Origin of the sequence: Streptomyces sp. NPDC047043, from assembly GCF_040644055.1 — a bacterium.
Classification (GTDB): Bacteria; Actinomycetota; Actinomycetes; order Streptomycetales; family Streptomycetaceae; genus Streptomyces.
The window spans coordinates 113,749-226,387 of the sequence record NZ_JBEYVO010000005.1 but is presented as its reverse complement, the minus strand read 5'-3'; the positions used below and the strand labels follow the sequence as shown (position 1 = coordinate 226,387).

The 112,639-nt window shown below is 70.5% G+C and carries 109 protein-coding genes and 7 tRNA genes (2 of these 116 running past the window's edge); 77 read left to right on the top strand and 39 right to left on the bottom strand.

The window, feature by feature from the left end; translation table 11 throughout:
- On the top strand, positions 1-1,273 hold the 3' portion of the coding sequence (locus ABZ880_RS10100) for a transcriptional regulator (protein ID WP_361259708.1). The gene continues 68 nt to the left of window position 1, outside the view; only the last 1,273 of its 1,341 coding nucleotides appear in the window; its start codon lies beyond the left edge, outside the window; the stop codon is at positions 1,271-1,273.
- Positions 1,274-1,348: 75 nt separating this feature from the next.
- Entirely contained in the window at positions 1,349-1,888 is a 540-nt protein-coding gene (locus tag ABZ880_RS10095; RefSeq protein ID WP_030945812.1) for an NUDIX hydrolase, read from the top strand.
- Positions 1,889-1,920: 32 nt separating this feature from the next.
- On the opposite strand, the gene ABZ880_RS10090 is transcribed toward ABZ880_RS10095, so the two are convergent.
- Entirely contained in the window at positions 1,921-2,178 is a 258-nt protein-coding gene (locus tag ABZ880_RS10090; RefSeq protein ID WP_361259705.1) for a hypothetical protein, read from the bottom strand.
- Positions 2,179-2,402: 224 nt separating this feature from the next.
- The gene (locus tag ABZ880_RS10085) at positions 2,403-3,263 is read right to left on the bottom strand and encodes a 3-hydroxybutyryl-CoA dehydrogenase (RefSeq protein WP_361259703.1); all 861 of its coding nucleotides are present in this window, start codon (positions 3,261-3,263) and stop codon (positions 2,403-2,405) included.
- Positions 3,264-3,433: 170 nt separating this feature from the next.
- Here ABZ880_RS10085 and ABZ880_RS10080 point away from each other — a divergent pair, with 170 nt between their 5' ends.
- Positions 3,434-4,663, top strand: a complete 1,230-nt coding sequence (locus ABZ880_RS10080; RefSeq protein WP_361259701.1) for a family 10 glycosylhydrolase — start codon at positions 3,434-3,436, stop codon at positions 4,661-4,663.
- Positions 4,664-4,676: 13 nt separating this feature from the next.
- Here ABZ880_RS10080 and ABZ880_RS10075 read toward each other — a convergent pair whose 3' ends face one another.
- Both ABZ880_RS10075 and ABZ880_RS10070 read right to left on the bottom strand, forming a co-directional pair.
- Entirely contained in the window at positions 4,677-4,871 is a 195-nt protein-coding gene (locus ABZ880_RS10075; RefSeq protein ID WP_361259699.1) for a DUF1918 domain-containing protein, read from the bottom strand.
- Between the two features lie 93 nt (positions 4,872-4,964).
- Entirely contained in the window at positions 4,965-5,882 is a 918-nt protein-coding gene (locus tag ABZ880_RS10070; RefSeq protein ID WP_361259697.1) for a DMT family transporter, read from the bottom strand.
- Between ABZ880_RS10070 and ABZ880_RS10065 the strand changes: the two genes are divergently transcribed.
- The 3 genes from ABZ880_RS10065 to ABZ880_RS10055 all read left to right on the top strand — a co-directional run bounded on the left by ABZ880_RS10065 (position 5,881) and on the right by ABZ880_RS10055 (position 8,558).
- Positions 5,881-7,344, top strand: a complete 1,464-nt coding sequence (locus ABZ880_RS10065) for a PLP-dependent aminotransferase family protein (RefSeq protein WP_361259695.1) — start codon at positions 5,881-5,883, stop codon at positions 7,342-7,344. The two genes, ABZ880_RS10070 and ABZ880_RS10065, sit on opposite strands and share 2 nt — an antisense overlap.
- Positions 7,345-7,408: 64 nt before the next feature.
- Entirely contained in the window at positions 7,409-7,846 is a 438-nt protein-coding gene (locus ABZ880_RS10060) for a GNAT family N-acetyltransferase (RefSeq protein ID WP_361259693.1), read from the top strand.
- Between the two features lie 118 nt (positions 7,847-7,964).
- Positions 7,965-8,558, top strand: a complete 594-nt coding sequence (locus ABZ880_RS10055; RefSeq protein WP_361259691.1) for a histidine phosphatase family protein — start codon at positions 7,965-7,967, stop codon at positions 8,556-8,558.
- On the opposite strand, the gene ABZ880_RS10050 is transcribed toward ABZ880_RS10055, so the two are convergent.
- Positions 8,540-8,983, bottom strand: coding sequence for a DUF6314 family protein (locus ABZ880_RS10050; protein ID WP_361259689.1), 444 nt, complete (start codon positions 8,981-8,983; stop codon positions 8,540-8,542). The genes ABZ880_RS10055 and ABZ880_RS10050 overlap by 19 nt on opposite strands.
- A gap of 2 nt (positions 8,984-8,985) precedes the next feature.
- Complete coding sequence (locus ABZ880_RS10045) at positions 8,986-9,240, bottom strand: hypothetical protein (protein WP_361259687.1); 255 nt, start codon at positions 9,238-9,240, stop codon at positions 8,986-8,988.
- A 143-nt stretch (positions 9,241-9,383) separates the two neighbouring features.
- On the opposite strand from ABZ880_RS10045, the gene ABZ880_RS10040 reads away from it, so the two are divergent.
- On the top strand, positions 9,384-11,870 hold the full coding sequence (locus ABZ880_RS10040; protein WP_361259685.1) for an alpha-L-arabinofuranosidase C-terminal domain-containing protein: 2,487 nt from the start codon (positions 9,384-9,386) through the stop codon (positions 11,868-11,870).
- Here ABZ880_RS10040 and ABZ880_RS10035 read toward each other — a convergent pair.
- A complete protein-coding gene (locus ABZ880_RS10035; protein WP_361259683.1) occupies positions 11,857-12,297 on the bottom strand; it encodes a carboxymuconolactone decarboxylase family protein in 441 nt (146 codons plus the stop codon). The two genes, ABZ880_RS10040 and ABZ880_RS10035, sit on opposite strands and share 14 nt — an antisense overlap.
- Positions 12,298-12,500: 203 nt before the next feature.
- Positions 12,501-13,733, bottom strand: coding sequence for a cysteine desulfurase (locus tag ABZ880_RS10030; RefSeq protein ID WP_361259681.1), 1,233 nt, complete (start codon positions 13,731-13,733; stop codon positions 12,501-12,503).
- 81 nt (positions 13,734-13,814) lie between these two features.
- Here ABZ880_RS10030 and ABZ880_RS10025 point away from each other — a divergent pair, with 81 nt between their 5' ends.
- From ABZ880_RS10025 to ABZ880_RS09985, 9 genes are all read left to right on the top strand, one after another.
- Complete coding sequence (locus ABZ880_RS10025; protein ID WP_361259679.1) at positions 13,815-14,411, top strand: ABATE domain-containing protein; 597 nt, start codon at positions 13,815-13,817, stop codon at positions 14,409-14,411.
- 196 nt (positions 14,412-14,607) lie between these two features.
- The gene (locus ABZ880_RS10020) at positions 14,608-17,232 is read left to right on the top strand and encodes a YfhO family protein (RefSeq protein WP_361259677.1); all 2,625 of its coding nucleotides are present in this window, start codon (positions 14,608-14,610) and stop codon (positions 17,230-17,232) included.
- Between the two features lie 22 nt (positions 17,233-17,254).
- Complete coding sequence (locus ABZ880_RS10015; RefSeq protein WP_361259675.1) at positions 17,255-18,205, top strand: glycosyltransferase family 2 protein; 951 nt, start codon at positions 17,255-17,257, stop codon at positions 18,203-18,205.
- A complete protein-coding gene (locus ABZ880_RS10010) occupies positions 18,205-18,618 on the top strand; it encodes a GtrA family protein (protein ID WP_361259673.1) in 414 nt (137 codons plus the stop codon). The genes ABZ880_RS10015 and ABZ880_RS10010 overlap by 1 nt, the downstream gene beginning before the upstream one ends.
- A gap of 45 nt (positions 18,619-18,663) precedes the next feature.
- Positions 18,664-19,692: an N-acetyl-gamma-glutamyl-phosphate reductase gene (gene argC / locus ABZ880_RS10005; protein WP_361259671.1), complete on the top strand. Its 1,029-nt coding sequence runs from the start codon at positions 18,664-18,666 to the stop codon at positions 19,690-19,692.
- The gene (argJ, locus tag ABZ880_RS10000; RefSeq protein ID WP_361259669.1) at positions 19,689-20,840 is read left to right on the top strand and encodes a bifunctional glutamate N-acetyltransferase/amino-acid acetyltransferase ArgJ; all 1,152 of its coding nucleotides are present in this window, start codon (positions 19,689-19,691) and stop codon (positions 20,838-20,840) included. The genes argC and argJ overlap by 4 nt, the downstream gene beginning before the upstream one ends.
- The gene (argB, locus tag ABZ880_RS09995) at positions 20,837-21,745 is read left to right on the top strand and encodes an acetylglutamate kinase (protein ID WP_361259667.1); all 909 of its coding nucleotides are present in this window, start codon (positions 20,837-20,839) and stop codon (positions 21,743-21,745) included. Before argJ ends, argB begins: the two co-directional genes overlap by 4 nt.
- A complete protein-coding gene (locus tag ABZ880_RS09990) occupies positions 21,742-22,941 on the top strand; it encodes an acetylornithine transaminase (RefSeq protein WP_361259665.1) in 1,200 nt (399 codons plus the stop codon). Before argB ends, ABZ880_RS09990 begins: the two co-directional genes overlap by 4 nt.
- A gap of 7 nt (positions 22,942-22,948) precedes the next feature.
- Positions 22,949-23,488 (top strand): arginine repressor, encoded by a 540-nt coding sequence (locus ABZ880_RS09985; protein WP_361259663.1) that lies wholly within the window; start codon positions 22,949-22,951, stop codon positions 23,486-23,488.
- Between the two features lie 88 nt (positions 23,489-23,576).
- On the opposite strand, the gene ABZ880_RS09980 is transcribed toward ABZ880_RS09985, so the two are convergent.
- The 5 genes from ABZ880_RS09980 to ABZ880_RS09960 all read right to left on the bottom strand — a co-directional run bounded on the left by ABZ880_RS09980 (position 23,577) and on the right by ABZ880_RS09960 (position 28,485).
- Entirely contained in the window at positions 23,577-24,368 is a 792-nt protein-coding gene (locus ABZ880_RS09980; RefSeq protein WP_361259949.1) for an FAD:protein FMN transferase, read from the bottom strand.
- A 4-nt stretch (positions 24,369-24,372) separates the two neighbouring features.
- Entirely contained in the window at positions 24,373-25,176 is an 804-nt protein-coding gene (locus ABZ880_RS09975) for an FMN-binding protein (RefSeq protein ID WP_361259661.1), read from the bottom strand.
- 29 nt (positions 25,177-25,205) lie between these two features.
- Entirely contained in the window at positions 25,206-26,588 is a 1,383-nt protein-coding gene (locus ABZ880_RS09970; protein ID WP_361259659.1) for a ferredoxin reductase family protein, read from the bottom strand.
- A 75-nt stretch (positions 26,589-26,663) separates the two neighbouring features.
- Entirely contained in the window at positions 26,664-27,113 is a 450-nt protein-coding gene (locus ABZ880_RS09965; RefSeq protein WP_361259657.1) for an FMN-binding protein, read from the bottom strand.
- 19 nt (positions 27,114-27,132) lie between these two features.
- Entirely contained in the window at positions 27,133-28,485 is a 1,353-nt protein-coding gene (locus ABZ880_RS09960) for a ferredoxin reductase family protein (protein ID WP_361259655.1), read from the bottom strand.
- A gap of 150 nt (positions 28,486-28,635) precedes the next feature.
- Here ABZ880_RS09960 and ABZ880_RS09955 point away from each other — a divergent pair, with 150 nt between their 5' ends.
- On the top strand, positions 28,636-29,376 hold the full coding sequence (locus ABZ880_RS09955; RefSeq protein WP_361259653.1) for a response regulator transcription factor: 741 nt from the start codon (positions 28,636-28,638) through the stop codon (positions 29,374-29,376).
- Positions 29,373-30,830, top strand: coding sequence for a HAMP domain-containing sensor histidine kinase (locus tag ABZ880_RS09950; RefSeq protein ID WP_361259651.1), 1,458 nt, complete (start codon positions 29,373-29,375; stop codon positions 30,828-30,830). Before ABZ880_RS09955 ends, ABZ880_RS09950 begins: the two co-directional genes overlap by 4 nt.
- Here ABZ880_RS09950 and ABZ880_RS09945 read toward each other — a convergent pair.
- The 3 genes from ABZ880_RS09945 to ABZ880_RS09935 form a co-directional block, all read right to left on the bottom strand.
- Positions 30,817-31,527 carry a L,D-transpeptidase family protein gene (locus ABZ880_RS09945; RefSeq protein WP_361259649.1) on the bottom strand — a complete coding sequence of 237 codons (711 nt, stop codon included), beginning with the start codon at positions 31,525-31,527 and terminating at the stop codon, positions 30,817-30,819. The two genes, ABZ880_RS09950 and ABZ880_RS09945, sit on opposite strands and share 14 nt — an antisense overlap.
- Positions 31,528-31,530: 3 nt before the next feature.
- A complete protein-coding gene (locus ABZ880_RS09940) occupies positions 31,531-32,118 on the bottom strand; it encodes a pyridoxamine 5'-phosphate oxidase family protein (protein WP_361259647.1) in 588 nt (195 codons plus the stop codon).
- Positions 32,119-32,251: 133 nt separating this feature from the next.
- The gene (locus ABZ880_RS09935) at positions 32,252-33,112 is read right to left on the bottom strand and encodes a hypothetical protein (RefSeq protein WP_361259645.1); all 861 of its coding nucleotides are present in this window, start codon (positions 33,110-33,112) and stop codon (positions 32,252-32,254) included.
- Positions 33,113-33,306: 194 nt separating this feature from the next.
- Here ABZ880_RS09935 and ABZ880_RS09930 point away from each other — a divergent pair, with 194 nt between their 5' ends.
- From ABZ880_RS09930 to ABZ880_RS09910, 5 genes are all read left to right on the top strand, one after another.
- A complete protein-coding gene (locus ABZ880_RS09930) occupies positions 33,307-34,500 on the top strand; it encodes an argininosuccinate synthase (RefSeq protein ID WP_361259643.1) in 1,194 nt (397 codons plus the stop codon).
- A 78-nt stretch (positions 34,501-34,578) separates the two neighbouring features.
- Positions 34,579-36,009 (top strand): argininosuccinate lyase, encoded by a 1,431-nt coding sequence (argH, locus tag ABZ880_RS09925; protein WP_361259641.1) that lies wholly within the window; start codon positions 34,579-34,581, stop codon positions 36,007-36,009.
- Positions 36,010-36,093: 84 nt separating this feature from the next.
- Positions 36,094-37,065, top strand: coding sequence for an aldo/keto reductase (locus tag ABZ880_RS09920; protein ID WP_361259640.1), 972 nt, complete (start codon positions 36,094-36,096; stop codon positions 37,063-37,065).
- A gap of 83 nt (positions 37,066-37,148) precedes the next feature.
- Positions 37,149-37,700, top strand: coding sequence for a helix-turn-helix domain-containing protein (locus ABZ880_RS09915; RefSeq protein ID WP_361259638.1), 552 nt, complete (start codon positions 37,149-37,151; stop codon positions 37,698-37,700).
- Positions 37,697-39,220 carry an MFS transporter gene (locus ABZ880_RS09910; RefSeq protein ID WP_361259636.1) on the top strand — a complete coding sequence of 508 codons (1,524 nt, stop codon included), beginning with the start codon at positions 37,697-37,699 and terminating at the stop codon, positions 39,218-39,220. The genes ABZ880_RS09915 and ABZ880_RS09910 overlap by 4 nt, the downstream gene beginning before the upstream one ends.
- Before the next feature lie 81 nt (positions 39,221-39,301).
- On the opposite strand, the gene ABZ880_RS09905 is transcribed toward ABZ880_RS09910, so the two are convergent.
- Positions 39,302-39,976, bottom strand: coding sequence for a lysophospholipid acyltransferase family protein (locus tag ABZ880_RS09905; RefSeq protein ID WP_361259634.1), 675 nt, complete (start codon positions 39,974-39,976; stop codon positions 39,302-39,304).
- Between the two features lie 346 nt (positions 39,977-40,322).
- Here ABZ880_RS09905 and ABZ880_RS09900 point away from each other — a divergent pair, with 346 nt between their 5' ends.
- From ABZ880_RS09900 to ABZ880_RS09890, 3 genes are all read left to right on the top strand, one after another.
- Complete coding sequence (locus ABZ880_RS09900) at positions 40,323-41,486, top strand: glycerophosphodiester phosphodiesterase (RefSeq protein ID WP_361259632.1); 1,164 nt, start codon at positions 40,323-40,325, stop codon at positions 41,484-41,486.
- 74 nt (positions 41,487-41,560) lie between these two features.
- Positions 41,561-42,067, top strand: a complete 507-nt coding sequence (locus ABZ880_RS09895; RefSeq protein WP_361259631.1) for a sigma-70 family RNA polymerase sigma factor — start codon at positions 41,561-41,563, stop codon at positions 42,065-42,067.
- A 46-nt stretch (positions 42,068-42,113) separates the two neighbouring features.
- Positions 42,114-42,611: a GNAT family N-acetyltransferase gene (locus ABZ880_RS09890; protein ID WP_361259630.1), complete on the top strand. Its 498-nt coding sequence runs from the start codon at positions 42,114-42,116 to the stop codon at positions 42,609-42,611.
- Here ABZ880_RS09890 and ABZ880_RS09885 read toward each other — a convergent pair.
- Entirely contained in the window at positions 42,601-43,053 is a 453-nt protein-coding gene (locus tag ABZ880_RS09885; protein WP_361259628.1) for a hypothetical protein, read from the bottom strand. The two genes, ABZ880_RS09890 and ABZ880_RS09885, sit on opposite strands and share 11 nt — an antisense overlap.
- A complete protein-coding gene (locus ABZ880_RS09880) occupies positions 43,034-43,393 on the bottom strand; it encodes a hypothetical protein (protein WP_361259626.1) in 360 nt (119 codons plus the stop codon). The genes ABZ880_RS09885 and ABZ880_RS09880 overlap by 20 nt, the downstream gene beginning before the upstream one ends.
- 69 nt (positions 43,394-43,462) lie before the next feature.
- Between ABZ880_RS09880 and ABZ880_RS09875 the strand changes: the two genes are divergently transcribed.
- From ABZ880_RS09875 to ABZ880_RS09830, 10 genes are all read left to right on the top strand, one after another.
- Positions 43,463-44,113, top strand: a complete 651-nt coding sequence (locus ABZ880_RS09875) for an HAD-IA family hydrolase (protein ID WP_361259624.1) — start codon at positions 43,463-43,465, stop codon at positions 44,111-44,113.
- 321 nt (positions 44,114-44,434) lie between these two features.
- Positions 44,435-45,475: an ATP-binding cassette domain-containing protein gene (locus ABZ880_RS09870; protein WP_361259622.1), complete on the top strand. Its 1,041-nt coding sequence runs from the start codon at positions 44,435-44,437 to the stop codon at positions 45,473-45,475.
- Positions 45,472-46,209 carry a methionine ABC transporter permease gene (locus ABZ880_RS09865; protein ID WP_361259620.1) on the top strand — a complete coding sequence of 246 codons (738 nt, stop codon included), beginning with the start codon at positions 45,472-45,474 and terminating at the stop codon, positions 46,207-46,209. The genes ABZ880_RS09870 and ABZ880_RS09865 overlap by 4 nt, the downstream gene beginning before the upstream one ends.
- 76 nt (positions 46,210-46,285) lie before the next feature.
- A complete protein-coding gene (locus ABZ880_RS09860) occupies positions 46,286-47,122 on the top strand; it encodes a MetQ/NlpA family ABC transporter substrate-binding protein (protein WP_361259618.1) in 837 nt (278 codons plus the stop codon).
- A 246-nt stretch (positions 47,123-47,368) separates the two neighbouring features.
- Complete coding sequence (locus ABZ880_RS09855) at positions 47,369-48,007, top strand: GNAT family N-acetyltransferase (RefSeq protein ID WP_361259616.1); 639 nt, start codon at positions 47,369-47,371, stop codon at positions 48,005-48,007.
- Between the two features lie 133 nt (positions 48,008-48,140).
- A complete protein-coding gene (gene cbiE / locus ABZ880_RS09850) occupies positions 48,141-49,352 on the top strand; it encodes a precorrin-6y C5,15-methyltransferase (decarboxylating) subunit CbiE (protein WP_361259614.1) in 1,212 nt (403 codons plus the stop codon).
- A 390-nt stretch (positions 49,353-49,742) separates the two neighbouring features.
- Positions 49,743-53,963: a nicotinate-nucleotide--dimethylbenzimidazole phosphoribosyltransferase gene (cobT, locus tag ABZ880_RS09845; protein WP_361259612.1), complete on the top strand. Its 4,221-nt coding sequence runs from the start codon at positions 49,743-49,745 to the stop codon at positions 53,961-53,963.
- A gap of 139 nt (positions 53,964-54,102) precedes the next feature.
- A complete protein-coding gene (gene cobA, locus ABZ880_RS09840) occupies positions 54,103-55,335 on the top strand; it encodes a uroporphyrinogen-III C-methyltransferase (RefSeq protein ID WP_361259610.1) in 1,233 nt (410 codons plus the stop codon).
- A gap of 64 nt (positions 55,336-55,399) precedes the next feature.
- Positions 55,400-56,218 carry an RNA methyltransferase gene (locus ABZ880_RS09835; protein WP_361259608.1) on the top strand — a complete coding sequence of 273 codons (819 nt, stop codon included), beginning with the start codon at positions 55,400-55,402 and terminating at the stop codon, positions 56,216-56,218.
- A 4-nt stretch (positions 56,219-56,222) separates the two neighbouring features.
- Positions 56,223-56,615, top strand: a complete 393-nt coding sequence (locus tag ABZ880_RS09830) for an NUDIX domain-containing protein (RefSeq protein WP_361259607.1) — start codon at positions 56,223-56,225, stop codon at positions 56,613-56,615.
- Between the two features lie 19 nt (positions 56,616-56,634).
- Here ABZ880_RS09830 and ABZ880_RS09825 read toward each other — a convergent pair whose 3' ends face one another.
- Complete coding sequence (locus ABZ880_RS09825) at positions 56,635-58,056, bottom strand: protein kinase (RefSeq protein WP_361259947.1); 1,422 nt, start codon at positions 58,054-58,056, stop codon at positions 56,635-56,637.
- A gap of 196 nt (positions 58,057-58,252) precedes the next feature.
- Here ABZ880_RS09825 and ABZ880_RS09820 point away from each other — a divergent pair, with 196 nt between their 5' ends.
- From ABZ880_RS09820 to ABZ880_RS09805, 4 genes are all read left to right on the top strand, one after another.
- On the top strand, positions 58,253-58,528 hold the full coding sequence (locus tag ABZ880_RS09820; protein ID WP_133044924.1) for a hypothetical protein: 276 nt from the start codon (positions 58,253-58,255) through the stop codon (positions 58,526-58,528).
- 198 nt (positions 58,529-58,726) lie between these two features.
- The gene (locus ABZ880_RS09815) at positions 58,727-58,924 is read left to right on the top strand and encodes a hypothetical protein (protein ID WP_361259605.1); all 198 of its coding nucleotides are present in this window, start codon (positions 58,727-58,729) and stop codon (positions 58,922-58,924) included.
- Positions 58,925-59,481: 557 nt separating this feature from the next.
- On the top strand, positions 59,482-60,426 hold the full coding sequence (locus ABZ880_RS09810; RefSeq protein WP_361259603.1) for an aminoglycoside phosphotransferase family protein: 945 nt from the start codon (positions 59,482-59,484) through the stop codon (positions 60,424-60,426).
- A gap of 80 nt (positions 60,427-60,506) precedes the next feature.
- A complete protein-coding gene (locus tag ABZ880_RS09805; RefSeq protein ID WP_361259601.1) occupies positions 60,507-60,809 on the top strand; it encodes a zf-TFIIB domain-containing protein in 303 nt (100 codons plus the stop codon).
- 49 nt (positions 60,810-60,858) lie between these two features.
- On the opposite strand, the gene ABZ880_RS09800 is transcribed toward ABZ880_RS09805, so the two are convergent.
- The 5 genes from ABZ880_RS09800 to ABZ880_RS09780 all read right to left on the bottom strand — a co-directional run bounded on the left by ABZ880_RS09800 (position 60,859) and on the right by ABZ880_RS09780 (position 61,331).
- Positions 60,859-60,930 (bottom strand) — tRNA-Val (locus tag ABZ880_RS09800).
- A gap of 34 nt (positions 60,931-60,964) precedes the next feature.
- A tRNA-Val gene (locus ABZ880_RS09795) sits at positions 60,965-61,036 on the bottom strand.
- Positions 61,037-61,072: 36 nt separating this feature from the next.
- Positions 61,073-61,144: transfer RNA gene (locus ABZ880_RS09790), tRNA-Val, on the bottom strand.
- 1 nt (position 61,145) lies between these two features.
- Positions 61,146-61,219, bottom strand: a tRNA-Cys gene (locus ABZ880_RS09785).
- A gap of 39 nt (positions 61,220-61,258) precedes the next feature.
- Positions 61,259-61,331, bottom strand: a tRNA-Gly gene (locus ABZ880_RS09780).
- 178 nt (positions 61,332-61,509) lie between these two features.
- Between ABZ880_RS09780 and ABZ880_RS09775 the strand changes: the two genes are divergently transcribed.
- Genes ABZ880_RS09775 through ABZ880_RS09765 form a run of 3 tightly spaced genes read left to right on the top strand, consistent with a single transcriptional unit; the run spans position 61,510 to position 64,252 of the window.
- Positions 61,510-62,556: a chorismate-binding protein gene (locus ABZ880_RS09775; protein WP_361259600.1), complete on the top strand. Its 1,047-nt coding sequence runs from the start codon at positions 61,510-61,512 to the stop codon at positions 62,554-62,556.
- Positions 62,553-63,374 (top strand): aminodeoxychorismate lyase, encoded by an 822-nt coding sequence (locus ABZ880_RS09770; RefSeq protein ID WP_361259598.1) that lies wholly within the window; start codon positions 62,553-62,555, stop codon positions 63,372-63,374. Before ABZ880_RS09775 ends, ABZ880_RS09770 begins: the two co-directional genes overlap by 4 nt.
- Before the next feature lie 53 nt (positions 63,375-63,427).
- Positions 63,428-64,252: a GNAT family N-acetyltransferase gene (locus ABZ880_RS09765; RefSeq protein ID WP_361259597.1), complete on the top strand. Its 825-nt coding sequence runs from the start codon at positions 63,428-63,430 to the stop codon at positions 64,250-64,252.
- Positions 64,253-64,282: 30 nt separating this feature from the next.
- On the opposite strand, the gene ABZ880_RS09760 is transcribed toward ABZ880_RS09765, so the two are convergent.
- Positions 64,283-64,804 (bottom strand): DsbA family protein, encoded by a 522-nt coding sequence (locus tag ABZ880_RS09760; RefSeq protein WP_361259596.1) that lies wholly within the window; start codon positions 64,802-64,804, stop codon positions 64,283-64,285.
- Between the two features lie 228 nt (positions 64,805-65,032).
- Here ABZ880_RS09760 and ABZ880_RS09755 point away from each other — a divergent pair, with 228 nt between their 5' ends.
- Together ABZ880_RS09755 and ABZ880_RS09750 are read left to right on the top strand one after the other, a co-directional pair.
- A complete protein-coding gene (locus tag ABZ880_RS09755) occupies positions 65,033-65,476 on the top strand; it encodes a hypothetical protein (RefSeq protein ID WP_361259594.1) in 444 nt (147 codons plus the stop codon).
- A 131-nt stretch (positions 65,477-65,607) separates the two neighbouring features.
- Positions 65,608-65,784 carry a hypothetical protein gene (locus ABZ880_RS09750; protein ID WP_361259961.1) on the top strand — a complete coding sequence of 59 codons (177 nt, stop codon included), beginning with the start codon at positions 65,608-65,610 and terminating at the stop codon, positions 65,782-65,784.
- A gap of 67 nt (positions 65,785-65,851) precedes the next feature.
- Here ABZ880_RS09750 and ABZ880_RS09745 read toward each other — a convergent pair whose 3' ends face one another.
- Positions 65,852-66,412, bottom strand: coding sequence for a CGNR zinc finger domain-containing protein (locus tag ABZ880_RS09745; RefSeq protein ID WP_361259592.1), 561 nt, complete (start codon positions 66,410-66,412; stop codon positions 65,852-65,854).
- A 238-nt stretch (positions 66,413-66,650) separates the two neighbouring features.
- Complete coding sequence (locus tag ABZ880_RS09740; RefSeq protein WP_004002642.1) at positions 66,651-67,064, bottom strand: SsgA family sporulation/cell division regulator; 414 nt, start codon at positions 67,062-67,064, stop codon at positions 66,651-66,653.
- 191 nt (positions 67,065-67,255) lie between these two features.
- Between ABZ880_RS09740 and ABZ880_RS09735 the strand changes: the two genes are divergently transcribed.
- The 7 genes from ABZ880_RS09735 (at position 67,256) to ABZ880_RS09705 (ending at position 74,770) form a co-directional block, all read left to right on the top strand.
- Positions 67,256-67,708: a TIGR02611 family protein gene (locus tag ABZ880_RS09735; protein WP_361259590.1), complete on the top strand. Its 453-nt coding sequence runs from the start codon at positions 67,256-67,258 to the stop codon at positions 67,706-67,708.
- A 42-nt stretch (positions 67,709-67,750) separates the two neighbouring features.
- Positions 67,751-67,822: transfer RNA gene (locus ABZ880_RS09730), tRNA-Val, on the top strand.
- A 333-nt stretch (positions 67,823-68,155) separates the two neighbouring features.
- A complete protein-coding gene (locus ABZ880_RS09725) occupies positions 68,156-69,445 on the top strand; it encodes a substrate-binding domain-containing protein (protein WP_361259588.1) in 1,290 nt (429 codons plus the stop codon).
- Between the two features lie 32 nt (positions 69,446-69,477).
- Positions 69,478-70,434: a sugar ABC transporter permease gene (locus ABZ880_RS09720; RefSeq protein WP_361259586.1), complete on the top strand. Its 957-nt coding sequence runs from the start codon at positions 69,478-69,480 to the stop codon at positions 70,432-70,434.
- A complete protein-coding gene (locus ABZ880_RS09715) occupies positions 70,431-71,318 on the top strand; it encodes a carbohydrate ABC transporter permease (RefSeq protein ID WP_361259584.1) in 888 nt (295 codons plus the stop codon). The genes ABZ880_RS09720 and ABZ880_RS09715 overlap by 4 nt, the downstream gene beginning before the upstream one ends.
- A 10-nt stretch (positions 71,319-71,328) precedes the next feature.
- A complete protein-coding gene (locus ABZ880_RS09710) occupies positions 71,329-71,919 on the top strand; it encodes a hypothetical protein (protein ID WP_361259582.1) in 591 nt (196 codons plus the stop codon).
- Positions 71,920-72,034: 115 nt separating this feature from the next.
- Positions 72,035-74,770 carry a Tat pathway signal sequence domain protein gene (locus ABZ880_RS09705; protein WP_361259579.1) on the top strand — a complete coding sequence of 912 codons (2,736 nt, stop codon included), beginning with the start codon at positions 72,035-72,037 and terminating at the stop codon, positions 74,768-74,770.
- 98 nt (positions 74,771-74,868) lie between these two features.
- Here ABZ880_RS09705 and ABZ880_RS09700 read toward each other — a convergent pair whose 3' ends face one another.
- Entirely contained in the window at positions 74,869-77,280 is a 2,412-nt protein-coding gene (locus tag ABZ880_RS09700; protein WP_361259577.1) for a hypothetical protein, read from the bottom strand.
- An 83-nt stretch (positions 77,281-77,363) separates the two neighbouring features.
- On the opposite strand from ABZ880_RS09700, the gene ABZ880_RS09695 reads away from it, so the two are divergent.
- Both ABZ880_RS09695 and ABZ880_RS09690 read left to right on the top strand, forming a co-directional pair.
- Complete coding sequence (locus ABZ880_RS09695) at positions 77,364-77,810, top strand: SRPBCC family protein (RefSeq protein WP_361259575.1); 447 nt, start codon at positions 77,364-77,366, stop codon at positions 77,808-77,810.
- A 39-nt stretch (positions 77,811-77,849) separates the two neighbouring features.
- Positions 77,850-77,921 (top strand) — tRNA-Val (locus ABZ880_RS09690).
- 38 nt (positions 77,922-77,959) lie between these two features.
- Here ABZ880_RS09690 and ABZ880_RS09685 read toward each other — a convergent pair.
- Entirely contained in the window at positions 77,960-78,685 is a 726-nt protein-coding gene (locus ABZ880_RS09685) for a 3'-5' exonuclease (RefSeq protein ID WP_361259573.1), read from the bottom strand.
- 169 nt (positions 78,686-78,854) lie between these two features.
- Between ABZ880_RS09685 and ABZ880_RS09680 the strand changes: the two genes are divergently transcribed.
- The 3 genes from ABZ880_RS09680 (at position 78,855) to thrS (ending at position 82,750) form a co-directional block, all read left to right on the top strand.
- Entirely contained in the window at positions 78,855-79,421 is a 567-nt protein-coding gene (locus tag ABZ880_RS09680) for a DUF4365 domain-containing protein (RefSeq protein ID WP_361259571.1), read from the top strand.
- Entirely contained in the window at positions 79,418-80,653 is a 1,236-nt protein-coding gene (locus tag ABZ880_RS09675; protein ID WP_361259570.1) for a hypothetical protein, read from the top strand. Before ABZ880_RS09680 ends, ABZ880_RS09675 begins: the two co-directional genes overlap by 4 nt.
- Positions 80,654-80,773: 120 nt before the next feature.
- Complete coding sequence (gene thrS, locus ABZ880_RS09670) at positions 80,774-82,750, top strand: threonine--tRNA ligase (RefSeq protein WP_361259568.1); 1,977 nt, start codon at positions 80,774-80,776, stop codon at positions 82,748-82,750.
- 28 nt (positions 82,751-82,778) lie between these two features.
- Here thrS and ABZ880_RS09665 read toward each other — a convergent pair whose 3' ends face one another.
- Positions 82,779-83,435, bottom strand: coding sequence for a potassium channel family protein (locus tag ABZ880_RS09665; protein WP_361259566.1), 657 nt, complete (start codon positions 83,433-83,435; stop codon positions 82,779-82,781).
- A gap of 67 nt (positions 83,436-83,502) precedes the next feature.
- On the opposite strand from ABZ880_RS09665, the gene ABZ880_RS09660 reads away from it, so the two are divergent.
- On the top strand, positions 83,503-84,060 hold the full coding sequence (locus tag ABZ880_RS09660; RefSeq protein WP_361259564.1) for an HIT domain-containing protein: 558 nt from the start codon (positions 83,503-83,505) through the stop codon (positions 84,058-84,060).
- 3 nt (positions 84,061-84,063) lie between these two features.
- Here ABZ880_RS09660 and ABZ880_RS09655 read toward each other — a convergent pair whose 3' ends face one another.
- Positions 84,064-85,725, bottom strand: a complete 1,662-nt coding sequence (locus ABZ880_RS09655; RefSeq protein WP_361259562.1) for a hypothetical protein — start codon at positions 85,723-85,725, stop codon at positions 84,064-84,066.
- A gap of 218 nt (positions 85,726-85,943) precedes the next feature.
- Complete coding sequence (locus ABZ880_RS09650; RefSeq protein ID WP_361259560.1) at positions 85,944-88,142, bottom strand: elongation factor G-like protein EF-G2; 2,199 nt, start codon at positions 88,140-88,142, stop codon at positions 85,944-85,946.
- A 217-nt stretch (positions 88,143-88,359) separates the two neighbouring features.
- Here ABZ880_RS09650 and pgsA point away from each other — a divergent pair, with 217 nt between their 5' ends.
- The 15 genes from pgsA (at position 88,360) to ABZ880_RS09575 (ending at position 103,952) form a co-directional block, all read left to right on the top strand.
- Entirely contained in the window at positions 88,360-89,097 is a 738-nt protein-coding gene (gene pgsA, locus ABZ880_RS09645) for a phosphatidylinositol phosphate synthase (protein WP_361259945.1), read from the top strand.
- Positions 89,094-90,002, top strand: a complete 909-nt coding sequence (locus tag ABZ880_RS09640; protein WP_361259558.1) for a phosphatidylinositol mannoside acyltransferase — start codon at positions 89,094-89,096, stop codon at positions 90,000-90,002. The genes pgsA and ABZ880_RS09640 overlap by 4 nt, the downstream gene beginning before the upstream one ends.
- A complete protein-coding gene (locus tag ABZ880_RS09635) occupies positions 89,999-91,168 on the top strand; it encodes a glycosyltransferase family 4 protein (protein WP_361259557.1) in 1,170 nt (389 codons plus the stop codon). The genes ABZ880_RS09640 and ABZ880_RS09635 overlap by 4 nt, the downstream gene beginning before the upstream one ends.
- 39 nt (positions 91,169-91,207) lie before the next feature.
- Entirely contained in the window at positions 91,208-91,750 is a 543-nt protein-coding gene (locus tag ABZ880_RS09630; protein WP_361259556.1) for a hypothetical protein, read from the top strand.
- Between the two features lie 127 nt (positions 91,751-91,877).
- Positions 91,878-92,789 carry a pyridoxal 5'-phosphate synthase lyase subunit PdxS gene (gene pdxS, locus ABZ880_RS09625; protein ID WP_361259554.1) on the top strand — a complete coding sequence of 304 codons (912 nt, stop codon included), beginning with the start codon at positions 91,878-91,880 and terminating at the stop codon, positions 92,787-92,789.
- A 13-nt stretch (positions 92,790-92,802) separates the two neighbouring features.
- Complete coding sequence (gene pdxT / locus ABZ880_RS09620) at positions 92,803-93,408, top strand: pyridoxal 5'-phosphate synthase glutaminase subunit PdxT (RefSeq protein WP_361259552.1); 606 nt, start codon at positions 92,803-92,805, stop codon at positions 93,406-93,408.
- A 48-nt stretch (positions 93,409-93,456) separates the two neighbouring features.
- Positions 93,457-94,209 (top strand): YebC/PmpR family DNA-binding transcriptional regulator, encoded by a 753-nt coding sequence (locus tag ABZ880_RS09615; protein ID WP_361259550.1) that lies wholly within the window; start codon positions 93,457-93,459, stop codon positions 94,207-94,209.
- Positions 94,210-94,341: 132 nt separating this feature from the next.
- Entirely contained in the window at positions 94,342-94,881 is a 540-nt protein-coding gene (ruvC, locus tag ABZ880_RS09610) for a crossover junction endodeoxyribonuclease RuvC (protein WP_361259549.1), read from the top strand.
- Positions 94,878-95,483 (top strand): Holliday junction branch migration protein RuvA, encoded by a 606-nt coding sequence (gene ruvA / locus ABZ880_RS09605; protein ID WP_361259547.1) that lies wholly within the window; start codon positions 94,878-94,880, stop codon positions 95,481-95,483. The genes ruvC and ruvA overlap by 4 nt, the downstream gene beginning before the upstream one ends.
- A 50-nt stretch (positions 95,484-95,533) precedes the next feature.
- The gene (gene ruvB, locus ABZ880_RS09600) at positions 95,534-96,604 is read left to right on the top strand and encodes a Holliday junction branch migration DNA helicase RuvB (protein WP_361259545.1); all 1,071 of its coding nucleotides are present in this window, start codon (positions 95,534-95,536) and stop codon (positions 96,602-96,604) included.
- Positions 96,605-96,795: 191 nt separating this feature from the next.
- Positions 96,796-97,302: a preprotein translocase subunit YajC gene (gene yajC / locus ABZ880_RS09595; protein ID WP_361259943.1), complete on the top strand. Its 507-nt coding sequence runs from the start codon at positions 96,796-96,798 to the stop codon at positions 97,300-97,302.
- 135 nt (positions 97,303-97,437) lie between these two features.
- Entirely contained in the window at positions 97,438-99,207 is a 1,770-nt protein-coding gene (secD, locus tag ABZ880_RS09590) for a protein translocase subunit SecD (protein ID WP_361259543.1), read from the top strand.
- Between the two features lies 1 nt (position 99,208).
- The gene (secF, locus tag ABZ880_RS09585) at positions 99,209-100,327 is read left to right on the top strand and encodes a protein translocase subunit SecF (RefSeq protein WP_361259541.1); all 1,119 of its coding nucleotides are present in this window, start codon (positions 99,209-99,211) and stop codon (positions 100,325-100,327) included.
- Positions 100,324-100,863 carry an adenine phosphoribosyltransferase gene (locus ABZ880_RS09580; RefSeq protein WP_361259539.1) on the top strand — a complete coding sequence of 180 codons (540 nt, stop codon included), beginning with the start codon at positions 100,324-100,326 and terminating at the stop codon, positions 100,861-100,863. Before secF ends, ABZ880_RS09580 begins: the two co-directional genes overlap by 4 nt.
- Positions 100,864-101,378: 515 nt before the next feature.
- Entirely contained in the window at positions 101,379-103,952 is a 2,574-nt protein-coding gene (locus tag ABZ880_RS09575) for a RelA/SpoT family protein (RefSeq protein ID WP_361259538.1), read from the top strand.
- A 77-nt stretch (positions 103,953-104,029) separates the two neighbouring features.
- Here the strand turns inward: ABZ880_RS09575 and ABZ880_RS09570 are convergent, their stop codons facing one another.
- Both ABZ880_RS09570 and ABZ880_RS09565 read right to left on the bottom strand, forming a co-directional pair.
- On the bottom strand, positions 104,030-105,259 hold the full coding sequence (locus tag ABZ880_RS09570; protein ID WP_361259536.1) for a DUF349 domain-containing protein: 1,230 nt from the start codon (positions 105,257-105,259) through the stop codon (positions 104,030-104,032).
- Positions 105,260-105,416: 157 nt separating this feature from the next.
- The gene (locus ABZ880_RS09565; protein WP_361259534.1) at positions 105,417-106,265 is read right to left on the bottom strand and encodes a peptidylprolyl isomerase; all 849 of its coding nucleotides are present in this window, start codon (positions 106,263-106,265) and stop codon (positions 105,417-105,419) included.
- A gap of 190 nt (positions 106,266-106,455) precedes the next feature.
- Here ABZ880_RS09565 and ABZ880_RS09560 point away from each other — a divergent pair, with 190 nt between their 5' ends.
- From ABZ880_RS09560 to ABZ880_RS09550, 3 genes are all read left to right on the top strand, one after another.
- Positions 106,456-107,169 (top strand): MBL fold metallo-hydrolase, encoded by a 714-nt coding sequence (locus ABZ880_RS09560; RefSeq protein WP_361259532.1) that lies wholly within the window; start codon positions 106,456-106,458, stop codon positions 107,167-107,169.
- A 13-nt stretch (positions 107,170-107,182) separates the two neighbouring features.
- On the top strand, positions 107,183-108,445 hold the full coding sequence (hisS, locus tag ABZ880_RS09555) for a histidine--tRNA ligase (RefSeq protein ID WP_361259529.1): 1,263 nt from the start codon (positions 107,183-107,185) through the stop codon (positions 108,443-108,445).
- Positions 108,446-108,540: 95 nt separating this feature from the next.
- On the top strand, positions 108,541-108,837 hold the full coding sequence (locus tag ABZ880_RS09550) for a hypothetical protein (RefSeq protein ID WP_361259526.1): 297 nt from the start codon (positions 108,541-108,543) through the stop codon (positions 108,835-108,837).
- A 13-nt stretch (positions 108,838-108,850) separates the two neighbouring features.
- Here the strand turns inward: ABZ880_RS09550 and ABZ880_RS09545 are convergent, their stop codons facing one another.
- From ABZ880_RS09545 to ABZ880_RS09530, 4 genes are read right to left on the bottom strand one after another with little or no spacing between them, the layout of a single operon-like run.
- Entirely contained in the window at positions 108,851-109,477 is a 627-nt protein-coding gene (locus ABZ880_RS09545) for a response regulator transcription factor (protein WP_361259523.1), read from the bottom strand.
- Positions 109,474-110,673: a sensor histidine kinase gene (locus ABZ880_RS09540; RefSeq protein WP_361259941.1), complete on the bottom strand. Its 1,200-nt coding sequence runs from the start codon at positions 110,671-110,673 to the stop codon at positions 109,474-109,476. The genes ABZ880_RS09545 and ABZ880_RS09540 overlap by 4 nt, the downstream gene beginning before the upstream one ends.
- A complete protein-coding gene (locus ABZ880_RS09535) occupies positions 110,670-111,515 on the bottom strand; it encodes an ABC transporter permease (protein ID WP_361259520.1) in 846 nt (281 codons plus the stop codon). The genes ABZ880_RS09540 and ABZ880_RS09535 overlap by 4 nt, the downstream gene beginning before the upstream one ends.
- On the bottom strand, positions 111,512-112,378 hold the full coding sequence (locus ABZ880_RS09530; protein ID WP_361259517.1) for an ABC transporter ATP-binding protein: 867 nt from the start codon (positions 112,376-112,378) through the stop codon (positions 111,512-111,514). The genes ABZ880_RS09535 and ABZ880_RS09530 overlap by 4 nt, the downstream gene beginning before the upstream one ends.
- Positions 112,379-112,524: 146 nt before the next feature.
- On the opposite strand from ABZ880_RS09530, the gene ABZ880_RS09525 reads away from it, so the two are divergent.
- Positions 112,525-112,639 carry the 5' end (the start) of a vitamin K epoxide reductase family protein gene (locus tag ABZ880_RS09525; RefSeq protein WP_361259515.1) on the top strand. 542 nt of this gene lie beyond the right edge of the window, so only the first 115 of its 657 coding nucleotides appear in the window; it begins with the start codon at positions 112,525-112,527; its stop codon lies off the right edge, out of view.

Below are 112,639 nucleotides of genomic sequence, written 5' to 3'. Positions count from 1 at the left end.
ACACGTCAATCAGGCGGGGCGGGCGCGCGGCCTCGCGCTCCGGTACGAACACACCGCCGTAGCACGGTGGTTGAAGGGGCAGCGGCCGCGCGGTCAGGTGCCCGACCTGATCTGCGAGGTGCTCGCGGGCCGGCTGCACCGGCCGGTCACGCTCGACGACATCGGTCTCGGGGTGCCCGGCGAGCCGTCCACCCCGCACGGAACGTCCCTGTCCGGCTTCGTCGAGCGGGCCACCGCCCTGTGGCGCTCCGACGAGCAGCAGCGCCCGCACATCCTGGGTGCGCCCGCGGTGACGGGCACGCCCGCGGTCATGCCCGTGTGGGAGTGGGAGAACCCGCCCGAGGACGTGGACGTCTCCCGCGGTGGCCGGCACCGGGTCACCCACGGTGACCTCGAGATGCTGCGCGCCGCCCGTACCCACTACGAGCAGATGTACCGGAAGGCGGGTGGGATCGCGACGCGTACGCGGATCGTGGGGTTCCTGAACGCCGAGGCCGCCCCGCTGCTGCGCGGCAGCTACACCGACGCCACCGGCCGCCAACTGCACCGCGCCACGGGCGGGTTGGTGGCGATCGCCGGCATCTGCGCGTACGACTCCGACGCGCACGGACTCGCCCAGCGCTACTTCCACCAGGCCCTGCGGCTCGCGAAGGCCAGTGGGGACCGGGGCCTCGGCGCGTATGTGATCGCCCTGCTGGTCAACCAGTCCCTGTTCATGCGGGAGTACCGGCAGGCGGTCGCCTTCGCGGAGGCCGCGCTGCGCGCCGCCGGCAAGCACATCACCCCCGCGCTCGCCTCGGACCTGTACGCGATGCAGGCCAAGGCGTACGCACACCTCGGCGACGGCACGAGTGCCCTGTCCTGCATCCGGCGTGCCGAGCAGGCCGCCGAACGCATCCGGCGCGGGTACGAACCCGACGAAACCGGCTATGTCCAGCCGGGGTTGGTCAACGTCCAGGTGGCGGAGGCACTGCTCAGCCTCGGCGAACTCGTGGCCGCGGGGGAGCACGCCGCGGCCGCCGTCGGCAATCCCGCCCACGACCGCGGCCGGGTGCACCGGCTCGCCATGCTCAGCACGATCGAACTGCGCCAGGGCAACGCCGACAAGGCCGTGGCCACCGCCGTGCAGATGGCCGAACAGGCCCGCGGAATGGAGTCCCAGCGGCTGCGCGACAGACTCCGCGCGGTACGCGAGCACCTGGTGCGCAACGGCTGCGCGGGCACCGCCGAGGCGGCCGAACTCATCGACGGGGCACTGCGCGTACCGCTGTAGACCGGCTTCCGAGCACCGACGCCCCACAGTCCCTGCTGCGATATTGCCACTTACTCGACGGAAGGTGGCAGAACCGTGCAGTGGACGAAACAGAACGAACAAACGGTGTATGCGAACCGCTGGTTCACCGTCAACCTGGCAGATGTGGAACTGCCGGACGGGCGGCACCTGGACCACTTTCTGATACGGCTGCGGCCCGTCGCCGTGGCCACGGTGGTGAACGAGGCCAATGAAGTCCTCCTCCTGTGGCGCCACCGTTTCATCACCGACAGCTGGGGGTGGGAACTGGCCGCGGGTGTGGTCGAGGACGGCGAGGACATCGCCGTGGCGGCCGCCAGGGAACTCGAGGAAGAGACCGGCTGGCGACCGGGACCCCTGCAGCACCTGATGAGCGTCGAGCCGTCCAACGGGCTCACCGACGCCCGGCACCACATCTACTGGGCCGACGAGGGCGAGTACGTCGGACACCCCGTGGACGACTTCGAGTCGGACCGCCGGGAATGGGTCCCCCTCAAGCTCGTCCCCGACATGGTCGCCCGCGGCGAGGTCCCGGCCGCCAACATGGCGGCCGCGTTACTGCTCCTGCACCATCTGAGGCTCGGGCAGGACGCCTGACCCTGATCCCCCCACCGCGTCCTGGTCCTGCGTCAGTGGCCCAGGGCCTGCCATATCGTTGCCACGAGCGCGCCCACCGCGGTCAGTGTCGCCATCGCGGGCAGTGGCCAACGGGCGTGCTCCAGGGCGACGATGCGTGCGCTCAGGTCGTCGACTTCCTTGTCGGTCTCCTCCGTGCGATGGGTGAGCAGAGCCAGCCCTCCCTCGACGCGCGCGTAGGCGACATCGAGGCGGCGGCGTAACTCTGCGAGTTCTCCTTGGACCACGGGATGCTCCGGGTCGGCGGTCACGGGTCCGCTCCTTTCCGTAGTCGTCACATCCGTTGCATGCGCATGAAGAGTCAACTCGCCTGGTGGACGCGTGGGGAGCGTGTGCGAGCGGCATATGCGAGCCCGGCGCGCACACGGTGTGTGAATGACGCGGGCCCGGCACTCCTCGGAGTGCCGGGCCCGCGTTGGTCGCACTGTGTCACCAGCACCCTGGAACGGGCACTGTGCACCGATCTGCCGAAGCGTCAGGGGTAGGTGTAGAAGCCCGAGCCGGACTTCCGGCCGAGCCGGCCCGCGTCGACCATCCGCTGCAGCAGCGGGGGAGCGGCGTACAGCGGCTCCTTGTACTCCTCGTACATCGAGTTGGCGATGGAGACGATGGTGTCGAGGCCGATCAGGTCGGACAGCTTCAGCGGGCCCATCGGGTGGGCGCAGCCCATCTCCATGCCGTTGTCGATGTCCTCGCGGCCCGCGATGCCCGACTCGAACATGCGGATGGCGGACAGCAGGTACGGCACCAGCAGCGCGTTGACCACGAAGCCGGAGCGGTCCTGGGCGCGGATCGCGTGCTTGCCGAGCACCTTCTCGGCGAAGGCCTGGGCGCGGCTGAGCGTGCCCTCGGACGTGGTGAGCGCCGGGATCAGCTCGACCAGCTTCTGCACGGGGGCCGGGTTGAAGAAGTGGATGCCGACGATGTGGTCCGGGCGCGAGGTGGCGACCGCGAGCTTCACCAGCGGAATGGAGGAGGTGTTGGAGGCCAGGATGGCGTCGGGGCGGGTCACCACCTGGTCGAGCACCTGGAAGATCTCCGTCTTCACCTGCTCGTTCTCCACGACGGCCTCGATCACCAGGTCGCGGTCGGCGAACTCGCCGAGGTCGGTGGTGAAGCTCAGCCGCGCCTGCGTCGAGTCCCGCTCCTCCTCGCTGATCTTGCCTCGCTCAGCCGCCTTGGCCAGGGAGTTGAGCAGCCGGGTCCGGCCGATCTCCAGGGCCTCGCCGGTGGTCTCGGCGACCTTCACGTCCAGTCCGGCACGGGCGCACACCTCGGCGATGCCCGCTCCCATCTGGCCGCAGCCGACCACTCCGACGCGCTCGATGTCGGTCACATCGTCCCCTTCGCAGATCTACGAATGCGGCAGGACGCCGGTGGTTCGGTGCCTGCTCCGATCGTGCACGTTACCCCCAAGTATCGATGATCGATCGGCGGGGTCGTAGCATCCTGGGGCGCGGAAACGATCCGTGACCGCGCGGATCCGCACTGTTTTGGGGAGTGCAGATGGGGCGAGTGACACGGCGGGCGTTCACGGCCGCCGTACTGGCGACTCTGAGCATGACGCCGGACGCGGCGGCGGCCGTACCGGGGCGCCACCGGGCCGCGATCATCGAGATGCGGGGCATGTGGCTGGCGACGGTGGCCAACCGGGACTGGCCCTCCCGGCCGGCTTTGACCGCGACCGAGCAGCGTACGGAACTGATCGGCCACCTCGACGTGGCGGTGCGCAACCGCCTCAACGCCGTGATGTTCCAGGTGCGTCCGACCGCCGACGCGCTGTGGCCCTCGCCGTACGAACCGTGGTCGCAGTACCTCACCGGCACCCAGGGCAGGAACCCCGGCTGGGATCCCCTCAGGACGGCGGTCGAGGAGGCGCACGCCCGAGGTCTGCAACTGCACGCCTGGTTCAACCCGTACCGCATCGCCAACCAGCCGGACCCGACGAAACTCGCCGCCTCGCACCCCGCGCGCCTGCACCCCGACTGGGTCGTGCCCTACGGCGGGAAGCTCTACTACAACCCGGGGCTGCCCGAGGTCCGCGCCTTCGTCCAGGAAGCGATGCTCGACGCGGTGCGCAAGTATCCCGTGGACGGTGTGCACTTCGACGACTACTTCTACCCGTACCCGGTGGCCGGCCAGACCTTCGACGACGACGCGGCCTACGACCGCCATGGCGGCGGCTTCCCGAACCGGGCCGCCTGGCGCCGCGACAACATCGACCGGCTGGTGTGCGAGATGGGCGCCCGCATCAAGCAGATCCGGCCGGCCACGCGCTTCGGCATCAGCCCCTTCGGGGTCTGGCGCAACGCCGCCACCGACCCGCTCGGCTCCGACACCCGGGCGGGCGTGCAGACGTACGACGACCTGTACGCGGACACCCGCAAGTGGGTGCGCGAGCACTGGATCGACTACATCTGCCCGCAGATCTACTGGAACATCGGCCTCGCCGCCGCCGACTACGCCAAGCTGCTGCCCTGGTGGGCGGAGACGGCGCGGGGCACCGCGACGCAGGTGTACGCGGGGGAGGCGCTGTACAAGGCGGGCGACCCGGCGCAGCCCGCGGCCTGGCAGGACCCGGCCGAACTCTCCCGGCACCTCACCCTGGCCAAGGAGTACCCGCAGGTGCGCGGGCATGTCTTCTTCGCCGCCAAGGACGTGGCGACGGACCGGATCGGGGCCATGGCGAGGGTGGTCGCCGACCACTACCAGCAGCCGGCGAAGCCCCCGCGCTGATCCTCCGGCTGGCCTACTGCTGTGTTTCCTTGTGCCTGATCTCGGTGTCGGGGCCGGGGGAGCAGATCCCCGTATGTCCGTCCTCGAAGCGGACGCGGTAGGGAGGGTTGCCCTCCTGGCCCATCACTTCGACGATCTCGCCGACCTTGTCGTGCTGTCCGACCACCCTGCCGTGCTGGACAAGCTGGTCGCCGACGGTTGCACGCATCTGTAGGGCCTCCTCACCATGTACGGGAGCAGCGGTCCGTGGCCTTGAGTTTACGGCGCCGGGCCGGGGTTGGAACCGGCGCGTGCGTGCCGCTCAGCCCCGCGCCCGCTGGGTGACGGCGATGCACACCAGCACCGCCGCGGCCGTCAGCGGAGCAGCCACCGTCAGGTGCTCGCCGAGCAGCAGCACCGACCACACCAGTGTGAGCAGCGGTTGGGCCAACTGCAACTGGCTGGCCTTGGGGATACCGATCGCCGCCATGCCCCGGTACCAGACGACGAGGCCGAGGAACTGGGAGCCCGCCGCGACCCACAGCAGTCCGGCCACGCTGTGCGCGGTCAGCCGCACGGGTTCGTACGACAGTGCCAGCGCGGCGGCCGGCACGGTCAGCGGCAGACACAGCACCAGCGCCCAGCCGATCACCTGCCAGCCCGGCATGACCCGCGCCAGCCGGCCGCCCTCGGTGTAGCCGGCCGCACACACCAGCAGCGCGCCGAACAGGTACAGGTCGGCGGTCGTCAGTGCGCCGCCGCTCTGCTGCACGGTGAAGGCGACGACTGCGGCGGCGCCCGCGAGGGCCGCCGTCCAGAAGGTGCGGGAGGGGCGGGTGCCCATGCGCAGGGCGGACAGCAGTGCGGTGGTGAGCGGGAGCAGGCCGACCACGACGGCCGCGTGCGCGGTGGTCGACGTCTGCAGGGCGAGCGTGGTCAGCAGCGGGAAGCCGACGACGACACCGGCGGCGACGACCGCGAGGCCGGTCCAGTGCCGGCGGTCCGGGACCGGGATGTGCAGCGCGAGCAGACAGACGCCGGCGATCAGCGCCGCGAGCACACTGCGCACGGCGACCAGCGCCCAGGGCCCGAAGCCCTCCAGCCCCCAGGCGGTGGCGGGGAAGGTGAGGGAGAAGGCGGTGACGCCGAGGGCGGCCAGCAGGGTGCCCGCGGTGCCGGTCCTCCCCGGGACGCTCACCGCTATCGAGGTCGGGGCAGTAGCGCTACTCTGTGCTCTCATGCAAGAGCGTAGCAGTGTCGGTGAACTGGCGAATCAGCTGAGGCGGGAACTCAACCGCTACTCGCCCGGTGGAAAACTCCCGTCGAGTCGGGCCCTGGTCGAGCGGTTCCGCGTCAGCCCGGTGACCGTCTCGCGTGCGCTGGGCCAACTGGCCGCCGAGGGGTTGGTGGTGACCCGGCCCGGAGCCGGTGCCTTCCGCGCCGAGCCGCGTGGCGCGACGACCGCTCCCGCGGGTGACACCTCCTGGCAGGAGGTCGCGCTCAGTGCGGACGGCGCCGCCGACCTCGTACCCCGCTCCGTGGACGCCTCCGGAGTCACCGTCTCGCTCGCCGCCCCGCCGCCCGGGGTCGTCGAGTTCAACGGCGGCTATCTGCATCCCGCGCTGCAGCCCGAGCGGGCGATGGCGGCGGCGCTGTCGCGGGCGGGGCGTCGGCCCGGTGCCTGGGGGCGGCCGCCGATGGAGGGGCTGCCGGAGCTGCGCGAGTGGTTCGCGCGCAGCATCGGCGGCGGGGTCACGGCCGCCGGGGTGCTCGTGGCCGCCGGCGGCCAGTCCGCGCTGACCACCGCCCTGCGTGCGCTGGCTCCGCCCGGGGCGCCGGTGCTCGTCGAATCGCCCACCTATCCCGGCATGCTGGCGATCGCCCGGGCGGCGGGTCTGCGGCCGGTGCCGGTCCCGGTGGACGCGGACGGCGTCAAGCCGGCCCTGCTCGCCGACGCGTTCCGGGCGACCGGTGCCCGGGTCTTCGTCTGCCAGCCGCTCTTCCAGAACCCGACCGGCGCCGTACTCGCCCCCGAGCGGCGCGGTGAAGTGCTGCGCATCGCCCGCGAGGCCGGCGCTTTCGTCGTCGAGGACGATTTCGTACGACGGCTCGTGCACGAGGACTCGGGGCCGCTGCCGAGTCCGCTCGCCGCCGACGATCCCGACGGAGTCGTGGTCCACGTCTGCTCGCTGACCAAGGCGACCTCGCCCAGCTTCCGGGTGAGCGCCCTGGCCGCCCACGGCCCGGTCCTGGAACGGCTGCGCGCGATCCAGGTGGTCGACACCTTCTTCGTCCCCCGGCCGCTCCAGGAAGCGGCCCTGGAACTGGTCGGCTCACCGGCCTGGCCGCGCCATCTCCGGGCCATCTCGACGGAGTTGAAGCTCCGCCGGGACACGATGACGGCAGCTCTGCGCCTGGACCTTCCCGAACTCTCCCTGCCGCACATCCCGTCCGGCGGCTACCACCTGTGGCTCCGCCTCCCCGACGGCACGGACGAAGGAGTCCTGACGGCGGCCGCCCTCCGCGCGGGAGTCGCCATCACCCCCGGCCGCCCGTACTTCAGCGCGGAGTCCCCGGCGCCGCAGGTCCGGTTGAGCTTTGCGGCGGTGGCGGGGACGGGGGAGATCGGCGAGGGGGTGCGGCGGCTTCGTACCGCCTGCGACGAGATGCTCCAGGGGACGGGCACCGTCGGTGTGCACTGACAGTGGCCCTTGCGGCAGCGGAAAACCCTTCGACAAGCCAGCCACGGCCTGCGAATCTCCCGCCATGACCGACACCCCCAGCCTCCCCGACGGCTACGAGCTCTCCACCGACCCCGACCGCCTCGACGTCGACCGCGTGCACCGGTGGCTGTCCGGCGACGCGTACTGGGCGCTCGGGCGGGCAAGAGAGAAGCAGGAGCGGGCGATCGCCGGTTCGCTGAACTTCGGGGTGTATGAGGTGGTTTCGGGGGAGCAGGTCGCCTATGCGCGCGTCATCACCGACATGGCCACCTTCGCCTGGCTCTGCGACGTCTACGTCGACCCGTCCGTGCGCGGCAAGAATGTCGGTACGGCGATGGTCGCCGCGATGCGCGAGCACCTGCGGCCGTACGGACTGCGCCGCATCCTGCTCGCCACGCTCGACGCGCACGGGGTCTACGAGAAGCTCGGGTTCCGGAAGCTGGCGCAGCCCGACATCTGGATGGCGCTGGAGTTCGAGTGAGGCGGTTCGGGTGACTTGTCCGCCAAGGTCCTGACCCCCAAGTAAGGTTCTGGCAACCCTTGGTGACTTGTGGACAACACCCCTTGACCTGCGAACCTTCACGACACACCATCACCGCATGCAACTTCGGGTCACATTCGTCGCCGCAGCGCGCAGCTCCCCGCTGCTCGCCGAACGCTTCGAGGACGACCGTCCGCTGGACCAGGCCGGCTGGGACGAGGTGCAGCGCGTCGCCCACGACCTGATCCCGCTGGCGGCGGCCGAACTGCGCTACTGCTCGCCCACACCGCGCAGCCGCGCCACCGGCGACGCGCTCGGCTACGCACCCCTGGTGCAACTCGCCCTGCGGGACTGCGACATGGGTCGCTGGCGCGGGCTGACCCTCGGCGAGGCGATGGCCCGCGAGCCGGAGGCCGTGGACGCCTGGCTCGCCGACCCGCGGGCCACCCCGCACGGCGGTGAGTCGCTGCTCGCCTTCATCGCCCGGGTCGGCGGCTGGCTCGACACCCGGCCCGTCGACGACGGCGGCCGTGTCGTCGCCGTGGCCGAGCCGTCCGTCATCCGCGCTGCCCTGGTGTACGCCCTGAAGGCGCCGCCGTCGACGTACTGGAACATCGACGTGCGCCCCCTCTCGACGACCACCGTGACGGGTCACGCCGGCCGCTGGAACCTCCGGTTCGACGGGGTGCCGACTCAGCCCTCGCGGGCGTAGTCCGTGGTGAGGACGAGGTCCTTGGCGGGGCCGCCCACCCGCCACACCGTCCGCCAGTGGTCCGCGTCCCGCACGGTGAACTCACCGCGGTAGAGGTCCGCCGCGCACGGGTGGTCCGCGACGTGGTGTCCGCAGGTCAGGTCCAGGTCGTGGAAGGGGCGGCCGTCGGCGAAGCGGACGTCGGCCGCGCCCGGTGAACCGCCCGGCAGGAAGCGCAGGGTGCGTTCGGCGGGGCGCGCGACGCCCTGCCAGACGAACGTGCCGGACTCCTCGTGCAGCAGCCCGCCTTCCGGGAGAGGGCTGAAGAGTGTCGTGCCGTCGAAACGCCCCTCGTCGCCGCTTGCGAGATCCCGCACGGTCCGCTCCACGCGCCAGCGCCCGGCAAGATGCGCCAGCACATCGGGCACGGGCCACAACTCGCGCATGATCAAACCCTCTTCCGCGGCCGGCGGCGCCACCGGTCCGGGGACTCGATGGGGTCCTTGCGGTCGGCCTGAGCCCGGATCTCGTGGTGCGATGCGTGACTGGTGGCGCGGAACGCCTCCTCGTACGCAGCCAGTGCCGCGCCCAGTCCGCCGCCCGTGGCGCCGCGGCGGCGGATCAGCCGTGCGCACCAGGTGAGACACCCCATGACGAGTCCCAGGCAGCCGAGCACGACGAGGTACGGCAGCAGCGCTTCCATGCGTTCGACCTTACGTCGAGCACGTCCGCCCCATTGACGTGCTCATACCCCTTCCCTATCTTGCCGTTCGAAGTGCTGACCGCTGTCTGATATTTCGAACGATCGAGCCGTTCAGAACGATCCCCAAGAGCCGCGGAGTATCCATGTCACGCACCACCCGGAACCGGCTGAGACTTGGCCTTGGAGCAAGCGCTTTCCTGCTGGCCGCAAGCCTTGTCCCGGCCCCCGCCCACGCCGAGGACGTCACCGACTACTCGATCACCGTCGACCCCGCCACCAAGGGCGCGAAGATCGACGACACGATGTACGGCGTCTTCTTCGAGGACATCAACCGCGCCGCCGACGGCGGCCTGTACGCCGAGCTCGTGCAGAACCGGTCCTTCGAGTACTCCACCGACGACAACAAGTCGTACACCCCGCTGACCGCGTGGACGGTCGACGGCAATGCCCAGGTCGTGAACGACGACGGGCGGCTCAACGCCCGAAACCGCAACTACCTCTCCCTGGGCGCCGGTTCGTCCGTCACGAACGCCGGTTACAACACCGGTGTCCGGGTCGAGGAGGGCAAGAAGTACGACTTCTCGGTGTGGGCCCGGGCCGAGGGCGGCACCACGCTGACGGTGTCCTTGCACGACGCCGACGGGACGCTGGCCACGGCCCGTCAGGTGGCCGTGCGCACGGGCGGCTGGGCCCGGTACAGGGCGACCTTCACCGCTACCCGCACCAGCTCCAACGGCCGTCTGACCGTGGGCTCTTCCGCCGCGGCCGCGCTCGACATGGTGTCCCTCTTCCCGCGCGACACCTACAAGCACGAGCCGAACGGCCTGCGCAAGGACCTCGCCGAGAAGGTCGCCGCGCTGCACCCGGGCTTCGTGCGCTTCCCCGGCGGCTGCCTGGTCAACACCGGTTCCATGGAGGACTACAGCGAGGCCTCCGGCTATCAGCGCAAGCGCTCGTACCAGTGGAAGGACACCATCGGCCCGGTCGAGACGCGCGCCACCAACTCCAACTTCTGGGGCTACAACCAGAGTTACGGCCTCGGCTACTACGAGTACTTCCGCTTCGCCGAGGACATCGGCGCCATGCCGCTGCCCGTCGTGCCCGCCCTGGTGACCGGCTGCGGTCAGAACAAGGCGGTCGACGACGAGGCGCTGCTGAAGCGGCACGTTCAGGACACCCTCGACCTCATCGAGTTCGCCAACGGCCCGGTGACCAGCGAGTGGGGCAGGAAGCGTGCGCAGATGGGCCACCCGAAGCCCTTCCAGCTCACGCACATCGAGGTGGGCAACGAGGAGAACCTCCCGAACGAGTTCTTCGCCCGCTTCAAGCAGTTCCGGGCCGCCATCCAGGCCAAGTACCCGTACATGCAGGTGATCTCCAACTCCGGCCCGGACGACGCCGGTTCGACCTTCGACACGGCCTGGCAGCTGAACAGGGACGCCAAGGTCGACATGGTCGACGAGCACTACTACAACAGCCCGCAGTGGTTCCTGCAGAACAACGACCGCTACGACTCCTACGACCGGAGCGGGCCGAAGGTCTTCCTCGGTGAGTACGCCTCCTGGGGCAACGCCTTCAAGAACGGGCTCGCCGAGGCGGCGTACATGACCGGGCTCGAGCGCAATGCCGACGTCGTCAAACTCGCCTCCTACGCGCCGCTGTTCGCCAACGAGGACTATGTGCAGTGGAGCCCGGACATGGTGTGGTTCAACAACCACGCCTCCTGGGGCTCGGCCAACTACGAGGTCCAGAAGCTGTTCATGAACAACGTCGGCGACCGGGTGGTGCCTTCGACCGCCACGGGGACGCCGTCGCTGCTCGGTCCGATCACCGGGGCCGTCGGCCTGTCGACGTGGAACACGAGCGCCGCGTACGACGACGTGAAGGTGACGGACGCGGACGGGCAGACGCTGCTGAGCGACGACTTCTCCGGTGACGCGTCCAAGTGGACCCACACCGGCGGCGGCAGCTGGAGCATCCAGGACGGGCAGTACGTCGAGGCCTCCGACACCGCCGAGAACACCATGGTCCAGGCCGGTGACCCGTCCTGGCACGACTACGACCTGCACGTGAAGGCCACGAAGAAGTCCGGCAAGGAGGGCTTCCTCGTCGCCTTCGGCGTCAAGGACACCGGGAACTACTACTGGTGGAACCTGGGCGGCTGGAACAACACCCAGTCCGCGGTCGAACAGGCCGTGGACGGCGGCAAGTCGACGCTGATCTCCAAGGCCGGGTCGGTCGAGACGGGCCGCACCTACGACATCGACGTCAAGGTGCGCGGCCGTCAGGTGACCCTCTACCTCGACGGACAGGAGTGGGGCAGCTTCACCGACGACAAGCCGGCCGAGCCGTTCCGCCAGGTCGTCACCAAGGACGCGAAGACGGGTGATCTGATCGTCAAGGTCGTCAACGCCCAGTCCTCGGCGGCCCGTACGGCGATCGACCTGGGCGGGGCGAAGGTGGCGTCCAAGGCGCGGGTGACCACGCTGGCCGCCGCGCCGGACGCGGTGAACACCGAGACGAAGACGGCCGTCGCGCCGGTGACGTCCACGTTCGACGGGGTCGCGGGCAAGTTCTCGTACACCTTCCCGGCGAACTCGATCACGTTCCTGCGGATCAAGCAGAGGTAGCCGGGGCCGGGTCCGCGGGCTGCTGTCCGAGTGGCAGCAGCCCGCGCTCGGCGAAGACCTTCTTCGCGGCGAAGGTCGCGTTCAGGGCCTTCGGTATGCCGCAGTACACGGCCGAGTGCGTCAGGGCCTCGACGATCTGCTCGGGGGTGAGGCCCACGTTCAGGGCCGCGTTGACATGCACGTCGAGCTGGGCCTCGCAGCCGCCGAGCGCGGTGAGCATGCCCAACGTCACCAACTGACGGTCGCGCGGGGCGAGTCCGGGACGGTCGTAGATCTCGCCGAAGGCCCAGGCGACGACCTGGTGGCCGAGCTCGGGGTTGATGTCGGCGAGCGAGTCGACGACCCGCTGTCCCGCCTCGCCGTCGACCCGCTTCAGGACCTCCAGGCCGTGGGCGAAGCGGTCTTCGCGGGTGGTGCTCTCGCTCATGTCAGCTCATCCGTTTCCGGCTGCTCCGGCGTGTCGTCGAGCAGCGGTTCGCAGTGGTCGATCCTGTCGTCCGGCGCCCCCGTCGCCCGCCCGGGCGAAGCGCTGCATGTCGGCGATCGACATGCCGGTCTCGCGCAGCTGCAGCAGGAAGCCACAAGAACCGTAGGAGTTGGAGTGCGCTCCAACGCAAGCCCGCTCTCCGGTCAACCGCCGAAGTACCTCTGGGCTGCCCGGACACCCTCCACCAAGGCATCCACCTCCGCCTCCGTGTTGTACACGTAGAAGCTTGCCCGGGTCGTCGCCGGGACGGCGTAGCGCTTCACGATCGGGCGGGCGCAGTGGTGGCCCACGCGTACGGCGATGCCGCGGTCGTCGAGGATCTGGCCGACGTCGTGCGGGTGGATGTCGTCGACCGTGAAGGAGACGGCCGAGCCGCGGGCGGTGAGGTCGTGGGGGCCGATGACGCGTACCCCGGGGATCTCCTGGAGCAACGCCAGGGCGCGGGTGGTCAGTTGGTCCTCGTGTGCCGCCACCTCCGCCATGCCCAGCGCCTCCAGGTAGTCCACCGCCGCCGCGAGGGCGACCGCCTGGGACGTCATCGGGACACCCGCCTCGAAGCGCTGCGGCGGCGGCAGGAAGGTCGTGCGGTCCATCTCGACGATCTCGATCATCGAGCCGCCGGTCAGGAACGGCGGGAGTTCGGCGAGGAGTTCGCGGCGGCCCCACAGGACCCCGATGCCGTTCGGGCCGAGCATCTTGTGCCCGGAGAAGGCCAGGAAGTCGGCGCCCAGTTCGCGCACGTCGACCGGGCGGTGGGGGACCGACTGGGCGGCGTCGACCACGACCGGTGTGCCGAACTCATGGGCACGGTCGGCGAGTTCGCGCACCGGGTTGATCGTGCCGAGGACGTTGGACTGGTGGGTGACGGCGAGCACCTTCGTGCGCTCGTCCAGCAGCTCGTCGATCCGGGTCAGGTCCAGGCGGCCCTCGTCGGTCAGGCCGAACCAGTCCAGCGTCGCGCCCGTCCGCTCGGCGAGCTGCTGCCACGGCACGAGGTTGGCGTGGTGCTCCATCTCCGTCACCACGATCCGGTCGCCGGGGCCGATCCGGCCGGCGTTGCCCAGGGCGTACGCGACGAGGTTGATGCCCTCGGTGGTGTTCTTGGTGAAGACCACCTCGTCGTCACGTGCCCCGACGAAGCGGGCGATCGTGTGCCGTGCGTTCTCGTACGCCTCCGTCGCCTCGCCCGCCAGCTGGTGCGCGCCGCGGTGCACGGCCGCGTTGTGCGTGAGGTAGAAGTCCCGCTCGGCGTCGAGGACCTGGAGCGGCTTCTGTGTGGTTGCGCCGGAGTCCAGGTAGACGAGACGGGCGCCGCTGTCCACCGTGCGCTCCAGGATCGGGAAGTCCCTGCGCAGCGCGTCCACGTCGAAGCCCACGGCCTCTCACCTCTCACGGTTTTGTTGTCCGTTTTCCGTGAGGCACGCTAGGCCTCCTCACGGAGAATCGCAAGCATTACCATGAGATCCGTGGATCACGAGGCCCCCGTCTACCTGCACCAGCTCCCGGTCCCCGGCGAGGAGCGCTACCTCTCGTTGGCCCTGGTCAACACCCGCTTTGCGCTCAGCCACGGCCAGGTCGACCTGCTCGACGACACCGAGGCCGCGCACCTGTGGCTCGTACGGCACGAGCTGCTGGCCGACCGGGTGGCCCTGAACGGGCGCCAGCTCGGCAGGCTCCTCGCCCTCCGCGAGGCACTGCGCGCCCTCTTCGCGGCGTACAGCGCCCAGAAGCGGCCCGCAGCCGAGGACCTCGCCGCCCTCAACTCCGCGCTCGCGGCCGCTCCCTCCACCCCGCGGCTCGCCTGGGGCGCCGACGGCCCGCACCGCGCCGACGAACCCGACGCCGGCAATCCGGCCGCCGCCGCGCTCTCCCTCCTCGCCGAGGACGCCACCGACCTGCTCACCGGCGCCGAGGCCGAGCAGCTCACCGAGTGCGCCGCACAGGGCTGCGCCCGCTGGTTCCTGCGCTCCCACGGCGCCCGGCGCTGGTGCACCACGAAGTGCGGCAACCGGGTGCGGGCGGCGCGCGCGTACGCGGCGCGCAAGGGGCGGTGAGTTCACCGTCCGGCGGTGAGTTCACCAATTAATTACATTCTGGGAAATCCCTGTTTCCCTTACGTTCACCATTCCATTCGTATAAGCCTGCGGACGCATTCGGAACAAGCTTTGCCACTTTCCGCGGACGGCACAACCGATCCCAAACCCGGGCCGTCTTAGTCGGCGAATCAATTACCGCGGGGAGTAAGTAGGAATGGATCGCCCGACCCTGTCCACTGCCGTTTCGAGGGGCCATTTCCCGTTGAAGAGGGCCGCGGCCCTGCTCGCCGCCGCCATCACCACCGCCGTGTTCTGCGCCGCCGACGCCCTCGCCGGCAGCTATCCCTTCGGGCCCCGCACCCGCAGCGTCAACGACCTGGGAAACCAGTACGTGCCGTTCCACGCCCACCTGTGGGACCTGCTGCACGGCCGGGCCGACGGCGGCCTCTTCGTCAACTGGCAGTCCGGATACGGCTCGAGCTTCCTGCCCGACCTCGGCACCTACCTCAGCAGTCCGTTCGCCCTGCTCGTCGGGGTGTTCCCACGGCACGAGATCGACCTCGCGGTGTACGTGATCACCCTGCTGAAGACGGCGTCCGCGGGCGCCGCCATGGCCTGGCTGCTGATGGTCCTGCGCCCCGGCCGCTGGTGGGCTGCCGGGCTGCTCGGGGCCTCGTGCGCGCTGTGCGGGTGGAGCCTCGCGGTCGCCTCGTACAACCCCATGTGGCTCGACGGCCTCGTCGCCCTGCCGCTGCTGTGCCTGGTGGGGGAGTGGACGCTGCACAAGCGGCGCCCGCTGCTCGGCGTACTGATCGTGGCGCTCGCCTGGATCGCCAACTTCTACACCGCGTACATGGCCACCATCGGCGCCGGTCTGGTGCTGTTGCTGCGTCTCGGGCTGTCCGGTCTCCCGAACCGGGAGCGGCTGAAGGCCGCGGGCCGCGCGGCCGGCACCGTCGCGCTGGGCGTGGGCCTGGCCGCGCCGCTGGTGACCGTCGTGTACTTCGGCACCAGGCACGCCCACCCGGGCAGGGTCGTGCACTTCGAGCCGGTGCCCACGGAGGATCTGCTGGCCCGGCTGCTGCCGACGACGTACAGCTTCGGCAGCCCGGCGCTCTACGTGGGCGCCACGGCGCTGCTGCTCGCGCTCGCCCTGCCCTTCCACCGGGCGGTACCGCGCCGGGTGCGTGCCGGGTGGACACTGCTGGTCGCCGCGGTGGCGCTGTCGCTGCAGTGGCAGCCGACCCATCTGGTCTGGCATGCCTTCGCCACCCCGCAGGGCAGCGCGTACCGCCAGGCCTTCGTGCTGTGCGCGCTGCTGGTGATCGCCGCCTGGCACGCCCTCTCGTACGGCCCGCCCGACCTGCGCGCCCTGGGTGCCGCGGCCGCGCTGCTCGCGCTGATCACCGCCGTGGCGAGCCGCAGTGCTCTGGTGCACCCCGTCGGATGGGCGGTGCTGCTGCTCGCCGTCGTGGGCGCACTCGGCGGACTGGCACTGCTCGGGCGCACCGAAGGCGGGCGCCGCACAGTCCTGGCCGCCCTCGCGCTGGTCCTGCTCTTCGGCGGCCAGTTCGGGGAGGCCATGGCCACCTCCGCCGTCGCCACCCGCCTCCGTCTCGGCCACATGGACGACTACGCGCCCTGGGGCCAGCGGCAGCAGCGGCAGGCGGAGGCGATCGCGCAGGCCGACGGCTGGCCCCGCTACCGCACCGATCCGGGCCGGGAGCAGACCGTCGGCAACGACCCGCTGCTGGTCGGCGGCCAGGGCGCCCAGTACTACAGCAGCCTCACCTCGGACGTCCTCAGCCGGGCCCTCACCGCCCTCGGCGACGGCTGGACCTCGCGCGGCCGCAGCCTGCAGAGCCTCGACAACGCCGTCACCGACGCGATCTTCTCCGTCGGCGCTCGGGTGCACTCCCCGCCCGACCCGCACCAGAACTGGTTCCCGCAGAACGGCGACCGGCTGACCGTGACCCGGCAGGACGCACCGCCCCTCGTCACGCTACGACCGCCGGGCGCGTCCCGTGCCGCCTTCGGAGCGTCGCCGTACCGCAACCAGGAACTCCTGCTCGGCGCCCGCGTCTACACCGTGCCCCGCCTCACCGTGCGCACCAGCACCGGCAAGCCCCCGCGCGCGGGCGAGGCCCGGCACCCCGGGCTGCTCATCGGCGCCCCCGCGCCCGGGACCGTACGGAAGCCGGCCATCACCGCGCGATGCCCGGCCGGCAGTGAGGTGTACCTCTGGGCGCCGCACTACTCGGGCAGCGCGCGGATGACCGACGGGCCTACCGGGCGGTTCAGGTCGGACGCCAGGGTCACCAAGATCGCCCCGATGCAGCGGCTCGGCACGGTCCCGGCGTCCGGGCACCTCCGCATCGACCTGACCCCCGACCGCACCAGCCGTGTCCCGCAGGGCGCGGTCGGCTGCCTGGACACCGCCCGGCTGCACGACGCCGTCGAGCACCTCAGGGCCACCGGCGCCACCCGCGTCACCGTCTCCGACGCCACGATCCGGGCCGAACTCCCGGCGGGCAGCAAGGGAACCGCCGTCGTCGCGGCTCCCCGCATCGCGGGCTGGCGCTGCGCCGCGGGCGACGCCGACCCCGTACCGGCCAAGGAGTACCACGGCCTGATCGCCGTCCCCCTCGACGGCTCCTCGACCAGCCTCACCTGCACCTTCCACCCGCCCGGTCTGCGGCTCGGCACGACCGTCGGGGCCGCCGCGCTGCTGACCCTGATCCTGCTCGGCGCCCTCACCGCCGTACGCCGACGGCGGGAGATCCGGCCGCCGGCGCCCATGACCACTCGACCGCTCGAGCGCGTGAGCGGCGCTCTCTGACCTGCCCCAGGGGGAGAATCCCGTGCTGATATCGATCGTCGCACCCTGCTACAACGAGGAAGCCGTCCTCGAGCGGTTCCACGAGGAGGTCCAGAAGGTCGCGGAGGAACTCCTGCCGCTCGGCCACGACGTGGAGTTCGTGTACGTCGACGACGGCAGCCGCGACCGCACGCTCACCGTCCTGGAGCGGCTCGCCGACCTCGACTCGCGCGTCCGGTACGTCTCCTTCAGCCGCAACTTCGGCAAGGAGGCGGCGCTGCTCGCCGGTCTGCGGCACGCCTCGGGGGACTCCGTGGTCGTCATGGACGCCGACCTCCAGCACCCGCCGGAACTGATCAAACGCATGGTCGACCTGCACGGACAGGGCTACGACCAGGTCATCGCCCGGCGCAACAGGACCGGTGACGGCATGACCCGCACCCTCACCGCCCGCCTCTACTACCGGCTCGTCAACCGCCTGGTCGACGTCGAACTCGTCGACGGCGTCGGCGACTTCAGGTTGCTGTCCCGTCGCGTGGTGGATGCCGTCCTGGGCCTGACCGAGTACAACCGCTTCTCCAAGGGCCTGTTCGCCTGGGTGGGCTTCCCCAGTACCACCTTCGAGTACGAGAATGCCGTGCGCGAGGCCGGCCACAGCTCCTGGAGCTTCCGCAGCCTGCTCAACTACGGACTGGACGGACTGCTCTCCTTCAACAACCGCCCGCTGCGCGCCGCCCTCCACCTCGGCATGGTCCTGCTGACCATCGCCGGGCTGTACACCGCGTGGATCGTGGGCGCCGCGCTCGTCAACGGAGTGCAGACCCCCGGCTACGTCACCATCATCACCGCCGTCACCGGGGTCGCCGGAGTGCAGATGATCATGCTCGGGGTGATCGGGGAGTACACCGGCCGGATCTACTACGAGGTCAAGGGGCGCCCGCACTTCCTGGTGAAGGCGACCAACGTGAAACGAGCGAAGGATCTCATTCCCTGATGTCGAGTTCCCTGCTGCCGAGTTCCCTGATGTCGCGGCAGATGCTTGTCTTCGCCGTGATCGGGGTCGTCAACACAGGTACGTACTACGCTCCGTACCTACTGTTCCTCACTCGTTTCCCCTATCTCGTCGCCCATATTCTCGCGACCGCCATCAGTATGACCGGATCCTTTTTCCTCAATGCGCGGTTCACCTACCGGACGCGTCCGACCCTGCGGAAATTCCTGCTGTTCCCGCTGACGAACGCCGCGAATTTCGTGGTCACGACCGTGGGCGTCTACGTGCTCGTCGACCTCCTGCATCTCGGCAGCCGGTATGCCCCCCTGCTCGCCTCCCTGGCGGCGATCCCGGTGACCTTCGTCGTGTCCCGCCGGATCATGCTCCCGAAGGCGGAACCGGCCGAGATTGCATAAACGTGCAGCGAAACGTATAGTCATGCCATCCAGGAGGAGGATGACATGGCGGTACGTGCGGCAGTGGCCGGAGCGAGCGGGTACGCGGGCGGAGAGCTCCTGCGTCTGCTCCTGGCGCACCCCGAGCTCGAGATCGGGGCCCTGACCGGCAACTCCAACGCGGGCCAGAAGCTCGGTGCGCTCCAGCCGCACCTGCTGCCGCTGGCCGACCGGACACTCCAGGAGACCACCCCCGAGGTCCTCGCCGGTCACGACGTCGTCTTCCTCGCCCTGCCCCACGGCCAGTCCGCCGCCGTCGCCGAGCAGCTCGGCCCGGACGTCCTCGTCGTCGACATGGGCGCCGACTTCCGGCTGCAGAACGCGGCCGACTGGGAGAAGTTCTACGGCTCCGCACACGCCGGGACCTGGCCCTACGGGCTCCCCGAACTACCGGGTGCCCGCGCCGCGCTGGAGGGGTCCAAGCGCATTGCGGTGCCCGGTTGCTACCCGACCGCCGCTTCGCTGGCCCTCTTCCCGGCCTACGCCGCCTCTCTCGCCGAGAACGAGGCCGTGATCGTCGCCGCGTCCGGGACGTCCGGCGCGGGCAAGGCACCCAAGCCGCACCTGCTGGGCTCCGAGGTCATGGGCTCCATGTCGCCGTACGGTGTCGGCGGCGGCCACCGGCACACCCCCGAGATGATCCAGAACCTCAGCGCGGCGGCCGGCGAGACCGTGAGCGTCTCCTTCACGCCGACCCTCGCGCCGATGCCCCGCGGCATCCTCGCCACCTGCAGCGCGAAGGCCAAGCCGGGGGTCACCGCCGAGTCCGTGCGCGCCGCGTACGAGAAGGCCTTCGCCGACGAGCCCTTCGTCCACCTGCTGCCCGAGGGCCAGTGGCCCGCCACGGCGTCCGTCTACGGTTCCAACGCCGTTCAGGTGCAGGTCGCGTACGACGAGGCCGCGGGCCGCATCATCGCGATCAGCGCCATCGACAACCTGACCAAGGGCACCGCGGGCGGTGCTGTCCAGAGCATGAACCTCGCCCTCGGGCTCGACGAGTCCACGGGGCTTTCCACGATCGGAGTCGCACCGTGAGCGTCACGGCAGCCAAGGGATTCCAGGCTGCGGGCATCGCAGCCGGAATCAAGGAGAACGGCAACCCGGACCTGGCCCTCGTGGTCAACAACGGTCCGCGCCGCGCCGCCGCCGGTGTCTTCACGTCCAACCGTGTGAAGGCCGCGCCGGTGCTGTGGTCCGAGCAGGTGCTCAAGGGCGGCCAGGTGTCGGCCGTAGTGCTCAACTCCGGTGGCGCCAACGCCTGTACGGGCCCGAAGGGCTTCCAGGACACGCACGCCACCGCCGAGAAGGTCGCCGAGGTTCTCGGCCGCGGCGCCATCGAGGTGGCCGTGTGCTCCACCGGCCTCATCGGCGTCCTGCTCCCGATGGACAAGCTGCTCCCCGGGGTCGAGACCGCCGCCGCCCAACTCTCCGAGCACGGCGGCGAGAAGGCCGCCATCGCCATCAAGACCACCGACACCGTCCACAAGACGTCCGTCGTGACCAAGGACGGCTGGACCGTCGGCGGCATGGCGAAGGGCGCGGGCATGCTCGCTCCGGGCCTGGCGACCATGCTGGTCGTCCTCACCACCGACGCCGCGCTCGACGACGACGTACTGGACAGGGCGCTCCGGGCGGCGACGCGCACGACCTTCGACCGCGTCGACTCCGACGGCTGCATGTCCACCAACGACACCGTGCTGCTGCTCGCGTCCGGTGCCGCCGAAGTCACCCCGGAATACGAGGAGTTCGCGGAGGCGGTACGCCAGGTCTGCGACGACCTCGGCCAGCAGCTGATCCGGGACGCCGAGGGCGCCAGCAAGGACATCAAGGTCGAGGTCGTCAACGCGGCGAGCGAGGACGACGCCGTCGAGGTGGGCCGCTCCATCGCCCGCAACAACCTCCTCAAGTGCGCGATCCACGGCGAGGACCCCAACTGGGGCCGCGTGCTCTCCGCGATCGGCACGACCAAGGCCGCCTTCGAGCCGGACCGGCTGAACGTCGCCATCAACGGCGTCTGGGTCTGCAAGAACGGCGGTGTCGGCGAGGACCGCGAGAAGGTCGACATGCGCTACCGCGAGGTGCACATCGTCGCCGACCTCGCCGCCGGGTCCGAGGCCGCCACCATCTGGACCAACGACCTCACCGCCGACTACGTCCACGAGAACAGCGCGTACTCCTCATGAGCACTACTCGCAAACACACCGCACTGCCCAAGGCCCAGATCCTCATCGAGGCGCTGCCCTGGCTGGTCAAGCACAACGGCAAGACGGTCGTCATCAAGTTCGGCGGCAACGCCATGATCGACGAGGACCTCAAGGCCGCGTTCGCCCAGGACGTCGTCTTCCTGCACCACGCCGGCCTCAAGCCGGTCGTCGTGCACGGCGGCGGCCCGCAGATCAGCGCCGCCCTCGACCAGCACGGCATCGTCAGCGAGTTCAAGGCCGGACTGCGCGTCACCACCGAGGACGCCATGGACGTCGTACGGATGGTGCTGGCCGGGCAGGTCCAGCGTGAGCTCGTCGGGCTGCTCAACCAACACGGGCCGCTGGCCGTGGGGTTGACCGGCGAGGACGCGCACACCATCACCGCCACCAAGCACCAGCCCGAGATCGACGGCGAGTTGGTCGACATCGGGCGGGTGGGCGAGATCACCGCGATCGACACGGGCGCGATCGAGGCACTGCTCGCCGACGGCCGGATCCCGGTCGTCTCGTCGATCGCCCGTAGCCAGGACGACGGACATGTCTACAACGTCAATGCTGATACGGCGGCTGCGGCACTTGCTGCTGCGCTTGGAGCGGAGACTCTCATGGTCCTCACGGACGTCGAGGGTCTCTATGAGGACTGGCCGAACAGCGACGAGGTGATCAGCCGCCTCACGGCTTCCCAACTGGAGAAGCTGCTGCCGGAGTTGAGCTCCGGCATGGTGCCGAAGATGGAGGGCTGTCTGCACGCCGTACGGGGCGGCGTCAACACCGCCCGCGTCATCGACGGCCGGGTCCAGCACTCGATCCTGCTGGAGATCTTCACCGACGAGGGCATCGGCACGATGGTCGTGCCCGATGCCGAAGAGGGGGATGCCGAATGACCGCGAACGCAGACCTGACCCAGCGGTGGCAGGGCTCGCTGATGAACAATTACGGCACCCCGCGCCTGCCCCTCGTCCGCGGCGAGGGCACCAAGCTGTGGGACGCCGACGGCAAGCAGTACACCGACTTCGTCGGCGGCATCGCGGTCAACGCCCTCGGTCACGCCCACCCGGCGGTCGTCCAGGCCGTCAGCACGCAGATCGCCTCCCTCGGCCATGTCTCCAACCTGTTCATCGCCGAGCCGCCCGTCGCCCTCGCCGAACGCCTCCTCCAGCTCTTCGGCCGGGACGGCAAGGTCTTCTTCTGCAACTCCGGCGCCGAGGCCAACGAGGGTGCCTTCAAGATCGGCCGGCTCACCGGCCGGACGCACATGGTGGCCACGCAGGGCGGCTTCCACGGCCGCACCATGGGCGCCCTCGCGCTGACCGGCCAGCCCGGCAAGCAGGAACCCTTCCTGCCGCTGCCCGGCGACGTCACGCATGTCCCGTACGGCGACGCGCAGGCCCTCGCGGCCGCGGTCAGCGACGAGACGGCTCTCGTCATCATCGAGCCGATCCAGGGCGAGAACGGCGTCGTCGTCCCGCCCCCCGGCTATCTGAAGGCGGCCCGCGCGATCACCGCGGCCACCGGGGCGCTGCTGGTCCTCGACGAGGTGCAGACCGGTGTCGGCCGTACCGGCCACTGGTTCGAGTACCAGGCCCACGAGGGCGTACTGCCCGACGTCGTCACCCTCGCCAAGGGTCTCGGCGGCGGACTGCCGCTCGGCGCGACCGTCGCCTTCGGGCGGGCCGCCGAACTGCTGCAGCCCGGCCAGCACGGCACGACCTTCGGCGGCAACCCGGTCGCGTGCGCCGCCGGCCTCGCGGTACTGGACACCATCGCGAACGAGGGATTGCTGGAGAACGTCAAGCGGCAGAGCGAGAAGCTGCGGGACGGAATCGAGTCACTGGGGCACCCATTGATCGCACATGTCCGGGGCGCGGGCCTTCTGCTGGGTATCGTGCTCACCGAGCCGCTGGCGCCCCGGGTGCAGCAGGCGGCTCAGGACGCCGGTTTCCTCGTGAACGCGCCCGCCCCCGACGTCGTACGGCTGATGCCCGCACTGAGCCTCGGCGACGACGACGTGGACGCGCTGCTCGGGGCACTCCCCGGCATCCTGGACGACGCACGCGGGGACGGACGATCCGGAGAATGAGACGACGATGAGCCATGCGCAGGACGACGCACAGCACGCCGGGCCTGCCGTGCCGCAGACCCGCACCGCACGCCACCGCCGGATCGTGGACATCCTCAACCGGCAACCGGTGCGCTCCCAGAGCCAGTTGGCGAAACTGCTGGCCGACGACGGCCTGAATGTCACACAGGCGACGCTCAGCCGGGATCTCGACGAGCTGAACGCGGTGAAGATCCGCAACAACGACGGCGACCTGATCTACGCGGTGCCGAGCGAGGGGGGTTTCCGGACCCCCCGGGCACCGCTGGGGGAGTCCGCCAAGGAAGAACGGATGCGGCGGCTGTCCCAGGAGCTGCTGATCTCGGCCGAGGCGTCCGCGAACCTCGTGGTGCTGCGGACGCCACCGGGTGCCGCGCAGTTCCTGGCGTCCGCCATCGACCAGGCCGAACTGCACGACATCCTCGGCACGATCGCGGGCGACGACACACTGCTGCTGATCAGCCGGAATCCGACGGGCGGGCAGGCGCTGGCCGAGCATCTGCTGCGGCTGGCCCAGAACGGTCACTGACGCGCACTCGCGCGACATGTACGAGTCCGGGGCGCACGGGACGGATCTCCCGTGACGCCCCGGACTCGCATGGGGGTTCCACCCGGGCTCAGCCCAGGCGCGCCGCCAGCCCGCCCGTGCAGCGCACCTCGTCGCCCGCCGTGATCAGCAGCGCCTCCACGCCCGGCAGGGACTCCAGCCAGCGCAGTCCGTCCCGCGAGCCCATCGCGAAGGCCGCCGTGGCCCAGCAGTCCGCCCAGGTCAGCTTCGGGGCGACGACCGTGACCGCCACCAGGTCGGTCACCGCGGACCGGCCCGTGCGCGGGTCGACGATGTGCGCGCCCCGCTCGGCGGTGCCGGACGTGGCCACCGCCAACTCGTCCGTGCCCGCGGCCGAGACGACGGCCGCGAGCCCGCCCGGACGCAGCGGGTCCGCCACCCCGACCCGCCAGGGCCGGTGCGGCTCGGGCGCGCCGAGCAGCTGGACGTCACCGCCGCCGTTCATGCTCACGCCGGTCACCCCGGCAGTGGCCGCCAGCCGCCGGGCCGCCCGTTCCGCGGCCCAGCCCTTGACGATCCCGGTCGGGTCGAGGCGCCCCTCGTAGCGGATGCTGAACCAGCCGTCGCTCACCCGCTCCGCCTCGGCGCCCAGTCGGAGCACCTCGGCGACCTCGGGATCGCACTCCTCGACGCTCAGCTCACCGCGCGCCAGGCGGGAGACCTGGCTCTCGTCGCGGTAGGTGCTGAACACCTCGTCCACCCGGTGCAGTCCGGCGACCGCCTCCTCCAGTGCCGCCTGCACCGCACCGGGCTCCCCGCCGCGGACGTCGAAGGAGAAGACGGTCCCCATGACCTCCTCCGCATGACGCACCGCGGCGGGAGCTTCCGCCCTCTCCGCCACCGACTCAGCCACCGGCCTGGTCCAGCGCCGACTGCAGCGACTGCGTGTAGCCGCTGCTGGTGTACGTGGCACCCGACACCGCGTCGATCTTCGCGCTGCCGGCCGCCACCGCCTCCTGGTTGAGCTTCGGGATGGCCAGCGCGGTCTTCTGGTCGCTGAGCCCGCCCTTGGGCGCCTGCACCGCCTCGGCCTTGGTGATCTTGCCGTCCGCGACGGTGATCCGGACCTGCACAGGCCCGTACTGGGTCTGGGCCACCTTGCCGGTCACGGTCTTGGCCTGGGCGGCACCGGAGCCGGAGCCCCCGCCGCTGCCCTGCGAAGGACTGGCGCTGCTCTGCGAGGAGCCCGCGCTCGCCTTCATCTTGTCGATAGCCGACTGCAGCGACTGCTTGTAGCCGTTGCTCGTGTACGTCGCCCCGGACACCGAGTCGATCTGCGCGCTCTGCGCGGCGACCGTCTCCTGGGTGAGCTTGGGGATGGACAGGGCGGTCTTCTGGTCGCTGGTGCCGCCCTTGGGCGCCTGGATCGCCTCGGCCTTGGTGATCTTGCCGTTGGCGACGGTCAGGCGTACCTGGACATTGCCGTACTGGGTCTGGGCCACGCTGCCGTCGACCGTGCCGTTCGCGGAACCGGCCGCCGAGGCTCCGCCCTGTGGCGACTCCTGCGCGCCGGCGGTCTGCTGCGGGGCGGCGCCGGCGGCCTCGGCGTTCGGGTCGGACGCCGGCTTCAGCGACAGCATCAGTACGACGCCCGACACGGTCGCGGCGGTGGCCAGCACGACACGGCGGATGGGGTGACTCTTCCTCATCGCTTCCTAAGCTCCTGAAGTCCCGTCGCTCACATCTCGAACGACTCGTGATGGATGCGGCGGGCGGGCACTCCCGCGCCGCGCAGTGCTTCGTACACGGTCTGCGCGAACCCGGCCGGGCCGCACATGAAGACGTCGTGCTGTTCGATGTCCGGCAGCTTCTGCCGCAGCCGGTCCGCCGAGATGTCCGGGCGCTCTCCGTCCGGGCTGTTGACCGCGTACATCAGCCGGGCGCCGCGGTCGTCGGCGATGGCGGCGAGCTCGTCCCAGAGGGCCAGGTCCTGCGTGGTGTTGGCCCGGTACAGGAGCGTGATGTCGCCGGACGCTCCCGGCAGCGTCTCGAACAGCGCCCGCATCGGCGTGATGCCGACGCCGCCCGCGACCAGCAGCACCTTGCCGCGGCTGCGCCGCTGCGCGGTCATCGCGCCGTACGGGCCCTCGGCCCACACCTTGGTGCCGGGCGTCAGCTCGCGCAGCCGGGCGCTGTGGTCGCCGATCGCCTTCACGGTGATCCGCAGCATGTCGGGGCGGGGCGCCGCCGACAGCGAGTACGGGTGGGAGCTGAACCGCATGCCCGGCGCGAGGAACCGCCACCGGAAGAACTGCCCCGCCTCCGCACCCATCCGGTGCAGCTTCCGACCGCCGATGAGCACCGACACGATGCCCGGTGTCTCCTCGATGACCGCCTCGACACGCATCCGGTGCCGCATGTTCAGCCGGATCGGGGTGAGGATCCGGTACCAGACGACCAGCGCGGTGACCGACCCGTACAGCGCGTACCAGAAGGTCTTCGCGGTCGGCTCGACGGCGAAGTCGTTGCCGGTGGTGATCTGGTGCCAGAACGTCAGGAACACCGCCGCGTACGTCAGCAGGTGCACGTGGTACCAGGTGTCGTACGGAATCCGGCGGCGGACCGGCCCGATCGAGGTCAGGCCGATCAGCACGAACAGACCGGTGCCGATGGCCGCCTTGCCCATGTCGGGCAGCTGGTTGATGGAGTCGATCGTCTGCTGGACGATGTCGCCGAGCGACTTGCCCGCCTGCAGCGCGTAGCCCCACATGGTGAGGAAGATGTGCGCCACGATCAGGCAGAGCGTGTAGCGGCCGCTCATCGCGTGCCAGCGTGCCACCCGGTCGGAGCCCACGCGCCGTTCGAGGGCGGGCACGCGGGCCATCTGCAGCACGACCAGTGCCATCAGATAACCGGCCAACAGACCTGTGATACGGCCCGCGTTGAGGATCTTTCCGTTGTTGTCGGCGATGGACGGCGTGTTGTGCCACCACAGCCACAGCACGCCGACCGCGCCCGCGAATACCGCGAGCAGCAGGACGGTCGCCGGGGAGCGGCGCGGGCGGATGCGGCGCATCGTCTGGCGGCGGGCGGCGCGGCCGCCTGCGAGCGTGGTGGTCACTGTTCCTCCGGGGCGGGGGCAAGGGGGTTGGCGTGGTCCCTTGGCCCAGAGATACGTGCCGCGACGCCGGTGCGTTCAGCCGCGTGCCGAGTCCAGTGCAGACTGGAGTGACTGGCGGTAACCGTCACTTGTGTATGTGGCGCCCGAGACGGTGTCGATGCCGGCGCTCTGGGCCTGGAGCGCCTCGCTGCGCAGGCGTGGCAGGGCGAAGCTGTTGATCTCCTGGTCGCGCGGGTTGTCCGTCGGGTACGCGACGGCCGTCACATCGGTGAGCTTGCCGTTCTTGACGGTGATGCGGACCTGGACCGGGCCCCAGCGGGTCTGCACCGAGTCGCCGGTGACGGTCTTCGTACCGGTGGAGGTCCCGGCGCTCGCGCTGGCACTGCCGGAGGGCGCGGGGACGGCCAGGGCCACGTCGGGCGTCGAGTGCGGCTTCAGCGACAGCAGCAGCACCATCCCGGAGACGGTGGCGGCGCTCGCCAGCACGATGCGGCGCAGGGGGCGGTTCTTCTTCAACGCGTGCACTTGGACTGCCTCACAGCTCTCACAGTTCGAACGACTCGTGGTGGATACGGCGGTCCGGCACACCGGCGGTGCGCAACTGCACGTACAGATCGCGGGCGAAGCCGTGCGGGCCGCATATGTATACGTCGTGGCCGGTGAGGTCGGGGAAGGTCGCGCGCAGGGACTGGGCCGTCAGACTGGGCCGCCGCCCGTCCGGACCGTTGAGCGCGTACAGCACCTTCGCGCCCCGCCACTGCGCGACGGCCTCCAACTCCCCGCCCAGGGCGAGGTCTTCGGCCGTACGCGCCCGGTAGAGCAAAGTGACCTCGCCGGGCAGCGTCTCGAACAGGGCCCGCAGCGGCGTGATGCCGACACCGCCCGCGATGAGCAGGGACTTCGGCGCGGTCTGCCGGTCCTGGGTCAGCGAGCCGTACGGCCCCTCCGCCCACACCCGCGTGCCCGGCCGCAGCAGGGCGACGGCCGCGCTGTGGTCGCCGAGCGCCTTGACGGTGATGCGCATCAGGTCCTGACGGGGTGGGGCGGACAGTGAGTACGGCGTCGAAGTCCAGCCCATGCCCTCGCCGAAGAACCGCCAGCGGAAGAACTGCCCGGCCCGCGCGCCCAGTTCGTCCAGCCGCCGTCCCCGTACGACGACGGAGTACACACCCGGCGCCTCCTTGTGCACCGAATCCACCCGCAGCCGGTGCCGCAGGTTCAGCCGTACCGGCACAAGGACCCGGAACCACAGCACCAGGGCGGCGACGCCGAGGTACAGCACGTACCAGGCGGCCGTGGCCGCGGTGTGGCCGTTGAACTCGTTGCCCAGGGCCAGTTGGTGGCCGAAGGCGAGGAACACGGCGGCGTATGTGAGGAGGTGGACGTAGTACCAGAACTCGTAGCTGGTACGGCGGCGCACGGCGCGCGCGGAGGTGATGCCGACCGCGAGCAGGATGACGGTTCCGGCGGTGGCCTTGAGCATCTCGGGGTAGTCCAGGACCACGGTGACCGTCTCGTGCCACAGCGAGGCGCGGTCCTGGGCGGCGTACCCGGCGAGGATCAGCCCGATGTGCGCGACGAGCAGGCAGACCGTGTACCGGCCGGCCATGGCGTGCCAGCGGGCCACCCGGTCGGACCCGACCCGTCGCTCCAGCAGCGGCACCCGCGCCATCAGCCCGACGAGCACCGCGCAGGCGTACCCGCACAGCAGCCCGGCGATCCGCCCGGCCCCGGTCAGCCAGCCCGCGGTGCCGACCACCGACCCGGTGTCCGCCCACCACAGGGCGACCACGGCCGCGGCCCCGGCCCACAGCAGCGCGAGCACGGCGCCCGCGGGGGAGCGCCGCGCGGCCGGCACCACGGCCGGTGCCGTCCGCCGCTCGTACACGGTGGTCATATGTGCGTCCTTTCGCCTGTAACGGACGCAACTGTGCCGCCGTAACTTCTCAAGCCGCTCTGAAGCGGGGGTCCGCCCGGCCCACTCAGAGCAAACTCAGAGCTTCGGGCGCCGCCCGCTGCCCCCGGCAGGGGTGATCCTGGTAGGGCGATGAACACCACCCGCTCCGGCCGCCCCGCCCTCACCCGCCCCGACGGCACCCCGCTGCGTGTCCTCGTCGTCGACGACGATCCGGACCTCGCCGAGGTGCTCTCCGGCGCCCTGCGCTACGAGGGCTGGCAGGTCCGCTCGGCCGGCGACGGCGCCTCCGCGCTGGCCGAGGCCCGGGAGCTGATGCCGGACGCGGTCGTCCTGGACGTGATGCTCCCGGACACCGACGGCTTCGCCGTGCTGCGCTCCCTGCACACCGTGAAACCGGACGTCTGCGTCCTCTTCCTCACCGCCCGGGACGCGGTCGAGGACCGCATCGCGGGCATCACCGCGGGCGGCGACGACTACGTCACCAAGCCCTTCAGCCTGGAGGAGGTCGTCGCCCGGGTCCGCGGCCTGCTGCGCCGCGCCGGCATGGCCCGCCAGCTGGAGGAGGGCCCGCGGCTGACGGTGGGCGACCTGGTGATGGACGAGGAGGCCCGGGAGGTGACACGGGCGGGCGAGCTGATCGAGCTGTCGCCCACCGAATTCGAACTCCTCCGCTTCCTGATGCGCAATCCGCGCCGCGTGCTCAGCAAGACACAGATCCTCGACCGCGTCTGGTCCTACGACTTCGGCGGCCGCGCCCACGTGGTCGAGCTGTACATCTCGTACCTGCGCAGGAAGGTCGACGCGGGCCGCGAGCCGATGATCCACACGGTGCGGGGCGCCGGGTACGTCCTCAAGCCGGTGACCCCATGAGTCTGCTGCGGCGCCTGCCGCGCCCGCGAACGCTACGGGCCCGTCTCACCGTGGGCCTGGTGGTACTGCTGGCGGTCAGCTGCGCCGCGGTGGGCGTGGCCGCCGTGATCGAGCTGAACGGCTTCCTGACCAGCCGCCTCGACCAACAGCTCGCCGAGGTCGGTCCCCGTTTCGCCGCGAGCCTGGAACACGGCGGCACCCTGCCCAACGACCACGACGGCGACGAACACGGCGACGACCGCCGCCAGGCCACCGGCACCTTCGGAGCCCGTCTGGTCGACGGTACGGCCACCAACGCGGCGGTCGTCCGGTCCACGGGCGTCGTCGACGTCACCCTGACCGCCAGGGACAACAAGCGGCTCGCCGCGGTCCCGGCCGACGGACAGGGCCACAGCGTCGACATCTCCGCCCTGTGCGACTACCGGGTCCTCGCGTCCAAGGGCCTCGACGGCGACGTCCTGATCACCGGCCTGCCGCTGGAGCCCGTGGAGGCCACCGTCCACCGCCTCGAACTGGTCGCCGGGATCGTCTTCGGTGCGGCCCTCACCCTCGCCGGCGTCGCGGGCGCCCTCTGGGTGCGCTGGTCGCTCCGGCCACTGAGCCGGGTCGCGGCGACCGCCACCCGGGTCAGCGAACTCCCGCTGGCCAGTGGCGAGGTGGCCCTGCCGCCCCGGGCCCCCGAGACCGACCCGCGCAGCGAGGTCGGCAGGGTCGCCGGCGCCTTCAACCGCATGCTGGGCCACGTCGAGGACGCCCTCACCAAACGGCACGCCAGCGAGGAGCGCCTGCGCAGCTTCGCCGCCGACGCCAGCCACGAACTGCGCACCCCGGTCGCCTCGGTCCGCGGCCACGCGGAACTGGCGCTGCTGCACCCGGGCCCGGTCCCCCCGGAGGTCACCCGTGCCCTGGAACGGATCGCCGCCGAATCGTCCCGCATGGGCGCGATGGTCGACGACTTGTTGCTCCTGGCCCGGCTCGACGCCGGCCGCCCCCTCGAACGCCTCCCCGTCGACCTCACCCGCCTGGTCCTCGACGCCGTCACCGACGCCCGCGCCACGGGCCCCGACCACCGCTGGACCCTGGACCTCCCCGAGGAACCGGTCACGGTCACGGGCGACGAACACCGCCTCCACCAGGTCCTGGCCAACCTGCTGGCCAATGCGCGCGTGCACACACCGGTGGGCACCAAGGTCACGGTGACCCTGGAATCCGACGGGCCCACCGCCGTCCTCAAGGTCCACGACGACGGACCGGGCGTCCCCGAAGACATCCAGCCGGGCGTCTTCGAACGCTTCACCCGGGCCGAACACCGCCGCCGCACGGACGCCCCCGGCAGCGGAGCGGGCCTCGGCCTGTCGATCGTGGCGGCGGTGACGGAGGCGCACGGGGGCAGTGTGGGGCTGGAGAGCAGGCCGGGGTCGACCACGTTCACCGTACGGCTCAGTAGCGAGTGATCGCCGTGCTCCCGTCCGTCGTCCCGATGGCGATGTGCGGCTCGCTCCAAGGACGGACCCAGCGCAGAATCTCCCGCATCGCATCACTCGGCACGGACACACAACCGGCCGTGGCCCCGCGCCCGTTGACGTGCAGGAAGATGCCGGCGCCCCGACCCCGCACCCGCTGGTGGTAGTTGAACCCGATGACCAGCGCGTACGCGTACTGCGTCTCGTACGAGACCAGATGCTCCGACTCGGACGCGCGGCAGTCCGCCGGCCGGGCCTCGGTCCAACGGTTGTAGAAGCGGGAGGCGTTGTCCTCGCACCACCATGAACTCTGGTGCACGGGGCGGTACTTGTAGAGGGTCCCGGTGGGCGCGGACTCGATGCCGAAGGCGTACGGCAGGTCGTAGAGGCCGGTCGGTGTGGTGTTCGTGCTCTGTTTGCGGGAGACACCCTCGACGAGCCCCTTCGCCCCGAACCGGGCGGACGCGGAACCGGCCTTCACCCAGTGGCCGTGGCGCAGGTCCCACCAGGTCACGGTGCCGGTCGTCGAGTCCGTCTTCGGGGCGACGGCGGTGATCAGCTGCGTACCGCCACCCGTGTCGGCCATGCGCGCGGGAAGAGGCGGGCTCGCGGCCGACGCGGCCGGCACGGCACCGAGCACGAGAACAGACGCGCACACCAGCGCGCCGGCGGCGAGAGCGGATCGCATGGCTCAGACCGTAGACGGCGGAAGCGGCAACGGCAGCCCGGGTAGTCCATCCAGGCTCGTGGCGATGTGCTCCTTCTTCGTGAAGTACTCGCTGAGCGACGCGTCGTCCTCGCGCGCGAACCGCTTGCCGTGCAGATCGCGGTCCTCGTCGTACGTCATGAAGGGAACCGCGTAACCGCAGGAGTCGCGGACGAGTTCGGCCGTCACGACGATGATCGCGCGCAGGCCGTGCAGGGCCGGATCGATGTCCGGGAAGCGGTCGAGCAGTTCCCTGAAGCGGGGGTCGTCCCGGAAGACGGCCTCCCCGCGGCCGTGCACCCGCACGATGTTCGGCGGCCCCTGGAACGCGCACCACATCAGTGTGATCCGGCCGTTCTCGCGCAGGTGCGCAATCGTCTCCGCGTTGGATCCGGCGAAGTCCAGGTAGGCCAGGGTGAGTTCGTCGAGCACCACGAAGGAGCCCTTGAGGCCCTTGGGGGAGAGGTTGACCGTGCCGTCGCCCGACAGGGGAGCGGTCGCGGTGAAGAAGAGGGGCTGCGCCTCGATGAACGTACGCAGCCTGCCGTCTATGCGCTCATAAGTCTTTCCCACGCCTGATGATTATGGGCGAAAGCCTTTCGCCTGTCTAAGGAATTACGGGATCCGGTTGCCGTGGAGGTCGCCGGACTCCGGCCGTGGCCGCCCCGGCCGGCGCTTGTTCGGGGCGGCCACAGCGCCTGTCACGTCACTTGGTGAGCGTGCAGGCGGCCAGGGAATCCAGGCCGGTCGGCTTGGTCGAGGTACGGCCGATCGCGATGGCGATACGGTCGACGGTCGACTTCCGCTTGTCCGCCAGCGGGCCGAGGATCGCGTTCTGCACGAAGTTCGGGCCGCCCTGGCCGACGGTGGACTGGAGCCGCTTGTTGGCCTCGTCGATCTGGGTCTGCAGGAGCGTGAGGTTGCGGGTGACCTCGGCCTGGGCGGAGGCCGGGATCGCGGGAAGCTTCGAGGCGACGTCCGGGCAGGTGATCGTGCCGACCGCGGAGGCGCCGCTGCCGGCGGCCGTGGAGGCGGACGCGCTCGGCGCGGCGGAGCTCGCGGCACCGGAGTTGGCGTTGCCCGTGTTGCCCGTGCCGGTGCTGCCCGAGTTGGCGCCTGCGGCGTTCAGCGTGCACGGCGCCAGCGAGTCCAGACCGGTCGGCTTGGCCGCCGTACGGCCGATCGCGGTGGCGATGCGGTTGATCGTGGCGACGCGCTTGTCCTTGAGGGGGCCCAGGATGGCGTTGTTCACGAAGTTCGGCCCGCCCTGGCCCACGGTGTCGACCAGACGCTTGTTGGCCTCGTCGATCTGGGTCTGCAGGAGCGTGAGGTTGCGGGTGACCTCGGCCTGGGCGGAGGCCGGGATCGCGGGAAGCTTCGAGGCGACGTCCGGGCAGGTGATCGTGCCGGGGGACGCGGCCAGGGTCCGCGCGTTGTTGCCGCTGCTCTTGGACGGGGTCCCGGCGAGGGCGGTACCGGCGATGATCGCCCCGGACAGCGCCACCGCGGCAGCGCCGCCGATGATCACGACGCGACGCTTGTTGTACTTCGGAAGAGCCCTGGACATGCGGATGCCTCACTCGGGTCTGGGGTGACTGATGTGTCACTGCTGTGTGGCTGGTGTGTACAAACGCGGCGCCTGCGTTCGGCGAGAGGTACGGGAAAGCGGTTGCGGGTGTTCAAGCGCCCCCGAGATTGACGAATCATGCAGAGCGCTGCATACTCATGCATATTGGTGAATGCAGTGCTGAGGAGAATCCCGTGACCGAGCGCGTCGTACTCGCCTACTCAGGCGGTCTGGACACCTCCGTCGCCATCGGCTGGATCGCCGAGGAGACGGGCGCCGAGGTCATCGCTGTCGCGGTGGACGTCGGCCAGGGCGGCGAGGACCTGGACGTCATCCGCAAGCGCGCCCTCGCCTGCGGCGCGGTCGAGGCCGAAGTCGCCGACGCCAAGGACGAGTTCGCCGAGGAGTACTGCCTCCCGGCGATCAAGGCCAACGCCCTCTACATGGACCGCTATCCGCTGGTCTCCGCGCTCTCCCGCCCGACGATCGTCAAGCACCTGGTCGCCGCCGCGCAGAAGCACGGCGCCACCACCGTCGCCCACGGCTGCACCGGCAAGGGCAACGACCAGGTCCGCTTCGAGGCCGGCATCGTCGCCCTCGCCCCCGGCCTGAAGTGCATCGCCCCGGTCCGCGACTACGCGATGACCCGCGACAAGGCGATCGCCTTCTGCGAGGCCAGGCAGCTCCCGATCGCGACCACCAGGAAGTCCCCGTACTCCATCGACCAGAACGTCTTCGGACGCGCCGTCGAGACGGGCTTCCTGGAGGACATCTGGAACGCCCCGATCGAGGACATCTACGAGTACACACAGAACCCGGCGGCCGCCCGCGAGGCCGACGAGGTGATCATCACGTTCGAGCGGGGCGTCCCGGTCGCGATCGACGGCAGGCCCGCCACCGTCCTGCAGGCGATCCAGCAGCTCAACGAGCGCGCCGGCGCCCAGGGCATCGGCCGGATCGACATGGTGGAGGACCGGCTCGTCGGCATCAAGTCCCGCGAGGTGTACGAGGCCCCGGGCGCGATCGCCCTCATCACGGCCCACCAGGAGCTGGAGAACGTCACCGTCGAGCGTGAACTCGCCCGCTACAAGCGGCAGGTGGAGCAGCGCTGGGGCGAACTCGTCTACGACGGCCAGTGGTTCTCCCCGCTCAAGCGCGCCCTGGACGGCTTCATCGACGAGGCGAACCAGCACGTCAACGGCGACATTCGGATGACCCTGCACGGCGGCCGCGCGGTCGTGACGGGCCGCCGCTCCGACACGTCGCTCTACGACTTCAACCTCGCGACGTACGACACCGGTGACACCTTCGACCAGGCCGCGGCCAAGGGTTTCATCGACATCTACAGCCTGTCGTCGAGGATCGCGGCCCAGCGGGACCTCGCGTAAGCAGTAGCGTGACAACCGCCTCCTCGCTCACGCGCGGGGAGGCGGCGGCACATCCGTATCTCTCTAGGAGCAACGCAAGTGAGCAGCAACAGCGGTGACGTCCGGCTCTGGGGCGCCCGGTTCGCCGACGGCCCCTCCGAGGCCCTGGCGAAGCTGTCCGCGTCCGTCCACTTCGACTGGCGGCTGGCGCCGTACGACATCGCCGGCTCGCGCGCACACGCGCGCGTGCTGAACAAGGCGGGCCTGCTCACGGACGACGAACTGGCCCGGATGATCGCGGGCCTCGACCAGCTCGAGGCGGACGTGGCGTCGGGCGAGTTCGTCGGCACGATCGCCGACGAGGACGTCCACACCGCCCTGGAGCGCGGCCTGCTGGAGCGCCTCGGCCCGGACCTCGGCGGCAAGCTGCGCGCCGGCCGCTCCCGCAACGACCAGGTCGCCACCCTCTTCCGCATGTGCCTGCGCGACCACGCCCGCACCATCGGCGGCCTGATCGCCGACCTCCAGGACGCCCTGATCGGCCTGGCGGAAGCCCACCCGAACGTGGCGATGCCCGGCCGCACCCACCTCCAGCACGCCCAGCCGGTCCTGTTCGCCCACCACGTCCTGGCGCACGTGCAGTCCCTGTCCCGGGACGCGGAGCGCCTGCGGCAGTGGGACGAGCGGACGGCGGTCTCCCCGTACGGCTCGGGCGCCCTCGCGGGCAGCAGCCTCGGCCTGGATCCGGAGGCGGTGGCGAAGGACCTCGGCTTCGAGCACGGCAGCGTCGGCAACTCCATCGACGGCACGGCGTCCCGCGACTTCGTGGCGGAGTTCGTCTTCATCACGGCGATGATCGGGGTCGACATCTCCCGGATCGCCGAGGAGATCATCATCTGGAACACGAAGGAGTTCTCCTTCGTGACCCTGCACGATGCGTTCTCCACGGGCTCGTCGATCATGCCGCAGAAGAAGAACCCGGACATCGCCGAGCTGGCGCGCGGCAAGTCCGGCCGTCTGATCGGCAACCTGACCGGCCTGATGGCCACGCTCAAGGCCCTCCCGCTCGCGTACAACCGCGACCTCCAGGAGGACAAGGAGCCGGTCTTCGACTCCATCGACCAGCTGGAGCTCCTGCTCCCGGCCTTCACCGGCATGATGGCGACGCTCACCGTGCACCGCGAGCGCATGGAGGAACTGGCCCCGGCCGGCTTCTCCCTCGCCACCGACATCGCCGAGTGGCTGGTCAAGCAGGGCGTCCCGTTCCGCGTCGCCCACGAGGTCGCCGGCGAGTGCGTGAAGGTCGCCGAGGCCGAGAGCAAGGAACTGGACGAGCTGACGGACGACCAGTTCGCCAAGATCTCCGCCCACTTGACGCCCGAGGTCCGCACGGTCCTGAACGTCCCGGGCGCCCTCGCCGCCCGCAACGGCCGGGGTGGCACGGCCCCGAGCGCGGTGGCGATCCAGCTGGCAGAGGTGAAGCAGGACGTGGCGGCCCAGCACGAGTGGGCGACGGCCAAGAAGAAGTAGTGCACTGACGGAGCTCTGAGGCGAAGGTCATCACGGGTTACGTTGGTCGGAAGCCGTACCGGACCCGACCGAACGGAGCCCGCGATGCCCTTCGCCCGACTGGCCACAGCAACAACCCCCACCTGCCACATCGGACTGGGCCTCGCCGCAGTCGGCCGCCCCGGCTACATCAACCTCGGCCGGGAGCAGGACCTCCCGGAAGGCCGCAGCGTCGACGCCATGCGCCGCCGTACTCACGAACTCCTCGACGCCGCCTACGCCCAGGGCGTCCGCTACTTCGACGTGGCCCGCTCCTACGGCCGCAGCGAGGAGTTCCTCGCCGACTGGCTGAACGCCCGCCCCGACACCGACGACATCGTCATCGGAAGCAAGTGGGGCTACACCTACACCGCCGGCTGGACGGCGGACGCCGAGACGCACGAGGTCAAGGACCACAGCGTCCAGACGTACGAGCGCCAGCGCGCCGAGACCGCCGACCTGCTCGGCGACCACCTCGACCTCTACCAGATCCACTCGGTGACCCCGGACAGCCCGGCCCTCACCGACAAGGAACTCCACGCCAAGCTGGCGGAGGCCGCCGCCCAGGGCACCACGATCGGCTTCTCCACCAGCGGCCCGGCGCAGGCGGACGCGATCCGTGCCGCCCTCGCCGTGACGGTCGACGGTGAGCCCCTCTTCCGTACCGTCCAGTCGACGTACAACGCCCTGGAGACCTCGGCCGCCCCCGCCCTCGCCGAGGCGCACGACGCCGGCCTCACGGTGATCGTCAAGGAGGCCATGGCCAACGGCCGCCTCGCGGCCCCGCACGCCCCGGAGGTCCTGAAGGCCGTGGCCGCGGAGACGTCCCTCGGCTGCGATGCCGTGGCCCTGGCCCTGATCCTGCGCCAACCCTGGGCGGGCGTCGTCCTCTCCGGCGCCGCGACGATCAACCAGCTGGCGTCCAACCTGCACGCGGCGGTCGTGGACCTGGACGAGGACCAGCTGACCCGCCTGGCGGCACTCGTCGAGGACCCGCAGGCGTACTGGGGGACGCGCGCCGGCCTGCCCTGGCACTGAGACAACCGGCACGACCCATCCGTCCATGAGACGTGCATGCCCACGATGAGACACTCACGTCTCAATTGGGCTATGGTTGTCTCATGGCTGTCGACCGTGACCATGTACTGCGCACCGCCGCAGCCCTGCTGACCCGCAAATCCACCGCGACGATGGACGAGGTCGCCAAGGCGGCCGGAATCAGCCGGGCCACGCTGCACCGCCACTTCGCGGGCCGCGACGCGCTCGTACGGGCGCTGGAGTCGCTCGGCATCGCCGAGTGCGAGGCTGCGCTGGACGCGTCGCGGCTGGACGAGGGCCCCGCCGGCGACGCCGTACGACGCCTCGTCGGCGAGATCGAACCCGCCGCCGGCCTGCTCGCCTTCCTCTACACCGAGAACCAGCTGTTCGAGGGCGAGGAACAGAACACCGGCTGGGCGCGGATCGACGACCGCATCACCGCCCTATTCCGACGCGGCCAGCGCACCGGCGAGTTCCGCATCGACCTCACGCCCGCCTGGCTCACCGAGGCACTGTTCGGGCTGCTGGCCTCCGGCGCCTGGATGGTGCAGAGCGGCAAGGGCGCCCCCAAGGACTTCACCCACATGACCGCCGAGCTGCTGCTCGGCGGCGCACTACGGAGAGAGGAATCATGACCAGCACCCTGCAGCCGGCGACCACGACCGAGGCGGTGAAGCGCCCCGGCCGCTGGCTCGCGCTGTCCGTCCTCGTGCTCGCCGTGCTGCTGGTGGCCGTCGACGCGACCGTCCTCGGTCTCGCGACCCCCTACATCAGCGAGGACCTGAAGCCCTCCGGCAACCAGCTCCTGTGGATCGGCGACGTCTACTCCTTCGTCATCGCCGGCCTGCTCGTCTCCATGGGCAGCCTCGGCGACCGCATCGGCCGCAAGCGCATCCTCCTGGTCGGCGCCACGGCGTTCGGAGCGATATCGGTCCTCAACGCCTATGCGACGACACCGGAGTTGATGATCCTGGCCCGCGCCCTGCTCGGCGTCGCGGGCGCCACCCTCATGCCGGCCACCCTCGCCCTGATCCGCAACCTCTTCCACGACCCGCGCGAGCGCAGCCTAGCCGTCGGCATCTGGGGCGCGACGGCCTCGGCGGGCACGGCGATCGGCCCGATCGTCGGTGGTTTCCTCCTCGAGCACTTCTGGTGGGGCTCGGTCTTCCTGATCAACCTGCCGGTGATGGTGGTCCTGGTCCTCGTCGGCATCCGCACGCTGCCCGAGTCCCGCAACCCGAACCCGGGCCCGTGGGACCTGACCAGCGTCGCCCTGTCACTGGTCGGAGTGATCGGCGTCGTCTACGCGGTCAAGGAGGCCGCGACCCACGGCTTCGAGTGGCCGGTGCTCGCCGCAGGCGCACTGGGCGCCGCAGCCCTGGCCTGGTTCGTGCGCCGTCAACTCACGCTGCCCACCCCTCTGTTGGACATGCGCCTGTTCCGCAACCGCGGCTTCAGTGCCGCGGTCCTGGCCGACCTGCTGACCATCCTCGGCCTGTCCGGACTGGTGTTCTTCCTCTCCCAGTACCTGCAACTCGTCCAGGGCAGGCGCCCGTTCGAGGCCGGCCTGGCCGAACTGCCCGCAGCCGTGGGCGCGGTGGCGGCGGGCCTCGTCGCCGGGCGCGTGGCACGCCGATTCTCGGTCCGCGCGGTGGTCGCGGGCGGCCTGGCGGCGGTGGGCCTGGCCCTGGCGGCCCTGACCCTGCTCGACCGGACGACGGGCTACCCGTTCCTCGGCACCGCGCTCCTGGTCGTCGGAGTCGGCGCCGGCTTCTCCTTCACGGTGACGGCCGACGTCATCCTCTCCTCGGTACCGAAGGAACAGGCGGGCGCCGCCTCCGCCGTATCGGAAACGGCATACGAACTGGGCGCAGCCCTCGGAATCGCCATCCTGGGCTCGATCGTGACGGGCATCTACCGAGGCTTCGCAGCCCCGCCGGGAACGCCGTCAGGGGCGCACGAGTCACTGGGCGGCGCGGTGGAGGCGGCGAGCGGCATGCCGGCCCGGAGTGGGCAGGAGCTGCTTTCGTCGGCGCAAGGTGCTTTCGTCGAGGGCCTCGCCATCGCGGCGGGCGCAGGCGCAGCCGTACTTCTTGCGACGGCGATTGCGGCCTGGTTCATGCTGCGAGGCCAACGGTTGGACACCGCCCCGTAAGGGGCGCGGGGCTGTGTCGATTTGCGGCTCCGCCGCGTGGGCGCGAGCAGCCCCCACAAGCCCGCACCCGAAAACGAACCCTTACGCGGCTTCCTTGGCCTTGGTCGCATACATGTCCACGTACTCCTGGCCCGACAGCCGCATGACCTCAGCCATCACGGAGTCGGTAACCGCCCGCAGCACATACCGATCCCGGTCCATCCCGTCGTAACGGGAGAACTCCATCGCCTCACCGAAGCGAACAGTGACCCGCCCGGGGCGGGGCATACCCGCCCCGCCCGGCTGCAACTTGTCCGTGCCGATCATCGCGAAGGGCACCACCGGCGCCCCCGTCATCAGAGTCAGCCGCGCGATACCGGTACGCCCCCGGTACAGCCGCCCGTCGGGTGAGCGCGTGCCCTCGGGGTAGATCCCGAAGACCTTCCCCTCCTCCAGCACCCGCCGCCCGGTCATCAGCGCGGCGACCCCGCCCCGACCGCCGTCCCGGTCCACCGGGATCATGCCGACGCCGGTGAAGAACCAGGCCATCAGACGGCCCTTGAGGCTCTTGCCGGTGACGTACTCGTCCTTGCCGATGAAGAACACCTGCCGGTCGCACACGAGCGGAAGGATCATCGAGTCGATGAAGGTCAGGTGGTTGCCGGCCAGGATGACCGGACCGTCGCCCGGGATGTGCTCGGCGCCTTCCACCCGTGGGCGGAACATCAGGCGCATGATCGGTCCGAGCACTGCCTTGATGAGCGCGAAGCGGGACAACGGGCCCTCCGGTGTCAAGGGATTCGGTATGAGTCTGTGCAGGTGAGGACGATACTCGCGGTCCCCCGGGTCTTGCACATCGGGTTCACCGAGGTCTTACGCACTGTTGACGTGGATTCACCTGGGGTGACGTGCCGTTGCCTGCCGGTAACCAGGACGGAACGATGTGACCGACATCGCGCCGCCGAACGGGGGAGTCGCGGCGCCCCGCCACAGGTCGTCAGAACCCCTTTCCCATACGACATCCCGAGTCACCCACGTGTTCCGGCCGAGGTCTCCCACGCGTCATGTCCACGCACCTACGATCGGCCCGCATCCGAAGGAGCAGACGTCAGGGGAGGCGCTCATGGGAACGCAGGAGAACGAGCAGACAGGCGGCACCGGGCGACGCGCGCTCCTCGGTGCGGCGGTGCTGGGCGCGGGCGGAGCCGTCCTCGGCCTGTCCGGCACGGCGAGAGCCGCGGGCGCCGGATACGGCAGCGGCGGCCTGAAGAGCCTGCCCAAGCCGACGATCATCGGCCACCGCGGCGCCAGCGGCTACCGGCCGGAGCACACCTTCGGCTCGTACAACCTCGCCCTCGACCTGGGCGCCGACGTCGTCGAGGCCGGCGACCTGGTGCCCACCAAGGACGGCCATCTGGTCTGCCGCCACGAGCCGGAGATCGGCGGGACGACGAACGTCGCCGACCACCCCGAGTTCGCCGACCGCAAGACCACCAAGGTCCTCGACGGCGTCTCCACCACCGGCTGGTTCACCGAGGACTTCACGCTCGCCGAACTGAAGACGCTGCGCGCGATCGAGCGCATCCCGGCCAACCGCCCGCACAACACGATCTACAACGGCCGATGGGAGATCCCCACCTTCGAGGAAGTCCTGAAGTGGCAGGACGAGCAGACCCGCAAGCGCGGCAGGCAGGTCTGGATCTACCCCGAGACCAAGCACCCCACCTACTTCCGCAAGCTGGGCCTCGGCCTGGAGGAGCGGGTCGCCAAGCTGCTGCACAAGTACGGCAGGGACAAGCGGAACTCGCCGGTCATCCTGCAGTCCTTCGAGCCGAGCAGCATCCAGCGCCTGAACACGCTGGTCGACAACCCGCTCGTCGTGCTGCTGTCCGCGGCCAACACCCGCCCCTGGGACTTCGTGGAGGCGGGCGACCCGCGCACCGTCGCCGACCTGATCACCCCGAAGGGCCTCAGGGAGATCGCCGGTTACGCGCAGGGCCTCGGCCCGACCCTCGACCTGATCATCACGAAGAAGGCGGACGGCAGCCTCGACAGGACGACCACCCTCGTCGCCGACGCGCACAAGGTCGGTCTGATCCTGCACCCGTACACCATGCGCAACGAGAACCCCTTCCTGCCGGCGGACTTCCGCAAGGGCACCGACGCGGACGGCTACGGCGACCCCTTCGGCGCCTTCAGGACCTACTTCGCGACCGGCATCGACGGCGTCTTCACCGACAACGCCGACACCGGCGTCCTGGCCCGCCAGGACTTCGTCAACGGCTGAGCCACCGGCCCCGGTTGGGGTGACAGTCGGCCGCCCGGGCAACCTCGTGCCCGGGCGGCCGCGTCGTGCCGCATATGACGCACGACCTCGTTGCCGCCCTGCGCCCACTGCTCACCGCCGAGGCCTCCGCGGAAGCACATGCCTCCGGTACCGAACCCGGCGACCTGGAACAGGCGGTCTGGCTCCGCCTACTGGAACGCCTCGACTCCGACGGCCCGCCGCCCGACCCGCAGGACTGGCTGCGCCGAGCCGTCCGCTCCGAGGTGCGCCGCACCCGCCGTACGAGCCGTCTCGAACGGCCGTACGGCATCGAGCCCGTCGAGGAGACCGACAGCGATCCCGAACTCCTGGTTCTCGCGGCGGCCCGCCGCCGGGCCCTGCGTGACGCGGTGCGCCGGCTGCCCGGCCGCTGTCCCAGCCTCATGGAGGCCCTGCTCTCCCCGAAAGACCTGACATACCGGGAAATCGCGGGGGAGTTGGGTATCTCACAGGGAAGTCTCGGCCCGGAACGTTCCAGATGCCTGGGATGTCTGCGTCGTTTGCTCGCGCCGGAGGTTGCGGCCCGCGAACCGCGGGGATAGGAGTGAGGGACAACTTGGCGATCAGGTGAGCGGGAGGCGTGCGCACATGGGCATGAGCGTGACCATCTCGGTGGCGACCGAGCAGGATGCAGAGCAGATCTTCAAGCTCCAGTACCTGTGCTTCCAGAGCGAGGCGGCGCTGTACGGCAACTACCGCATCGACCCGCTCGTCCAGACCCTGGACTCGGTCCGTCAGGAGGTGGCCGCGGACTGCGTCTTCGTGGCTCGGCTCGGCGAAGAAGTGGTCGGCTCGGTGCGCGGCCGGGTCACCGAGGACGGCTCGGCCGCCATCGGCAAGCTCTGCGTGCACCCCCGACTCCAGGGCCACGGCATCGGCGCCCGGCTCCTGCGCGCGGCCGAATCGGCCCTGGCCGAGCAGCGCGGCGCCAAGAGGTTCCGCCTCGAGGCCGGTCACCGCAGCGAGGGCAACCTCCGCCTGTACCGCCGCGTCGGCTACCAGGCCGTGGGTACGGCGCAGGGCAACGACGGGGTACCGATGATCGTCCTGGAGAAGCCGGCCGGCGCGTACGTGGCTACTGCGTGACGGTGCGGTTCCTGCGAAGCCAGTAGAGCGCGGACAGCGGCAGCAGAACGGGGATGAAGACGTACCCCATGCCGTAGTCCGACCACACCGTGGCGTCCGGGAAGGCCGAGGGCTCGACCAGGGTCCAGGTACCGACGATCAGGACACCCGCGAGTTCGGCGGCGCAGCAGACCTGTGCCGCCTTGCGGGCCGTTTCGCCGCCGCGGACCAGCGTGTACGTGATGAAGCCGTACACCACGCCCGCGATCGCAGACAGGGAGTAGGCCAGCGGCGCCCGGTCGAACTCCGTGGCGATCTGGTAGGCGGAGCGCGATACCGCACCGACGACCATCACGCCGTAGAACCAGACGAGCAGCATGCCCGGCCCGCTGATCAGCCGCGTCCTCGCGGGCTTCGCCGGCTTCTCCTCGGCCACGGCCACCTCAGCCTCCCCAGATGTCATAGAGCCGCACCTCGAGCACGGCCAGCACCACACCGCCGGCGGCGACCGTCACCGAGCCCCAGCGTGTGCGCTCGGCCAGCGACATGAACCCCGCCGCCGGGATGCACGCGAACGCGCCCAGCAGATACGCCACGAAGATCGTCGTGCCCTGCTCCGGCTTCTCGCCCCGCGCCAGCTGCACGATCCCGATCACCAGCTGCACCACGGCCAGCAGCGACACCACGCCCATGCCGATGAAGTGCCAGTCCTTGGTCGGCTGATCGCGATAGGCGGCCCACCCGCACCAGGCGGCGAGCAGGAGCGCTGCGACACCGGTCGCCAGCGTCAGGGCATTGAGCATGCCGCGACCTTATTACGGGCCAAAGGGCCCGACGCCGTCGCCCCCGCCGTACGCCGTAGGGTCTGGACCATGATGTTCCAGGCACAGGCTCTTCTGTTCGACAACGACGGCACCCTCGTCTCCTCCCTCGACTCCGTGCAGCGCTGCTGGACGCGGTGGGCGCAGGAGTACGGCCTCACCGCCGAGGACTTCGGCCGGGTCGAACTGCACGGACGGCCGGCCGTGGAGATAGCCGCCGACCTGCTGCCCGCCGAGGTCGTGCCGGAGGCGGTCGCGCGGATCGAACTGCTGGAGGTGGAGGACGTGCCCAACGGGGGCGTTCACCTGCTGCCCGGCACCAAGGACTTCCTCGACGCGCTGCCCGCCGACCGCTGGGCCGTCGTCACCTCCGCCACCCGCCGCCTCGCCGAGGCCCGGCTCGACGCCGTCGGCATCCTGCCCAAGACCCTGATCGCCGCCGACGACATCACCCGCGGCAAGCCCGACCCCGAGCCCTACCTCCTCGCCGCCCGTCAGCTGGGCGTGGACCCGGCCCGGTGCATCGTCTTCGAGGACGCGCCCGCAGGCCTCGCGGCCGGTCGCGCCGCCGGCATGACCACCGTGGCACTGACCACAACCCACCGGGCTCACGAGCTCGAAGCAGACCTGGTCGTCAGGGACCTCTCGGCCCTGTCCGCACTGGTCACCGACGGAGGAGTGGAGATCTCCGTCCGCGGCTGAAGACTGTCCACCGCTGTCCGGCATACGGACCGAGGTTCTTGGTCACTTCAATACGTCTGATTTACTGATCGCATGACCACGACGAGCTGCCGCACCTTTGCGACCGAGGCGACCCTGACGCCCGGTGCTCGTTGTCTGTGTCGAATGCGCGTCTTCTAGAGGGCCCCTGCACCACCCTTGAGCCTCGCGCCCCGAAGCGAGCTGCCGCGGCATGTCCGTACGCCATGAACGCCGTACGAGACCGAGCCGCCCGCGCATGACTTTCCCTTTCGTACCAGGGCACACCCACGCCCGCGTACTCGACAGTGACGGAACACCCCTGTGATCACGACTTCAGGCCTGACCAAGGTCTACCGCTCGCGCGGCCGTGAGGTCACCGCCCTGGACGGCGTGGACCTGCACGTCCGCGAAGGCGAGGTGTACGGCGTCATCGGCCAGTCCGGCGCCGGCAAGTCCTCGCTCATCCGCTGCGTCAACCTGCTGGAGCGCCCGACGTCCGGGACGGTCACCGTCGCCGGGCAGGACCTCACGGCCCTCGCCGGCCGCGGGCCCCGCGCCGGCAAGGAGCTGCGGCAGGCGCGCAGCCGTATCGGCATGGTCTTCCAGCACTTCAACCTGCTGTCCTCGCGGACCGTCCAGGACAACGTCGAGCTGCCGCTCGAGATCCTCGGCAAGTCCGGCAAGGAGCGCTCGCGCAAGGCGCTGGAGCTGCTGGACCTCGTCGGACTCGCCGACAAGGCCAAGGCCTACCCCGCGCAGCTCTCCGGCGGCCAGAAGCAGCGCGTCGGCATCGCCCGCGCGCTCGCGGGCGACCCCAAGGTGCTGCTGTCCGACGAGGCCACCAGCGCCCTCGACCCGGAGACCACCCGCTCCATCCTCCAGCTGCTGCGCGACCTGAACCGGCAGTTGGGTCTGACCGTCCTGCTCATCACGCACGAGATGGACGTCGTGAAGTCGATCTGCGACTCCGCCGCGCTCATGGAGCAGGGCCGCATCGTCGAGTCCGGGACGGTGAGCGAACTGCTCGCGACCCCCGGCTCCGAGCTGGCCGCCGCGCTGTTCCCGGTGGGCGGCGAGGCCACCGACGCCGACCGCACCGTCGTCGACGTCACCTTCCAGGGCGAGGCCGCCACCCAGCCCGTCATCTCCCAGCTCTCGCGCACCTACAACATCGACATCTCGATCCTCGGCGCCGCCATCGACACCGTCGCCGGCCTCCAGGTCGGCCGTATGCGCATCGAACTGCCCGGCCGCTACGAGGACAACGTCGTGCCGATCGGCTTCCTGCGCGAACAGGGCCTGCAGATCGACGTGTTGGGCCAGGAGCCCGCTTCCGTGCTGGTGAAGGAAGGTGCCAAGTGACCTGGTCCGAGATGCAGCCCCTGCTGTCCCAGGCGTGTTGGGACACCCTCTACATGGTCGGCTGGTCCACCCTCATCGCCGTCGTCGGCGGACTTCCGCTCGGCATCCTGCTGGTCCTCACGGACCGGGGCGGACTGCTGCAGAACGTCGTCGCCAACAAGGTCATCGGGCAGATCGTGAACATCGCCCGGTCGATGCCCTTCATCATCCTGATGGTCGCGCTGATGACCTTCACCCGCTGGATCACCGGCACGACCATCGGCCGCGAGGCCGCCATCGTGCCGCTCGCCATCGGCGCGATCCCCTTCTTCGCGCGCCTGGTCGAGACGGCTGTCCGCGAAGTGGACGGCGGACTGGTCGAGGCCGTGCAGTCGATGGGTGGCAACACCTGGACGATCGTCCGCAAGGTCCTGGTTCCGGAGTCACTGCCCTCCCTCATCGCCAGCACGACCACCACGATCGTCGCCCTCATCGGCTACTCCGCCATGGCCGGCACGGTCGGCGCCGGCGGCCTCGGCGACATCGCCATCCGCTACGGCTACCAGCGCTTCGAGACCGAGCTCATGTGGATCACCGTGGCGATCCTCGCGGTCGTCATCTCGGTCATCCAGTTCGCCGGCGACTTCGCGGCCCGCTCCCTGCACAGCCGCGGCGGCCGCTCCGGCCCGGCGCCGAAGCTGCGCCTGCTGAAGGCCAAGGAGTCGGCCACGGCCGACATCGGCAAGGTCGCCTGAGCACTCACGGCACCCCCTCGGACTCCCCGCACCACCAACCGCGGGGTCGCTGCACCCATAAGGAAAGGCACTTTTCGTGCGTAACACCGCAAAGCTCACCACCGCCGTCCTCGCCGCCGGAGCCCTCACCTTCGGGCTCACCGCCTGCGGTTCGGACAAGGACTCCGCCTCGAGCTCCTCCGACTACAGCGGACCGCTGGTCGTCGCCGCGAGCCCGACCCCGCACGCCGAGATCCTGAACTTCGTCAAGAAGAACCTGGCGAAGAAGGCCGGACTCGACCTGGAGGTCAAGGAGTTCCAGGACTACATCGTCCCGAACACCGCGACCGAGGACGGCTCGGTGGACGCCAACTACTTCCAGAACCAGCCGTACCTCGACGACTTCAACAAGAAGCGCGGCACCCACATCGTGCCCGTCGTCACGGTCCACCTGGAGCCGCTCGGCCTCTACTCCCACAAGGTCAAGAAGGCCGACGCCCTCAAGAGCGGTGCGACGATCGCCGTCCCGAACGACGCCGTGAACGAGGCGCGCGCCCTGAAGCTGCTCGCCGCGGGCGGCCTCATCACGCTCAAGGACGGCGCCGGCAACGAAGCGACCCCGCAGGACATCGCCAAGAACCCGAAGAACCTCAAGTTCAAGGAGGTCGAGGCGGCCCAGACCGCACGCTCCCTGGACGACGTGGACGCGGCCGTCGTCAACGGCAACTACGCCATCTCCGCCGGGATCAAGCCCGCCGAGGAGGCCCTCGTCCTGGAGTCGGCGAAGAACAACCCGTACGGCAACTTCCTCGCGGTGAAGGAGGGCAACGAGAAGGACCCCCGGGTGAAGAAGCTCGCGAAGCTCCTCACCTCGCCCGAGGTGAAGAAGTTCATCGAGGACAAGTACCAGGGCTCGGTCGTCGCGTCCTTCTGAGCCGAGCCGGGGGGCCGAACCGATGCGCACGTCGTCTCCTCCGACGTGAAGAAGTTCATGGCGGAGAAGTACGAGGGTTCGGTCCTGCCGGTCGCGTCCGGCTGACGGTGCGTATACCGCGTATCGCCACGCACGGGGTCCACTCGCTCACCAGGAGTGGACCCCGTGGTGCAGTTCAGTGCTTTCATGCTGCATGCTGGGCAGTTCGCAGGCCCTGAAGGTTTTCCGAAGGTTACGGAGCGGCGCATGACTAGCACCTTCCCCAACATCTCCATCAGCACGGAGCGGTTGGTGCTGCGTCCCCTCGACGAGGACGATGTGCCGGAACTGGCCGCGATGATGAACGACGAGCAGGTCGGCGCCTGGACCGACGTGCCCCAGCCCTACTCGGAGGACCAGGCCCGCGCCTGGATCACCGAGTACGCGCCCGCCGAGCGGGAGTCCGGCCGCGGACTCGACCTCGCCGTCACCGAGTTCCTCACCCAGCGCCTGGTCGGCATCGTCCAGCTCGCCAAGACCAACTGGCAGGTCCGCTCCACCGAGTTGTCGTACATCATCGCCCCCTGGGCCCGCGGCGAGGGCTACGCCTCCGAGGCGGCGCTCGCCACCGCCCAATGGCTGTTCGGCGACCAGAAGTTGGAGCGCATCGAGCTGCGCACGGCGGCCGACAACACCGCCTCCCAGCAGGTCGCCCAGAAGATCGGCTGCATCAGCGAGGGCGTCCTGCGGGGCGCCTGTATAGCGCACGTCCGCGCCGACGACGGGACCTGGGCCGACATACGCACCGACTACATCGTCTGGAGCCTGCTGCCCGAGGACCTCGACGGCGCGGGCGACCAGCTCGCCGACACCGGTGGTTTCACGACGTTCACCGACTGGAACTGAACCAGGGGACCCGGGAACCCGTCGGCCGACGGCACCGCCGGACGCCCCCGCCGGCTCCACCAGGTACCCTCACGGAGCCCGCCCCCGGGCTGCCCACGACGACCTGCGCAAGACCCCCTGGAGACTGACGACGATGGCCGACCGCGTCACGGTGATCGGCTGGGACGGCTCGCCCCTGACCGCCGCGGCCCGCTCCGCCCTGAGCGCCGCCACGCTGGTGGCCGGCGCCGCCCACCACCTGGCGCTGCCCGAGGTGCCGCCCGCCGCCGAGCGCATCCGGCTCGGCAGCGTCGCCCTCGCCGCCCGCCGTATCGCCGGCCACCGCGGCACCGCGGTCGTGCTCGCCGACGGCGACCCGGGCTTCTTCGGAGTCGTACGGACCCTGCGCGCACCGGAGTTCGGCCTCGAGGTCGAGGTCGTCCCCGCCGTCTCCTCCGTCGCCGCCGCCTTCGCCCGCGCCGGTATGCCCTGGGACGACGCACAGGTGGTCGTCGCACACCGCCGCACCCTGCGACGCGCGGTGAATGTGTGCCGCGCCCACACCAAGGTCGCCGTCCTCACCTCTCCGGGCGCCGGACCCGCCGAACTCGGCCTGCTCCTCGAAGGCGTCCACCGCACCTTCGTCATCTGCGAGGAACTGGGCACCGAACGCGAACAGGTCACCGTCGTCACCTCCGACAAGGCCCCCGACCACACCTGGCGCGACCCGAACCTCGTCATCGTCATCGGCGGCACGAGCACCGCGGCCGACGGCGGCGGCTGGATCGCCGGCCGCGACCCGAGCACCGCACCGCGCGGCTGGACCCAGCCCGCCGAGTCCTACGGCGGTCTCATGGGCGAAGGCGAACTGGAACCGCTACGCGCGGCCCAACTCACCCGGCTCGGCCCGCGCGTCGGCGACCTCGTGTGGGACATCGGCTGCGGCAGCGGCGCCTTCGCCACGGAAGCCGCCCGGGCCGGCGCCGCCGTCATCGCCGTCGACCGCGACCCGCGGGCCTGCGAACGCACCGGGTCCAACGCGCGCGCGTTCGGGGTCCAGCTGCAGATCGTCCAGGGCACCGCCCCGCACGTCCTGGAGAACCTCCCCGAGCCGGACGTCGTGCGCGTCGGCGGCGGGGGAGCGGCCGTGGTCTCCGCGGTCGCCGACCGCCGCCCGCAGCGCATCGTCACGCACGCCGCGACCCGCGACGCCGCCGAACTCATCGGCCGCGACCTGACCGAGCACGGCTACGAGGTCGAGTGCGCCCTGCTCCAGTCCGTCGAACTCGACACGCGGGCCTGGACGGAGAGGGAGCGGAGCGTCGCGTTCCTGCTCAGCGGCACGCTCCCGGAGCGCGCAACGTGACCCGGGCGCCGTCCCAGTGATCCTGTTTTCTGCCGTCCCGGTGATCCTGTAGTCGTATCGCTCGCGGTAGGCTGGCCGACCGTTGCACCGCACCCGGTGGCCCGGCACTTCGTTCGTCAATGTCCGGAAAACACGCCCCTTTTGGGGTGGGTGTGGTACGGCAGAACCGGAGGACGCGCAACGTGGCGCAGTCCACAGCGGGCCGTCGCGGATCAACCTGTCGCGGTGGTGGGACGACCGGGACAATGCCACTGAATGGCTTTGTCGCCTTTTCCGGGCGGGTCGTTCGTGCCGCTGGGCACGCACGCTCGTTCTTCACTGCGGGGCGGTCGGTGCGCCGTCCCCGGTGAGCTGGACCGAGAAGCACTAACCGATGGGCGAGGGGTACGCATGACCGACACCGGCCAGGTCCCGGGCGAGGGACTGCCGGAGAGCGCAGGCATGGTGGAGCAGCCGGGCGCCCCCGCGCACGGTGCGTACACCTACCTCTCCGAGACCACCGCCGAGGACGAAGACCTGTTGCTGCTGCCGGGCGCGCAGAGCCCCTGGGGCAACGAGGTCGCCCCGCCCGCGCCCGAGCCGGTCGTCGAGGCCGTCCACGAGCCGGGCCCGCACGAGACGGCGGGCCGCGACAGCGGTTCGGTCGATCTCGGCGGTGTCCGTCTGCCCAACCCGACGCAGGCTTCCGTGCCGCCGCGTCGCCCGCTGCACCTCGGCCCGCCGATCCCCGACGCGTCCGCGAGCCCGGTCCGCTCGCTGGCCGACCGCGGCCCCGCGGGCGCACCGGTACGCCCGTCCGGCCCGGCGACGGCCGTCGGCCCCGAGTACCTCGACGCCCCGCACCTCCGTGAGATGTCCCCGCAGGGCGCCGTCCCCTGGGGCGCGCAGGCGCAGGCTCCGGTGAGCCACGGGGTGACGGCTGCGGAAACGGTTGTTCCGGCCCCGAACGCCGAACCGGTGGGCGCGGCCCAGGCCGTCATGGCCCGCATCGCGACGGAGTCGGGGACGCCGGCGCAGCCGCCGAACGGCGACTTCGCCCATGGTGTTCAGACCTCTGAGTCCGCGTACGGTGCGCAGGCGGCGTACGGCCCGGAGAGCGGACAGGTCCCGGTGGGCGTGTCCGCCGTCGAGGGCGGGCACGGCGCACCGGCGGCCGGTTCCGTCGAGGGCGGGTTTGCTGCGGAGGGCGTCCAGGTTGCCCCGGGCGGCTTCGCCGGGGAGGGCGCACACATCGCTCCCGGCGGATCGGCCGCGGACGGTGGCCATGCCGTTGCCGGCGGTTCGGCCGGGGACGGCGGACACGTCGCTCCGGCGGGGGTGCCTGCGGACGGCGGACACGTCCCTCCCGCCGGAGTGCCTGCGGACGGCGGGCATGTTCCGTACACAGGATCTACGGCGGACGGCGGCCGGGGCCTTGCCCCTGCAAGTGCTGCGGATGCGGGGCCGGTTGACGACGCCGCGTCCGTGCCGACGCCCGGCGCCGGGTTCGTACCGGAGGGCGGGCAGGCCGATGCAGTTGCGGCCGGGCACGAGCCTGGGGCAGCTCCCGAAGCCGGGACCGTGCCGGAAGCCCCTCGGGTTCCCGCGACCCCGCAGGCCCCGGAGGGGGTGACGGAGGCCGAGGCGGCGCAGGTCGCGGAGGCTGCCGTGCCCGAGCAGCTCGCGGAGGCTGTCGCCGTCGAGGGTGCGCAGTTCGCCGAGGCTGCTGTGCCGGTGAGCGAGCAGGTCGCCGAGAGCGCCGCGCCCGGGAGCGAGCAGGTCGTCGAAGGCGTTGCGCCCGAGAACGGCCGGCTTCCCGAGGCCTTGGCGCCCGAGATCGTAAACGCACCCGAAACGGCTGCGCCCGATGCCGGGCAGCCGGCCGAGACGGTCGCGCCCGAGCCCGCGCCGGTCGCCGAGGCGGTCACTTCGGACGCCGTCGCCCAGGTCGCCGACCTCGATGCGGCCCAGGCCGTCGTCCCCGAGCCCGCCCAGGCTGTCACCGTCGAGCCCGCGCAGATCGCCGAGGTCGAGTCCGTCCAGGTCGCCGAGCAGGCCGTAGTCGCGCCCGTGCCCGAGGCCGTCGAAGGCGACCCCGTCCCGGCGGTTGCGGACGCAACCCCCACCGCACTTCCCGCGGACGCCCCCCTGGCACCGGCGGCTGTGGACCTCACCGTCGCACCGGCCCCCGGCCTCCAGCCCACGGACGCCGAGCCGACCCCCCAGGACGAGCACGCGCCTCTCAACTCGGTCGCGCAGTCCACCCCGGAGGCCCCGGACGCACAGCCGGCCCCCGACGCGCACCCGCTCGCCGTGGCCGCCGATGCCCCGATCGCCGAGGACGCCACCGCGCAGCCCCTGCCCGCAGCAGCCGACGTGGCCCCGGACCCGACCGCCCTCGCCGCTGACCCGGCAGCCGCCCTCACCGCGCATCCGACCGTGCCGCCGGTCGTGGTCACCCCCGCCGAGCCCGCGCCCGAGACCGCCGTACCCCCCTCCGAGCGTCACCTCGAACTCCCCGCGGAAGTCGCCGACGCCCCGGACCTCGGCCCCACCGTCCCGCAGGACTCCGCCGAGCAGCCCCAGTTCGCAGAGGTCGGCGAGACGCCGCTCACGGACCCGGGCCTTCCAGCCCAGCACCCCCAAGACGAAGCCCCCCTGGGCGAGTTCGTCCCCGTCGAGGGCTCCGTGCCGACCACCCCGCACCTCGCCCCGACCCCGCCGCACGCGTTCACGGTGCCCGCGGAGGAAGCGTCGGCGCCGCAGCCGGTCGCGGTGGTCCCCGGCCCCCGTCAGGCCGACACCGAACTCGTACAGCACGCGGAGGACCTGGACACCCGGGTCGCCGACCAGGAAGAAGAGAGCACGGCCGCAGTGGAAGAAGTGCGACAGTCCACCGGTCCGGCCGCGCCCGCCTACGACGACGCCGAGCGCGAGGCCGTCATGAAGGTCATGCGCGAGCGCCGGGACATCCGCAACGGCTTCCGCAGCGACCCCATCCCGCACGAGGTGCTGCTCCGTGTCCTGGAGGCCGCGCACACGGCCCCGTCCGTCGGCCACTCGCAGCCGTGGGACTTCGTCGTCATCCGCTCCGCCGACACCCGGCGCAGCATGCACGAACTGGCCATGCGCCAGCGCGACGCCTACGCCAAGTCCCTTCCCAAGGGCCGGGCGAAGCAGTTCAAGGAACTGAAGATCGAGGCCATCCTCGACACCCCGGTGAACATCGTCGTCACCGCCGACCCGACCCGTGGCGGCCGCCACACCCTCGGCCGCCACACGCAGCCGCAGATGGCGCCCTACTCGGCCGCGCTGGCCGTCGAGAACCTCTGGCTCGCCGCACGCGCCGAGGGCCTCGGTGTCGGCTGGGTCAGCTTCTTCGACGAGCGCGAGATGGTCCGTGCGCTGGGGCTGCCCGAGCACCTCGAAGTGATCGCCTACCTGTGCGTGGGCTACGTCGACGAGTTCCCGGACGAGCCCGAGCTGATGCAGGCCGGCTGGTCCAAGCGCCGCCCGCTGTCGTGGGTCGTGCACGAGGAGACGTACGGCCGTCGTGCCCTGCCCGGCGAGGAGCCGCACGACCTGCTCGCCGAGACCGTCGCCCAGATCCGCCCGCTGGACGCCAAGGCGCTCGGCGAGGCCTGGGAGCGGCAGAAGCGGATGACGAAGCCGGCCGGCGCGCTCGGCATGCTGGAGATCATCTCCGCGCAGCTGTCCGGGCTCTCGCGCCAGTGCCCGCCGCCGATCCCGGAGCCCGCGGCCGTTGCGATCTTCGCGGGCGACCACGGCGTGCACGCCCAGGGCGTGACCCCCTGGCCGCAGGAGGTGACGGCCCAGATGGTCGCCAACTTCCTCGGCGGCGGCGCGGTCTGCAACGCCTTCGCCGGCCAGGTGGGCGCCGAGGTCTGCGTGGTGGACGTCGGCGTGGCGTCCGACCTCCCGGCCACCCCCGGCCTCCTGCCCCGCAAGGTCCGCGCGGGCACCTCCGACATGACCACCGGCCCCGCGATGACCCGCGAGGAGGCCAAGCAGGCCATCGAGGTCGGCATCGAGACGGCCCGTGACCTGGTCGCGGCCGGCAACAAGGCGCTGCTCACCGGCGAGATGGGCATCGCGAACACCACCGCGTCCGCCGCGCTGATCTCGGTCTACACGGACACCGACCCCGCCGAGGTCACCGGCCGCGGCACCGGCATCAACGACGAGACCCTGGCCCGCAAGACCGAGGTCGTCCGCCGTGCCATCGAGCTCCACCAGCCGGACCCGGCCGACCCCGTCGGCGTACTCGCCGCGATCGGCGGCTTCGAACACGCGGCGATGGTGGGCCTCCTGCTGGGCGGCGCCTCCCTCCGCACTCCGGTGATCCTGGACGGCGTCAGCGCGGGTGCCGCCGCCCTGGTCGCCCGCGCCATCGCCCCCGAGGTCCTCGCGGCCTGCATCGCGGGCCACCGCAGCGCCGAGCCCGGCCATGTGGCCGCCCTCAACAAGCTGGGCCTGCGCCCCCTGGTCGACCTCGACCTCCGCCTCGGCGAGGGCACGGGCGCCCTCCTCGCTCTGCCGCTGGTGCAGAGCACGGCCCGGGCCATGCACGAGGTGGCGACCTTCGACTCGGCCGGCGTCACCGAGAAGTGACCCCGAACCGGGGTGGGGTACGCGCTCCTGCGTGCACCCCACCCCGGCCGTACGCTGAACCCGTCTTTAAAATCCGCACGTCAGGGCTGCTCCAGCGCCGTAGCACCCATCGCATTGCCAGGACGAGGAGCCGCACCTCATGGCCGAACACCCCGCCTACCCCGTAGGCCTCCGCCTCACCGGCCGCAAAGTGGTCGTCCTCGGCGGCGGCCAGGTGGCCCAGCGCCGCCTCCCGGCCCTGATCGCCGCAGGCGCGGACGTTCTCCTCGTATCGCCCGAGGCCACCCCCTCCGTGGAAGCCATGGCGGACGCGGGCGAGATCACCTGGCAGAAGCGTTCGTACGCCGAGGGAGACCTCGCGGACGCCTGGTACGCCCTGATCGCCACCAGCGATCCCGAGGCCAACGCCGCTGCATCCGCCGAGGCAGAGGCGCACCGCGTCTGGTGCGTCCGCTCCGACGACGCGGATGCCGCCACGGCCTGGACCCCGGCGACCGGCCACAGCGAGGGCGTCACGGTCGCCGTCCTGACCACCGAGGCCCGTGGCCGCGACCCCCGCCACACCGCCGCCATCCGCGACGCGGTCGTCGAGGGCCTGCGCGACGGCACCCTCGTCGCCCCCCACCACCGCACCCGCACGCCCGGCGTCGCCCTCGTGGGCGGCGGCCCGGGCGACCCGGACCTCATCACCGTCCGCGGCCGCCGTCTGCTCGCCGAGGCCGACGTCGTCATCGCCGACCGCCTCGGCCCGCGCGACCTCCTCGCGGAACTCCCGCCGCACGTCGAGGTGATCGACGCGGCGAAGATCCCGTACGGCCGCTTCATGGCCCAGGAGGCCATCAACAACGCCCTGATCGAGCATGCAAAGCAGGGCAAGTCGGTCGTACGGCTCAAGGGCGGGGACCCCTATGTCTTCGGCCGTGGCATGGAGGAGCTGCACGCCCTCGCCGAGGCCGGAATCCCGTGCACCGTCGTCCCCGGCATCTCCAGCTCGATCTCGGTCCCGGGCGCGGCCGGCATCCCCGTCACCCACCGCGGCGTCGCCCACGAGTTCACGGTGGTCAGCGGCCATGTCGCCCCCGACGACGAACGCTCCCTGGTCGACTGGCCGTCCCTGGCCCGGCTCACCGGCACCCTCGTGATCCTGATGGGCGTCGACAAGATCGGAAAGATCGCCGAGACGCTCGTCGCGCACGGCAAGCCCGCCGACACCCCCGTCGCCCTGGTCCAGGAGGGCACCACGGCCGCCCAGCGCCGCGTCGACGCGACCCTGGCGACGGTCGGCGAGGCGGTCCGTGCGCAGGAGGTCAGGCCGCCGGCGGTGATCGTCATCGGCGAGGTCGTCAACGTAGGCTCGCAGGCATCCGCGTAACCGCGGGTAACCCAACTCGTTCCCAGCCGTTGGCACCGCACCCAGGACAAGGCAGTATCACCCTGTGGCCGATCTCATCACCGTTGAGGATCCCGACGACCCGCGCCTGCGCGACTACACGGGCCTGACCGACGTCGAGTTGCGCCGCAAGCGCGAACCGGCCGAGGGCCTGTTCATCGCCGAGGGCGAGAAGGTCATCCGCCGGGCGAAGGACGCCGGGTACGAGATGCGCTCGATGCTGCTGTCCGCCAAGTGGGTCGACGTCATGCGCGACGTCATCGACGAGCTCCCGGCCCCCGTCTACGCGGTCAGCCCGGAGCTCGCCGAACAGGTCACCGGCTACCACGTGCACCGAGGCGCGCTCGCCTCCATGCAGCGCAAGCCGCTGCCGACGGCGGCCGAACTCCTCCAGACCACCCACCGGGTCGTCGTCATGGAGTCGGTCAACGACCACACCAACATCGGCGCGATCTTCCGCTCGGCCGCGGCGCTGGGCATGGACGCGGTCCTGCTCTCGCCCGACTGCGCCGACCCGCTCTACCGCCGCAGCGTCAAGGTCTCCATGGGCGCGGTCTTCTCCGTCCCCTACGCCCGCCTCGACACCTGGCCCAAGGGCCTGGAGTCGGTCCGCGAGGCAGGCTTCACGCTCCTCGCGCTCACCCCCGACGAGAAGGCCAGGTCCCTCGACGAGGCCGCCCCGCACAAGATGGACCGCGTGGCCCTGATGCTGGGCGCCGAGGGCGACGGCCTGTCCACCCAGGCCCTGGTCGCCGCCGACGAATGGGTCCGCATCCCCATGTCCCACGGCGTCGACTCCCTCAATGTGGGCGCGGCCGCGGCGGTCGCCTTCTACGCGGTGGCGACGGGCCGCCCGCAGGGGTAGCGCCTTGTCCCGGCGAGAGGCGATCGTCGCGGTCCTGCGCCGTGGGGACCGGGTGCTGGCGATCCGCCGCGGCCCGGCCGTCGCCCGCCCCGGCTACTGGCAGCCCCTCAGCGGCAAGGTCGAACCGGGGGAGACGCAGCAGGAAGCCCTGGTCCGCGAGGTCCACGAGGAGGTAGGTCTCACGGTCACCCCGGACACCAAGGTCTGGGAGTCGGAGACCGACGACGGCCACTTCCGCCTCCACTGGTGGACGGCGGACGCGACCGACGGCGAGGTGATCCCCGACCCTGGGGAGGTCGCCGACACCCGCTGGGTCACGCCGGAGGAATTCCTCGCACTCACCCCGGTCTTCGAAGGCGACCGAGAGTTCTTCGAACGAATCCTGCCGAACCTCTGACGCCGCTGACGGCGACTCCCTACCGCTCGGACATGACGGGCAGGTCCACCGGCGCACGCCCCGACTGCCCGTCCACCTGCTCCTGAGACGACTGCTTCCGTACGACGTCACGGTCGTCGCCGAGCCCCCGCGGCGGCCCCTGGCAGCCCTGGGCCGCGGCGATGCCGAGCGCCACGAGCAGCGTCACGACGACGAAGACGAACAGCCGCTGGCGCAGCAGCCGCGGATTGGCCGGCCGTCGCCCGGTCCCCGTGGGCCGGGGGCCGGGACGCCCTGCAGCGCTGCGGGGAGCGGGCCGGCTGCCGCTGGCCGAGCGGCCCGTGTTGCGCGAGGGGGGCACGGGCCGGGCCCCGGAGCGCGAGGACGAGGCCCCGGCGTTCCTTGACGGCGGGATCGCACCGCCCCGTGGCGCACCACCGCCTCGCGAAGGCACCGGACCCCGGGGCGAAGCGGGACCGCGCGACGAGGTACCCCGCGGCGGCGGGTTCCCCTGCGGCCGCCGCTGCTCGCGCAGTTCCTGGCGCTGCAGCTCCGGGTAGGTGTCGGCGAGCCGCCCGGTGGGCCGGTCCGCCTCTGCGCTACGGGGCGCGGGCGGACGTACATCCGCCAGACCCTGCGTCTCGCGGGCGGCGATCTCCTTGAGACGCAGCGACAGTTGGAGCGTGCTGGGCCGCTCCTCGGGGTCCTTCGCGAGGCACGCGCGCACCAGCGGAGCCAGGGCGTCGGGAACGCCGTGCAGCTGCGCCTCCTCGTGCACCACGCGGTAGAGCATCACCTCGGAACTGCCGTGCCCGAAGGGCGAGTCCCCCATCGAGGCGTACGCCAGGGTCGCCCCCAGCGAGAACACGTCCGTGGCCGGCGTGACGGCGGCACCGCGCACCTGCTCCGGCGCGAGGAAGCCGGGCGAACCGACGGCCGTTCCGACATGCGTCAGGGTGGACGCCCCGGTCGCCCAGGCGATACCGAAGTCGATGATCCGCGGCCCCTTGGGGGACAGCAGGATGTTGGACGGCTTGAGATCCCGGTGCACGACACCGGCCTCGTGGACCGCTACGAGCCCCTCCGACAGGGCGGCCCCTACGGCCGCGACATCGGCCGCGCTCAGCGGCCCCTCGTCGGCGACCTTGTCGTGCAACGAGGGCCCGGGCACGTACTGGGTGGCGAACCACGGCCGATCCGCTTCCAGGTCGGCGGCGACGAGCCGAGCCGTGCACCCGCCCCTGATCCGCCGTGCGGCGGAGACTTCACGCGCGAACCGTGACCGGAACTCCTGGTCCTCCGCCAGATCCGGCCGGATGACCTTGAGGGCGACCCGCTGCCCCTTCTTGTCGGAGCCCAGGTACACAACGCCCATTCCACCCGCGCCGAGCCGTCTGTGAAGCCTGAACGAGCCGACGACGCGCGGGTCCTCGCGCCTCAGGCGCATCATCGCCATGTTCATCCCCGCTGCCCGGTCCGTGTGACGTGGCACAGCTTACGTTTCCACGGCCGCCCGCGCGCAGAGGCCGCGCCCTCTCGCCCAGATCGATTGTCAGTGCCGGGTGGGAGACTTGAGGGGTGGTCAGGGAGCGCGCGAACAGCCGGACTTCACCTCACCCGTGCTCCCAACCACCCATCGCAGAAGGGGGATTGAACCCGTGAAGGGTGATCGCGTGGAGATAGTCGTGGACGCGGGGGACACGACCCGCACGTACGAGGTGGTGGCGAGCAGAGCGGGACGCCGGGTGGAGACGGCGGTACGCCGAGGTGTCGTGGAAGTGAGCGAAGTCACCCGCAACGGCTCCGTGGTCCGCACGGCCCGCTTCATGGCGAACCGGGTCCTGGCCCTGGTCGAGCAGCCGGTACCGAGGGAGGACAGCTCGGAAAAGCCGGTACACAGCGGGCGCCCCCTCGGGGAAGACCCTGAGACCTAGGTCTTCGTCTCCACCCAGGGGAGTACTCCCAGGCCGGTGGCTCATCCTCCGGGAGGCCCGGCAATCGGTACGAGGGCATGACGTGCGCAGAGCGTCCGAAGCCTAGATTTGAGGTCAAGCGGCGGGTGCAGCACTCGTCCCCCGAGGTCAGACACCCGCCGCTGCCAACGACAACTGAGAACGGTCAGGAGAGGGACCATGGCCCTAACGGCACCGCGGACACTGATCCGCACCCAGGAGCGCATCACGCTCCGCCCCCGCCGCACAGGCCGCCGCCACCCCCTGGTGGCGACACTCATGGCCCTTCCCCTGGCGGCCCTGCTCTTCTTCGTCTTCGACGGCTGGGAGACAGTGGCCACACAGGCGTCGTCCGTGGGCGTGATGCTGGGGCGCTGAGCGGCGACCCCAGGCCCGGAAGAGCGGTCCGGGCGGGGACATCCACCCATGAAACCCCGTGGGGACGGGGGTGCGGCGGACGGCAAAAATGCCGGCGCAGCTGGGGAGCTGCGCCGGCATTGCTTTGCCCGGAACCGCGCAACAGCACCGGAACCCTCGACTCCGACCGGCGGCCACCGGCCCGTCGGGCGCTCGAGGACGCGACCGCTGCCATCCCCCCCGAGGGCCCGCTTGATCACCGCCGGTCACTTCGACCCTTCTGGCGTTCGAGGATGAGGCCGTTGCCATCCCCAACCCACCCGCACTTCCAGCCCGTCCGGCGTGTGAGGACGAGGCCCCTTCAGGGCCGAACGGGGTCCGGGGCGGAGCCCCGGCAGGGTGCAGGGACGCAGTGCCGCGAGGGGCGGAGCTCCTGGCGGGGTCGAAGGGGCGGAGCCTCTGGGGATGGACGGGTAGGGGCGGCGGGGGCGAGAAACTCCCCACGGCCCGGCACCACCCCGCCGCACCCACCCCCCCCGTACCCTCAACCAGACCCACCCCGCCCGCAGGGAGCCCCCGTGACCGCCACCCCCTTGCTCTCCGACCTCACCGCCCGAGCCAAGGCCACGGCACACGCCCGCACATCCACGTGCCCCTGCGGAGCAGCCACCCTCGCCGACCGCCCCGACGCCACGGTCGTCCGCCACGCGAACACGGTCGCCAAGGCCCACGCCCCCGACACACCCCCCACCGACCTCACCTCCCGCCTCACCACCGCCACCCACCTCCCCGGCATCCTCCTGCCCCCGATCACCCAGGCCCCCGTAGACCTGCACGGCCGCCTCGTGACGTTCTGGCCCTACGGCACCCCCGTAGACCCGGAAAACCCCGACGCCGCCCCCTGGGAAGCCGCAGCCACCCTCCTCGCCCGCCTCCACAACACCCCTCTCCCGACCCTCCCGACCGCCCTGCCCCCCATGCGCGGCCCGGCCAAGGCGGCCCGAGCCGTCGCCCGCCTCGAAACAGCCGGCTCCCACCCCGCCGTACCGCCAGTCCTGCGCGCCTGGAAAACGCTCCCCGCCTGGGCCCGAGCCGAGACACCGATGCCGGACACGACCACCCTGTGCCACGGCGACCTCCACCTCGGCCAGCTGGTCCGCCACCCCACCCCCGACGGCCCCTGGCTCCTCATAGACGTCGACGACCTCGGCACCGGCATCCCGGCCTGGGACCTCGCCCGCCCGGCGGCCTGGTACGCCTGCGGCCTCCTCCCACCCGACGAGTGGACCCGCTTCCTGACCGCCTACCGCGCAGCCGGCGGCCCGGCCGTCCCCGCCGACGGCGACCCGTGGCCCGCCCTGGACATCCCGGCCCGCGCCCTCACCGTGCAGACCGCCGCCCGCGCGATCGCCAAGGCCGTGGCGGAGGACCGCCCCCTCGACGAGGTCGAACTGTCCATGATCGGCGCATGTGCCCGAATCGGGTCCCTCCCACCGGAGTTGGGCCCGGAATTCGCGAAGTAGGGTGCAACCGACCGCACCCTGACAGAGTCTGTCCTGGCGAAACGCGAAGCAGGACCGACCGGCGAGGAGTTGAGCCGACCATGCAGTGTCCGAAGTGTCATGCGCCGATGCACACGTACAACCGCAACGGCGTCCAGATCGAGCAGTGCAGCGGCTGCCGCGGGATCTTTCTCGACTACGGCGAGCTGGAGTCGCTGACCCGCCTGGAGTCCCAGTGGCAGCAGCCCGCCCCGCCGCCCCCGGGTGCCCCGCAGGCCTACCCGGCCCCGCCCGCGCCCGCCTGGGGCGCCCCGCACGGCGGCCACGGCGGCGGTCACTACGGGGGACACCACGGCGGTCACCACCGCCACAAGAGCTTCGGCCACATGCTCTTCTCCAGCTGACCGGAACCACGAGGAAGCCCCCGGCCGCAGGGCCGGGGGCTTCGGTGTGTGGACGATACTGGGATTGAACCAGTGACCTCTTCCGTGTCAGGGAAGCGCTCTCCCGCTGAGCTAATCGTCCTCGGGACCACAACCCGCAGGCCGTGGGTGCTGCGTGCGCGATACTGGGATTGAACCAGTGACCTCTTCCGTGTCAGGGAAGCGCTCTCCCGCTGAGCTAATCGCGCGGGTGCGGATCTTGCCGTACGTGCTGGAAGATCCAGTGGACGATACTGGGATTGAACCAGTGACCTCTTCCGTGTCAGGGAAGCGCTCTCCCGCTGAGCTAATCGTCCTTGGAGGTGGAGACGGGATTTGAACCCGTGTAGACGGCTTTGCAGGCCGTTGCCTCGCCTCTCGGCCACTCCACCAGGAGTGCAGGGGTTCGGGAAGATCCCCTGTTTCCATCGAGCGGACGACGAGGCTCGAACTCGCGACCTCAACCTTGGCAAGGTTGCGCTCTACCAACTGAGCTACGTCCGCTTGTCGTTTCGGTCCGCTCCCGCGGCCCGGCGACGAGTTGAACTCTAGCGGATTCCGGGGCCAGCACAAAAACGCGTTTGCGCAGCGTGCTGCGCTGCGCCTGCTCACGGGCGTGGCCAGCGCATCCACAGGGACATGCCGACGCCACCTTTCGGACACCGGCCATAGACTCGACTGCGTGCTCGACCTCCCTCCTCTCGCCCGTTTCGGCACCCGCGTCGCCACCGGGCTCCGCGACGTCACCAGCGATCCCGCGGCTCTCGACTCGACCGGTTTCTGGGCCGTGGTCGCGGACTTCGAGGGCCGCCTGACCTGCGCCCGCTTCGAGGACGTACGAGAGGAACGCGTGCCCGCCCCGGTGCCGGGGGAGTGGCGGGGACCCGAGGCCGGTGACTGGACGTCCTCCCTCGACCGTGCCGCGTACACGGCCGGCGTGCGGCGGATCCGGGAGCACATCGCGGCCGGCGAGGTGTACCAGGCGAACCTCTGCCGGGTGCTCTCCGCGCCCGTGGCGCCCGACGCCGACGTGGACGCCCTGACGGCACTGCTGGCCCGCGGCAACCCGGCGCCGTACGCAGGAACGATCCGCCTGCCCGGGCACGGGGTCGAGATAGCCACGGCCTCGCCCGAGCTCTTCCTCCGGCGCTCCGGCCGCGTCGTCGAGTCCGGGCCGATCAAGGGGACCGGACGCACCGAGGCGGACCTGCTCGAGAAGGACTACGCCGAGAACGTGATGATCGTGGACCTGGTCCGCAACGACATCGGGCGTGTCTGCGCCACCGGCAGCGTCACCGTCCCCGACCTGTGCGCGGTCGAGAAGCACCCGGGTCTCGTGCACCTCGTCTCCACGGTCCGCGGCGAGCTGCGCGAGGAGGCCGGCTGGCCGGAGTTGCTCGACGCGACCTTCCCGCCCGGCTCGGTCACCGGCGCGCCCAAGTCCAGCGCTCTGCGGATCATCGACGCACTGGAGACCGCGCCCCGCGGCCCGTACTGCGGTGGCATCGGCTGGGTCGACGCCGACCGCGGAACCGGTGAGCTGGCCGTCGGCATCCGTACCTTCTGGATCGACCGGGCCGAAGGGGTGCTGCGCTTCGGTACGGGCGCCGGCATCACCTGGGGCTCCGACCCCGAGGCGGAGTGGCGGGAGACCGAATTGAAGGCGGCCCGACTGCTCGCGGTAGCGTCGGGGACATATGCGGTGACCGGAGAGGGAATCACGACGTGAAGATCTGGCTCGACGGCGGGCTGCAGGACATCGAGTCCGCCCGCGTCTCCGTCTTCGACCACGGGCTGACCGTGGGCGACGGCATCTTCGAGACGGTGAAGGCGGTGGACGGCAGGACGTTCGCGCTCACCCGGCACCTCGACCGGCTGACCCGCTCCGCACGCGGCCTCGGCCTGCCCGACCCCGACCACGACGAGATCCGCCGTGCGTGCGCCGCCGTCATCGAGGCCAACCCCCTGCCGCTCGGGCGCCTGCGCATCACCTACACCGGCGGCCACGGCCCCCTCGGCTCCGACCGCGGCGAGCACGGCCCGACCCTCGTCGTCGCCCTCGGCGAGACCACCCGGCGCCCCGACTCCACGGCCGTGATCACGGTCCCGTGGACCCGCAACGAGCGCGGCGCCCTCACCGGCCTGAAGACCACCTCGTACGCCGAGAACGTCGTGGCCCTCGCCCGCGCCCACCAACACGGCGCATCGGAAGCCCTGTTCGCGAACACCGTCGGACAGCTCTGCGAGGGCACCGGGTCGAACGTCTTCGTCGTCCTCGACGGCGAGATCCACACCCCGCCGGTCGCCTCCGGCTGCCTCGCGGGCATCACGCGCGCGCTGACCGTCGAGTGGACCGGCGCCAAGGAGACCGACCTCCCGCTGGACGTCCTCGAGCGGGCCGACGAGGTCTTCCTCACCTCCAGCCTGCGCGACATCCAGGCCGTGCACCGCGTCGACGACCGTGAACTGCCCGGCGCACCGGGCCCGGTGACCGCCAAGGCCGTGCGGATCTTCGACGAGCGGTCCGGGCACGACCTGGATCCGTAAGAGCCCGGGAAAATGGGCTGACGAGGGTCGGCGCGGCGGGTAGAACTCCCCTGATGACCACGACCCTGCGGCCCACCGAGCCGCTCCAGCGAACCGCCGACGGGGCGCAGTCACGCCGCTACCAGGTGTGCGTGAACAGCCGTCCCGTGGGCGGTATACGCCTCTCCACCGTCCCCGAGTCCGGGCCGAACGTGGCCCGTGTCTCGGACCTGCGCATCGAGGAGTCCGACCGCAGGCGGGGTCGCGGCACCGTGGCCGCGCTCGCCGCGGAGGAGATCGCGCGGAGCTGGGGCTGCAAGCGCATCGAGGCGCCCGTGCCCGGCGACGCCGAGACCGCGCTGCGCCTCGCGACGGCGCTCGGGTACGTCCTGCGAAGCCGGAACATGGCGAAGCGGCTCGATGCGACCCCGCCCGAACTCCCCGCCGGCAGCACGGCCCGGCCCATGACCGAGGCCGAGTACGGCCCGTGGACGGCGCACGAGCGCGAGCATTTCGCCCGGAGCATGATCGAACGGGGCGTGCCCGCCGAGGAGGCGTACACCAGGGCGGACGCGGGGCACGCCAGGTTTCTGCCGGACGGCCTGGCCACCGAGAACACCCTGATCAGCGTGCTGGAGCACGAGGGGACGCCGGTCGGCACGCTGTGGCTGGGATTGTGGCCCGAGACGGCCTACGTGCTCGATGTCGAGGCCGATGACGCGTACCGCGGCCGCGGTCACGGACGGGCACTGATGCTGCTGGCCGAGGCCCAGGCGGTCGCCGGCGGCAAGGACCGCATCACCCTGCACGTCTTCGCCGACAACGCCCCGGCCGAGCGGCTCTATGAGTCACTCGGCTACGAGACCATCCAGTACAACCTGGCCAAAGAGCTGCTCTGAGCAACTGCTCCGAGAGAACTGCTCCGAGGCTCAGGCCTCTTGGGCGAGCAGCCGGTCCGCGATCTCCTCGATCCGTTCCCGCAGCCCCTCCTGGCTCTTGCTGCCGTCCAGCCGCTCCCCGCCGATGACATACGTGGGCGTACCGGTCACGCCGATCGCCTTGCCCTCGGCCTGGTCCGCGTCGACGATCAGGATGTGCCGGCCGTCGATCAGTGCGGTGTCGAACTCCTCGGCGTCGAGACCGAGTTCACCGGCCACCTCGACCAGGAAGGGTTCTCCCTTGCGGTCCAGCTCCTCGACCCGCCCCAGCACGGCCTCGACGTACTCCCAGCCCTTCCCCTGCTCCAGAGCCTCCTCGGTGGCCTGCGCGGCGGCGAAGGAGTGCTTGTGCTTCTCCAGCGGGAAGTGCCGCAGCCGCAGCTCCAGCCGGTCGCCGTAGCGGGCGCGCAGGGCGCGGAGGTCCTCCAGGGCGCTCCGGCAGTCCGGGCACTGGAGTTCGCACCAGACGTCGAGAACGGGCGCGGCGGGAGAAACGGGGGAGGAGTCGCTCATGTGCACAGTCTCCCAGTCCCGGCCCGGCCGACCCAATCGGACCTGGGACGGCGCCCCTGGTGCGACCCCGACCACAACCAGGGGAGCGCCCGCGACCGGCACCTGCGGAGGAGCCGACCCGGAGATGTCCCTGATGTCCGCCCGGAGCATGGCCGCGCGGGGTCCGCACGGTGCAGGATGGAAGGGACGAACTGCCCCTGCCCGAACAGCCCTGCCCTGGAGGACCGGATGATTGCCGAGACCGTCTGTTCCGCCGTCTCCGCGGCCGGCCTGGGCATCGCGGCGGTCACGGCGTACCGCAAGCGCTTCCTCGCGGCCGCCCGCATCGCCGCCTACTCGCTCGTGCCCATCGGCCTGGTGATGACCGGCACCGTGCAGTGGCTGGCGGACACCGCCTTCAGCCCGACGGCCTGGGCCGGCTTCGGGGTCCTGGGCGCCGCCTGGCTGCTGTTCTCCTCCACACGCGCGGTGGAGCGTCGCCGGGGCGGCACCCGCAAGGACCGTAAGGAGGCCAGGGCCGCGAGCCGCCGCGACGCGGTCGCCCCGACGGCCTCGGCGCCCTCCCTGGGTCCGGGGACCCGCGCGGCGTCCCGGCCCGCAACCGCGCCCCGCACCGAGTCCGCGGAGGACTTCAGCGACATCGAGGCCATCCTCAAGAAGCACGGCATATGACTGGCGCATGAGGACTGAAACGACACAGTGGATCAGCGCTGTGCCGTGAAATGATCACGCCCGGTGCCGGACATCACGTATTCCGGCGAACTACCGCTCATTCCGGGCGTGTTGATCGCGCCAGAGGTGCCGTGTGCGTCATCATCGCCCGCGAGATGCTGGACACGACACAGAGCGATGCCGCGCCGCCGAAGGACGAGCCGCGCGGATGCCTTTTCGCCCTTTCCCAGCCACCGCTGATGATCTTCCTTGCGGTGATCGGGTGTCTGCTGCTCATGGCTTCGCTGCACGATCTGCTGTTGCTCTGAGCCGTACCCGTGGTCCCCGGCGCCACCCGCCGGGGACCACGTCGACACCACCGTCCGGCCGGGCGTATCAGCCCGCCGCCTCCTTGCGCCGGGCCCGGTACGCGGCCACATGAAGGCGGTTTCCGCAGGTACGGCTGTCGCAGTACCGCCGCGAGCGGTTGCGGGAGAGGTCGACGAAGGCGCGCCGGCAGTCGGGAGCCTCGCAGCGCCGCAGCCGCTCCTGCTCGCCGGCCACCACGAAGAACGCCAGCGCCATCCCGCAGTCGGCCGACAGGTGATCGGCGACGGATGCGCCGGGCGCGAAGTAGTGCACATGCCAGTCGTAGCCGTCGTGGTCCGTGAGGCGGGGAGTGGTGCCCGCGGCGGCGATCAGCTCGTTGATCAGCCCGGCGGCGGTCCGGGCGTCCGGCGCCGCGAAGACCGAGGCGAACCGTCCGCGGATTTCGCGCACCGCGGAGAGATCGAACTCCGACAGCACCCCGACATCGCTGATTTCGTGGTTTCGTACGAAATCCTCGAGAGCCGCGACATCCGACAGCCCGTCCGGCGTCGTCGCGTCCTCCGGTGCGGTGTTCACCAGATCGACCACGGCGTCGAGGGCGCACCGGGTGTCGTGGGTGATCAGCACGTTTCGCTCCCTGGCCTGCGGATCGGGCACATGCCCGCCTTTGCTGGCCGATGGTAGTGGCTTCCCCGGGTGCGCTACCGGCTCCGGCCCGTGCGGGGTCCGCTTCCGGACGGGGCCGACACGAACGCAATCGGCGCCGCCCATGAGGGGACGGCGCCGGTGCGTACCGTATGCAGTTGTCCTTGCCCGAGCCGTCACCCCGAGTCGACGGCGCCGGGCGGCTTCGCAGAGCCTCGCCCTAGCTCTCCGCCAGGATGTGCGAGAGCTCCTGATCGAGATCGAAATGCCGATGTTCTGTGCCGGGAGGCACCGCGGCATCCGTTCGCTTCAGGAAGGACTCCAGCGCCCGCGCCGGGGCCTCCAGGAGGGCCTCGCCCTCCGGGGAGCTCAGGGCGATGCACACGACGCCCTGACCGTGACTGCGCGACGGCCAGACACGGACGTCGCCGGTGCCCGTGGGCCGGTGGAGGCCTTCCGCGAGGAGGTCGCGGGCGAACACCCACTCGACGGTCTCCTCGGCTCCGGTGTGGAAGGTGGCGTGCACGGCGTAGGGGTCGGCCGTGTCGTACCGCAGGCCTGCGGGGACAGGCAGGGAGGACTCGCTCGACACAACGAGGCGCAGGTGCAGCTCGCAGCTGACCGTGGTGTTCATAAGCGCCAGGGCCTTTCGCTCAGTGTGCGCTCGGGGATTCGCACGTCGGCGAAATCGACATGCCACCTACGGTGCCGTTGTAAACCCCTCTGAGTGTTTTGCGTGCCTTTACGTAACTCTTCCGGCCGAGAGTGCGTTCGCCAGGTACGACCATTCCGGTGACTGGTTTCCTTCGGGTAAAGTTTGGCCGTATGAATACGGGGAGTGACGAGCCGGGCGAGGTCGCCGTGGCATCGGACGAGACGAAGGCGGACGGGGCGCAGAGCGAGCAGGGGCTCGGTTCCAAGGCGCCGCAGTTCATCAAGGCGCGCCGCGCACTGCATCTGAGCTGGCAGGTCGGCGTCTTTGTCATCGGGCTCGCGGTCGTGGGCCTCGGCATCGTGATGCTGCCGCTGCCGGGACCCGGCTGGGTCGTGATCTTCGCCGGCATGGCCATCTGGGCGACCGAGTTCGTCTGGGCGCAGCTGGTGCTCCGCTGGACCAAACGCAAGGTCACCGAGGCGGCCCAGCGGGCCCTCGATCCCAAGGTGCGCCGCCGCAACATCACGCTGACGGTGATCGGCCTGGTGATCGTGGGTGTCCTGGTGGGCATCTACCTCTGGAAGTTCGGTGTCGTCATGCCCTGGAAGATCAAGGACCAGTGACGCAGGCACCCTCTGACATGGGGTAATGTTCTCCCTGCGTCCGGGCGATTAGCTCAGTGGGAGAGCGCTTCGTTCACACCGAAGAGGTCACTGGTTCGAACCCAGTATCGCCCACCCCGGATCGGCGGCCCGTCTGCGAGAGCAGGCGGGCCGCCGTCGTATGCGCCCCTTCGTGCGGGCTCCGCACTCCGAAGGGTTCCGGCCGAGCGACATCCCTGTGTGGACGGCCGGTTGATGTTCGAGCCGTCGATCGCGTGCGCTTCACCTGCGGTGTCGCCCTGACGGTGGCGCCTTCCGGTGCTGATGTGCCGTCAACTCGCCCGGCCGCCCCGCAAGAAATTCCTGTCCGAATCATTGACGCACCTCGAGGCCCTCCGTAACTTGTGCCAGCAAGCGCTTACTTGAAACGATTCATGCAGGCGGCAACGACGCCGGGGAGGCCCGACTGTGGGAACCAGCAGGAATGTTGAGAGGCGTACGATCCTGAAGGCAGCGGGGGCCTCGGCGGCCACGCTGGGGCTGGCCGCGACGACCGGGTGCGGGGGTGACAGCGGGACCTCGGCCGACGGGACGGTGACGATCCGTTACTCGTGGTGGGGTGCCGACGAGCGGGCCAAGAAGATCAACCAGACCATCAAGCTCTTCGAGAAGAAGTATCCGAAGATCAAGGTGAAGACCGACTTCCAGGACTACGTCTCTTTCTGGGAGAAGTTCCAGACGCAGGCCTCGGGCGGAAATCCCCCGGACGTTTTCCAAAACGCCGTCACATTCCTTCGGAAGTACGACAAGAGAAGCGTTCTGCTCGACCTCAAGTCCCAGATGGACGCGGGGAATCTGAGCCTGGACGACTTCCGTGCCGGTGTCACCGAGGTCGGCGAGGTCGACGGCAAGCAGCTCGGCATCCCCGTCGGCTCCAACACCATGGCGCTGGTCATCGACAAGAAGGTCTTCCAGAAGGCGGGCGTCGAGCCGGAGACGGGCTGGACCTGGGACGACTACTTCAAGGCGCTCAAGACCATCTACGACAAGACCAAGGTGCCGGGGGACACGGGCTACTTCAGCATCATGTACCTGTACGACCTGTACCTGCGGCAGAACGGGAAGGCGTTCTACACCAAGGACGGGCTCGGCTTCGACAAGGCCGACCTGACGGAGTGGTGGCAGGACGGCTACAACCGAGTGAAGGCCGGGCTCATCACCGACCCGAAGATCGTCGCGCAGGACCGGCCCAAGTCCTCGCTCTCCGCCGGGCACGGGGCGTCCGAATTCACCTGGGACAACTTCACCGTCCGCTACTCGGCCGAGGGCGACAGCGAGTACGGCCTCGCACCGATCCCGACCGTGGACGGCAAGCACACCGGGCAGTACCTCGCCTCGCTGATGCTGAGCGCCTCCGCGCGCACCCAGCACCCCAAGGAAGTCGCCCAGTTCATCAACTTCATGGTCCACGACCCCGAGGTCGGCAAGATCATGGGCTACGACCGCGGCATCCTCGCCTCCACCGAGCAGTACGACGCCTTCAAGCCGACGGACACGGTGAACAAGGAGATCGCGCAGTACGAGGCCGACACCGCCAAGGCGGGCGTCCTCGGCACGATCACCCCGCACCCCTCCGGCGCCGACACCATCGAGGCCGCCTTCCTGCGCATCGGCGGTGACCTGGGCCTGGGCAAGGTCAAGGTCTCCGACGCGGTGAAGCAGTTCTTCGACGAGTCGCAGGCCGCCTTCCAGGCCTGACCGGACCTGACCGGAACCGATTGGGAAGCACCGTGACGCTCGTCAAGGACTCACCGCCCGCCACCCGGAAGGCCCGCTCCGCCGCCCCCGCCGCCGTCAAGCGGCGGGGGCGGCGGGAGAACCTCGCCGGCTATCTCTTCATGTCCCCGTGGATCGCGGGCTTCCTGCTCCTGACCGCGGGCCCCATGGTCGCCTCGCTCTACTTCGCGTTCACCGACTACAACCTCTTCAACACCCCGAAGTGGGTCGGGCTCGACAACTTCACCAAGATGTTCGACGACCCGCGGTGGCAGAAGTCGGTCGAGGTGACGGCCAAGTACGTTGTCATCGGCACCCCGCTGAAGCTGCTGCTCGCGCTCGGCGTCGCCCTGCTGCTCGCGCAGAGCCGCCGCGGACAGGCCTTCTACCGGGCCGCGTTCTACGCCCCGTCGCTCATCGGCGCGAGCGTGTCCGTGGCCTTCGTCTGGCGGTCGATCTTCTCCGACAACGCCGTCGTCGACCGCAGCCTTTCGGCCTTCGGCATCCACGCGGGCGGTTGGGTCGGCAACCCCGACTGGATCCTCTACTGCCTGGTCGCGCTCACCGTCTGGCAGTTCGGCGCGCCCATGGTCATCTTCCTGGCCGGCCTCAAGCAGGTGCCGAAGGAGCTCTACGAGGCCGCCGAGCTGGACGGCGCCGGAGCCTTCCGCAAGTTCTGGAACATCACCCTGCCGATGATCTCCCCGGTGCTGTTCTTCAACATCCTGCTGGAGACCATCCACTCCTTCCAGATCTTCGGCTCGGCCTACGTCGTCTCCAACACCTACTGCGGCCCGGCCGACGCCACGCTCGTCTACACCTGCTACCTGTACCAACAGGGCTTCAAGAACGCCCAGATGGGCTTCGCCTCCGCGATGGCCTGGATGCTGCTGCTCGCGGTGGCGCTGGTGACCGCCGTCCTGTTCTGGTCGCAGAAGAAGTGGGTGCACTACGAGGAGGATGCCCGATGAGCGCCACCACACCCACCACGTCCAAACCGCTCGGCGGCGGTCTCGGCCGCAAGCGTGCCGGTTCGCTCGCCTGGCACATCGGCTCGCTGCTGGTCCTCGCCGTCGTCCTCTATCCCGTCCTGTGGGTGATCGGCGCCTCGTTCAAGCCCAGCAAGGACATCATCAACAGCCTGCAGCTGTTCCCTGCCCACCCGATCCTGCAGAACTTCAAGGGCCTGGCCGACGGCATCGCCGACATCTCGATCTGGACCTTCTTCCAGAACTCCCTCTTCTACGCGGGCGGCGCCGTCGTCGGCATCCTGATCTCCTGCTCGCTGACGGCATACGCCTTCGCCAAGATCAGGTTCGCGGGCCGGAACCTGCTGTTCTCGCTGATGATCGGCACGCTGCTGCTGCCGTACCACGTGCTGCTGATCCCGCAGTACGTGATGTTCCAGAAGATGGAGCTCATCAATACGTACATACCGCTGCTGCTGGGCAAGTACCTGGCCACGGAGGCCTTCTTCGTCTTCCTCATGGTGCAGTTCATGCGGAACCTGCCGAGGGAGCTCGACGAGGCCGCGCGCATCGACGGCTGCGGGCACCTGCGGATCTACTGGTCGATCGTGCTGCCGCTGTGCCGGCCCGCGCTCATCACCAGCGCCATCTTCACCTTCATCAACGCCTGGAACGACTTCATGGGCCCGCTGATCTACCTGAACGAGCCCGGCAAGTACACCGTCTCCCTCGGCATGATGATGTTCCGCGACTCCGACGGCGTCGCCGCCAACTACGGCGGCCTCATCGCGATGTCGCTGGTCGCGCTGCTGCCCGTGCTGCTGTTCTTCCTCGCCTTCCAGCGCTATCTGATCGACGGAATGGCGACCTCCGGACTGAAGGGCTGAGGCGGTCACCATGGCCCAGGTGCGGGTGAAGGCACGCAAGGAATCCGTACTCGCCGAGCGGTTCGCCGTGTTCGCCGAGTGTCTGCTGACCGGGGTGTGGATCGCGGTCGCCTCGCTGGGTGTGGTGACCTGGCCGGCGGCCTTCGCCGCGGGAGCGCGGCACCTGCGGCGGCGTACAGCCCATCAGGGCGGTGGCCGGCGGGAGTTCGCCGCTGACTTCCGTACGGCCGTGCGCGGCGGATGGGTCGTCGGGCTCGGCGGGTGGGGCGCTGTCGCCGTGGCCTGGGTGGACGTCCAGGCCGTGCGGGCCGGGATCCCGGGCGGGCCGCTCGTCGGCGCCGTAGGGCTGTTCGCACTCATCGGCGTCGCCGTCGCCGGGCTGCGCGCGGCGGCGGTCTGGACCCCGGGTGACACCTGGCGGACGCTGCTCGCGGACGCCTGGCGCCGTACCGTCCTCGACCCGGCCGGGTCCTTCCTGATCATCGGCGGTCTGGCACTGGTCGCCCTGTCCGCCTGGGTCGTCGCGCCACTGGCGGTTCCCGTCCTGGGAGCCGTCGCGGGGGCCGCCGTCGCCGTGGAGGAACGCCACCGGCACCGCTGACGAGCGGTGCTGCAGTACCAGGTCGGCGCCCCGGGCGTCGTACCTCTCTCTGTCATGCCCCTGACCAGCTGCACGGAACAAGACGTTCCGCACGGAAAGGAAAGGCTGAACTCTGATGTCTCCCATCCCCCGCAGGTCCCTCCTCAAGGCGGCCGCCGTCGCCGGTGCCGCCGCGCAGTTCAGCTGGGCGCCAGGAGCCAAGGACGCATCGGCCGCGCCCAGAGCCGAGGCCGCGGACGCCGATCCGGTGACCCTGGACTGGCTGGAGGACGGCGGCCTGGGCGCCGCGCCCGGCTCGACCGTCGGTGTCCCATGGCCGAAGGGCGCCTACCAGCCCGACCAGACCTTCGCGCTCACGGACGCGGACGGCAAGGCCGTGCCCGTGCAGTCCTGGCCGATCGCGTACTGGCCGGACGGGTCGTTGAAGTGGTCGGCGCACGCGGTGAGTTCGGGCTCCGGAAAGCTGACGCTGACCGCGGGTGACGCGGCTGCTCCCGACAAGAAGGTCACCGTCGACAAGAGCGGCGGGACCATCGACGTGTCGACCGGCGTCATCACCGTGAAGATCGGCAAGGACGGCTCCACCCTCGTCAAGTCGGTCACCAGAGGATCCACGGAGATCGCCAAGAACGGCCGGCTCGTGCTCATCCGCCAGCCCGAGATCGAGGACGAGGACCAGTCCACGGTCAAGACCGAGCGCTTCGACGGCGCCATCGGCGAGGTGACGGTCGAGCAGGACGGGCCGGTCCGTGCCGTGGTCCGTATCGATGGCAAGCACCGCAAGGGCAGCCGGAGTTGGCTGCCGTTCTCGATCCGGCTGTACTTCTACGCCGGTGCCGACTCCTTCCGCATGGTGCACACCATCACCTACGACGGCACGCAGGAACCCGGCAAGGCGAGCGGCGACTTCATCCGCGGGCTGGGCGTGCGCTTCACCGTGCCGATGCGGGATGCCGCCTACGACCGGCACATCCGCATCGGCGGCGAGGGCACCGGCCTGCTGCGGGAGGCCGTGAAGGGGATCACCGGGCTGCGCCGCGACCCGGGTGCGGCCGTGCAGGCGGCGCAGTACGCGGGGCAGAAGCTGCCCGACCCGTCCACCTGGGACCAGCGGGTGACGACCCGGCTGCAGTACATCCCGGAGTGGGGCGACTACACGCTCTCGCAGTTGTCCGCCGACGGCTTCACGCTGCGCAAGCGGACCAAGAAGGGGTACGGCTGGATCGGCTCCGGCGGCGGCAAGCGGGCCTCCGGCTTCGGTTATGTCGGTGGCGCGAGCGGCGGATTCTCCTTCGGGCTGCGGGACTTCTGGGAGAAGCACCCCTCCCAGCTCGACATCCGCGACGCCCAGACCGACGAGGCCGAGGTCACCCTCTGGCTCTGGTCGCCCGAGGCGCAGCCCATGGACCTGCGCTTCTACCACGACGGCATGGGCCAGGACACGTACGCCGAACAGCTCGAAGGCCTCAACATCACCTACGAGGACTACGAGCCCGAGTTCGGAACCCCGTACGGCATCGCCCGCACCTCCGAACTCCTCTTCTGGGCCAACGAGTCGACACCGGCGCCGGAGAAGCTGGCCCAACAGGTCGAGGCCGTACGGGTGTTGCCGCAGCTCGCCGCCCCGCCCAGGCAGCTCATCAAGGCCAAGGTGTTCGGGCCGGGCCTGTACTCCGAGCCCGACCGCTCCACCCCGGCCAAGGCGAAGATCGAGGACTACCTCGACTTCCTGTTCACCTACTACAAGGACCAGGTGGAGCAACGCCGTTGGTACGGCTTCTGGGACTACGGCGACATCATGCACACGTACGACACCGTGCGGCACGTGTGGCGGTACGACATCGGAGGCTACGCCTGGGACAACTCCGAACTGTCGCCCGACCTTTGGCTCTGGTTCGCGTATCTGCGCTCCGGCCGCGCCGACATCTTCCGGTTCGCGGAGGCCATGACCCGGCACACCGGTGAGGTAGACGTCTACCACCTGGGCAAGTGGGCGGGCCTCGGCACCCGGCACGGTGTGCAGCACTTCGCCGACAGCGCCAAGCAGCAGCGCATCGCCAACACCACCTACCGGCGCTACTACTACTTCCTCACCGCCGACGAGCGGGTGGGCGACCTCATGCACGCCAACGTCGACTCCGACGAGACGTTCCTCGTCCTCGACCCGCTGCGGAAGGTGCGCACCGACCCGTACACGCCCGACCGGCACGCCCTGTCGATCGGCTTCGGTACGGACTGGAGCGGTCTGGTGTCGGCCTGGCTGACCGAGTGGGAACGCAAGGGTCCCAAGTGGGAGAAGGCCAAGGCACGCGTGCTGTCGACGATGGAGGGCATCGCCGCGCAGCCCAACGGCTTTGTCCAGGGGAGCGGGCTGTACGACCTCGACACGGGCAAGTTCGCCGTCGCCACGACGCCGGTGGTCGGTGTCTCGCACCTGTCCGCCGTCTTCGGGCTCAACGAGCTGTGCGCGGAGCTGATCGACCTGGTCGACCTGCCGAAGTTCAATGAGGCGTACTTCGACTACTGCCGGTACTTCAACGCCACCAAGGCCGAACAGAAGGCCCGTTACGGCTCCGACTTCGGGTCTCTGCTGCTCTTCCAGGGGCATTCGCGGCTCGACGCGTACGCCGCCGTGAAGACCGGGGACGAGGCGCTCGCCAAGCGGGCGTGGACGAAGTTCTACGGCTCCGACGGGTACACCGAGTCTTCGCCGTGGAGGACGGAGAAGGTGAGCGGGCCGATGGCATTGGTCGCGGGGAGCGAGGCGAGTTGGGTGTCCACGAATGACACTGCGCTGTACGGGCTTGCAGCCATCGAGAATTTGGCTCTGCTCGGGGACAGGATGCCGTAACGCTCAGCTGGGAGAGCCGGGGAACTGCGCTGGTTTGTCGTCTGCGGCCGTCAGTGGCTGGTCGCGCAGTTCCCCGCGCCCCTGACGGGGCGCTTGCTTCAGTGCATGCCTTCCAAGATGTCCCGTATGCGGCGGGCGTCCCTCATGCGTCGCTCGTATGTCGTTCCGACGGCGAGCAGTAGGAGGCCGGCGACGGCGAGAGGCAGCCAGCGGGGGAGTGCGCCGGTCAACTGGACCAGATACGGGGCCAGTTCGTGCAAGGCGTCCAGGGCCAGCACCGAGCCGCCGAGTACGAGTGGTGCCTGGAGGCGGTGGCGGGCGCCCAGCAAGGTGATCAGCAGGGCTGCCGTGCCCAGAAGCAGTGGGCGTGTCCAGTGCGGGTCGTGCCAGGCCGCAATGAGGCTCGGCAGGAGTGTGGCGGCGAGGCCGGGGGCGTACGCCGTCCAGGACGAGGCCAGCGGGTCGCGGTGCCTGCGCCAGGCGCCGACGCACAGTGCGGGGACCGTGACCGGGATCGTGTACGCCTCCACCGTGCCGACTCCCCAGGACGCGAGCCGTACCCACGTGGCCAGCAGGAACAGTACGGCCGCGGCGTAACCGACGGACCTGCGGTCGGGGCGCACCGCCGTGCCGGCGGCGATCACTCCGCAAAGCGCCAGCACCAGGGCGAGCATCGGCGGGTCGGCGACCGCGAGACCGATCGCGAGGAGGCCTGCGGCGGCGCCGGTCAGCTCGACCGGCACGCGCGCGTGGGCGTCGCCCGGACGCGTTGCGAGGAGTGTCGCAGCCACCGGGACGGCCAGGACCAGCAGCCCCGTGTGCTGCGGCTGCCAGTCCGCCGCCGCGCCCGTCGCGCACGCCAGCGTGGCGGCGTACACGAGCGCGGTCGGGGCGAGGACGGGCGTGAGGCGCGGTCGTCCGGAGGCCGTCGCGAACGCGGCCGTCAGGACGGACAGCACGATGAGCGTGGCCGTCTGGGAGGACAGGGCGAGGAAGGCGAGGGAGAGCGAACCGCCCAGAGCGAGGGCCGTGGTGGTCACGGGCAGGACCAGGGAGGCCGCCGCTGCGAGAGCCGCGATCGTCGTCGCACCCTCCAGCAACAGGGCGGCCAGGTACGGGAGTTGAAAGACCGCCGGCACTGCCATGACGGTGGCCCAGGCGAGCACCGTCGCGCCGGTCAGCGCGTGCCGCCGTCGGGTTTCGCCGCGGACCAGGAGGGCCAGTACGGCGGCGACCACCAACGGGGCCAGGAGCAGTTGGGCGGGGAACGGCGGCCACGGCGTGTGGACGCTCACCGCGGCGCGTGCGTCCGACGGCACGCCGGACCACGGCCGTTCCACCCAGCCCAGCGGGCCCAGCAGCGCGACCGCGATCAGCGGCAGCGCGCAGGCCACGGCAGCCGCCTGCACGGCACCGGAGGCCCATACCAGACCCCGGCGTACGGGCTGCGGCAGCCCCACCCGCACCGCCGCCAACAGCGCGACACCGCACACCAGATACCCCGGCACCGTCCAGCCGGGGGGCAGCGTCACCCGCAGCACGCCGCCGCCCGCCGCGACCAGGAACAGACCGGCCGCCACGGCGGTTCCGGTCGCCGCAGCCGGGCCGGGCAGCTGCCGGGCCGCGCCCAGCGCGATCGCCGCGGCAAGGGTGAGGAGCGCCGCCGCACGGGCGGCGGCGCTCGGGCCGGCTGCGTCCCAGGAGAGCCAGCCGGCCGCCAGTGCGCCCCAGCCACCGATGCCGTACGCGCCGACAGCGGCGACGAGACGTACGGCCGTGGCAGTGTTTCGGAGCGCCACAATCGTGTCGAACCCGGCCGTCAGCAGGAGCGCGGCCGTGATTCCGTGGGGACCCGCGGAGGCCGCGATCGCCCAGAGGAGCAAGGGGAGTTGGGCGGCTGCCAACGCGGCGGGCAGGGGGAGTCGGAGGGCTCCGTCCCCCGAGGCGCGGCTCGTGGTGACGAGGACGCGGTCGTACGCCGTCCACAGGGCGGCGAGCGCCGCGGTCGCCAGCGCCGCGTACGCCGTGCCGTCCGCCTGCGTGAACACGGCCTCGTGCAGCGCGTAGGCATCCAGTGCCGTCAGCGCCAGGCCCAGTCCCGCCACCGACTCCGCCGTCGACCGCAGCCCGCGCCGCAGCAGCGCGGCCGGCGCCGCCAGGACGGCGAGCGTGACCGCGCCGAGCACCAGGGCCCGCCCGGCGATCCCCAGATGCCCCCAGCTGACCAGCGTGAACACCATCGCCGCGATGGTGAGCAGCACCCCGCCGAGGAGAAGCAGCACGTTCTGCACCCCCGGTACACCGGCCTCGGTGCGCGGCGGCGTGACCGGCAGCTGCCGTACGGGCGCGGGCTGCTGCAGGGCGGCGACCAGCCAGGCCCGGCGGGTCAGCAACTGGGCCCGGCGGGCGTCCAGTTGCCACAGTTCGGCGTCGAGGAGCCGCAACTCCTCCGCCGGGGGCGGAACATGCGTCATGTCTCGGAGTGTGGTCCGCGTCACGTCGTACGGCATGAGTGCGGGTACTCAGAACGTACTCAGATCCAGAACGTACTCGGTTCCAGGACGGAGCGGCTGCGTACGGGCAGACTTCCCTCATGGACTGGACGCACTACCGCTTCCGCTGCCGCTGGGCCCTGGCCGCGCCGCCCGCCGCCGTGTACGAGGCGCTGGAGCGGGCCGAGGAGTACCCCCGGTGGTGGCCGCAGGTGCGGGAGGTGACGCGGCTCGACGACACCACCGGCGTGATCCGGATCCGGTCGGTCCTCCCGTACGACCTGCACTTCACCGCCCGTGAGGTGCGCCGCGACCCGGTGGCCGGCGTGCTGGAGATCGCCATGTCCGGCGACCTCGAGGGCTGGGCGCGCTGGACGCTCACCGCGGAGGGCGCCGGCACCCTCGCCCGCTACGAGCAGGTCGTCGACGTGCACAAGCCGCTGCTCAGGCGGTTCGCCGTACCGGGGCGGCCGGTGTTCCGCGTCAACCACCGGCTGATGATGCGGGCCGGACGGCGAGGGCTGGTCGCGTACCTGGAAGCGGTTTGATGCATGCCCCTGGGGACCTGTATTGTTCAGTCCGTTCCCGGGCGATTAGCTCAGTGGGAGAGCGCTTCGTTCACACCGAAGAGGTCACTGGTTCGAACCCAGTATCGCCCACCGGGAAAAGCCGGTCCGCAGCAGCGGACCGGCTTTTGTCATGCTGCCGCCGGTAGGTCGGGCCGCAGCGGCCAATCGGTGTTCACGATCTCCTCGGCGCCGCTCTTCGTGAACCACGCCTGCAGGCCCCGCGCCTGGGCCGCGTGCCAGGTCGTCTGCAGGGTGTGCAGTTCGGCGGGGGAGAGGCGTTCCAGCCGGGTGGCGAAACGGCGCCCGAGTGCTCGTACGACATCCAGTGCGGCCAGTGCGTCCGCGGCCGCGTCGTGCGCGCCCTCCAGCGTGACGCCGTAGTGGGCGCAGAGGTCGGTCAGGGTGCGGCGACCCTTGCGGTAGCGGTCCAGGTGTTTGTCGAGGACCCGCGGATCGAGCACGCGCAGCGCCGACGTCTCGAACCAGCCGTCCAGTGACGAGGCGCGATGGCGGCGCAACTCGCGGTCCAGGAGCGTCAGATCGAAGGGTGCGTTCATCACGACCAGCGGGCGGGCCATCGCCGCCTGCTCGGCCAGCTCCTCCGCTATCTCGTACATCACCGGCGCCGGCCAGCGGCCGTTGCGCTGCAGGTGTTCGTCCGTCAGCCCGTGCACCGCGGTCGCCGCTTCCGGCACCGGCACACCCGGGTTGACCAGCCAGCGGGTCACCCTGGGCCGGGTGCCCGGGGCGTCCTGGACGACGACGGCGGCCGACACGATCCGGTCGGTCTCGACGTCAACGCCCGTGGTCTCCGTGTCGAAGGCGGCCAGGGGTCCCTCGTACCAGCACGTCATGCCTACACAACTCCTCGTTCACCCACGGCAGCTGACGTCCCGTCTTCTGCCTGTTTGGTGATACCCGGGCTGTTTGCGCCGTACGCCGGAAGGACACAACAGGAGTACGGGTCTTTGCAGTTCAGCGGCCCGACGCGGGGATTCACTTGGCTTGGAAGGCTGTTTGGTCATGGCGATAGCGCAGCCCGAGCGGGGCGGGCTGCTGCCCGAACGCACGGGCCCCCTTCGCGGCACACTCGCCACCACCGCCTGCATGGAGACACTGCAGGTGGGCTATCTGCATGCCGTCGCTGCGGCGGCCGGCTGCTCACTGTCGCAACCATTTCCGGACAACGGCATCGACTGGCACGTCAGTCACGGCTCACCGGGGCACACCGTCGACGACGAGGTGACCATCAAGGTGCAGTTGAAGTGCACGTACCAGATCCCGCCGAACCCACCGGGCCGCTTCTTCTCCTTCACGCTCGACAACGAACACCTGCGCAAGCTCGCGCGCACCCCGGTGTCGGTGCACAAGATCCTCGTCGTGATGCTCGTCCCACGGGCGCAGGACGACTGGCTCAGAGCCAGCCACGACCGCCTCGACCTGCGGCACTGCTGCTACTGGGTCAACCTCGCCGGCCACCCGATCACCGGGCGGACCCGGACCACCGTGCGGATACCGACCTCACGCATCTTCGACGACCGAGCGCTCTGCGAGATCATGACGCGGGTCGGGACGGGAGGCAGACCATGACGCACCGACCCCTGGAGGAGCCAGTGCGGCCGGTGAGGCCGCACCCCGACGACATCGCCGCTGCGGCCTGGCACCGGCCCCCCGAGCCCGACCAGGTCGACCCCGCCGTCCTCAGCGCCCTGCTGCACCGGCACGGCTGGCAGCGCCGCGGCGGAGCCGTCGGACGCTACGGCCGCTGGACGCCGCCCGGACCCGGAGGCGGCGGCACGAGCCTGCTGGTGCCCGAGAGCCGCGCCTTCCCCGACAGCGACGACCTGCTCGGCGAGGCGCTGCTCGCGCTGAGCCGAAGCGGCACACCCTCCGCGCGCGAGGTCCTGGTCGGACTCGCCGTGCCCAGCGACGAGATCCGCTGGTGGCGGGACGTGCCGACCGGCCCGGCGGACGCCGCGCCCTGGGTCGTCGAGGAGCAACTGCGCACCGCCGCCCGCCAGATGCTGCTGGCGGGCGCGCTCGCCACGCGCGCGCGTGCCGGCTACTACGGCGCCCGGCACCGCCGCGCCGCCGCCGCGCTGCTGGAGAGCGTCCTCGTCGGTCCCGCGGTCGGTGACGGCCGGCTCACCGCCTTCGTGCCCGTGGGCGGCGGGCGACTGCTCGCCGTACGGCTCCACCAGGCCCTGTACGCCGCCCGTGAGGCCATCGACTACCAGCGGGCCACCGGCGGCATGGACGCCTTCGACGGCGCCGTCGAGGCGGGCGTGAGCCGAGAGCTCACCGAGTCGCTGATCGCCCTGGTGCGCGGCACCGAGGGGGCCCGGATCGGTGTGGAGTGGGCGCCGGCCGCCGGGGTACCGGAGGACTGCGTGGCGGGTGTCGAGCCGGTCGAGTTCTCGCCGGGCGACCTGCCCGTGCTGCGCGAGGCCGGGGCCCGCTATCTCCGCGACGAACCGTCCGTGCCCGTGCGGATCACCGGCACGGTCGTACGGATGCGCAGGTCGGCGACGCGCGGCGAGGGCAGCGTACGGCTGCGGGTGATCGCCGGCGCCGAGATCCCGCACCTGCGGATCACCCTCGACGAGGAGGACTACCGCATCGCCGGGCACGCCCACCTCGTGGGACTGCCGGTCCGGGTGCACGGGCGGCTGGAGAGCCGGGGCGGCTTCCGGCGGCTGACCGGGGCCTCCGGGGTTGCACCGGTGCAGGTGGAGGAGGCCGAGCGGGACCGGCTGATGAAGTCGCTGCAGGAGAACCTCGACTTCTTCGAGGAGGCGTGCAGCGGGGAGGACTGCGACTGACCGGGAACCGTTCTTCACAAAGCGTGACCGTTTCGCAGTCGGTGGGGCCGGGTCGGTACGATCCGGTATTGCGCGCGCTCCTGGTATGGCGCCGCATCCGCCTTCAGTCAGGAGAGACCGGTGTCAGACGTCCGTGTGATCATCCAACGCGATTCCGAGCGGGAAGAGCGCGTGGTGACGACGGGCACTACGGCCGCCGAGCTCTTCGCCGGCGAGCGCTCCATCGTTGCCGCGCGCGTGGCCGGCGAGCTCAAGGACCTCGCCTACGCCCCGGCCGAGGGCGAGGTCGTGGAGCCGGTGGAGATCTCCTCCGAGGACGGTCTCAACATCCTGCGCCACTCCACCGCGCACGTGATGGCGCAGGCCGTGCAGGAGCTCTTCCCCGAGGCCAAGCTGGGCATCGGCCCGCCGGTCAAGGACGGCTTCTACTACGACTTCGACGTCGAGAAGCCCTTCCACCCCGATGACCTCAAGGCCATCGAGAAGAAGATGCAGGAGATCCAGAAGCGCGGGCAGAAGTTCGCGCGCCGGGTCGTCACGGACGAGGAGGCCCGCGCCGAGCTGGCCGACGAGCCGTACAAGCTGGAGCTGATCGGCCTGAAGGGCTCGGCGTCCTCGGACGACGGCGCGGACGTCGAGGTCGGCGCCGGCGAGCTGACGATCTACGACAACCTGGACGCCAAGACCGGCGAGCTGTGCTGGAAGGACCTCTGCCGCGGCCCGCACCTGCCGTCCACTCGCCTGATCCCGGCGTTCAAGCTGATGCGCAACGCGGCCGCGTACTGGCGCGGCAGTGAGAAGAACCCCATGCTCCAGCGCATCTACGGCACCGCCTGGCCGTCCAAGGACGAGCTGAAGGCGTACCTCGACTTCCTCGCCGAGGCCGAGAAGCGCGACCACCGCAAGCTCGGCAGCGAGCTCGACCTGTTCTCCATCCCGGAGCAGATCGGCTCCGGCCTCGCCGTCTTCCACCCCAAGGGCGGCATCGTCCGCCGGGTGATGGAGGACTACTCGCGCCGCCGGCACGAGGAGGAGGGCTACGAGTTCGTCTACACCCCGCACGCCACGAAGGGGAAGCTCTTCGAGACGTCCGGGCACCTGGACTGGTACGCCGAGGGCATGTACCCGCCCATGCAGCTCGACGAGGGCGTGGACTACTACCTCAAGCCCATGAACTGCCCGATGCACAACCTGATCTTCGACGCGCGCGGCCGCTCCTACCGTGAACTGCCGCTGCGCCTCTTCGAGTTCGGGACCGTGTACCGGTACGAGAAGTCGGGCGTGGTGCACGGTCTGACCCGTGCCCGCGGCTTCACGCAGGACGACGCGCACATCTACTGCACCCGTGAGCAGATGTCGGAGGAGCTCGACAAGACGCTCACCTTCGTCCTCGGCCTGCTGCGCGACTACGGCCTGACCGACTTCTACCTGGAGCTGTCGACGAAGGACCCGGAGAAGTTCGTCGGCTCCGACGAGGTCTGGGAGGAGGCGACCGAGACGCTCCGCCAGGTCGCCGAGAAGCAGGGCCTGCCCCTCGTCCCCGACCCGGGCGGCGCCGCCTTCTACGGTCCGAAGATCTCCGTCCAGACCAAGGACGCCATCGGCCGTACCTGGCAGATGTCGACGATCCAGCTCGACTTCAACCTGCCGGAGCGCTTCGACCTGGAGTACACGGGTCCGGACGGCTCCAAGCAGCGCCCGGTCATGATCCACCGCGCGCTGTTCGGCTCGATCGAGCGGTTCTTCGCGGTGCTCCTGGAGCACTACGCGGGCGCCTTCCCGGCCTGGCTGGCCCCGGTGCAGGCGGTCGGCATCCCGATCGGTGACGGACACGTCGAGTACCTGGAGAAGTTCGCCGCGGCCGCGAAGAAGCAGGGCCTGCGGGTCGAGGTGGACTCCTCCTCCGACCGTATGCAGAAGAAGATCCGCAACGCCCAGAAGCAGAAGGTGCCCTTCATGGTCATCGCGGGCGACGAGGACATGTCGAACGGCTCGGTCTCCTTCCGCTACCGCGACGGCTCGCAGGAGAACGGCATCCCGTTCGACGAGGCCATCGCGAAGATCGTGAAGGTCGTCGAGGAGCGGGCGCAGGTCTGATCCGGCACGTCGTGGGCCCCCGGGGAGTTCAGCTCCCCGGGGGCCTTTCGTCGTCCTCGCGGCTGAAGACCTCCAGCAGCCACGAGGCGAAGGTGCCGGTCACCGCGCCGAGCAGCGCCAGGCCGATGGCCATCATGCCGACCGCGATCAGTCGGCCCAGCGGTGTCACCGGGGTGATGTCGCCGTAGCCGACGGTGGTGAGGGTCTCGCAGGTCCACCAGACGGCGTCGCCGAACGTCCGCATGCTCGCACCCGGCGCCCCGCGTTCCTGCTGGTAGACGGCGAGGGCGCCGGCGAAGCCGAGCAGTACCGTCGAGAGCCCGGAGTACGCGATCACGCGCGCGTGCAGCGCGAGACGGGGCTTGCCGTGCCGACGCTGGATGGCCTCGTACACCTTGACGATCCGGAGGGGGCGCAGTAACGGCAGGAGCAGCACCGCCGTGTCCAGCAGGTTCTTCCGCACAAACTTGTGCCCCTGCCCGCTCAGCCGCCAGAGCACGACGTAGTTGAAGGCGAACAGGGCCCAAGTCGCCAGCAGCACCACGAGGGCCAGATCCCGCCAGGGGTCCGTCAGGCCGGGCGCAAGGACGCGGATCGCGTAGGAGGCGAGGAAAACCAGCGACGCGACGGCGAGCGGAAGCTCGGTGCGCTGTTCCCAGCGGGCTCTGCGAGTGTCATCGTCCACAAGCCCAGCTTGGCCCGGCGGGCTTTTCGCGGAACCCCGCCGACACGCCGCGAACGGGCGACGCCATATGCTGCACTGCATGACGAGTGAGCCGGAGCAGCAGTTGGGCGTCGGGATCCAGGACGCCTTCCAGCGCCTGTGGACGCCCCATCGGATGGCCTACATCCAGGGCGAGAACAAGCCGACCGGCCCGGGTGCGGACGACGGCTGCCCCTTCTGCTCCATTCCGGCCAAGTCCGACGAGGACGGTCTGATCGTGAGGCGCGGCGAGCAGGTCTACGCCGTGCTCAACCTCTACCCCTACAACGGCGGCCACCTCATGGTCGTCCCCTACCGTCACGTCGCCGACTACACGGACCTGACCGACGCCGAGACCATCGAGCTCGCCGCCCTGACCAAGCAGGCGATGACGGCCCTGCGCGCGGCGTCCGGCGCCCACGGCTTCAACATCGGCATGAACCAGGGCACGGTCGCCGGCGCCGGCATCGCGGCCCACCTCCACCAGCACATCGTGCCCCGCTGGGGCGGCGACACGAACTTCATGCCCGTCGTCGGCCACACCAGGGTGCTGCCGCAGCTGCTGGCGGACACGAGGAAGATGCTGGCGGAGGCCTGGCCCGCTTGACCGCTATGCGTCGTAGACGTCCGCCTTCTTCGGTGTCGGGTCCTGCACGGCCGTGCTGAGGAATGCCGACCTCGTGCCGAACTTCTCGGTGTCCACGCCGTTCTCCTGCAGCACCCGTATCGCCGCGGCATGCACGACCCGCAGCACCGGTGTGGCCGCGCGCAGCGCATCGTCGGCCATGAAGCGGTGGCGCCACGGCTGATCGGCCCACGCGTGCCGCAGGCCGAACGGCTCGGGCAGGGCTATCGTGCCGCCGAGCCAGTTCAGCAGCGGCGGGTACCAGCTGATCGGGGCGCGGACGGACAGCCGTACGACCTCGTCGGTGGTGACCAGCGGGAGGACCACCTTCCGGGTCTCCCACGGCTTGAACGACTTCTGCACTTCCTTCGTCGGCGCCTCGGGCTTGCTGGTGAACAGTCCGTTCACCGGGCCCAGCGCATGCCCGGTGACCTCGATGCGGAGCGTCTGGTGCAGCACGGTCACCGTGATCATCATGGTGATGATCAGCTGTCCGTCCCACAGCGTCCACTGCACGCCCAGATAGTGCCGGTCACCTGCGCCGAACTGCTGCTTGTTGCAGATGTCCTGTATGGCGTGCGACTTGACCTGGTACGCGTCCACGTCCGTGCCCTCGGGCCGGGACACCGCCGTCGCACCCTCCGCGATCGGCGTGACGATCCAGTGCCGTACGGACGGGGTGGGGAAACCGCCGGTGTTGATGGTGTTCCGCTCCAGCATGCGCAGGTCGTCGTGGATCACCCGGATCACGTCCCAGCTGCGGAAGGGGTGGATCTCCCGGGTCGGGTCGGCCGGCACCAGGTCCTCGGCGAGCTGCCAGCTGCCCCAGCGCGTGCCCATGCCGAGGATGCCCTTGGGACCGGCGTAGAACACGGAGTTGGACTGCTGCTCGGCGCTGAGCTTGGCGAGCGCCTGGCGCAGCTGGTCCGCCTTGGTCTCGCCCGGGCTGGTCGGCACCGCCTCGGGCACCTTGGCGCCGACGCTGCTGCCGGCCAGCAGGCTGTCCCAGCGCCCGCGCAGGTCCTTCGCCGTGCGCTCGCAGATCTGCTTGGCCCAGAACCAGCCGATGACGGGCATGACGACGCACGCGCGCGCATACCAGGCCCAGAAGCCGGTGAACGGCATCCGGATCAGGAAGATCACGGCGAGCGCGCCCACCGCCACCAGCAGCGTCGTCGCCATCGCGCCGGCCCGCTTGTCCTCCCGCTTGGCGACCGTCGTACGGATCGAGAAGACCAGCAGCCAGACCAGCAGCCCCGGCAGGAACAGCACACCGCACAGCACCATGACGATGCTCAGCATCTGGTCGCGGTCCTTGCGGATGTTGTTCGCCGCGAGGGCGTGCTCGACGGCGACCTGCGGCTCGGCACCGAAGGACTGGATCAGCGGCTTGCGGCCGGGGCCCACCATGCGGTCGACCACCGCGCGGGAGAACGCCTCACCCAGGTTGGGCCGGAATATGGTCCCCCACTTCAGGCCGGGCTTGACGGTGGTCTGGTGCCACTCGTTGTCCGCCTTCTTGATGTCCGCGACCGGGTTGTCCCGATAGGCCGCCGAGGCCAGCGCGAACGTCGCCGTCTGGCCCTCGTCGCCCGTGCGCGGCACCTGCGGACCGAAGATGTCCCCGTAGCCGCTGTCAACGGTCATTCCCGCCCCCGATCGCTGCCGGATGTCGCCTCTGCGGCTTTTCCCGACTTCCTTGCTCCGCACACCTGTTGATCAGGTCGTCGTGTTGATCGCGTGACAACTTGATCAGGTCTTCAGCGTATCCGCAGGCACCGACATTCGTCGGCGGACGGCCGAAGCCGCCCGCCGACGCGGAGGGGAGCGTTCCACAAAAGCCACTTGTGAGCGCCCGGCGCCAACTACGAGGCGTCGCGCGCCTCTTCACGAATCCTTTCTGCGATCTGCGGGGGCATCGGCTCGTGCCGTGCGTAGGAACGGCTGAAGCGCGCGGTGCCGTGCGAGAGGGAGCGCAGGTCCACGCCGTAGCGCCCGATCTCGATCTCGGGCACCTCGGCCCGCACCAAAGTCCGGTTCCCGCTGGTCTGTTCCGTGCCCAGCACCCGGCCACGCCGCCCGGACAGGTCGCTCATCACGGCGCCCACGTAGTCGTCGCCGACCAGGATGCTCACCTCGGCCACCGGCTCCAGCAGGTGGATCTTCACGTCGGCCGCGGCCTCCCGCAGCGCCAGCGCGCCGGCCGTCTGGAAGGCGGCGTCCGAGGAGTCGACGGAGTGCGCCTTGCCGTCCAGCAGCGTCACCCGGACGTCGATGAGCGGATAGCCGGCCGCAACTCCCTTGGCCGCCTGGGCCCTTACGCCCTTCTCGACCGACGGGATGAACTGCCGCGGCACCGCGCCGCCGACGACCTTGTCCACGAACTCGATGCCCGAGCCGCCGGGCAGCGGCTCCACCTCGATCTCGCAGATCGCGTACTGCCCGTGCCCGCCGGACTGCTTCACATGGCGCCCGCGCCCCGCCGACTTGCCCGCGAACGTCTCCCGCAGGGAGACCTTGTGCGGTACGACGTCGACCTGGACGCCGTAGCGGCTGCGCAGCCGTTCCAGCGCGACGTCCGAGTGCGCCTCGCCCAGGCACCACAGCACCACCTGGTGGGTGTCCTGGTTCTGTTCGAGCCGCATCGTCGGGTCCTCGGCGACCAGTCGGGACAGGCCCTGCGAGAGCTTGTCCTCGTCCGCCTTGCTGTGCGCCTCGATGGCGAGCGGCAGCAGCGGGTCGGGCATCTCCCACGGCTCCATCAGGAGCGGGTCGTCCTTGGCGGAGAGCGTGTCGCCGGTCTCGGCGCGGTTCAGCTTCGCCACGCACACCAGATCGCCCGCGATGGCGTGCGTCACCGTGCGCTGCTGTTTGCCGAACGGCGTGGACAGCGCGCCGACGCGCTCGTCGACGTCGTGGTCCTCGTGCCCGCGGTCCGAGAGCCCGTGCCCGGAGACATGGACCGTCTCGTCGGGGCGCAGCGTGCCGGAGAAGACACGCACGAGCGAGACCCGGCCGACGTACGGGTCGGACGCGGTCTTCACGACCTCGGCGACCAGCGGACCCTGTGTGTCGCAGGCCTTGATCTCGCGCGACTTGCCGTCGATGGTCGTGACCCCAGGCGTGGGGTGCTCGAACGGCGTCGGGAAACCTCCCGTGACCAGCTCCAGCAGCTCGACCGTGCCGAGCCCCTGCCGGGCGCCCTCGGCCGCGGGGGCGGCGGCCAGGACCGGGTGGAAGACTCCGCGTGCGACGGCCCGCTCCAGGTCCTCGACGAGCGTCTTGAAGTCGATCTGCTCGCCGCCCAGATAGCGGTCCATGAGGGTCTCGTCCTCGCTCTCCGCGATGATCCCCTCGATCAGCCGGTTGCGGGCCTCCTCGATCTCCGGCAGTTGGTCCTCGCCCGGCTCGGACTCCTTGCGCTCACCGGAGGAGTAGTCGAACACCTTCTGTGACAGCAGCCCGGTCAGCCCGTGCACGGGCGCGTGCCCGTCGGGTCCCTGCGGGCCGTGCAGCGGCAGGTACAGCGGGAGTACGGCGTCGGGGTCGTCCCCGCCGAAGGCCTCCGCGCAGGTCCGTGTCATCTCCTCGAAGTCCGCCCGGGCCGCCTCCAGGTGCGTGATCACGATCGCCCGGGGCATTCCCACGGCCGCGCACTCCTCCCACACCATGCGCGTCGAGCCGTCCACGCCGTCGGAGGCCGAGACGACGAAAAGGGCCGCGTCCGCCGCTCGCAGACCGGCCCTCAACTCCCCGACGAAGTCGGCGTATCCGGGGGTGTCCAGAAGATTGACCTTGATGCCGTCCCATTCCACCGGGACCAGGGAGAGCTGCACCGAACGTTGCTGCCGGTGCTCGATCTCGTCGTAGTCGGAGACGGTGCCGCCGTCCTCCACGCGGCCCGCCCGGTTCACTGCCCCCGCGGTGAGCGCGAGAGCTTCCACCAATGTCGTCTTGCCCGATCCGGAGTGGCCGACCAGCACCACATTCCGTACGGACGCGGGGTGGTCGGCCGCTGTTGCCCTGCCGGCGGCTCCGGGGTGTGCGTTTGCCTTGTCGCCCATGGCCTTGCCTCCCGTGCACGGTGAGGTCACTGTGGGCGCGGGCATGCCGGGCCGCGTGCGGTGGCGGCTCCGATGACGCCCGCGGTCCTTCGAGCTTTCCACTCCCGTCACGGTGCGTCCATACGAAGGACGCGATCGCGCCGCCGGCCGTATCCCCTCGTGCCCGTGACACCGGGTGCGGGTGCCCGACCGTCGCACACACGCGCGCGTGGCTACGATGGGCCAGCCGGTGGCCAGCAGGGGCCGTACGGCGACACCGACCCTCGGGAAGGCCATGCTGAACAAGTACGCGCGTGCATTCTTCACGCGTGTCCTCACACCGTTCGCCGCGTTTCTCATCCGCCGGGGCGTCAGCCCCGACGCGGTCACGCTCGTCGGCACCGCCGGCGTGATCGCGGGCGCGCTGGTCTTCTACCCCCGGGGCGAGTTCTTCTGGGGCACGGTCGTGATCACGCTGTTCGTGTTCTCCGACCTCGTCGACGGCAACATGGCCCGCCAGCTCGGCCGCAGCAGCCGCTGGGGCGCCTTCCTGGACTCCACGCTGGACCGGGTGGCCGACAGCGCCATCTTCGGCGGATTCGCCCTGTGGTACGCGGGCAACGGGGACGACAATGTGCTGTGTGCCGTCTCCATCTTCTGTCTGGCGAGCGGCCAGGTGGTGTCGTACACCAAGGCCCGTGGCGAGTCGATCGGACTGCCGGTCGCGGTCAACGGCCTGGTGGAGCGCGCGGAGCGCCTGGTGATCTCGCTGGTCGCGGCCGGCTTCGCGGGCCTGCACAAGTTCGGTGTGCCGGGCATCCAGTACCTGCTGCCCGTGGCCCTGTGGATCGTCGCCGTGGGCAGCCTGGTCACGCTGATCCAGCGGGTCGTCACCGTCCGCCGCGAGTCGGCCGAGGCGGAGGCCGCGGCGGCCGCGCAGGAGAACGCCTCGCAGGGGAGCGAGGCGGCGAAGTGAGCGCCCGGGATCAGCTGACCGACGGCCTGTACGGCCTGGGCTGGAGCACGGTCAAGAAGCTCCCGGAGCCGGTCGCCGTCCGGCTCGGCCGCACCATCGCCGACCTGGCCTGGAAGCGGCGCGGCAAGGGCGTGCAGCGCCTGGAGAGCAACTACGCGCGCGTGGTGCCCGACGCGAGCCCCGAGCGCCTGGCGGAGCTCTCGCGCGCGGGCATGCGCTCGTACCTGCGCTACTGGATGGAGTCCTTCCGGCTCCCGGCCTGGAGCGCCGAGCGCATAAAGGGCGGCTTCGACCCCAAGGACGTCCACTACCTGACCGACGGGATCGCCTCCGACCGGGGCGTCATCCTCGCGCTGCCCCACATGGCCAACTGGGACCTCGCCGGCGCCTGGGTCACCACCAAACTCGAGACGCCGTTCACGACGGTCGCCGAGCGCCTCAAGCCCGAGACGCTCTACGACCGCTTCGTCGCCTACCGCGAGGGCCTCGGCATGGAGGTCCTGCCGCACAGCGGCGGCACCGCGTTCGGCACGCTGGCCCGGCGGCTGCGCGACGGCGGCCTGGTCTGCCTGGTCGCCGAGCGCGACCTGTCGTCCTCGGGCGTCGAGGTGAAGTTCTTCGGTGAGACCACCCGCATGCCCGCGGGCCCCGCCCTGCTGGCCCAGCAGACCGGCGCACTCCTGCTCCCGGTCACGCTCTGGTACGACGAGTCGCCGGTGATGCAGGGACGCGTGCATCCTCCGGTCGAGGTGCCCGAGACAGGTACCCGCGCCGAAAAGACGTCTGTCATGGCACAGGCGCTGGCCGATGCCTACGCCACGGGGATTGCCGACCATCCGGAGGACTGGCACATGCTGCAGCGCTTGTGGCTCAAGGATCTCGACCCCAGTAAGGGGCCCTCGTGAGGATCGGCATCGTCTGCCCGTACTCCTGGGACGTACCGGGTGGCGTCCAGTTCCACATCCGTGACCTTGCCGAGTACTTCATCCGGCTCGGCCACGAGGTCTCCGTGCTCGCCCCCGCCGACGACGACACTCCGCTTCCGCCGTACGTCGTCTCGGCCGGCCGCGCGGTCCCGGTGCCGTACAACGGCTCGGTGGCACGCCTGAACTTCGGCTTCCTCTCGGCCGCCCGGGTCCGCCGCTGGCTGCACGACGGCGAGTTCGACGTCGTCCACATCCACGAGCCGACCTCGCCGTCGCTGGGCCTGCTGACCTGCTGGGCGGCCTCCGGTCCGATCGTGGCGACCTTCCACACCTCCAACCCCCGCTCCCGCGCGATGATCGCCGCGTACGCCATCCTGCAGGCGGCCCTGGAGAAGATCAGCGCGCGCATCGCGGTGAGCGAGTACGCCCGCCGCACGCTCGTCGAGCACCTCGGCGGTGACGCGGTCGTCATCCCGAACGGCGTCGACGTCGACTTCTTCGCGCGGGCCAAGCCCAAGGCGGAGTGGCAGGGCGACACGATCGGCTTCATCGGCCGTATCGACGAACCCCGCAAGGGTCTGCCCGTACTCATGAGCGCCCTGCCGACGATCCTCGCCGAGCGCCCGCAGACCCGGCTGCTGGTCGCCGGACGTGGGGACGAGGAGGAGGCCGTGGAGTCGCTGCCCGCCGAACTGCGCTCGCGCGTCGAGTTCCTCGGCATGGTCAGCGACGAGGACAAGGCCCGCTTCCTGCGCAGCGTCGACCTGTACGTGGCGCCCAACACCGGCGGCGAGAGCTTCGGGATCATCCTCGTCGAGGCCATGTCCGCCGGGGCCCCGGTGCTCGCCTCCGACCTGGACGCCTTCGCCCAGGTGCTCGACCGGGGCGCGGCGGGGGAGCTGTTCCCCAACGAGGACTCCGAGGCGCTGGCAGCGGCGGCGGTACGGCTGCTGGGCGATCCGGAGCGCCGGGCCGAGCTGCGGGAGCGGGGCAGCGCGCACGTACGGCGCTTCGACTGGTCGACGGTCGGGGCGGACATCCTGTCGGTGTACGAGACGGTGACCGACGGGGCGGCTGCGGTCGCCGCGGCGGACGACGAGCGGGGGCCGGGGCTGCGGGCCCGTTTCAAGCTGGCGCGGGACTGAGCTCAACCCCTGGTGACGGCACCGGTAACGTGACCGCCCGTGACCGCAACCCTGATCTGGATCCTCGCCGTCCTCGTCGCGATCGGCCTGTACCTGAGCTGGACGGCGGGGCGGCTGGACCGGCTGCACGCCCGGATCGACGCCGCCCGTGCCGCGCTCGACGCGCAGCTGCTGCGCCGCGCCTCCGTCGCCCAGGAGCTCGCCACCTCCGGCGTCCTCGACCCGGCCGCCTCGATCGTGCTGTACGAGGCGGCGCACGCGGCCCGGCAGGCCGAGGAGGAGCAGCGGGAGGTCGCCGAGAGCGAGCTGAGCCAGGCGCTGCGCGCCGTGTTCGGGGAGACCCAGCAGGTGGAGGCGGTGCGCGAGGCGCCCGGGGGAGACGCGGCGGCCCACGAACTGACCGAGGCCGTACGGCGGGTGCCGATGGCCCGGCGCTTCCACAACGACGCGGTGGGCGCGGCCCGCAGGCTCCGGGAACACCGCAAGGTCCGCTGGTTCCGGCTGGCCGGACACGCCCCCTTCCCGATGGCCTTCGAGATGGACGACGAGCCGCCGACGGCCCTGGTGGACCGGGCCGCCTAGCAGAGTCTTCGCCCGCCGTGGTCCGCAAAAGGATCCACCGGCTTGGCATTGGCCCTTGCAGTGGACTGGCCCACTCCCGTTTCCTCGGTGACTGCAGAAACCCTCTTTCACCGAGTGAGGTCAACCCGTGTCCAGCACGCTCTCCGAAAACCAGGCCCCCGAGACCGGCACCGCGCGCGTGAAGCGCGGCATGGCCGAGCAGCTCAAGGGTGGCGTGATCATGGACGTCGTCACGCCGGAGCAGGCGAAGATCGCCGAGGACGCGGGCGCCGTCGCCGTCATGGCCCTGGAGCGGGTCCCCGCCGACATCCGCAAGGACGGCGGCGTGGCCCGGATGTCCGACCCGGACATGATCGAGGGCATCATCGAGGCCGTCTCGATCCCGGTGATGGCCAAGTCCCGCATCGGCCACTTCGTCGAGGCCCAGGTCCTGCAGTCCCTCGGCGTCGACTACATCGACGAGTCCGAGGTCCTCACCCCGGCCGACGAGGTCAACCACTCCGACAAGTGGGCCTTCACGACCCCCTTCGTCTGCGGCGCCACCAACCTCGGTGAGGCCCTGCGCCGTATCGCCGAGGGCGCGGCGATGATCCGCTCCAAGGGCGAGGCCGGCACCGGCAACGTCGTCGAGGCCGTCCGCCACCTGCGCCAGATCAAGAACGAGATCGCCCGCCTGCGCGGCTACGACAACAACGAGCTGTACGCCGCCGCCAAGGAGCTGCGCGCCCCGTACGAGCTGGTCCGCGAGGTCGCCGAGCTCGGCAAGCTCCCGGTCGTGCTCTTCTCCGCCGGTGGTGTCGCCACCCCGGCCGACGCCGCGCTGATGCGCCAGCTCGGCGCCGAGGGCGTCTTCGTCGGCTCCGGCATCTTCAAGTCCGGCGACCCGGCCAAGCGCGCCGCCGCCATCGTGAAGGCGACCACCTTCTACGACGACCCCAAGATCATCGCGGACGCGTCCCGCAACCTCGGCGAGGCCATGGTCGGCATCAACTGCGACACCCTCCCCGAGACCGAGCGCTACGCCAACCGCGGCTGGTAAGGCACCGGATCACATGAACGCCCCTGTCATAGGCGTCCTGGCCCTCCAGGGCGACGTACGGGAGCACCTCGTCGCCCTGGCCGCGGCCGACGCCGTGGCCAGGCCGGTCAGGCGCCCCGAGGAACTCGCCGAGGTGGACGGCCTCGTCATCCCCGGCGGCGAGTCCACCACCATCTCCAAGCTGGCCGTCCTGTTCGGCGTGATGGAACCGCTACGCGCGCGCGTGCGGGACGGCATGCCCGTCTACGGCACCTGCGCCGGCATGATCATGCTCGCCGACAAGATCCTCGACCCGCGCTCGGGCCAGGAGACCATCGGCGGCATCGACATGATCGTGCGCCGCAACGCCTTCGGGCGTCAGAACGAGTCCTTCGAAGCGACGGTCGACGTCAGGGGAATCGCGGGCGATCCTGTAGAGGGCGTGTTCATCCGCGCCCCCTGGGTCGAGTCCGTGGGCGCCGAGGCCGAGGTGCTCGCCGAGCACGACGGCCACATCGTCGCGGTCCGCCAGGGCTACGCGCTCGCCACGTCGTTCCACCCGGAACTGACCGGCGACCACCGCGTGCACTCCCTGTTCGTCGACATGGTGCGCGCGAACCGGGCAGCGGAGTCCTTGTAGGATCTCTGGCGTTCGTTCATAGATGGGTTACGCGAAGGAGACAGGCAGATGTCCGGCCACTCTAAATGGGCCACGACGAAGCACAAGAAGGCCGTGATCGACGCCAAGCGCGGCAAGCTCTTCGCGAAGCTGATCAAGAACATCGAGGTCGCTGCGCGCATGGGCGGCGTCGACCTCGAAGGCAATCCGACGCTGTACGACGCCGTGCAGAAGGCCAAGAAGCAGTCGGTGCCGAACAAGAACATCGATTCCGCGATCAAGCGCGGTGGCGGTCTCGAGGCCGGTGGCGCGGACTACGAGACGATCATGTACGAGGGCTACGGCCCGAACGGCGTCGCGGTGCTCATCGAGTGCCTCACCGACAACCGCAACCGCGCCGCCTCCGACGTCCGCGTCGCCATGACCCGCAACGGCGGCAACATGGCCGACCCGGGCTCCGTTTCGTACATGTTCAGCCGCAAGGGCGTCGTCATCGTCCCCAAGGGCGAGCTGAACGAGGACGACGTCCTTGATGCCGTCCTGGACGCGGGCGCCGAGGAGGTCAACGACCTCGGCGAGACCTTCGAGGTCATCAGCGAGGCCACCGACCTGGTCGCGGTGCGCACCGCGCTCCAGGAGGCCGGCATCGACTACGACTCCGCCGAGTCCAGCTTCGTGCCGTCCGTCCAGGTCGAGCTGGACGAGGAGGGCGCCAAGAAGATCTTCAAGCTGATCGACGCCCTCGAGGACAGCGACGACGTGCAGAACGTCTTCGCCAACTTCGACGTCAGCGACGAGATCATGGAGAAGGTCGACGCGTAACGCTGCCGCGAGCTGAGCGGACACAGCGGCTCAACGGGCCGACGGGACACACCCGTCGGCCCGTCGCCATGTCGGCCGTTGTCGGTGGCACCGGATAGCCTGCACAAACAGGCGATCGAAGGAGGGGGCGCGGTGCGCGTACTCGGGGTGGACCCCGGGCTGACCCGATGCGGTGTCGGTGTCGTCGAGGGAGTCGCGGGCCGGCCGCTGACGATGCGCGGCGTCGGCGTCGTACGCACGCCCGTGGACGCCGACTTGGGGCAGCGCCTCGTGGCCATCGAGCAGGGCATCGAGGCATGGCTGGACGAGCACCGGCCCGAATTCGTCGCCGTGGAGCGGGTGTTCAGCCAGCACAACGTCCGTACGGTGATGGGCACCGCCCAGGCCAGCGCGGTCGCCATGCTCTGTGCCGCCCGCCGCGGCATCCCCGTCGCCCTGCACACCCCCAGCGAGGTCAAGGCCGCCGTCACCGGCAGCGGCCGCGCCGACAAGGCCCAGGTCGGCGCCATGGTCACCCGCCTGCTCCGGCTCGACGCACCCCCGAAACCGGCCGACGCCGCCGACGCCCTCGCGCTCGCCATCTGCCACATCTGGCGCGCCCCCGCGCAGAACCGACTCCAGCAGGCGGTCGCCCTGCACACCGCCAAAGCAACGAAAGGCCGTACGGCATGATCGCCTTCGTGAGCGGCACGATCGCCGCACTCGCCCCCGACGCCGCCGTCGTCGAGGTCGGCGGTGTCGGCATGGCCGTGCAGTGCACGCCGAACACGCTGTCCACGCTCCGCCTGGGCCAGTCGGCCAAGCTCGCCACCTCCCTTGTCGTACGGGAGGATTCGCTGACCCTGTACGGCTTCGTGGACGACGACGAGCGTCAGGTCTTCGAACTGCTGCAGACCGCCAGCGGAGTCGGCCCGCGGCTGGCGCAGGCGATGCTGGCCGTGCACACCCCGGACGCCCTGCGCAGGGCGGTGGCCACCAGCGACGAGAAGGCGCTGATCGCCGTCCCCGGCATCGGCAAGAAGGGCGCCCAGAAGCTGCTCCTGGAGCTGAGGGACCGCCTCGGCGAGCCCATCGGCGCACCCGTGGTGGGCGCACCGATCACCCAGGGCTGGCGCGACCAGCTGCACGCCGCCCTGATCGGCCTCGGGTACGCCACCCGGGAGGCCGACGAGGCGGTGTCCGCCGTGGCACCGCAGGCGGAGGCGGCCCAAGGCACGCCGCAGGTCGGCCAGTTGCTGAAGGCGGCCCTGCAGACTCTGAACAGAGCCCGCTGACCACGGCCCGCCGAACCACCCGCGCCCCCACGAGACCCGAGGCACACTCAATGAACTGGGACGACACGACCGACACCCCCGCCCCCGAGCGGCTGGTGGGCCCTGTCGCCGACCGTGAGGACCAGGCCGTCGAGGCCGCCCTGCGCCCCAAGGACCTGGACGAGTTCATCGGCCAGGAGAAGGTCCGCGAGCAGCTCGACCTGGTGCTGCGCGCCGCACGCGCGCGTGGCGCCACCGCCGACCACGTGCTGCTCTCCGGCGCCCCCGGCCTCGGCAAGACCACCCTCTCGATGATCATCGCGGCCGAGATGGGCGCCCCGATCCGCATCACCTCCGGCCCCGCCATCCAGCACGCCGGCGACCTCGCGGCGATCCTCTCCTCCCTCCAGGAGGGCGAGGTCCTCTTCCTCGACGAGATCCACCGCATGTCTCGGCCCGCCGAGGAGATGCTGTACATGGCGATGGAGGACTTCCGCGTCGACGTCATCGTCGGCAAGGGCCCCGGCGCCACCGCCATCCCGCTCGAACTGCCCCCGTTCACCCTGGTCGGCGCCACCACGCGCGCGGGCCTGCTGCCGCCCCCGCTGCGCGACCGCTTCGGCTTCACCGCGCACATGGAGTTCTACGAGCCCGCCGAACTGGAGCGCGTCATCCACCGCTCTGCGAACTTGCTCGACGTCGAGATCGAGGCCGACGGCGCCGCCGAGATCGCCGGCCGCTCCCGCGGCACGCCCCGTATCGCCAACCGTCTGCTGCGCCGGGTCCGCGACTACGCGCAGGTCAAGGCCGACGGGCTGATCACGCGCGAGATCGCGGCTGCCGCACTGAAGGTCTACGAAGTCGACGCCCGCGGCCTCGACCGCCTCGACCGCGGTGTCCTGGAGGCTTTGCTCAAGCTTTTCGGTGGCGGTCCCGTCGGCCTGTCCACTCTCGCCGTCGCGGTGGGGGAGGAGCGCGAGACCGTCGAAGAGGTGGCCGAGCCCTTCCTCGTACGGGAGGGGCTGCTGGCCCGGACTCCGCGCGGCCGGGTCGCCACGCCTGCCGCTTGGGCGCACCTCGGCCTCACCCCGCCCCGCTCGGCCACTGCGGGAAACGGACAACAGGACCTGTTCGGGACGTGATGCCTTTGTGACGGCGCGGGCATTGGCCGGGTCAGGAACCCAGGTGCCATGCTGAGCGTTGTTCCATGCGCGCGGACTCGCTTAGACTCCGCCGATGCCGCCTTTGTCGGCGGTATACATACCCCCAATCCATGAGGCCGCTCTCCATCGCGGTCGTGCGAAGGAAATTCCGTCCCGTGAATAACATCGGCATGCTCCTCCCGTTCATCGTGCTCATCGGGGCCATGTTCCTCATGACCCGCTCGGCCAAGCGCAAGCAGCAGCAGGCCGCGACGATGCGCAACGAGATGCAGCCCGGCAGCGGCGTCCGCACGATCGGGGGCATGTACGCGACGGTCAAGGAGGTCAACGAGGACACGGTCCTCCTCGACGCCGGTCCGGGCGTCGAGCTCCTCTTCGCGAAGAACGCCATCGGTGCCGTCCTCACCGACGACGAGTACAACCGCATCGTCCACGGCATCGAGCACGACCTGAAGTCCGACACCGACGTGGTCCCGGACGACGCCTCCTCCCTCACCGAGACCGACGACTCCGCCGACGAAGCTGCCGCCGCCTCCGACGACAAGTCCGTCGACCTCGGCAAGAAGGACGCGCCCGAGGAGCCGGTCGACGACATCGCGGCCGCCGACACCGTGGCCGCCGAGGCGAAGTCGGACGAAGAGCCGAAGAAGACCGACGGCGACTCCGAGGCGAAGTAGTCACGTCCCGGGGAGCGCGGCCGACCTCGCGCACCCCGGGACGCTGGCGTCTCGCACACGGGGATCCCGACACCATGTCATGGCCGACACCGCGCTGAACCCGGCGCGGAGCGGCCCGAGAGGGAGTACGAGAAGGTGGCAGCACCTAAGAGGGGCCGGAGCGCGAGTGCCCAGAGCAAGCCAGGACGCTCGCTGGCCCTCATCCTGATCGCCATCGTGGCGCTCACCGGAGGAATGTTCGCCTCGGGGCACACCACTCCGCGTCTCGGCATCGACCTGGCCGGTGGTACGAGCATCACGCTCCGGGCGGTCGCAGAGCCGGGCCAGGAGTCCGCGATCAACAAGACCAACATGGACACCGCGGTCGACATCATGAACCGCCGTGTCAATGGTCTTGGTGTCTCGGAGGCCGAGGTTCAGACCCAGGGCAACAAGAACATCATCGTCAACATCCCCAAGGGCACGAACTCCAAGGAGGCGCGGCAGCAGGTAGGCACCACCGCCAAGCTGTACTTCCGCCCGGTGCTCGCCACCGAGGTCTCCGGCGGCGCCGCGACGGCGAGCCCGTCGCCGAGCGCCTCCAGCAGCGCCTCGGGCAAGGCCACCGGCAAGGCGACGGAGAAGGCCACCGACAAGTCGACCGCGTCCTCCTCCGCGACGCCCTCGGCCACCGCCACCTCGCAGGGCCGCGCCGTCACGGACGCCCTGAAGGCCGACTCGTCGCCGAGCGCCACCGCCTCCTCCAGCGCGAAGGCCTCCTCGAGCGCCTCCCCGTCCGCGAGCAGCTCCGCGAGCGCCGCCGCCAGCAAGCTCGAGGCGCAGTACGCCGCCCTCGACTGCACCAGCAAGGCGCAGCGCGCCAAGGCCGGCAAGGGTTACAAGCCCACGGACGCCACCATCGCCTGCGGCAACTCCTCGGGCCAGTGGCAGAAGTACATCCTCGGCCCCGCCGCGGTCGACGGCACGGACGTGAAGAAGGCCCAGGCCGTCTTCAACACGCAGACCGCCGCCGGCTGGACCGTCACCATGGACTTCACCGGCAAGGGCACCAAGAAGTTCGGCGACATCACCGGCCAGCTGGCGCAGAAGACGCAGCCGCAGAACCAGTTCGCCATCGTCCTCGACGGCGACGTGGTCTCCGACCCGTCCGTCAGCCAGGCGCTGACCGGCGGCAGCGCGGAGATCTCCGGCAGCTTCACGCAGGAGGAGGCGCAGAGCCTCGCCAACATGCTGTCGTACGGCGCCCTGCCGCTGACCTTCAAGGAGGACAGCGTCACCACGGTGACCGCCGCACTCGGCGGCGAGCAGCTGCACGCCGGTCTGATCGCGGGCGCGATCGGCCTCGGTCTTGTCGTGATCTACCTGCTGCTCTTCTACCGGGGCCTGTCGGTCATCGCGATCCCCTCGCTGATCGTCTCCGCGATCCTCACGTACGTGATCATGGCACTGCTCGGCCCGGCCATCGGCTTCGCGCTGAACCTGCCGGCCGTCTGCGGTGCGATCGTCGCCATCGGTATCACCGCGGACTCGTTCATCGTGTTCTTCGAACGCATCCGGGACGAGATCCGTGAGGGCCGCTCGCTGCGCCCCGCCGTCGAGCGGGCCTGGCCGCGCGCCCGGCGCACCATCCTGGTCTCCGACTTCGTGTCGTTCCTCGCCGCGGCGGTGCTGTTCATCGTCACCGTCGGCAAGGTCCAGGGCTTCGCGTTCACGCTCGGTCTGACCACCGTGCTCGACGTGGTCGTGGTCTTCCTGTTCACCAAGCCGCTGATGACGATCCTCGCCCGCCGGAAGTTCTTCGCGCAGGGCCACAAGTGGTCCGGCCTCGACCCGAAGGCCCTCGGCGCCAAGCCACCGCTGCGCCGCACCCGCCGTCCCGCCCCCGTCGACCCGAAGGAGGCGTGAGATGTCGAAACTCGGCAGCCTCGGCGCCCGACTGCACCGCGGCGAGGTCGGCTACGACTTCGTCGGCAACCGCAAGATCTGGTACGGCATCTCGATCCTGATCACCATCACGGCCATCGTCGGCCTGGCGGTGCGTGGCCTGAACATGGGCATCGAGTTCCAGGGCGGCGCCGTCTTCACCACCCCGAAGCACATGACCACCTCGGTCGCCGCGGCCGAGGGGTACGCGGAGGACGCGTCCGGTCACGACGCGATCGTCCAGAAGCTCGGCGACGGCAGCCTGCGCATCCAGATCGCGGGCATCGACACCGACAAGTCCGACACGATCAAGGACAAGCTCGCCGGCGACCTGAAGGTCAACACCGAGAACATCAACGCCGACCTGGTCGGCCCCAGCTGGGGTGAGCAGATCGCCAGCAAGGCCTGGCAGGGCCTGGCGATCTTCATGGTCCTGGTCGTGATCTACCTGGCGATCGCCTTCGAGTGGCGCATGGCGGTCGCGGCCCTCGTCGCGCTGATCCACGACATCACCATCACGACCGGCATCTACGCCCTCGTCGGCTTCGAGGTCACGCCGGGCACGGTGATCGGTCTGCTCACGATCCTCGGTTACTCGCTCTACGACACGGTCGTCGTCTTCGACAGCCTCAAGGAGCAGACGAAGGACATCACCAAGCAGACCCGCTGGACGTACAGCGACGTCGCCAACCGCTCGATCAACAGCACGCTGATGCGGTCCATCAACACGACCGTGGTGGCGCTGCTGCCGGTCGGCGGCCTGCTGTTCATCGGTGGCGGCATCCTCGGCGCCGGCATGCTCAACGACATCTCGCTGTCGCTGTTCGTCGGCCTGGCGGCCGGTGCGTACTCCTCGATCTTCATCGCCACGCCGCTCGTCGCCGACCTCAAGGAGCGCGAGCCGCAGATGAAGGCCCTCAGGAAGCGCGTGCTCGCCAAGCGCGCCCAGGCCGCCGCGCAGGGCGAGACGCCCGAGCCGGAGCCCGCGGACGAGCAGTACGCCGACGAGCCCGAGGACGCGGCGGCCGCGGTCGTCGGCCCGCGCAACCAGCCCGCGTCCCGCAACCGGGGCCGTGGCCGTCCGTCCGGGAAGCGCCGATGACCGGCATCGAGGAGCTGCTGCTCAGCCGCATCCGTGACGTGGCGGACTACCCGGAGCCGGGCGTGATGTTCAAGGACATCACCCCGCTCCTGGCGGACCCGGCGGCGTTCACGGCGCTCACGGACGCGCTGTCCGAGATCGCCGCGAGCACCGGTGCCACCAAGGTCGTCGGCCTGGAGGCCCGGGGCTTCATCCTCGGCGCCCCGGTCGCCGTCCGCGCCGGCCTCGGCTTCATCCCCGTGCGCAAGGCGGGCAAGCTCCCCGGAGCGACCCTGGGCCAGGTGTACGACCTGGAGTACGGCTCCGCGGAGATCGAGGTGCACGCCGAGGACCTGACCGCCGACGACCGCATCCTGATCGTCGACGACGTCCTCGCCACCGGCGGTACCGCCGAGGCTTCGATCCAGCTGATCCGCCGGGCCGGAGCCGAGGTCGCGGGCCTCGCCGTCCTGATGGAACTCGGCTTCCTCGGCGGCCGAGCCCGCCTGGAACCGGCACTCGCGGGAGCTCCACTGGAGGCCCTGCTCATCGTCTGACGACGAGCGCCCCAGCCACGACGAACGGCTGTTCCCGACTTCCCGGGACGGCCGTTCTCGGCATTCCGGGCCGGTTTTCTTGGGGCCGCCTCGGCTTCTTGGGACGCGCGACGCCCGACGCCCGGCACCCGTTCTCGCATCACCGGCCCTGCGGAGCGGCACCTTCCGCCGGCCGTGGCACTCGGACACCGGCGCCTCGCGCGAGCTTCCGTCCCGCGCCCCACGCATGCACCCGGCGCGCTCCCCGCCCGAGGCTGCCTTGCCGGAGCACGCTCGCACCCGAGCCGGAGGCCGCCGTCGCACCCCCGCCCCGCCCCCCACGCAAACCCCCAGCCACCCCAAAGCCACCCCCGGATCACCCCCGAGCCACCCCCAAGGAATCCGGCGGCAGCCCCTCGTGTTTCTTCGGTAGACGGCCCTCACATTGGCCTGAAGGCGATCCTGCGGCCCAGGATCGCTACCATGGGGTCTCCGGAGCCTGACCGGGGGACCCGGATCGCGCACGAGGAGTCCTCTTGCCAGACGAGGCCCAGCACCTGACCGCCGCCAAGCCCGAGTCCGCCTCGGCAGCAGCGGCCAAGCCCGCGCCGACCACGCCGCACGCGAAGAACGACGCCCGTGGGCCGGTCGAGCACGCCCAGTCCGCGCCCGTCGACAAGTCGGCCGAGCAGTCGCGCCCCAAGCCCGCGCCACCCGAGCGGCCCATGTCGTCCCCCGCTCCCGACTCCGCTCGAGCGGGGGGATCCCCGTCCCCCGCGGTCCGTCCGAACACCGGCCAGCCCGCCCGCTCCGGCTCCTCCAACCGCGTCCGCGCCCGCCTCGCCCGCCTCGGCGTCCAGCGCTCCAACCCGTACAACCCGGTCCTGGAGCCCCTGCTGCGGATAGTGCGCAGCAACGACCCGAAGATCGAGACGGCGACGCTGCGCCAGATAGAGAAGGCCTACCAGGTCGCCGAGCGCTGGCACCGCGGCCAGAAGCGCAAGAGCGGCGACCCGTACATCACGCACCCGCTCGCCGTGACCACGATCCTGGCCGAGCTGGGCATGGATCCGGCCACCCTCATGGCCGGGCTGCTCCACGACACCGTCGAGGACACCGAGTACGGCCTGGACCAGTTGCGCCGCGACTTCGGCGACTCGGTCGCCCTGCTCGTCGACGGCGTCACCAAGCTGGACAAGGTCAAGTTCGGCGAGGCCGCGCAGGCGGAGACCGTACGCAAGATGGTCGTGGCGATGGCCAAGGACCCGCGCGTTCTGGTCATCAAGCTCGCCGACCGCCTGCACAACATGCGCACCATGCGCTACCTCAAGCGCGAGAAGCAGGAGAAGAAGGCGCGCGAGACCCTCGAGATCTACGCGCCGCTCGCCCACCGGCTGGGCATGAACACCATCAAGTGGGAGCTGGAGGACCTCGCCTTCGCGATCCTCTACCCCAAGATGTACGACGAGATCGTACGGCTGGTGGCCGAGCGGGCACCGAAGCGTGACGAGTACCTGGCCATAGTGACCGACGAGGTGCAGCAGGACCTGCGCGCGGCTCGCATCAAGGCGACCGTCACCGGCCGTCCGAAGCACTACTACAGCGTCTACCAGAAGATGATCGTCCGCGGCCGTGACTTCGCGGAGATCTACGACCTGGTGGGTATTCGCGTACTGGTCGACACGGTCCGCGACTGTTACGCCGCCCTCGGCACCGTGCACGCGCGATGGAACCCGGTCCCCGGCCGGTTCAAGGACTACATCGCGATGCCCAAGTTCAACATGTACCAGTCGCTGCACACGACGGTCATCGGCCCCAACGGCAAGCCCGTCGAGCTGCAGATCCGCACCTTCGACATGCACCGCCGCGCCGAGTACGGCATCGCCGCGCACTGGAAGTACAAGCAGGAGGCCGTGGCCGGCGCCTCCAAGGTGCGCTCGGACGCGCCGAAGGGCGGCGGCAAGGACGACCACCTCAACGACATGGCGTGGCTGCGCCAGCTCCTGGACTGGCAGAAGGAGACCGAGGACCCGGGCGAGTTCCTGGAGTCCCTGCGCTTCGACCTGTCGCGCAACGAGGTCTTCGTCTTCACTCCGAAGGGCGACGTCATAGCGCTCCCGGCCGGGGCCACCCCGGTGGACTTCGCGTACGCGGTCCACACCGAGGTCGGCCACCGGACCATAGGAGCACGGGTCAACGGCCGCCTCGTACCGCTCGAATCCACCCTGGACAACGGCGACTTGGTGGAGGTCTTCACCTCCAAGGCGGCCGGAGCGGGCCCCTCCCGCGACTGGCTGGGCTTCGTGAAGTCGCCGCGCGCCCGCAACAAGATCCGGGCCTGGTTCTCCAAGGAGCGCCGCGACGAGGCCATCGAGCAGGGCAAGGACGCCATCGTCCGCGCGATGCGCAAGCAGAACCTGCCGATCCAGCGCATCCTCACCGGCGACTCCCTGGTCACGCTCGCGCACGAGATGCGCTACCCGGACATCTCCGCGCTGTACGCGGCGATCGGCGAAGGCCACGTCTCCGCACAGAACGTCGTGCAGAAGCTCGTCTCGGCGCTCGGCGGCGAGGAGGCGGCCACCGAGGAGATCGACGAGTCGGTCCCGCCGACCCGCAGCCGCAGCCGCAAGCGCCGCTCCAGCGCCGACCCGGGCGTCATCGTCAAGGGCGTCGAGGACGTGTGGGTCAAGCTGGCCCGCTGCTGCACCCCGGTCCCCGGCGACCCCATCATCGGTTTCGTCACGCGCGGTAGCGGCGTATCGGTTCACCGCAGCGACTGCGTCAACGTGGAGTCACTGTCCCGCGAGCCCGAGCGCATCCTCGAGGTCGAGTGGGCGCCCACCCAGTCCTCGGTCTTCCTGGTCGCCATCCAGGTCGAGGCCCTGGACCGCTCCCGGCTCCTCTCGGACGTCACCCGCGTCCTGTCCGACCAGCACGTCAACATCCTCTCGGCGGCCGTGCAGACGTCCCGCGACCGGGTCGCCACGTCACGGTTCACCTTCGAGATGGGCGACCCGAAGCATCTCGGCCACGTCCTGAAGGCCGTCCGGGGTGTCGAGGGCGTCTACGACGTGTACCGCGTGACGTCGGCGCGCAACAGGACGTAGCGCATACGTCGTAGCACATACGACGAAGAGGGCCCCGCACGGGTAGTGCGGGGCCCTCTTCGTTGCGTTTGCGTCGGTCAGCCGCCGAACTCCTGCAGACCCTTCAGCGCCTGGTCCAGCAGTGCCTGGCGGCCCTCCAGCTCCCGCTCGAGCTTGTCGGCCTTGGCGTTGTTGCCCTGGGCGCGCGCCTGGTCGATCTGGCCCCTCAGCTTGTCCACGGCGGCCTGGAGCTGGCCGGTCAGACCCGCGGCACGCGCGCGTGCCTCCGGGTTCGTCCGGCGCCACTCGGCCTCCTCGGCCTCCTGAATGGCCCGCTCCACCGCGTGCATCCGGCCCTCGACCTTGGGCCGGGCGTCGCGCGGCACATGGCCGATGGCCTCCCAGCGCTCGTTGACCGAGCGGAACGCGGCGCGCGCCGCCTTCAGGTCGGTCACCGGGAGGATCTTCTCGGCCTCCTCGGCCAGCTCCTCCTTGAGCTTGAGGTTCTCGGCCTGCTCGGCGTCCCGCTCGGCGAAGACCGAACTGCGGGCGGCGAAGAAGATGTCCTGGGCGCCGCGGAAGCGGTTCCACAGGTCGTCCTCGTGCTCGCGCTGGGCGCGCCCGGCGGCCTTCCACTCGGTCATCAGCTCGCGGTAGCGCGCGGCCGTGGGACCCCAGTCCGTCGAACCGGACAGCGCCTCGGCCTCGCCGACCAGCCGTTCCTTGGTCTTGCGGGCCTCCTCGCGCTGCGCGTCCAGCGACGCGAAGTGCGCCTTGCGGCGCTTGGAGAACGCCGAGCGGGCGTGCGAGAAGCGGTGCCACAGTTCGTCGTCCGACTTGCGGTCCAGGCGCGGCAGACCCTTCCAGGTGTCCACCAGCGCACGCAGCCGCTCACCGGCCGCCCGCCACTGGTCGGACTGCGCCAGCTGCTCCGCCTCGGTGACCAGGTCCTCCTTGGCGTGCCGCGCCTCGTCCGACTGCTTCGCCCGCTGCTGCTTGCGCTCCTCGCGCCGCTTCTCGACCGTCTCGACCAGCTTGTCGAGGCGGGTGCGCAGGGCGTCCAGGTCACCGACCACGTGGTGCGCGTCGACCTGCTCGCGGATGTGGTCGATGGCGGTCTGGGCGTCCTTCGCGGACAGGTCGGTGGTCTTCACTCGCTTCTCGAGGAGGCCGATCTCGACAACCAGGCCCTCGTACTTGCGCTCGAAGTAGGCCAGCGCCTCCTCGGGGGAGCCGGCCTGCCAGGATCCGACGACCTGCTCGCCGTCGGCCGTACGCACGTACACGGTCCCCGTCTCGTCGACGCGTCCCCACGGGTCGCTGCTCACAGCGCCTCCTCCACATGATGCCTGCGAGGGGCTTCGGCGCCCCCGGGCATCGTCCACAGTTTCGTCACGGCCAACATAGGCGACCGGCGGGTTGCCTGTCCGCATCCCGCGCGACCGAAATTCGCACCTCGGGGTCCCGACGAGGCCCCCGGAGCGGTCAGGACTTCGTGACGGTCGCCTTGTTGATCACGACGGTCGCGTTCGGCGCCGTGTTGCCCGTCGTCGGGTCGGCGGCCTGGGCTCCGGCGGCGGCGATCTTCTTGAGGACCGTCATGCCGTCCTTGGTGATCGTGCCGAACGGGGTGTAGTCGGCCGGCAGCGGGCTGTCCTGGTAGACGAGGAAGAACTGGCTGCCGCCGCTGTTGCGGCCCTTCTTCGTCTGGGAGTTGTACTGGTTGGCCATGGCGACCGTACCCGCCGGGTACACCTGCCCCTTGAGGCTCTTGTCCTTGAGGTTCTCGTCCGGGATGGTGTAGCCGGGACCGCCGGTGCCGGTGCCCGTGGGGTCGCCGCACTGCAGCACGTAGATGCCCTGGTCGACCAGTCGGTGGCACTTGGTGTGGTCCAAGTAGCCCTTGGCGACGAGGAAGTTGAACGAGTTGACGGTGTGCGGCGCCGCAGCGGCCTTGAGGTCGATGTCTATGTCACCGCACGTCGTGGCGAGGCTCATCGTGTACTTCGCCGACTTGTCGATGGTCATCGCCGGCTCCTTCTTCCAGCTCAGCTTCTTCACCGAGCCCTTGGCCGGCTTCGCGCACGGGTCGGGAGCCTTGCTGGTCGCGGCGGCGCTGGGGCTCGTCTCCGCGCTGGCGTTGGACTTGTTGTCGTCGTCCTTGAGTACCCCGGTCGTGTAGATCGCCACGCTGCCGATCAGGATCACGCCGAGCACCGACGCGATCACCGAGTTGCGCATCTTCGCCTTGCGCCGCGCGGCCGTGCGCCGCTGCTGCTGGCGCAAGAACTTCTCCCGGGCGAGCTGCCGCTTGCGCTGTTCCTGGGTGACCACCGGGTTCTCTCCTCATGCGTCTCGTACGTCGACCGGTACGCGTGTGTCTTGTGAGCCGACCGTCTGCGTGTGCCCCGTACCGTATATGGGTTCGCTGAGGAATCGGCAGCGCCGGTAGGCTCTGACGACAGCTGCGGCCATTCGTCGACAGCTGTTGCAGCCGCCCTAATCGACACAACGAAGGACGATCGTGCTCATTGCCGGGTTCCCCGCCGGGGCCTGGGGGACGAACTGTTATCTCGTCGCCCCCGCCGCCGGTGAGGAGTGCGTGATCATCGACCCCGGCCACCAGGCCGCCCAAGGCGTCGAGGAAGCGCTGAAGAAGCATCGGCTCAAGCCCGTCGCCGTCGTCCTCACCCATGGCCACATCGACCACGTGGCCTCGGTCGTCCCGGTGTGCGGCGCGCACGACGTACCGGCGTGGATCCACCCCGAGGACCGCTACATGATGGCGGACCCGGAGAAGGCGCTCGGCCGTTCCATCGGCATGCCGCTGATGGGCGAGCTGACCGTGGGGGAGCCCGACGACGTCAAGGAGCTGACCGACGGTGCGAAGCTGGCGCTCGCGGGTCTGGAGTTCTCCGTCGCGCACGCGCCCGGCCATACCAAGGGGTCGGTGACCTTCCAGATGCCCGAGACGACCGAGATCCCCTCGGTGTTCTTCTCCGGGGATCTGCTCTTCGCCGGCTCCATCGGACGCACCGACCTGCCCGGCGGTGACATGGCCGAGATGCTCGACTCGCTGGCCCGCGTGTGCCTGCCGCTCGAGGACTCGACCGTGGTCCTGTCCGGCCACGGCCCCCAGACGACCATCGGCCAGGAGCGCGCCACCAACCCGTATCTGCGGCAGGTGGCCGCCGGCCCGGGAGCGAACCCCGCTGCCGCTCCCCGACGAGGAATGTGACGAGAGACTTCCCGTGAGCACCTTCAAGGCCCCCAAGGGCACGTACGACCTGATCCCGCCGGACAGCGCGAAGTTCCTGGCGGTCCGCGAGGCGATCGCCGCCCCGCTGCGCAACTCCGGCTACGGCTACATCGAGACCCCCGGCTTCGAGAGCGTCGAGCTCTTCGCGCGCGGTGTCGGCGAGTCCACCGACATCGTGACCAAGGAGATGTACGCCTTCGAGACCAAGGGCGGCGACAAGCTGGCCCTGCGCCCCGAGGGCACGGCGTCCGTGCTGCGCGCGGCGCTGGAGGCCAACCTGCACAAGCTGGGCAACCTCCCGGTCAAGCTCTGGTACTCCGGCTCCTACTACCGCTACGAGCGCCCGCAGAAGGGCCGCTACAGGCACTTCTCGCAGGTCGGCGCCGAGGCGATCGGCGCGGAGGACCCGGCGCTGGACGCCGAGCTGATCATCCTGGCCGACCAGGCGTACCGCTCGCTGGGGCTGAGCAACTTCCGCATCCTGCTCAACAGCCTGGGTGACAAGGAGTGCCGTCCCGTCTACCGGGCCGCGCTGCAGGACTTCCTGCGCGGGCTGGACATCGACGAGGACACGCGCCGCCGCGCCGAGATCAACCCGCTGCGCGTCCTGGACGACAAGCGTGAGTCGGTCCAGAAGCAGCTCGGTGACGCCCCGCTCCTGCGCGACTACCTGTGCGACGCCTGCAAGGCGTACCACGAGGAGGTCCGCGAGCTGATCACGGCGGCGGGCGTCTCCTTCGAGGACGACCCGAAGCTGGTCCGTGGCCTGGACTACTACACCCGTACGACCTTCGAGTTCGTCCACGACGGTCTGGGCTCGCAGTCCGCGGTGGGCGGCGGCGGCCGCTACGACGGCCTGTCGGAGATGATCGGCGGCCCCGCGCTGCCGTCCGTCGGCTGGGCACTCGGCGTCGACCGCACGGTCCTGGCGCTGGAGGCGGAGGGCGTCGAGCTCGAACTCCCCTCCACGACCAGCGTGTTCGCGGTGCCGCTGGGCGAGGAGGCCCGCCGGGTGCTCTTCGCCAAGGTCACCGAGCTGCGCAAGCTGGGTATCGCCGCCGACTTCTCCTACGGCGCCAAGGGGCTCAAGGGCGCCATGAAGAACGCCAACCGCAGCGGCGCCCGCTACACGATCGTCGCCGGCGAACGCGACCTCGCCGAGGGCGTCGTACAGCTCAAGGACATGGACTCCGGGGAGCAGTCGGCGGTCGGGGTGAACGAGATCGTGGCGGAGCTGGAGTCGAGGCTGGGCTAGCACGGCCGTTGGGCGAGGGCGCCGGACCGCAGCGATCTGCGATTGCCGGCGCCCTTGTCGTTGGCCGGGCAACTCGCCGAAGGAGTGCGATCACCGTGACCCTGCGGCTCGGTCTGGCTCGCAGCCTCAACGGCCAGGCCCGCCACGAGGAGGCCCTCGCCGAGGCACAGCGCGCCGAAGAGCTGAGCCGCGGCCTGCCGGACGACGAACGCCGCCAGGAGGCCGGCGCCGTCGAACTGGCCCTGGCCACCGCCCTGCTGGGCCTGAACCGCCCGGCCGAGGCCCGCCCCCGGGCCGCGGCCGCCCACCAGGCCTGCGTGACCGCCTTCGGCCCGGACCACTACCGCACGACCGAGGCCCAAGCACTCCTGAACCGCATCGACGCCCCGTGACAGGACACGTGCGTCACTGCTCGAGCAGGCCGTACCGCATCGCGTTCGTCACCGCAGCCGTGCGGTCGGTCACGCCCAACTTGGCGAAGGCCCGCAGCAGATGGGTCTTCACCGTCGACTCCCCGATGAACAATCGTCGGCCGATCTCCGCGTTCGTGCAGCCCTCCGCCACCAGTCGCAGCACCGCCGTCTCCCGGTCCGACAGGCGGGGGCGTTCCGGCTTGGAGCGCAGTTGGTCGACCAGGCGGGCCGCGACCGACGGGGCGAGTACCGTTTCGCCGCGGGCGGCTGCCCGTACCGATTCCGCGAGTTCGCTGCGGGGCATGTCCTTGAGCAGGTAGCCCGCCGCGCCGGCCTCCACCGCCCGCAGGATGTCCCGGTCCGTTTCGTACGTCGTCAGGACGATCACCCGGCAGGGCAGCCCCGCCTCGCCCATCCGCACGATCGAGTCGACGCCCCCGCCGCCCGGCATCCGCAGGTCCATCAGCACGATGTCGGGGCGGAGTTCGGCCGCCAGCGCCTCCGCCTGCGGACCGCTCGCCGCGTCGGCGACCACCTCGAGGTCCGGCTCGGCGCTGAGCATCGCCCGCAGCCCCTCCCGTACGACGGGATGGTCGTCGGCGAGGACGATCCGGATCACGATGAACTCCTTACGGGCGATACGGGCAGACTGACCGTCACCGTCGTGCCGTCGCCCGGTGTGCTGCTGATCCGGGCCGTTCCGCCGACCTCGACGGCACGCGCGCGCAGGCCCGCCAGACCGTAGCCGTCGCCGGGGACGTCGGGATCGAAGCCGCAGCCGTCGTCCCGTACGGAGACGGTGAGCGTGTCCTCGGCGTACGCCAGCTCGATGCCCACCACGGCCGAACTCCCCGCGTGCTTACGGGCGTTGGCCAGGGCCTCCTGGCAGGAGCGCAGGGCGACGACCTCGGGGCCGGCGGGCAGCGGGCGCACCGGACCGGTCACGTCGAGCATCGCCTGGTGGCGGGCGGCCAGGCGGCGCAGCGCGCCCGGGAGGGAGGTTCCGTCGAGGTCGGCGGGTGCGCCGCCCGCGACCAGGGCGCGGGCCTCGGCGAGGTTCTGCCGGGCCGTCTCGTCCATCAGCGCGAGATGGCGGCGGGCCTGCGGGAGGTCGTGGTCGAGCTCGGCCTCCACCGCCTGGATCAGCATCAGCAGACTGGTGAAGCCCTGCGCGAGCGTGTCGTGGATCTCACGGGCCATCCGTTCGCGTTCGGTCACCGCGCCGTGCGCGGCCGAAAGGCGCGAGATCTCGTGGCGGCTGGCGTCCAGTTCGGCGATCAGCTCCGCACGCTCCTGGCTCTGCTCGATGATCCGGATCACCCAACTGCCCACGGCCACCGAGAAGATGAGGGTGACCACGGCGAACAGCCCGTTGAAGAAGACGTCCTGGTCGCTCGGCCACCACAGCAGCGCCCAGCCCACCACCGGCGCCAGGTTGATCACGGCCACTGTGGTGATCGCCCACCGCATCCGCAGCGTCATGAAGCACTGGGGGACGAGCGCGAAGGTCATGAGCCGCGTCTCGCCGACGAGAATTGCCGAGGGCAGGAACAGGGCCGTCATCGCGACGAGATAGCCGAGGGCCTGGCGCTCGGGCGGCGGATCGCCCTTCAGCAGCGGGCGGCCCACCCACACGAAAAGGGGGATCAGCGGCACCAGCAGCGCCGCCGCGGTGATGCGGACCGGCCACCCCGGGTGTCCCGTGCCGAGCACGAACGCCAGGGTGGCCAGCCAGATGAGGGCGAAATAGGTGTCCCACAGCCGGAAGGAGCGATCCCAGGTGTAGGCGCCCGTCGCCCCCGCCGACTTGTTCATCCGTCGCGCCGGTTCTTCCACCGGAAGGTCAGCAGACACAGCACCAATCCTCCGACGCACCAGGCCGCGAGCACCAGCGCCACCTTCCCGAACTCCCAACTGCCGGTCTGCTCCAGGATCCGCGCCGAGTCCGGCAGGAACACCCCGCGCAGCCCCTGGCACATCCACTTCAGCGGGAACAGCGCCCCGATGTTCAGCATCCAGTCGGGGATGGTGTCGATCGCGATGTACACCCCGGAGATGAACTGCAGGATCAGGAAGGGGAGTACGACCACCGAGGTCGCGCTCTTGCCGGACTTCGGGACCGAGCTGATCGAGATACCGAGCAGCGCGCACGCCGTAAGACCGAGCACGAAGATCCACACGAAGTCGAACCAGTGGGTCGCGTCGGACGGCAGATCGACGTCGTACAGGGTGGTGCCGACCAGCAGCAGGATCGCCGTCTCCAGCAGACCGGTGAACAGAACCAGCCAGATCTTGCCGAGGAAGTACGCGGCCGGCGGCATCGGCGTGCCGCGCAGCCGGCGCAGCACCTTCTCGTCCCGCTCGATCGCGATCGAGATGCCGAGGGACTGGAAACTCGTCGACATGATGCCGGCGGCCATCATCGCCGGGACGTACAGCTGGGAGGCGGTGATGCCCGCGTCCTGCACGTCGTCCTTGAAGATCGACGCGAACAGGAAGAGGAACACGACCGGGAACGCGAAGGTGAACACCACCTGGTCGCGCTGCCGGAAGAACTGCTTGATCTCCAGCGCACCCCGCTGCAGCCCCAGCCCCCACGCCCCGGGCAGCCGCTCGGCGGGCGCCTCGGTCCGGGTCCTTACGGCGGTCGTGGTCATCGCGCGTCCTCCTGTCCGGTCAGCCGGAGGTAGACGTCCTCCAGGGTGGGGCGGGTCACCTTCAGGCCCGGGATCTCGCCGTCGAAGCGGTGCATGAGCCCGGCGACCGTCCGGGTGGGGGTGTCCGTGCGCTCGGTGCGCGTGACACCGTCCGGCTCGGTCCACTCGACCGTGGCCCGGGTGCCGTACCGCTCCCGCAGTGCGGTCGGTCCGCCCTCCGCGACGACCCGGCCCTTCGCGACGACGGCGAGCCGGTCGGCGAGCGCCTCCGCCTCCTCCAGGTAGTGCGTGGTGAGCAGGATCGTCGTGCCCTCGTCGGCGAGCAGCCGGATCAGGTCCCAGAACTGCCGCCGGGCCGCCGGGTCGAAACCGGTCGTCGGCTCGTCCAGGAGCAGCAGCTCGGGATCGCCGATCACCCCCAGGGCAACGTCCAGCCGACGACGCTGGCCCCCCGACAGTGCCTTGATCCGGCTGCCCGCCTTGGCCTCCAGGCCCACCAGGCCGATGACCTCCTCCGGGTCGCGCGGCCGCGGGTAGTAGCGGGCGAAGTGCCGTACGGTCTCGCGGACCGTCAACTCGGCGGGCGCGGATTCGTCCTGCCAGACGATTCCGACACGTGACCGCCACGCGCGCGTGCCGCTCGCCGGGTCCGCGCCCAGCACGGACACCTCGCCCGCATCCCGGCTCCGGTTGCCCTGGAGGATCTCCACCGTCGTGCTCTTGCCCGCGCCGTTCGGCCCGAGCAGGCCGAACACCTCGCCGCGCCGGATGCCCAGATCGACGCCGTCCACCGCGGTCACGTCCCCGTACTGCTTGCGCAGCCCCCGTACGTCCACCGCGAGTTCGTTCGCGTGTGTTGTCATGCCGTCGAGCCTCGTCCGGAACCGAACGCTCAGGGACGACCGTGCGTACTTCCTTATGTCCACCGAACGGTGGACAGTGGCCCTGGTGCGGCACAATGGCCCGTGCCCGAAGAAGGTCCAACTCTCAAGCAGACGGAATCGGCGTGATGAGCAAGACGACAGTCAAGGACGTCTCCACCGAGCCCGAGCCGAGCAACGCGGCCCCGGAGCCGCGCACGGTGGGCGGCAGTCGCGCCTTCGCCCTGCTGCTGATCATCACCG

Bases quoted from the DNA above. Each gene is read 5' to 3' on its own strand.
- ABZ880_RS09960 (WP_361259655.1), bottom strand. From the start codon at position 28,485: ATGACCACCGTGTACGAGCGGCGGACGGCACCGGCCGTGGTGCCGGCC.
- ABZ880_RS09735 (WP_361259590.1), top strand. From the start codon at position 67,256: ATGAATACGGGGAGTGACGAGCCGGGCGAGGTCGCCGTGGCATCGGAC.
- ABZ880_RS09740 (WP_004002642.1), bottom strand. From the start codon at position 67,064: ATGAACACCACGGTCAGCTGCGAGCTGCACCTGCGCCTCGTTGTGTCG.
- ABZ880_RS09855 (WP_361259616.1), top strand. From the start codon at position 47,369: ATGACTAGCACCTTCCCCAACATCTCCATCAGCACGGAGCGGTTGGTG.
- ABZ880_RS09695 (WP_361259575.1), top strand. From the start codon at position 77,364: ATGGACTGGACGCACTACCGCTTCCGCTGCCGCTGGGCCCTGGCCGCG.
- ABZ880_RS10065 (WP_361259695.1), top strand. From the start codon at position 5,881: ATGCAAGAGCGTAGCAGTGTCGGTGAACTGGCGAATCAGCTGAGGCGG.
- argB (WP_361259667.1), top strand. From the start codon at position 20,837: ATGAGCACTACTCGCAAACACACCGCACTGCCCAAGGCCCAGATCCTC.
- ABZ880_RS10060 (WP_361259693.1), top strand. From the start codon at position 7,409: ATGACCGACACCCCCAGCCTCCCCGACGGCTACGAGCTCTCCACCGAC.
- secF (WP_361259541.1), top strand. From the start codon at position 99,209: ATGTCGAAACTCGGCAGCCTCGGCGCCCGACTGCACCGCGGCGAGGTC.
- ABZ880_RS09755 (WP_361259594.1), top strand. From the start codon at position 65,033: ATGATTGCCGAGACCGTCTGTTCCGCCGTCTCCGCGGCCGGCCTGGGC.
- pgsA (WP_361259945.1), top strand. From the start codon at position 88,360: ATGGGCCAGCCGGTGGCCAGCAGGGGCCGTACGGCGACACCGACCCTC.
- ABZ880_RS10010 (WP_361259673.1), top strand. From the start codon at position 18,205: ATGTCGAGTTCCCTGCTGCCGAGTTCCCTGATGTCGCGGCAGATGCTT.
- ABZ880_RS09880 (WP_361259626.1), bottom strand. From the start codon at position 43,393: ATGCTCAATGCCCTGACGCTGGCGACCGGTGTCGCAGCGCTCCTGCTC.
- ABZ880_RS09760 (WP_361259596.1), bottom strand. From the start codon at position 64,804: ATGAGCGACTCCTCCCCCGTTTCTCCCGCCGCGCCCGTTCTCGACGTC.
- ABZ880_RS10050 (WP_361259689.1), bottom strand. From the start codon at position 8,983: ATGCGCGAGTTGTGGCCCGTGCCCGATGTGCTGGCGCATCTTGCCGGG.
- ABZ880_RS09990 (WP_361259665.1), top strand. From the start codon at position 21,742: ATGACCGCGAACGCAGACCTGACCCAGCGGTGGCAGGGCTCGCTGATG.
- ABZ880_RS09920 (WP_361259640.1), top strand. From the start codon at position 36,094: ATGCCCTTCGCCCGACTGGCCACAGCAACAACCCCCACCTGCCACATC.
- ABZ880_RS10035 (WP_361259683.1), bottom strand. From the start codon at position 12,297: ATGAGCGAGAGCACCACCCGCGAAGACCGCTTCGCCCACGGCCTGGAG.
- cobA (WP_361259610.1), top strand. From the start codon at position 54,103: ATGGCCGAACACCCCGCCTACCCCGTAGGCCTCCGCCTCACCGGCCGC.
- ABZ880_RS09580 (WP_361259539.1), top strand. From the start codon at position 100,324: ATGACCGGCATCGAGGAGCTGCTGCTCAGCCGCATCCGTGACGTGGCG.
- ruvB (WP_361259545.1), top strand. From the start codon at position 95,534: ATGAACTGGGACGACACGACCGACACCCCCGCCCCCGAGCGGCTGGTG.
- ABZ880_RS09955 (WP_361259653.1), top strand. From the start codon at position 28,636: ATGAACACCACCCGCTCCGGCCGCCCCGCCCTCACCCGCCCCGACGGC.
- ABZ880_RS10045 (WP_361259687.1), bottom strand. From the start codon at position 9,240: ATGGAAGCGCTGCTGCCGTACCTCGTCGTGCTCGGCTGCCTGGGACTC.
- ABZ880_RS09680 (WP_361259571.1), top strand. From the start codon at position 78,855: ATGGCGATAGCGCAGCCCGAGCGGGGCGGGCTGCTGCCCGAACGCACG.
- ABZ880_RS09650 (WP_361259560.1), bottom strand. From the start codon at position 88,142: ATGGGCGACAAGGCAAACGCACACCCCGGAGCCGCCGGCAGGGCAACA.
- ABZ880_RS09875 (WP_361259624.1), top strand. From the start codon at position 43,463: ATGATGTTCCAGGCACAGGCTCTTCTGTTCGACAACGACGGCACCCTC.
- ABZ880_RS09950 (WP_361259651.1), top strand. From the start codon at position 29,373: ATGAGTCTGCTGCGGCGCCTGCCGCGCCCGCGAACGCTACGGGCCCGT.
- ABZ880_RS09615 (WP_361259550.1), top strand. From the start codon at position 93,457: ATGTCCGGCCACTCTAAATGGGCCACGACGAAGCACAAGAAGGCCGTG.
- ABZ880_RS09895 (WP_361259631.1), top strand. From the start codon at position 41,561: ATGACGCACGACCTCGTTGCCGCCCTGCGCCCACTGCTCACCGCCGAG.
- ABZ880_RS09910 (WP_361259636.1), top strand. From the start codon at position 37,697: ATGACCAGCACCCTGCAGCCGGCGACCACGACCGAGGCGGTGAAGCGC.
- ruvA (WP_361259547.1), top strand. From the start codon at position 94,878: ATGATCGCCTTCGTGAGCGGCACGATCGCCGCACTCGCCCCCGACGCC.
- ABZ880_RS09530 (WP_361259517.1), bottom strand. From the start codon at position 112,378: ATGACAACACACGCGAACGAACTCGCGGTGGACGTACGGGGGCTGCGC.
- ABZ880_RS10020 (WP_361259677.1), top strand. From the start codon at position 14,608: ATGGATCGCCCGACCCTGTCCACTGCCGTTTCGAGGGGCCATTTCCCG.
- ABZ880_RS10040 (WP_361259685.1), top strand. From the start codon at position 9,384: ATGTCACGCACCACCCGGAACCGGCTGAGACTTGGCCTTGGAGCAAGC.
- ABZ880_RS10080 (WP_361259701.1), top strand. From the start codon at position 3,434: ATGGGGCGAGTGACACGGCGGGCGTTCACGGCCGCCGTACTGGCGACT.
- ABZ880_RS09675 (WP_361259570.1), top strand. From the start codon at position 79,418: ATGACGCACCGACCCCTGGAGGAGCCAGTGCGGCCGGTGAGGCCGCAC.
- ABZ880_RS09700 (WP_361259577.1), bottom strand. From the start codon at position 77,280: ATGCCGTACGACGTGACGCGGACCACACTCCGAGACATGACGCATGTT.
- yajC (WP_361259943.1), top strand. From the start codon at position 96,796: ATGCTCCTCCCGTTCATCGTGCTCATCGGGGCCATGTTCCTCATGACC.
- ABZ880_RS10055 (WP_361259691.1), top strand. From the start codon at position 7,965: ATGCAACTTCGGGTCACATTCGTCGCCGCAGCGCGCAGCTCCCCGCTG.
- ABZ880_RS09705 (WP_361259579.1), top strand. From the start codon at position 72,035: ATGTCTCCCATCCCCCGCAGGTCCCTCCTCAAGGCGGCCGCCGTCGCC.
- ABZ880_RS10025 (WP_361259679.1), top strand. From the start codon at position 13,815: ATGAGATCCGTGGATCACGAGGCCCCCGTCTACCTGCACCAGCTCCCG.
- ABZ880_RS09815 (WP_361259605.1), top strand. From the start codon at position 58,727: ATGGCCCTAACGGCACCGCGGACACTGATCCGCACCCAGGAGCGCATC.
- cbiE (WP_361259614.1), top strand. From the start codon at position 48,141: ATGGCCGACCGCGTCACGGTGATCGGCTGGGACGGCTCGCCCCTGACC.
- ABZ880_RS09885 (WP_361259628.1), bottom strand. From the start codon at position 43,053: ATGACATCTGGGGAGGCTGAGGTGGCCGTGGCCGAGGAGAAGCCGGCG.
- ABZ880_RS10070 (WP_361259697.1), bottom strand. From the start codon at position 5,882: ATGAGAGCACAGAGTAGCGCTACTGCCCCGACCTCGATAGCGGTGAGC.
- ABZ880_RS09660 (WP_361259564.1), top strand. From the start codon at position 83,503: ATGCTGCACTGCATGACGAGTGAGCCGGAGCAGCAGTTGGGCGTCGGG.
- ABZ880_RS09685 (WP_361259573.1), bottom strand. From the start codon at position 78,685: ATGACGTGCTGGTACGAGGGACCCCTGGCCGCCTTCGACACGGAGACC.
- argC (WP_361259671.1), top strand. From the start codon at position 18,664: ATGGCGGTACGTGCGGCAGTGGCCGGAGCGAGCGGGTACGCGGGCGGA.
- ABZ880_RS09945 (WP_361259649.1), bottom strand. From the start codon at position 31,527: ATGCGATCCGCTCTCGCCGCCGGCGCGCTGGTGTGCGCGTCTGTTCTC.
- cobT (WP_361259612.1), top strand. From the start codon at position 49,743: ATGACCGACACCGGCCAGGTCCCGGGCGAGGGACTGCCGGAGAGCGCA.
- ABZ880_RS09975 (WP_361259661.1), bottom strand. From the start codon at position 25,176: ATGAGGAAGAGTCACCCCATCCGCCGTGTCGTGCTGGCCACCGCCGCG.
- ABZ880_RS09535 (WP_361259520.1), bottom strand. From the start codon at position 111,515: ATGACCACGACCGCCGTAAGGACCCGGACCGAGGCGCCCGCCGAGCGG.
- ABZ880_RS09915 (WP_361259638.1), top strand. From the start codon at position 37,149: ATGGCTGTCGACCGTGACCATGTACTGCGCACCGCCGCAGCCCTGCTG.
- ABZ880_RS09900 (WP_361259632.1), top strand. From the start codon at position 40,323: ATGGGAACGCAGGAGAACGAGCAGACAGGCGGCACCGGGCGACGCGCG.
- ABZ880_RS09655 (WP_361259562.1), bottom strand. From the start codon at position 85,725: ATGACCGTTGACAGCGGCTACGGGGACATCTTCGGTCCGCAGGTGCCG.
- ABZ880_RS09935 (WP_361259645.1), bottom strand. From the start codon at position 33,112: ATGTCCAGGGCTCTTCCGAAGTACAACAAGCGTCGCGTCGTGATCATC.
- pdxT (WP_361259552.1), top strand. From the start codon at position 92,803: ATGAACGCCCCTGTCATAGGCGTCCTGGCCCTCCAGGGCGACGTACGG.
- ABZ880_RS09825 (WP_361259947.1), bottom strand. From the start codon at position 58,056: ATGAACATGGCGATGATGCGCCTGAGGCGCGAGGACCCGCGCGTCGTC.
- ABZ880_RS09805 (WP_361259601.1), top strand. From the start codon at position 60,507: ATGCAGTGTCCGAAGTGTCATGCGCCGATGCACACGTACAACCGCAAC.
- ABZ880_RS09890 (WP_361259630.1), top strand. From the start codon at position 42,114: ATGGGCATGAGCGTGACCATCTCGGTGGCGACCGAGCAGGATGCAGAG.
- ABZ880_RS09715 (WP_361259584.1), top strand. From the start codon at position 70,431: ATGAGCGCCACCACACCCACCACGTCCAAACCGCTCGGCGGCGGTCTC.
- ABZ880_RS09765 (WP_361259597.1), top strand. From the start codon at position 63,428: ATGACCACGACCCTGCGGCCCACCGAGCCGCTCCAGCGAACCGCCGAC.
- ABZ880_RS10075 (WP_361259699.1), bottom strand. From the start codon at position 4,871: ATGCGTGCAACCGTCGGCGACCAGCTTGTCCAGCACGGCAGGGTGGTC.
- ABZ880_RS09540 (WP_361259941.1), bottom strand. From the start codon at position 110,673: ATGAACAAGTCGGCGGGGGCGACGGGCGCCTACACCTGGGATCGCTCC.
- ABZ880_RS09710 (WP_361259582.1), top strand. From the start codon at position 71,329: ATGGCCCAGGTGCGGGTGAAGGCACGCAAGGAATCCGTACTCGCCGAG.
- ABZ880_RS09985 (WP_361259663.1), top strand. From the start codon at position 22,949: ATGAGCCATGCGCAGGACGACGCACAGCACGCCGGGCCTGCCGTGCCG.